The sequence below is a fragment of the Pedobacter sp. CG_S7 genome (assembly GCF_040544395.1).
Taxonomy (GTDB): Bacteria; Bacteroidota; Bacteroidia; order Sphingobacteriales; family Sphingobacteriaceae; genus Pedobacter.
The window spans coordinates 1-115,343 of sequence record NZ_JBEONS010000002.1; the positions used below are offsets into that span (position 1 = coordinate 1).

A 115,343-nucleotide genomic window follows, 5' to 3' on the forward strand; every position below is an offset into this window, starting at 1 on the left:
CCGCTTTTTTCTGAAAATAAAATCCAAAGAAAATAACACCTTAAACGATTTTTCAGGTCAGTAAAGTAAGTTAGAGGGAACCTGAGTGGTTACTTTAAACGAATATATTTAATATTATTATTCACCTAAAATTAAAAATTCATGAAAAAACTTCTACAAAGTTTGTTCGTGTTGATGCTCATTGCTTTCTCAGCAGTGGCTCAAGAGCGGACGATTACTGGTACAGTTACGGGACAAGATGATGGACTTCCATTACCTGGAGTTTCTGTCAAAGTCAAGGGAACAAAAATCGGAGCGATTACAGCAGGAGATGGGTCGTATTCTGTCAAAGTAACTTCATCGGCTTCACAAACGCTTACTTTTTCTTCAATTGGTTATTCACCTGCAGAATTATTGGCATCCTCTAATGTTTTAAATGTTGCATTGAAAACAGATGCAAAACAGCTAGGTGATGTAGTGATTGTTGGTTATGGAACTCAAAGTTCTAGAACAGTGACCACTTCAATTTCCAGGATTTCTGGAGACGAAATTAAAAACCAACCTGTAGCAAACGTAGCTCAAGCTTTACAAGGGCGTTTAGCTGGTGTACAGGTTACATCTGGCGGAGGCCGTCCGGGTTCTCCAATTCAAATCAACGTACGGGGAAGATCATCAATTCAGGCAGGAAATGATCCGTTATACGTGGTAGATGGCGTTATCTTGCCTTCAAATAGTACTGGTACTCCAGTAACCACTGGAGCAGGTATATCTGCTTTAGCTAACTTAAACAGCGAAGATATTGCATCTGTTCAAGTTTTAAAAGATGCTGCTGCTGCAATTTATGGATCAAGAGGTTCTAATGGTGTTGTTATTATTACCACCAAAAAGGGAACTGCTGGAGGTAAATCTGTAGTGAATTTTAACACTTATAATGGTTATCAGAAATTTGCTGGAACCAAAAATTTCCTTGATGCATCTTCTTACAGACAAATGTATAACGAAGCATTGGTTAACAGTACGCCTTCTTTACCAGCAAAATTTACACAAGCTCAAATTGATAATCCAGAAGCAAATGTGAATTGGTTAGATGAGATTCAACGTTCAAAATCTCTAGTACAAAATGTTCAATTGTCGATTGCATCAGGTGGAAATGAGAAAACTCAATTTTATACTTCCCTAAATTATTTCAATCAGGATTCAAAATTGCTTAATGGTTCTTTTAAGAGATATGCAATCCGTTTAAATGTTGATCACCAAGTGAACGACTTTTTAAAATTTGGAAGTAACATTGCAATTTCCAAATCAGATCGTGCAGAAACTCCAGTTGATAACAGTATATTTTCACCATTTCCAAGAGCATTAATTGCTCGTCCAGATCAGCCAATCTATAATGCAAGCGGTTCATTAGCGTCAAATGATTTTAATAATCCGGTTCATATGTTCGAATCGAAAAACTATGTAGGATTATCAAATATTTTCAATTCGACTTATGCGGAAGTGAAGATCTTGCCAGAATTAAAATTCAAATCTTCTGTAGGTATTGATTATAGTTATCTTGATCAGAGAACCTTTGACCCATCTACTTCATTATCAGGTTTAGGATCTAATGGTGCGGCTAGCAGTGGATATGTTCAAACGCAAAATTATTTAGCTACGCAGAACTTATCTTATCTAAAGAATTTTATAGACGATAAGTTAACTGTTGATGCGACATTAGTTTATGAGTTTCAATGGAATAATCGTGACAATAATCGTGTAGATGGACAAAACTTTCCTTCTAATAAAACTCCTTATTTGACTTCTGCTGCTAAAATTATAGGTGGAACATCTGCTTTCACTAATTACAAAGTGGAATCTTATTTAGGACGTTTGAATTTAGCTTGGGAAAATAAATACTTATTAGGTGGTTCCATTAGGAGGGATGGCTCAACTAAATTTCCAACAAAAGGCAGATTTGGTTATTTCCCTTCTGTTTCTGGAGGTTGGGTTGTCTCTGAAGAGAGTTTCTTACAAGGCAATAACATCATCTCTAATCTAAAAATCAGATCAAGTTATGGCTTAACGGGTAACCAAGAAGGTATTGGTAACTTTGCCTCGAGAAGATTGATAGGCACGGGTTTTAATTATGACGACCAGCCTGGTTTTGCATTGAATGCAATTGGAAGTCCAGATTTGAAATGGGAAACGACGGCTCAATTTGATATTGGCTTAGATTTATCAATATTAAAGAATAGAATTAATTTAAGTGCGGATTATTATAATAAGAAAACTTCGGATTTATTGATCAATAGACCTATACCTAGTACTACAGGTTTCTCAACTATTCTCGAAAATGTTGGAACGATGAATGGAAAAGGTTGGGACTTTAATATCAGCAGTGATAACCTTGTTGGGGCATTAAAATGGTCAACATCATTCAATATTTCCACTTATAAAAACGAAGTAACGGCACTTTATAATAATCAGCCAATTAATGGCTCTTTTGTAACTCAATCTGCAGTTGGACATCCACTAGGTTCATTTTATGTGATTAAATCACTTGGAGTACATAAAACTACAGGTGATATGTTATATGAAGACTTTAACGGTAACGGTCTAATAAATGCTGATGACAGACAATTTTTAGCTTCTCCACTTCCAAAGTTCTATGGTGGTTTAAATAATAATGTTTCTTATAAAGGGTTTGATTTAGGTGTATTATTTCAATATTCTTATGGAAATTATTTGTATAACCTATCTGCTGAAGGAACTGGTGGAAATGGAAGTTTAGGTGCTGCTGCTACAGCGACTGGAGTTGCAACAAACGTTGATAGAGATGTTTTTGAAGATCGATGGACACCAACAAATACTGATTCTAAATATCCAAGAGCTGTTGGTGGTGCTAGAGGAACATATAATACTCAACGTTCTTCAAGATACTTAGAAGACGCAAGTTATATCAGACTGAAGAATGTTTCATTAGGATATTCTATTCCTAACAACATTGTTAACAAGCTTAAGCTTTCAAGAGCTAAAATTTATGTTTCAGGACAGAATTTATTAACATTCACTAAGTACACTGGTTTTGATCCTGAGGTTTCATCTGATTTTACTGTTGCAAATACAGGTGTAGATCAAGGTGCTATTCCGCAATTTAAAACAGTAATGTTTGGTATTAATATTGGTTTATAAAAAAGTATAAGATGAAAAACAAAATATTATTAATTGCATTGGTTACTGCTAGTTTAATGACTTCATGCAAAAAGGAGCTGGATATTGACCCCACCGCATCATTATCCCCAGAAACTGTAGGATCTTCTGATGTACAAAAACTGATGAATGGTGTATATGATGGGCTACAAGAAGGAAATACTTCTTATTTCTATTTAAGCTATGCGGTTGAAGATTTATCTGCAGATAACTTAGCTTATAGAGCAACATTTTTTCAAAATGGTGAAATTGATAACAATGCTATTTTGCCGAGTAACGTGCTTACACAACGTTATTTTAACGCTCCATATGTTGTAATTCAGCGTGCCAATGATTTATTAGAGATTATTAATAACTCACCTGACGTGGCTGAAACAGTAAAGAAGTCTTTGTTAACTCAAACCTATTTCTTAAGAGCATATGCATACTACAAATTGGTAACTTTATTTGGCGCTGTGCCTATTGTATCTAACAGAGATGTAGTTAAAGTTCCTCGTAATTCAGCTGATGAAGTATATGCCCAGATTATTGCAGACTTAAATGCAAGTGTTGCTGCAGGTGGCATTATCTCTGATAGTAAATTTGCCTCAATCGAAGCTTCAAAAGCTTTATTAGCAAGAGTATATTTAATTAAAAAAGATTATGTTAATGCTAAAAAGAACGCTTCAGAAGTTATCGCATCTTCAAAATTCGCAATAGCCAATGATTACAATTCTATTTTCGCACCACCATATGTATCCACAGAACATATTTTCAAAGTAGTTTTTACATCAACTGAAGGAACTAACTCGCTTTCTTATTTCTTACAACATCCTTCCATGCCTGGTGGTGGACGAGCTGAATTACCTGCTGACGCCTCGTTGGTTGCTGCTTATGAAACTGGTGATCAAAGGAAGACAGCTTCAATGACTCAAGTTTCAGCTCCATTAGCTAATCCAGGATGGTATTCTAAAAAATATCAGGATCCTAATGGTGCCGCAGCTCATCCATATTATATTTTAAGAATTTCTGAAATGTATTTAATTGTTGCTGAGTCTCAGTTATTAACTTCTAATAATCCTTTAGATGGAGCTGCATTAACGGCTATCAACAGTGTTAGGACAAAAAGAGGTTTAAGTGCGTTGACTACCTTGACTTTACAAGATGTTATCAAAGAGAGAAGAGTAGAATTTGCATTTGAAAATCTAAGATGGATGGATATGAGAAGAACACCATCTCCATCAAACCCTGCAAAATCTATGGCAACAGTTTTTCTGGAAGCTAAAGGACGCACAATTAATGATGAATTATATCCTATTCCACAAGCTGCTATAGACGTAAATGATTTGTTAAGACCAAATAACCCTGGTTATTAATAGATTTCTATCGCGACAATAGCGTTAAAAAAAAGCTGTAGCATTTTTCAATGCTACAGCTTTTTGCTTATTAGAAATAAAACTTTTGTTGATTCTATAGTTGGTGCAGGGAATTTCCGTTCTCTCCTACTTTTAACACAACATTTCTCCCCAAAACCATGGCTTTATTATCCTCGATATGGCCTATAGGGAAGTTAAAACAAACAGGATAATCATACTCCTGCACTGCATCCCAAATTACCTCTTCAGGGGTTTGTCCGAATGGGATTTTCTCTTCCTCTATTTCATTAAAAGCACCCACAATCAGTCCTTTTAATTTAGAAAGTTTACCACTGCGTTTCAGCATCCTTATCATCCGGTCAATAGAAGATTCACTTTCTCCAACATCCTCAATGAAAAGAATTTTATCTTCATAATCCATTTCCGATAAGGAACCCTGAACCATCACTAATAGTGTCAGGTTCCCCCCTATTAATTGTCCTTCTGCATGTCCAGGTCTATTTTTAAAAGCACTCGTATATTCATAGTGAAGAGGTTCTCCAAATAAGGCCTTTCTTAAAGACTCCAGTGATTCTGGTGAAGCTTGATCAAAAGTATATGGCATCTGACCATGTATGCTTTGAGTATTCAGCCTGGTATAAACATGGGATAGTAAGACTGTGATATCGCTAAAGCCTACAATCCATTTCGGGTTTTCCTGAAATGCCGTAAAATCAAGTTCATCAATAATACGGATGGTACCATAACCCCCACGGGCAGCAATAATGGCTTTAATGGATGGGTCATCTAAGAAACTTTGGATATCACGGGTTCTTAAAGCATCATTCCCGGCAAACTGGTGATGATGGGCATAGACACTTTCACCAATTATTACTTCCAAACCCCATTGTTTAAATAGCTCCACAGCAAGGTCAATTCTCTTCGGTAATTTTTTTGCTGGTGAAACGATGGCAATTTTATCACCCTTTTTTAAATATGCTGGCTGTTTAATCATTTGTAAAAATCTTATATTTGGCAAAATAATAAAAATAGTTTTGGATAACAGCAATATAAAGAGATATACCGTTACGGCGGCTTTACCCTATACCAATGGTCCAGTACACATTGGACACCTGGCTGGTGTTTATTTGCCCGCCGATACTTATGTCCGTTACCTTCGCTCCAATAAAAGAGACGTGAAGTTTATTTGTGGTTCTGATGAGAATGGCGTCCCTATTACTCTTAAGGCTAAAAGGGAAGGCGTAACACCACAGGTCATTGTAGATAAATACCATAAAATTATAGGTGATTCTTTTAAGGAATTCGGTGTTTCATTTGATATTTATCACCGTACCTCTTCTTTAATGCACCACCATACGGCATCAGATTTCTTTAAAACCCTTTATGATAAAGGTATTTTTACAGAGGAGGAGACCGAGCAATATTTTGATGAAACCGCACAAACCTTTTTAGCGGATCGGTATATTACTGGTACTTGTCCGAAATGTGGCAATGAAAATGCCTATGGAGACCAATGTGAAAATTGCGGCAGTACCTTAAATGCTACAGACTTAATTAATCCGAAGTCGACGCTTTCCGGTGAACCTCCCGTTCGCAAAGTAACAAAAAACTGGTTTTTGCCCTTAGATAAATACGAAGATAAGTTGCGGACTTATATTGAAAGTCATAAAGAATGGCGGCCAAATGTTTATGGTCAGTGTCAAAGCTGGTTGAATGCGGGATTGCAGCCAAGGGCGATGACCAGGGATTTAGATTGGGGCGTAAAAGTTCCGGTTAAGGATGCTGAAGGAAAAGTTTTGTATGTGTGGTTTGATGCACCAATAGGCTATATTTCTGCTACTAAAGAGTTGTTTGACTACGCCAGGCTGGATGTTTGGAACCCTAAAGCTGAAGAATATTATATTAATCAAAATGAAGTAGAAAAAGGAAACTGGGAAGATTATTGGAAGGATGAGGAGACCAAATTAGTTCATTTTATTGGTAAGGATAACATTGTTTTCCATTGTATCATTTTCCCTGCCATGTTAATGGCGCATGGGGATTATATTCTGGCAGATAATGTTCCGGCTAATGAATTCCTTAATTTGGAAGGTCAGAAGATCTCTACTTCTAAAAACTGGGCTGTTTGGCTTAATGAATACCTTGAGGAGTTTAAAGACAAGCAGGATGTACTTCGCTATGTTTTGACGGCAACGGCTCCTGAAACGAAGGATAATGATTTTACCTGGAAAGATTTCCAAGCACGTAATAATAATGAGCTTGTTGCCATCTTTGGAAACTTCGTTAATCGGGTTGTTGTGTTAACGCATAAATATTTCGCTGGTAAGGTGCCAATGTTGATGCAATTGCAGCCGGAAGATCAATTGGTGATTGATGAATTGGCAGCTGCTCCTGCAAAAGTTAGTGCTTCTATCGAAAACTATCGGTTTAGAGAGGCGATGTCTGAGGTAATGAATGTGGCTCGTTTGGGTAATAAATACCTGGCGGAAACTGAACCCTGGAAGGTGATTAAAACTGATGAGGACCGGGTAAGGACGATTTTGAACATTAGTTTGCAGATTGTTGCTACGCTGGAAATATTAGTGGAGCCTTTTCTTCCTTTCACCGCCAATAAGTTAATGAAGATGTTGAATTATGGGGGTAACTTATGGGAAGATGCCGGTAAAATGGATTTGTTACGCCGTGGTCACCAAATTAATGAGGCTCAGCTTTTGTTTGAGAAAATTGAGGATGAGGAAGTTCAGGCCCAAATTGATAAATTGAACCAAAGTAAAGTGGATAACATTGTCGCTAATGTTGTTGCTGCTCCTGTTAAGGATAATATCGAGTTTGAGGACTTTAATGCGATTGATATCCGTGTAGCAACGATTGTTGCTGCCGAAAAAGTGGAGAAAACTAAAAAATTGTTAAAGTTAACTCTGGATACGGGTGTCGACCAGCGGACGGTTGTTTCTGGTATCGCCGAGTATTTTAAGCCTGAAGATATCATTGGAAGGCAGGTTAGTGTGGTGGTAAACCTTGCTCCGAGAGAAATAAAAGGAATATTATCGCAGGGAATGATTTTAATGTCTGAAAATTCAGATGGAAAACTTACTTTTGTGGCTCCTGCAGAAAACCATAGTAATGGTAGCGTAGTGAGGTAGGTAGTAAATGGTCCCGTAGTTCAACGGATAGAATAGAAGTTTCCTAAACTTTAGATATGAGTTCGATTCTCGTCGGGACCACAAGTGTAATCCGTAAAACCCTGCAAATCAAATGTTTGCAGGGTTTTTTATTTTGAATATTACAGTTTTACTGACATTGTTTATTGATGGAAATTAAAGCTGATAGAAATTTTGGAGATTGTGATTGCGTCTTTTCTACCATTAGCCATAACATCTCCATTTACGAAAGAGTACTTCGCTAAACCGGCTCTTTAGGCGTTGTTATTCTTACTGCCAATCAATTTCTAAAAGTCTGTTAATTATTTTACTGTTATCAGAACAAAGTTTGTTTTTATTTTTTTCGAGGTACGAGAAACAGTATTCAAATTCAGATTCTAAATGTTGAAATAAATCTTCTATACTTGAATGTTCTTTTTTTATTTCAGTTTGCAAAACTGTGTAATATAAAAACTTGCCAATGTACCATTCTAAGTGTATCCAAAGATTTGTGTATTCATTGATATAGTCTCCAGAATGAACAATTTGATTTCTATGTAGGTAAATTCGTTGTAATTGAAACTCAATTGACTCTTTTGATGAGTTAATTCTATTTAGCAAATTTTCGAGTTTGCCTTCACTTAATGGCTTTATTGTTGATGAATATTCATGAGCAAGTAAGCTCGAAATTGTATCAAAGTGTTTAAACTTATCTATTGGCTTTTCTTTGAGCCAATCAAGCCATATAGTTAAATCTCTTCCAGTATTATTTTTAGGTAGTTTTGCTATATCAATTGCATTAAAACAACCTTTGTTTACTTTATTTACTATGGCAATTCTTTTTATTAAATATTGAATGTCCCGAGTTACTGCTCCGAAAGAAAAAACCTTTGAAAATAAACTTCTAACATTTTCGATGTCTGCTTTATGGGTGCGATATGGTAATATACTTTCAATTGAAGTCCACAAAAGTGATAATGAGTTTTCTATTGATTTTGACCCTAGAGCTAGATTGTAGTAATAAATAGATTTTTTTAACTGATCATTTTTTATAAAATCAATTATAGAACCATCTTCGAAATTAATATCATTATTATTTGTTAGAGAAAGAAACAAAGTGCTTTTTCTTGATACAACACTAATTGGGTCACCGCTAATTATTATGTTTTTATAAAATCTATGGCTTGAGTTGGCTTTTTTCCAATAGCTATTTTTAAAAAAATTAGTGAAAAGTGCCAACGATTTTCTATCTCGGCTTACTACAATATTTTTCAGTAGTTCATCATATTGATTTCTAATATAAGAGACAGGATCTGAGGTGAAACAATTATAATAAATTACTTCATCACGTGGGTTAAAATCCCTTTTTGGGTTAAATTCAGAACTGAATTCACTTGCTTTTCTAATATCAGCATTACCAATTTTGTATATAATTTTTTTTATGTCATCAACCTCAAGTAAATTGTTGCCTAAGTATACTATTAATTCATAATTATCATTAGCATGATCAAAAAAATCTAAAAACTTATCTAGATTAATGTGGCACTTTGTTTCAATCCATCTACGCAAGACTTCATTCAGTGTACTTATGCTATATCCTTTATAAAGTAAGTACGGTATCGTTATGTCAACCAAACTTGTAATACGGTCAATATTACGTTCAATTTGTTTTGTTTCATCAAAGTCAATTTTTTTTAATTCAGTTATTATATTATTAAAATAATTTTTTTCTAACTGAATTGAATGCTTTTTTAAGGTGTGAATAAAAGCTTCAAGTTTGTCTAAACTATCATTTTTGAAAGCTTCGTCTTCATTAAAACTTAATAGATATTTTTTTAAATCATTAAAGTAGAAGTCAACAATCGTATCGTTTACAATGTTCTGTTTAATATTTGAGGATTTAGCCTCCTTAATAATTACAGAAAGACTTCTTAAGGTTCTAATTCTTTTTTTACTTAATTCTGAAAGTTTTATTAGTTCAATTAATTGGGTGAATCCATTTATTGTTCTATGCTTTTTAGATATAGTTTCGTCATAATCACAGCGTTGTATAATTCTTTCAATGAAAAATTTTTCAAGTTTAGTTGAGTTATAATTCCATTTGGAATGTTGAGTTACCCACATTTTTATATTCGGTTAGATTTTCTTTTATTATAATTACACTGATAACCTAATTTTCTAAATGGTATTATGCTAACCGCTCTGATTTTGGTATTGTGTAATTGTTGCCACGAAAATACTTTTTTACTTTAAATTAACAAGATAATTACCTTATCATAGATACGGATTGAAATATGGATGCCTTATTATGTAGCTTGAATACGAAACAACGGAGTTAGTTCTCATGTATATTCCGATGTAAGGTTTCTTATGCCACGCTCTGTTGGTATAAATGTTTCTGGAATTCTATGAATATAGAGCTTATACTTGCTGCACTCCCTAAGGCACTTTTGGCATCCTCTAAAGAATGATATTTGTTTGTTAATAGTACAGGAAGTTTTTCTTGGTCAAGTTCATCTACGCCTGTTTCAATGTATTTGGTCAACACGAATTCGATAAATTCCTTTTGCTTATCGTTCAATAACGCAAATATTGTTGCCTGTGCTGCTGCCACACGTGCTTCTCTAGATATTGGCTTAATCTCACTATTGAAGACATATTCTAAAACGTCGAATAAATCGCTCTTTTCTGCATCTATTAATTGCTGCAGTGTATGCAACTCATCTTTACCAAAACCAGCTTCCTCTAGTTTTGCTAATAAATCCTTCCTGGTAATGGGGTTACTCCAAATGGTGCGTAACTCATCTTCACTTTTGAAAAGATTTGGTAGCTCTCCAAAAAGATTATTTAAAAACTCTTCCGAAGATATTGGTTTACCGTCTGCACTCCAGAAAGAAGTCGACATCATAAACTGAATATCTCTTTCTTTTCCATCACGTAGCTTTATTTTAATTTTCTTCCTTGTTTCTGGAGGTTCGCCATCTCCTGTTGTTGATGGCTTCGGAGGGCTAGTGTAAGTGCCCGGCGGTTCTTGAACAATATTGGTTTCTGGTTCCAAAGGTTCTCCATCCCATGCAGGGTCAGCGAAATGGTGGTATGCATCAACAAAATCGTAAATGGTAAAAAACTCTTTTCCATCAAATAAACGTGTGCCTCTACCAACAATCTGTTTAAATTCAATCATTGAATTTACCGGACGAAATAGTACAATGTTTCTAATGTTTCGAGCATCAACACCTGTGGACAGTTTTTGCGAAGTAGTTAAGATTGCAGGGATGGTTTTTTCATTGTCCTGAAATTCTCTTAAAAACTGTTCTCCAATCTCACCGTCATTGGCTGTTACCCTAACACAATAGTTTGGGTTTTTATCTTTTTTATTTTGATTGACTAAATCACGTATTGCAGAAGCGTGGTCTTGAGTAGCACAAAAGATAATTGCTTTTTCTTTTTGGTTAGCCTCATTCATATAAATCTGAACACGCTTAGCTTCCCGTGCCTTTATTTCAATAATCCTATTGAAATCCGCCTCTTTATATAATTTCCCTTCCTCAATTTCTCCTTCTATGATTTGGTCATCGCTAGTGTAAATATAATCGTCTAGGGTAGTCTTGAAGCGTTTTACCTTAAAAGGAGTTAAGAAGCCATCATTAATGCCTTCTTTAAGTGAATAGATGTAAACAGGTTCGCCAAAATATTTATAGGTGTCTACATTATCATTCCGCTTTGGTGTTGCCGTTAAACCGAGCTGAACCGCAGTGTTAAAATATTCTAGAATTCCTCTCCAGTTACTTTCGTCATTGGCTCCGCCACGGTGACATTCATCAATAATAATGAAATCGAAATAGTCCGCAGGATAAGCACCGAAGTAAGGCGCAGATTTACCCTCTGCATCTGTACCCGACATAAAAGTTTGAAATATCGTGAAGAAAATACTTCCATTAGTTGGTACACTTCCTTTTTTACTGATTTCTTTCGGACTAATTCTAACCAAGGCATCTTCTGGGAAGGCAGAAAATGAGTTAAAAGCTTGATCGGCCAGTATATTTCTATCTGCTAAAAACAAAATACGAGGCCTTCTACTACCATCTCGACTTAAGTTCCAACGGGTTTGGAACAGTTTCCAGGCAATTTGAAAGGCTATGGCGGTTTTTCCAGTACCTGTAGCTAAGGTTAACAGAATGCGTTCTTTATTCTTTGCTACGGCTTCTAATGTGTTTTTAACGGCAATTTCTTGATAGTAACGTAATTGCCAACTTCCACTCTTATCTTCAAATGGAATAGCTGCAAACTTCTCTCTCCATTCATTTTTTACAGAAAAGGTTTTATCCCAAAGTTCTTCAGGTGTGAAGTAATCGGCAACCAACTTCTCTTCGCCAGTTTTAAGGCATATATAATAAATCTCTCTGCCGTTTGTTGAGTAGGTAGTTTCCAGTTTTAGCTTGTTGCCGTATAGTTTGGCTTGAGCAACACCTTCACCAACTTCCAATTCGTCACTTTTAGCTTCAACTACGGCCAACTTTATGCCCTTATAAACCAGAATATAATCCGCTATCATAGGTTTACTACGTGTACCACCAACATTAATTTTACCATCGGTTATTTTGGCGTTACGTTCTCGAAGAACTTTTGATCCTTGTATAACACCCCAGCCACATGCTTTTAGCTTAGGATCAATCAGTTCTGCTCGTGTTTCTGCTTCGTTCATTTAGAGAGTGTTTTTTTCTATTGAGTTTATATTATGTTTTATCTGTTTTCTTGCAGGTGTTGCGCAATAGCGTTTTTCTTCAAGTTCAATACTATCAATTAGGTTAGGATTTGCTATTTTTACAATTATCAAATAGCAATCAAATAAAAAACAGCTGATAATCAGTTGGTTGATTGATTTTTGGCCGGTGTTCATCAAATAGCCATCAAATAAGAATTATGCCCAAACAGGTAAATAAGAAGGATATTTTCTTGACTTACTTTCCGGATCATCTTTTTTGATTACACCATCCTCCAATGCATCTTTTATCATGCGAGATGCAATAGCAGCGTTCTGGTCTTCAATTTTAAATCTATCTCTTAAAGATTGATTAGTCATTTTCTCATTTGACACATATTTTAAGCAAGCGTGTTGATAACAGGCTCTAATCTTTTCTTTCTTATCTAAGTCGTTAAGTGTTTTGTAACTGTACACCGTAACTCTGGTTCTTTTTTCTGCTACAATCACATTTATCGGTGGCAATTGATACAATTCATTATAATAGATAACTTTATCCAGGCCACTTCCCTTTTCTTCACAAAAACCCATTCGTCTCATCAAGTCGGCTAGTTTTTCATTTCTAGAGAGATAAGCATCAATAAATCTTTCAGGGGTAACGAGTGGTGTGCCTGGGTTTGATATTTCAATTCTATCCGTAAATATTTCAACCATTGGAAATCCCTTTTCATTCAAATCTTGGTGAATTAATGCATTGGCGACCAATTCTCTAATGGCAATTTCGGGATACATTCTGGTTTCAGTTCTCAACGCTTTACCAATCTCTTCGTTTGCGGGTAGTTGACTATTTATCCAGTCCATTAAACCTTCAAAGCCAATTGCATAACCTCTACCGCCAATTTGTTCTCTTTCTGTAATGACTTTATTTTTGCCTTTATAGACAATTACCCTAACTGATTTTCGCTCTACACTTTCAAAATCTTTTAACTGTTTAGCAAATAATAAAGCGCCAAGTTTGGTGATTGCATATCCTTTACTTTTTACCACCAGCCCTTCTTCCACAAATTTATCAATCGCACCTTGCTGTGTAGAAGGATAAGGGAGCTTAATTAAATCGAAATAGGTCTCTATACTTAGAAATTTGGGAATGTCGGAAGCTGTTAAATTATCTTTAGCAATTTCTTTTTCGAATGGGATAGTCTCTTTTTTCCAGATTTTAGCCTGTTTTTCCGGGAAACCGTTAAGTTTCCTGGTAATGCTGCCCACTCTGATATATGCATAATGCAAAAACTCCACAGGTTGTATTTTTGCTGCTGGTATAACGAAAATGGTTAATTGCCTATCTGCATCATAATTAAACTCGTAAATGCTAAAATCTATACGTGGGTTCAATCTGGTGGCTAACCAATGCTCTAGTTCTTCGCTACCTTTTTTATGTGATTTTCCCTTAAAGGTGCTACCTTTAATAAGGTGTGTTGTATCTTCAACTCCAAAAACTAAATAAGCAAAAGGCTGATTTTGTATACAAGCCCCATTGGAAAGCGCGGATATTCTTTCGCCAATTTCTTCTGCAGAATGGAAATTTAATTTAAATTCTACCCATTCACTTTCATGAGGTTGTTTTACCAGTTCATTAAGTAATTCTATGAGTTGTTGTTGGGTCATACTGCAATTTCCTTTTCAGTTAGTTCTCCTGCAAACGCTTTCCGTAAAATAGATTTTTTCAATTCTTCTAAGTCATTTATTTTCTGCTTATAGATGGCATCTAATTTTATTATTTCAACTGAAAGAGCGTCGAGGTTGGCAACAATTTTGTCTTGTTCTTTCAGGGATGGTAGAGGCAAATTATATTCTTTAATCATTGGAACGGTTAATTGAGGTATCGCACTTCCACTTCTTATTATTTCCAAATTATCTATAGAATGTTTCAGAAACTCTAAATTGATCAAAGAAAAATTTGGAATTAGAACAATCAGCCTTACAATTGGCAGATAATTTTTAAATCTGATTTCAGTATGACCTGTTCCACTTCCTCTAGCCGAAATTGTTATTGACGGCTTTTTAACTCTTGCGGAATCTGTGTAGCCATAGAACCCACTATCTTTTACTGCATTCGCATATATAGGAATTTGATGTTTTTCATTTTTTTCTAATGAAAAATTGTTTTTTGGGGCATCTCCTCCTGCAAATATTTCATCACAAACTTCTCTGATTTTTTTCGTTTCCCAATTCGCATTCTTAAAAACACTTTGCAAATAACTATCAAAAAGTTCTTTAGCATTTTTTAAATTTTGTTGGGCATTGGCTTTTGCTTTGGCAATTATTGCAAAGGTTTCATCTAAAATTGCAACAATTTGTTGTTGTTTGGTCAAGGATTTTGGAAATACAATTTCAATTTGTTTAAGATTTCCGTTGTAAAGTCGAGAAATTGTAGCCCCCTTTGTAGTTCGCCAATTGCAAATTTCATAAAATCGATAGAGATAATCATTTAGGACTTTTTTTTCATTATTGTCAATCCAAACAATATTTGAGTCTTGAAAATAAGCTGGTTTGCCATCATACCTAACACATCTTCCAATTGTTCCCGAAGCAGAGATTAAAATGTCACCATTTTTAGGAAAGGAAAACCGCTTCCTGTAATCATTATAAATTTCGTTAGAAATAAAGGCATCTGGTTCCTTACCAAAAGTGCCTATTTTAAAAAATGGAATATCGCCTGAGTACGATGTTTGTTCTTTAAAAATTCTTTTGCACATTGATGCTTTACCAATTTCTCCCAATGTACTTATTTCCCAACCTTCTCTCATATCAGTTCCAAAATTGAGTTTAAAATGACAGCACTCTCTTCATCCAGGGCTTTCATTTCCGTTAAGATTTGTTGCGGTTGGCGTAAGGATGCTTCTTCTTTTTTATTGGGGTTTTTGGCAGAGAGGTCAAAAGTGCTTTGGTCGATATCTTTTACATTAATGCTCCAAGAGTTTTCGCTATCCGCTTTGGTTTTTTGTAGGGTTACAAAATCGGCCAAATCCTTTTCATTTAGGGCGTTAGTCTTACCTAAGTTTCTGGTTAAATTCAATTGATAAAACCAGACATTTTGCGTTGGTGATCCCTTTTCAAAGAACAACACTACCGTTTTTACACCTGCACCAGTAAAGGTTCCACCAGGTAAATCTAGAACGGTATGTAGATTGCAGTTTTCTAAAAGCAATTTGCGCAAGCTTACACTGGCATTATCGGTGTTGCTTAAAAAGGTATTTTTAATGACTATACCAGCTTGACCGCCAGCTTTTAGAATCTTGATAAAATGCTGTAAAAACAAAGAAGCAGTTTCGCCAGTTTTAATCGGGAAATTTTGTTGCACTTCTGCACGCTCTTTACCACCAAAAGGAGGATTAGCTAAGATGACATCATAGCGGTCTTTTTCTTGGATATCGGCAATGTTTTCGGTAAGAGTATTGGCATGTATAATATTAGGGGCTTCTACACCATGCAAAATCATGTTCATAATGCCAATTATGTAGGCTAATGATTTTTTCTCTTTTCCGTAGAAGGTTTTCTTCTGTAAGGTTTCAGTATCCTTGGTTGTTAAAGCTTTGCTGTTTTTAAGGTAGTCAAAAGCTTCGCATAAAAAGCCAGCACTGCCTACCGCACCATCATAAATGGTATTGCCAATTTTGGGATCAACCACTTTAATTATAGTTTTAATTAAAGGGCGTGGGGTGTAGTACTCTCCGCCATTACGGCCAGCATTACCCATGTTTTGTATCTTTGCCTCGTACAGATGGCTCATCTCGTGCTTTTCTGCATTGGTTCTAAAACGAAGTTCATCAATACGGTTAATAACCTCACGCAAGTTGTAGCCACTTTGTATTCGATTTTTTAGCTCACTAAAAATCTCGCCAATTTTATATTCAATGGTATCAGCACTTTCAGCATCTGATTTAAATTTCTTCAGGTAAGGAAATAACTGGATGTTTACGAAATCGTTTAAATCATCTCCAGTTAAAGCATTGTGATCTATCTTTCCATTTTCTAATTTTGGTGCTGCCCATATACTCCACTGATATTCCGGTGCGATAATGTCAGTATATGATTTACCTGTTAATTCGGCAGCAGTCCTTTTATCCTGCTCTAGGTCATCAAGGTATTTTAAAAATAGCACCCAGGAGGTTTGCTCTACATAATCCAATTCACTTCCACAACCAGCATCTTTATGCAGGATGTCATCTATATTTTTAAAAGTTTGTTCGAACATTCGTTTTGAAGGATATTTATACTCTTCAAATATGGTGATTTTCAAACTTTTATTTCTGAATTTTTGGAGATCGTATTTTTATCTTAAATGAAAGAAATTCTTTAACATAATTCGCAATTTGGATTTACCTATATACCCATATATACGGATATACAGGTAAAAATCATTTTCCTGGCCCTTCAATTGTTTTGATTTCCTTTCGCTTTTTCATTACATCCATCATCAATTTCACCTCTTCCTCTCGTTTATTAACTAGGTATTCGGCATTTTTTGAATCCTTATGATAAATTGAATCGATTCTGACCGTTAATGATGGTTGCTCCAATCTTATCATCCTCAATTTCAAGCTGTCATCTTTTAGATTTTGCTGACTAAAGAAAAAAGCTATGCTTATGCCTAGTAAAACCAAGGAGAAAGCTGTAATTGAAGCCAATACGATAATCCATTTCCTAGAGCGAATATCTATTCTGTGTGAATGGCTGATTTCCGTTTTAGCAGGAATTTGGCTTACATATTCTTTTAGCTCATCTACCTTTTTTTCAATCCATCCTTCTTTTTTTTGAACAATTGCGATGATGTTACAAGCCTGTTGCTGTAGGTTTCCATAGTCGGTAACATATTTGTCAACTGAGCCATTAACATCCTTAATGCAACTCACTAGTAACTTTCTGTTTTCACTGTCCGTAGCTTGTGTCTCACTGCAAGATTTTAAGGTCTGATCAATCGAATCAAGAATTGTGATTATTGAAGGCAATATGGCCGACACATCTTTTTTAAGTAACGTTGTATTTAATTGGAGTTCTTCAACCTGCTGTTTGATGTTTTCTATTTCCATTTTAGTAATGTTTTAATTGTCTTTTTTTCTTTTTGCCAGCCTCGTCATCCTGGTCATGACTAATATCTATTTGAAAATTAAATCCAGTTGTATGATTTGGTGAATCGATAGACGGCTCTACAAAAGGACTGCGATCAGTCACACTTTGAATCGAAGGCAGTTGTTGATTAAAAACTTTATTTATTTCATTAAAGCTCAGAGAACGGTCTATTTCAGAACCTTTAAGAGTGTAATTGTCCTTTGTAAAAGAGATGCCCTGAATTTCATCTGTCTGTCCACGATATTTGAATTGGATTTGGATACCCTTGTATTTTAGGAAACTTTCAAGGTGATTCCAGTCCTTGCAGACTTTTACGCCATCTTTTATCGAGTCAAACATTTGATATTTGACCTTATCTGCACCTTTAAGCCTTCCAATGTTAACGTTTTCCTTGCCAACGGCTTGATGGAATTTGTACTTTGCATTAAGCTCCTTGCAAAGTTTTAGGCTTCTTATTCTCATGTAATTATTTGCAATAGTTTTGCCGTGATAGTTTACCCTGTTGTAAATAATGTGGATGTGTGGGTGTTTACGATCATAATGCCGTACAGCGATGTATTGTGTGTCTTTTATTCCCATCTTTTCCAAATACTGTCGAGCAACCAATGCCATAATTGTATTATCAATTCGCTTGCTGTCCTTTTCATGCCATGCCAGTACAATATGACCCACAGCCTTACTTAAGTTTGGATTTAGCTGTCTTTGCAGATTAAAGTCTCGTGTTATGGTTTGGGAGCTGAAATTAGATAGGCCATTTACATCGATGATCTCACTATCTTCTTTCAATACATAATTGACACACCCCTTGAATGATGTTCTTTCAATGATTTTGGCTACCATAAATTTTAAGCTGATTTAAATAGTGATTGATATGGTCAATTGTCTTTTGACAATACACAGCAAAATTATATAAGCCACTTTCATTCGCTTTTTTTGTAAGCTGGTTCAGGTTATTGGCAACTCCTGAAAAATCTCTAAATATCTTGAGCTCATCAGGGGAATATTTTGGGTAAACCTTTTTTTGAATGGAACTTTTCCTAACCCACTCCGACTTATTCATATTTGCTATTTTTGCATTTTTGAGTACGAGTGTAAACTCCGTTTCATCAAATCGTACGTTGATGTTGAAACGTTTTTTATTTTCTGATAGAGGTCGACCTCCTTGGTTCTTCGACATAGGTTTATAGATTAAATATGACCAACGGGAGTAAAAACTGGTTTCGCGTTCACGGAAACACAACCTTGCAACTCCATTTGCAGAATATCCTCGGAGAGATGAACGGCAAAAAGAAAAATGATATTTTTAAAGTTATTGTGACATCGTACCAATCGTACTTTTCGTAAACCTCGTATCGGTACGTGAATTACGTTTTGTACGATTAGTACGAATTGGTAGTTAGGTGCTCTTAAGCCATTTTCGTATAGCACCTTCTGTGACGCCTAATTGATCGGCTATTGCAATGTTTGACAATCCTTGGTTTTTTAGCCGGGTTGCTGATTCTATTTTCGAACTACGTGTGTTTTCTGTCGGTTGTCTTATTAAATCAAGCTCATTCCCTCGAGCTATTTCCCTGAACCCGAGATATCCATCCACTTTTGTAATTTCACAAATCAATACATTATCAGTATCATAGACGAGTTCAGAACTCCTCACTTTTAATTGCTTGATGTAACGTATATTCTTGTCTTTTGCCGAACGCCCGATTGTAAAAACAGAATCTGCAAAATTGCTTTTCATCTTTGAACCTTGAAGGTCATTTAAGCTGATGGGTCGCCATTCATCAACTTTTTTATTGTGCTCCAGGATGAGAAAAGTTAATCCCTGTCCAAATTTCATTTCACTTAGGCTGTTCATAATAGGGATAGTGCATTTAGCGGTATCGGTTGAGCCTGCAACAATCTTGGTCATGTTATCTATAACTATTACCGTTGCACTGGTTTCTTCAATATGCCTTTTTAGCGATGCGATAAAAAATTCTTCATATCCCATTTCTGGAAATTTCTTTAGAACGCAATACCCAGCCCTATAAAAATTCTCCGGAAATTTGAAGTGTTGACCTTCATCTGTTCGATATCTTTTTTCAAACTGTTTATCTGATAGTTCTAGATCCACATATAGCACTTGGTAGCCGATCTTTGCGATTTGCGTTGCAATTTGGACGGATAATGCAGTCTTTCCAATTCCTGTGTCTGCAAAGAGAATAACCAGTTCTCCCTGAATTATCAAAGGATCATAAAGGAGTTTAGGGTCAGGTTGGAGTGATGCGTCGTGTAAAACTTGATTGGCAGTTCTTACTTCTAATAGATTGGGGCTATTATTTTCCATTGAAACCTCCTCGTTTTTGTGACCACAAAGCCATTGCATTTATTACTTCGCTTTTTTTGAAGTACACACGCTTACCTAATCTTAGGTAGGGGATAAGACCCTTTTTCATCCAATCTGTCAGGCTAACAAGGGAGATGTCAAGTTCCTCGGCCATTTCTTTCTTGGTGGAAAGTTTTTCTTCTTTTTGCTGTTTAATCAGCGAGTCATCATTCAGATTTAAAATCTGAAATTTCATTTCTTCCCTTACTGCATCCCTGATGCATTCTATTAAGGCATTAGAATCAAATAATTGCATACTTTGCTCAGTTAAGTAAATTAAAACTTGATTAAGTGGCCACTTAATTCTTGTTCGTTAACAGGAGCAAAGCTGAGCAAAGAAGGGGAAAAAGGCTGCCTGTGAAATCTGTAAAGGCATGCTTTTAATAGAGATTTTACTTCTTAGGCATTATAGTTCCATAGATCTAACGAATAGTAAATCCAATGAATACGCATAGCCTGCCAATTAACCACTGTAAAGGTTAAAGCTATACCCGTATTATAATTACCTTTATCTACACAGATCATGGCTAGTATGCAAAAACTAAATCCTTACGAACTTCTATCTAGAATAAAAGGTAATATTCCGCAATCACAAAATGAATATGATAGTCTTAAATCGGCTTTATATGAGGATCTATTTGTGAAAATACCAGTTGTAGTAAATAAAATCCCAAAAGGTCAGTGTTTATTCCGGACAGTTCCTGTCTCGAGAGTGGATATTTCTATAGGAAGGAAGAAGTATATTAGCCATAGGCCAGATTGGGTGGATTACCCGTATTTCAACCGATGCAGCGAACCTCAACAAAGTCATTTTTACTGCTCTACTGACAGGATGCTATCACTCGTAGAGTGTTCCTATTTCATTTCTGCAGGTGAAGATCTTAATGCAAAATTTAACAAAGAAAGTGAAATGCTAGAAGTCGGCGTTTGGGAGGCTACTAAAGATTTATATGTTGCGGACTTAAGATTTGGTGATTTCGCTCATGCAGATTCAGAAGAACACTTAACTGAGTTAAAAACAAAATACGGCCAGTTTGCAAGTGAACAGTTTGTTGTGGGTTTTTTTGAATTCATTAACCGGTCATTTGAAACGCCTATTAATAAGCTCAATCACTTGCACTACTGGTTAACAGCAGCTAGTCGTACCAATGTTTAAAATTGATCATAACTGCAAAGACCCCCGTTACAGGTGAGCTTATATAGGCTGAATATTGGGTCATTTTTCTGTACTTGTTCCCATGAAGACATTTAGTTCGCTTGCAACCCAATATTTATTTCTGCTACACATCAAAAAGGGCGTCCATTGTAATCTCTGATTGTACCAGCCCAGGATGGCTTGACAGATTTTTTACACCATAAGTAGTAACCATTGTTAAAAATAAAGTTTTTTTAGTTCCAGTCTGTTCTTGGAAGCATTCGAGTTTGTTATTTAGTTCCGTGACGTAGGTTTTACTGATCTCAAAAGGTTTGGTAGAGAATTTGATTTCGCAAATATTGATACAGGAATCGTTACGGTCAATAAGCAGGTCAATCTGGGCACCTTTTTCTGTTTTAACTTTTGGCTGGTATCTCCAGACAGATTCTTCTGTATAGAGGGCTTCTATTCCCATCGCTTTTTTAATTTGGTGAAGATGTTTCAAGCAAATGCTCTCAAACGCATTTCCGCTCCAACTGTTCCATGATTGCCCAGTCATGGCCTTTAGCCATGTTCCACTACCCGTTGCCTTGCTTCCATCTATATATTTCAGGTAAAATAATGAGTATTCGTCCACCAGTTTATAAAGTTTGTCCCGGCTGTTTTTTCCAAATGGGGTATAATCTGCTATAAATCCAGATTCAATAAGCTCATCCAGTAACTTGGTGGTATATCCACCAGTTGTCAGCTTGCAGGCATCGATGATTTCCTGACGCGACAAACCCTTGCCCTTTTTTGCCAGTGCTTTTACAATATCGATATGGCTCTGTGCATTATCGAAAAGGGAAAAATAGAGGTTTTTGAATTCGTCCTGCAAAAGGCCATCTTTTGTAAAGCATAGTTTATCGATACCTTGGGCGGCACTCTCTCCGGGTGTAATTTCCTTTAGATAGTGTGGAACACCTCCAATTGCCATATATAGCTGTAAGACCTGGTATTTATCAAGTTTCACTTTCCTGTGTTTCAGGTAAACTGCTGTTTCTCCTACCGTAAAGGGTAATAATCTGATCCGTTTGGTTACCCGGTTATGTAATCCACCCTTGTTGTTTACAATCTTTGTTATCATCCATGAGGCGGCCGATCCGCAAATGACCACTACAAGTTTCGGCTCCCTCGATGCCCAAGTATTCCAGAACTGTTCAAACGCAGGTAAGAAACCAGATTTTGGAGTGTCCATCCACGGAAACTCGTCCATAAAAATGACTGTCTTTTGTTTTTTGACCAATGGAGCCAAATATTGCTTGAGCATTTCAAATGCTTTCAGCCAGCTATCAGGCTTGGCCAAAGGCAAAGATCCTGAAGCGTTGGTCAGCGCCAGACTGAAGCCTTCCAATTGCTGATCAAGGGCAGCATGGTGTATGCCAGAAAATTCAAAAGCAAGCTCCCTACTGAAGCCGTTTCTGACCAGGAAGGTCTTACCTACGCGTCTTCGCCCATAGATAGCCACTAGTTCTGCATCTGTGGATTTCTGGATGTCCAGTAATATTTTTTTTTCTGTCGTCCGCCCAATTATTGTTTCCATCTGATCTCGATATATGTGGCAAAGATAATGATTAGTTTGACTTATGGCGTGATATAAGTCTTTATATTGCGCCATAACCTTGGTGTATGTATGGTTTATGGCGTGATATGCTTTTCTATACTGCGCCATAACCATTCTTCTTCGGAAGATTATTTAGTGCAGGATATGATTCCCATAATCGTCCATCGGGGATGTTGGACTGGATTAAGGTTTCATGATTATTCTCAGCTGATTACCAATTCCAAGATTATAGGCGAGTTTATTCATATTATCAAAACGGCTAAAACGGGGGCCGGTGTAGCTATTCCATTATTGCCTGTAGTTAAGGATATTTTAAAGAAGTACGAGAATTCTGATAAGAGGCTATTTCCTCATGCAATTACCAATCAAAAGTTAAACGAGTATATTAAAATCATTGCTGAGAAAGCGAAGTTGACACAGCCGATCCAGATATCAATTCCAGTTGCTGGCAAAAGGAAAATAATTACACAGCCCTTCATAATTTAGTAACCACACACTCCGCAAGGCGTTCCTTTGCCTGTTTCTAACTTTTTATTTTTTTTCGAAGTTAAAAGCAATGTTTTCGTCAAGAGGTGTATAGCTTTAGTTTGAAGTTTTAGTTCAATATTACAATGTTTTATTTATATAAAATACTTGTTTGCCTTGCGGAGATGATATGATGTATTTTACCGTTGTTCACTAATGTGTAATGTTCATGATACATGAACAATTCTTATTAATGAACGGAATTCGCCGTAAATATTTGAAATACAAACAAGGTTCATTATATTTGGTTGTTCATGTAACATGAACTTATTTAAGTAGTGAACATGAAAGAAGAGCAAATTTTACTTCCTGCATTAGATAGGCTGACAGAAATTACAGGGATTGAAGCCAGGATTTTGGATTTACCTAGCAAAAGGAACGAGCCCGTAGATGCAATCATTCAGATATCTAAGGGGAAACAAAGCTACATTTTTGAAGCAGATGTTAAAACTGAACTTAGGACAGCTGCATTATCAAATGTATTGAATAAGCAGTTGCTTACTGACGGAAAGATTATAATGGTTTCTAGGTACATCCCTACTCCAATGAAGGAAGAGCTTAAAGCCAATAGAATAAGCTATATCGAAAGTTCGGGAAACTGCTATATTGAGACAAGTGGTATTTATGTTTTCATCAGTGATCAAAAAAGTCCACCTTTAAAGACCATCGAGGAAACCAAGCTATGGGCTCCTTCTGGTATGAAGTTTCTTTTTGCAATCTTAATGGATCAGGAGATCTTGAATTCATCTTATAGAAATATGGCTTATACAGCAGGTGTTGCCCTAGGAAATATAGGTAGTTTTATAAACGAGCTAAAAAGAGAAGGGTATGTAATTACGGGGATGAGAAACAAACAGGAGAGATTATTACTAGAAAATAAGCCAATGTTGATCGACAAATGGGCTGATATGTATAGGAACATTCTTCGGCCTAAACAACTGATTGGTAAGTTCAGATTTAACAAAAAAGAGGATAGAGAGAACTGGCATAGCTACGTTGGTTCTGATCTTAATATATATTGGGGCGCTGAAACTGCCGGAGCGATACTTACACAATATCTTTCTCCAGAGGTGTATACGATTTATTCAAATGAGGATCGTTTCGAACTGATGAGGAAACTTAAAATGGTGCCTGATCAGAGTGGAGAGGTAGAACTGCTCAGGCCTTTTTGGAATGAGGAAGTATTTTCAACTGATGCAGATACTGTACCGCCAATGCTTGCCTATGCAGAACTAATCAGTAGTTTCGACAGTAGAAACCGCGAAACCGCCATGCGCATAAAAGAAAAATATGTCAAATAATCTAATCCTTGCACCTGCTATAGCCGAAATGCTATTAGACCTACAAGTGGTGTTTTCAAAGTTCGATATCGATTTTTATCTCGTTGGAGCCATAGCACGAGACATACATCTTTCGGCCAATGAACAGTTGGCATCGGCCCGTGGAACAAAAGATGTAGATCTGGCTATAACGATCAGTGACGAAGGACAATATAACCAGGTTAAGGCAGCGCTTGTCGAGACGGGTTTGTTTGATGTACACGAAACCGAAGCAATTAAGCTAATGTATAAAAATAGTATTGAGGTTGATCTGTTGCCGTTTGGGGATATTGAACAGCCCAACAGAAATGTCAGGCTAACAGATCCGACTTTTGTCCTAAATATGCCTGGTTTTACCGAGATATATCCATTTGTTAAGGATTTTGAGCTGGGAAACGGGCAGATCATCAAGGTATGTAGCCATTTATTTAAGTCTCCTCGGGACCACAGATTAAAATAGTAAACCCTGTAAACTAAACATTCAAGGGGTTTTTTGTTTTACTTCCAGTATTACTTACAATCAAGTACGCTTTATTATATATAACCTCACCAGCTGCAAAAAAACTAAACAGTTAAATTTCTTCAATTCACCATAAAACAAGGTCTTTGGAATAAAAGGTGTAAATTGTTTACTATTCTTTCCTTATTAATATTATTGGTACATAAATATACTAATAATTTATAATTGGTATTATATTGTATTATATTTGTAGGGTGATTGGATGTGATACGAAATATGTTAATTAAAAATAATCATTAAGTTTTAATAAAGATAAGAATACAGATCAATGAAAGACTCAACAACAATATTTGAAAACATGATGCTTAATCAGGAGATATTAAACCTAGATAAGCATACTCCTTCCCATAATACATCGCTCAGAACCGATGCCTTTACCATGGATGATGAGACGAAAATTGAACGAATTGAAAAACATTTTGCTAGTATCATGCATCTTTTGGGTTTAGACTTAACTGACGATAGTCTGAAGGATACGCCAAGACGGGTTGCAAAAATGTATGTGAAAGAGATTTTCAGTGGACTTAATCCGGCCAATAAACCAGAACCAACCTTATTTAAAAATGTTTACCGCTATAACCAGATGCTTGTTGAAAAGAACATTGCTGTATTTAGCAATTGTGAGCATCACTTTGTGCCTATCGTTGGTAAAGCACATGTAGCCTATATCAGCAATGGGCATGTAATAGGTCTTTCTAAGCTTAACAGGATTGTACAGTATTGCTCTCAACGGCCACAGGTACAGGAAAGGCTGACCATCCAGATTGCAAATGAAATTAAAGAGGCGCTTGGAATCGAAGATGTTGCGGTGGTCATAGATGCCCATCATCATTGCGTTTCCAGTCGAGGGATAAGAGATCATAACAGCTCCACGCTAACAGCAGAATATGGGGGACAATTTTTAAATCCTGATGTTAAAAACGAATTCTTAAAATATATTTCTTGATGAATTTTAATGGAAAGAATATCTTAGTGATAGGCGGAAGTTCCGGCATCGGCTTATCACTTATTAAACGGCTCAGTGCCGATGGCGCTCATATTTATAATGTCTCCAGATCGGCTTCTGAGGAATGGCCGAGTGGTGTCCTACATTTGCCCCTTGATGTATTAGGGGATATAAGTGCCATTGCAGGTTTTTTGCCAGAACAACTTCATGGACTTGTTTACTCTGTAGGTAGTATTAACTTAAAACCTTTTTCCCGCTTAACAGAAGATGATTTTTTAATAGATTATCGGTTAAATGTTTTGGGTGCAGTACGCATGATTCAGCAATCAATCAAGAACTTAAAAAATTCAAAAGGGGCATCCATTGTTTTAATCAGTTCGGTTGCTGCACGTACAGGGATGGGTTTCCATGCCAGTATTTCTGCAGCAAAAGGTGCTGTAGAGGGGCTAGCTCTTTCTTTAGCAGCAGAGTTAGCCACACATCATATTCGTGTAAATGTAGTGGCACCTTCCCTTACAGATACACCTCTGGCTCAAATGTTACTGAATACACCCGAAAAGAAGGAGGCTTCAGCTAAAAGACATCCCTTAGGGAAATATGGTGTGGCCGATGACATCAGTGCATCCATTGCCTTTTTATTGTCGGAAGAAAGTCAATGGATGACCGCACAGGTCATCGGAGTTGACGGCGGCTTTGGAAAATTAAAAACCAATTGATAGGATCATGATTACAAGCAACCAATTTTCCGAAATGGAAAAGGATTACCGTACTACATTGATCAATAGCTTACCGGGATACAAAACGCTTCAAATGGTAGGTACCATTAGTGAGGATGGCATAACCAATCTGGGGTTGTTTAATTCTGTTTTTCATGTTGGTGCCAATCCCCCGCTATTGGGCATGATATTCAGACCAGATGGTCCTGACCATAATACGCTGAAAAACATGGAGTCTGTTGGTTACTATACCCTCAATAATGTTTTACCTGAATGGTACCAGCAGGCACACCAGGCCAGTGCCCGTTATCCTACAGAGGTCTCGGAATTCGATTTGTGTGGGTTTAAAAAATTATATATCAAAGGGTTTAAGGCCCCATTCATACAGCAATCTACCATCAGGATTGGACTGGAATTAAGAGATACCATTGATGTAGAGATTAACAATACAACTATCGTTATCGGTGAGATTACCCATATTCTGTTGGAGGATTCTCTTATTGGCGCCGATGGGTATGTAGATCATATCAAAGCAAGAACAGTTACTGTAGCAGGATTAGATAGTTATTTTACCACAAATGCATTGGGCAGAATGGCTTACGCTAAGCCAAATCAGCAGCCCTCCGTGTTAAACAGAACTTAAAGAAGCTGATAAATGGAAACTATTAAAAATACTGATGTATTGATAGTTGGTGCTGGTATTTCCGGACTGACTGCCGCAAAGGTATTAAAGGCTGCGGGCAAAAAGGTGAAAATCCTGGAAGCCTCCAATGCTGTTGGGGGAAGGGTTCAAACCGATGAAATAGATGGCTTTTTATTGGATCGGGGATTTCAGGTATTGCTCACTGCTTATCCTGAAGCCAAACGCTTTTTGGACTATAAGGCATTAGATCTCCGTCCACTTAAGCCTGGTGCTATAATCCTCAATGAAAGTGGCATCACTGAAATTGGTGACCCCTTAAGAGAGCCTTCTTCTTTTTTAAAAACCATGATGTCGCCCGCAGGAACCTTATTAGATAAACTTCGTGTGCTTCGACTAAAGCTTAGGTTATCGGCTAAAAGTATAGATGAGATTTTTGCTGAGAAAGAAACCAGCACCATGGCTTATTTAATTAATGCCGGATTCAGCAAGCGAATGATTGGGCAATTTTTTAAGCCCTTTATGACCGGGATTTTTCTCGAAAACCAACTAAAAACATCTAGTCGGATGTTTGAGTTTGTGTTTAAAATGTTCAGTGAAGGGGATAACGCTATACCGTCTAAAGGCATGGGCATGATTCCCAGGCAATTGGCGAATGGGCTAACCAATGATGAATTGGTGTTTGAAGAACGTGTTATCGCTATTGAGGGAAATAAAGTTAAAACCTCCTCAGGCTCCATTTTTCAATCTGAATATATTTTAATTGCCACAGATGCAATTAATTTACCTGTACCCTTTGAAAGGAATATACCTTCGTATAAGTCTGTTATTAACATTTATTTTACTGCTGATAAGCCTCCTTTTACCAAACCGATTATTGCATTAAATGCATTATCCCATAAATTGGTAAACAATATAGCGGTGATGGACCAAATTTCTTCAGAATACTGTCAGCGAGGCAAATCACTGATTTCTGTTTCCCTGATTGGTGACTATAAAGATGTAGAGTTGACTTCAATTGTCCCAAAAGTAATCAACGAACTAAAATTCTGGTATCCTGATGCGGTAAAATGGAAGTTTTTGAAAATGTACCAGATTCCGTATGCTTTGCCAAATGATGAGCAGGTGTTAAATGACCCTGGACCCGAAGCTTTGAGGCTAAATGAACACTGTTTTATTTGTGGGGATCATTTATTAAATGGCTCTATTAATGCAGCTATGAAAAGTGGAAGAATGGCTGCTGAAGCGATAATTAACATAAAGAATTGATCCTGTTAATTTTATTCCTGGTGAACACCTATGAAGCAATCTAAAAACCAAAAAGCCGGATTTTATATAAAAGCCGGCTTTTTGGTTTTTCAATATAATAAAATTTACTTACCTGCTTTTAAAGTTTCTAAAAGTAGTTTAGCAGCCTCTTCGGATGAACCTGGGTTTTGACCAGTAATTAAAAGACCGTCTTTTTTTACATAAGAACCCCAGTCTGCTCCTTTGCTATAAGTACCACCTAGCTTTTTCATTTCGTCTTCTAAAAGAAAAGGAACAACATGAGTCAACTGAACAGCTTCTTCTTCAGAATTTGAGAAACCAGTTACTTGCTTCCCTTTAACTAAAGGGTCACCGTTGGGCGCTTTCACATTAACTAAAGCTCCTGGCGCATGGCATACAAAGGCAACGGGCTTATTGTTTTTGTAAAAAGCTTCGATTAATGCAATTGATATTTTATCCTCTGCCAAATCCCAGAGCGGTCCATGACCACCGGGATAGAAAACGGCATCATAATTTGCCTCATTAATTTCACTTAGTTTTTCTGAGTGTGCCAGTTTAGTTTTCAAAGCTTCATCTTTTTTGAAACGTTCTGTTGCCGGTGTTTGTGCATCAGGAGCATCACTTTTTGGGTCAATGGGTGGCTGACCACCTTTGGGAGAGGCAATAGTTAGTTCAACTCCTGCGTCTGCCATTACATAATAGGGTGCCGCAAACTCTTCTACCCAAAAGCCTGTTTTTTCACCGGTATTCCCTAAATCACTATGGGATGTTAATACGATTAAAACTTTCATAATTGCTGTTTTTATCATTAATAACTCATCTCAATAATTTTCTCTACGTCCGAAGGGGCAAGGGTTTTATGTTCTCCCAGTCCCAACCATCCTCTTTCTGTGAAACGTTTCGAGATCTTCTCTGCCGTTCCTTTATAATCTGTTGTGTATTCAGATAGCTTGGTTTCTATTTCCAGAGAGTGGAAAAAGTCTTCTGTTTTAGAAATAGCCACTTGCGCAATTTCCTCTGTTGATCCTTCAGTTAATCCCCATACTCTTTTGCCGTATTGAGCTAACTTTTCTTTTTTAGCTTCAAAATTGTAACGATAATGACTTGGGGCAACAACGGCTAAAGTTCTTGCATGGTCTATGCCAAATAAGGCTGTCAATTCATGTCCCATTGCATGCACTGCCCAGTCTGTCGGCACACCTTTTTGAATCAAACCGTTTAACGCCATTGTACAGCTCCACATAAAATTAGCTGCCGCTTCATAATCTGAAGGGTCTTTGGTAATTCTTGGCGCTATCTCTATCAAGGTTTGCATAATGCTTTCCGCAAAACGATCCTGTAAATAAGCCTGTGTAGGGTAAGTCATGTATTGCTCTAATACATGTGTAAATGCATCCGTAATTCCATTTGCTAATTGGCGTTTTGGAATGGATTGAACCACAAGCGGGTCTAAAATTGAGAATTCAGGAAATAGACCCGGACCACCCATCGCTAATTTTTCCTGCGTTTCTTTTCTGGTGATTACCGAACCCGAATTCATTTCTGAACCTGTGGCAGGTAAAGTCAATACTGTTCCAAAAGGCAGACCTTTTTCAGTTTTAATATTGTTTTTTAGAATATCCCATGGAGAATTTCCTTCATATAAGGCTGCAGCAGAAAGAAACTTCGTTCCGTCGATTACAGAGCCACCACCAACGGCCAACATATACGTGATTTTTTCTTCTTTGATGATTTTTAAAGCATCCAGTAAAACCTCATACTCTGGGTTTGCTGGGATACCTCCAAATTCAATTACCTCAAAGCCTTTTAAGGAATTTTTAACTTGTTCGTAGATACCGTTTTTTTTAATGCTGCCACCACCGTAAAGCATGAGTACCTTTGCATCTTTTGGGATTTCTTTTCCCAAATTTTCTATTTGTCCTTTACCAAAAATTATTTTAGTAGGGTTTTTGAATTCGAAATTTAACATGATCTTTTTTTTGTTTTTTTATATTTTAACTATCATTTTACCCTCGTTTTTGCCTTCAAATAAATTTATAAAAGCTTGAGGAATTTGATCGAAACCTTCTATCAGGGTTTCCGAATAAGTTAGTTTACCTTCCTTTAGCCAATTATTCAATTGCTGTACGGCCTGAGGAAATTTTGCGGCATAGTTTGAAACAATAAAACCTTGCATCAGTACGCTGTTCTTAATCAGTATGGGCTGCACCCTGGGTCCCATTTGAACTTCAGTTTCATTATAAAGTGAAATAGCACCACAAACAGCAACACGACCGAATTTATTTATATTAGCCAGTACAGCATCTGAGATTTCTCCGCCAACATTATCAAAATAGATGTCTACTCCATCTGGAGCGGCATCTTGAATGGCCTTCTTCATATCGAGGGTTGTCTTATAGTTGATCGCTTCATCAAATCCAAATTTCGATTTTAATACGGCTGTTTTTTCATCTGTACCCGCTAAACCAATTACCCGGCAGCCTAAAAGTTTACCTATTTGTCCAACTATACTTCCAACAGCACCTGCGGCACCTGAGACAACTAATGTTTCGCCTTTTTTTGGCGATCCGATTTCAGTTAAACCCAAATAGGCAGTAAGGCCTGTCATTCCAAGTATGCCTAGATAAGCCGATAAACGAACCGTAGTGTCGGTTATCTTAGTTAAACCTATACCAGTTGATGCCTGATATTCTTTCCAATCTAAACCTCCTGAAACAAAATCCCCAACTTTATAATCAGGGTTTTTTGACTCAGAAACCTCAGCTATTAAACCTGATTGAATAGGCTCATTTAACTGAAATGGCGGCACATAAGATTTTGCATCACTCATTCTGCCGCGCAAATAAGGATCAACTGATACGTAGGTAGTTTTTAATAAAATTTCACCATCTTTTATAGAAGGATTTTCTTCTTCTATAAATTTGAAATCATTAAGGGTTGGTTTACCCACTGGTCTTTTATTTAATAGAATTACTTTGTTCATGATGTTTTAATTTTAGCGATGAATTTATAATCCATGGATGATATTTGTTTAAATTTTTTTTAACTTCTAATTTTCTCTAATAGGTCGTTTAACTGATCAGCTTGCTCCGTGTCTATACTTACCTCTAAATCATTTACAATTGCTCTGGCTTGCTGCTTTAATCTTTTGCCTTCGGGTGTCAGTCTCACATAAACAACTCTTTGATCGTTAATGTTTCTTTCTTTTTTTATTAAACCTTTTTCCATTAATTTATTAAGAAGTCGTGAGGTATTTGGCATCCTGTCTATCAATCGATCTTTAATCAAGTTTACGGTTGCCGTTTGATTGGGTTGGCCATCAAGGATGCTCAGCGCATTGAATTGCTGTAGAGAGAGATTGGTTGGCTTTAAAGCGACTGCGATTTTGTTTAAAACCCAGTTAGAAGTAAAGATGATATTGGTGAGTGCCCTTTGCTTTGGGGTGACAAATTCATGTTTTAATTCCTGTTCGATTTTCATCATGCAAATTTAACATCCATGGATGCTAAATTTGCGTATGTAATGTCATATTTAAAAATAACAATAATGGAACTTAAGCAAAACAATCAGTCAATAGTATTAATAGCTTTTACAGCAAAGATTAAAAATCATGAAATTAATTGTCTTTTACAAATCTTAAAGAGCCGGCATCAGCATTTCGATAAATAGCATCTGAAAAGCTTGAAAAGATTTCAACTGTGTTATTATTCAATACAGTATATATCCTAAAAGAAACCGGGGTTTGCGCCCAGTTACCTCCTAATTCCGTGTAATAAGAAGTTGTTAAAAATACAGTTTCAGTGTTCCTGTTTTGAAACCCAGGGTTAGTACTTCGGTTCAAGTCTAGGAAATGTCCTGTGGCTGTAGCATTAAAACCACTCTCATTTTTGCTAATTATATTATTCCAGCTTGATGTAGCCAATAATTTTCTAGTCACTAACGATGAAGGAATATAATAACCGTATGTGTCTTTAGCCGATTGTCCCAGAGTTCCCAGTAAGTTGTTGTAATCTTCACGTGATGGCAATCTCCAGCCGGTCGGTAATGCAATCTCCCTGGCTTCATTAATAGTGTAGAGTCTACCAAATGAAGGATCGTTTGCGCCGTTGTTGTAATTTATGCCCCCCGTGCCATTATAATTAATGACGGTCCAGGTTTGGTTTCCTATAACAGCTGTAACATAATCACTGCCATTAATCGTAACTTGATTTTTTTGCCTTTAGTGGTTCTGGCTCAATTGCATCAATACTTGTAGAACAAGAAGTTACAAGTATTGAAAGCATTGTGAGCATGGAGAGCGTTAGGTTGAGAGATTGTTTCATTATTCTATATATATATATATATTAATGAATTTCCAGCTGCGAAAAAATACACCTAAATTAGAGTAGTTATTGCTGATGAATCTTCATTATTTTGCTGTTTCAAACAATTGAAGCATAGTTTGTTTTTTTTTAAGTTGATGAAGCTATCTTGATCAAATTCTTTGCTCCTGATGGTTTAATTAAAAAGTTTTTGTATTTGAATTCGTAAATTTCTTTAAATAAGGGTGTTGTTTGCGCTAATGATTTCGTTCATCAAAATAAGGGCATTATAAGTTAACAGAACTGACATTCCACTACACAAAACTGACAATCCAGTATTAAATACTCGTTTTTGGTGTAAATAACTTTCTTAAGGGTCTTTTTCTTATGTTAAATTTTACTCTTTAACTTTATCTATTTCTTTTTATAACATTTGAAAGCTTTTCTGTTTTGAGTTTTATTTTCTGTATATCAAGCGTTTAGTTATTTTTTAGGTTAAAAACTTCCTTTTTGTCAATTGAAATCGCTACTTTTTGTTTATTTTAACGCAGAAATTGTCTTTAAAAGAATTATGTTGCTATGAATGCTCCCGGTTTAAATGACTTGTTTGACTTAGAGTATTTTTTCGAATTATCGCCAGATCTTTTGTGTGTTGCAGGCTACGATGGTTATTTTAAAAAAATCAATTCAGCTGTTATTGAAACATTAGGCTATACTAAAGAGGAATTATTTTCAAGACCAATAAGCTCATTTATTCATATTGATGATAGAGACGAAACTTCCAGGACCCGGAACCTGATGTTAAAAGACAATCCGCTTATTAACTTTGAAAACAGGTACATCACAAAAAGTGGTGAAGTTGTGTGGTTAATATGGACATCCATCCTTATAAAACGCGAACAAGTAGTGTTTGCTATAGCTAAAAATATCACCTATAAAAAGAAGCTTGAAGAGTATAGAAGAATATCCAATATTTTAAGCAATTCAGCTAAAGGTAGAGCACAAGCCCAACAAGTTGACGATACGTTAACAGATTCTGAATATTCCCCAGCAGACCAGCTCTGGCTTTCTGATATAGAGACTATAGTTAGAAAGTATACTGGAAAAATTGAGCTGAATATTAATATGTTGAGTAATGAAATGGCTATTAGCGAAAGGCAGCTTTTTAGGCGTATTAAATCCATAATGGGAGTTACTCCCAACCAATATATCCGAGTTATCCGTTTGCAATTGGCCATGGAAGCTATTGAAACAGGTAAATATCGTACTGTAACTGAAATAGCACATGCAACAGGATTTAAAACACCAGCCTATTTCAGTAAAATTTTCAAAGAGATCTATTCCCTTAATGTAGGCGAATTGCTTTAAAAGTGGTAAACTACTCGATTTTCCTACTAGATCTACAAAAATATTAAACTATTAAGCAATAGTAAATTATTTGTTGCCACATGACTAATTTTATTGCCATATTTCTGACTAGAAAACTCAACTGTTGAGTTGAAAATAAAAAAGGAAAATCTAAAGGAGTAAATGAAACTTTTAGAAAGTATTCGTTTTTAAAACCACTTGCATACCTGGGAATTGGATATCTGCACGTTGTTCTGCCGTAATGAAAAACCTGGCAGGTTTGAACGGAGTTACTGCTTTTAATATTCCTTCAAGATTATTAGAAAAATAGCTGCTTATAATTTTTAACTGGCCTATGTTTTTTGTTCCAGTATTTTCAGTTTCCATCCAGACTACATATATTGGTTTTGGTGGTTGTAATCTTTGGGGATTAGCTAAATTAATGATTTTAACTTCCATCAAAAAGTTTCGGTTATTATCCTTTTCAATCTTTACATATCCTTGCGCAGCTGGAACAACGGCAGAATTAGTGAATTGTATTTTTTTTGAACAAGATGCCAAAGAAAAAATTATTAAAAAGAAAATAAACATATTCCCTTTGGAGTTTCTAAAATTAATAGCGTTCATATTGCTTCGTTGTTGGTTTTATTTTTTGAGACTATTTCTATAACTGCGTAAAGCTGAAATGGTTTCAAAAATTTGTTTTATAATTTCACCTGTCTGATAATATTCTTAATATTAAGTTCAATAATGTCGGTCATAGTTTTGCATTCCAGGTAATTTGTATCAGAAAAATACGTTGACATCCCATTCCTAAGCAGGATAATATTTTCTTCTGATGTAAGGGTTTCAGTGTTAGATACATCACGTAGGTCGGCTAGACGATGTCTTTCGCTTCGCACCCGATGCAAAATAGAAGACTTTTCTTCCTGTTGATATTGCAGATAAGTTTTGTCAGTTAGCTGATCCATGCACTTTTTTACATACGGAAAGTTTTCTTTAAAAAACTGTGGCTGATAAACTTTGATATTTCCTTCATAAAATTGTTGATCAAAATCAACCGCCCTGATTCTAAACTGTATGTCATCAAAGTCAGGTGTTATCTGCACCACAAAGTTATAAGCCCTCATATCGCCTAGTAACATTACTAAACAACGCTCGTTAAATTTTACAAATTCCTTAGCTATCCGAGTAGGATTAAACTCAGGTTTATGTAAGTAATCTTTGATAAAAGTATCTCCCGGAATGCCTGCTATATGTTCCTCAATCAATGTTTCTCGGTCTACTAAATAATTTACCTGGTTGGGAGATAAAATTTCTTCCATCTCTAAACCGTAAATTCTAGATGCATCCGCTCTTTTCACATAGAAATAATCGTAAACATCATTTAAACGGTTTACAATTCTTACCCGGAAAGGATGAGTATTTCCAAAACTGCAATATTCAATTCTATCTATATATTTATGCTGAACGATACGTAAATTACCAGAAGCCTTTAAATTAGCATAGATTACCTTTAGTCCATTATGTAGTTCTTCTATTTGGCTGCTGGCATAAATAGGTCCCTTCCATAATGAATCTTTTCCATATTTATCCATGATCGGATACGACTCATCAAAAAGTAACAAATCGTCATAGCTAATTGGCAGTTTTGAGTCCCGCTCATAGAACTTAAGATATTTTTGTAATGCAGGTGACACAGGAAATATCGGTTTCTTTAGCGCTATAGTAACATCATTTAATTCCATCAACGTGCAATTTAAACTCAATTTAGTGTTTTTCGCAATTATTTGCACTATAAACAATAAGGAGGGTGGCCCGCTAGCTGCCCATGGTAATAAAATAGTGTTATATAATACAAGTTTAACTGTAGAGACTACCTCCAATCCGGCTTAAATATGCCATAAAAGCCCTACCTTACCATATGGAATATCCCAAAGAAGGTATGGAACAAATCTTAAATCGTTTTTATGCCAATAGTTTTGCTATGCAAAAATCATCTTTAGATTCCATTACACATTGAAATTCTGTAAATTGCGCAAAAATTAGTTATGAGCGAGATAAATACAATCCCTGAATATAAAGATTTTAAGGAGTTTTACCTTAAAACTGTTCTTCCACTGAAAGAACAAAATCCTACCTTCCGTAGATTAGACGGGAAATTATTAGGGTCAACAAGAAACGTTACGGCCTACTTTTGGTATCTCGGCAAAAAATGGAGAGTTGATGCAGATACTTACATTGATAGGTTGAAAATCGCTTTTGATGAATTTGAAAAAAGCCCGGAGCCTTTTAAAATCAAACATACCCGCGATAGTAAAGGCGAGTGTCTTTTAATTAAAGGACAGCCTATAAGAAACAAAAAGTTTAACGTTTATAGCGTGGAAGTAAAATAAACATAGCAGTTCCCCCGGCTTTTATTCTGCTGAGGGAACCGCTGTATATTATAATTAATTAACTTTTATCTCTACCCTTCTGTTCAGGGATTTTCCTTCTTCTGTATCATTCGAACTTGCAGGTGCTCTTTGTCCGAAGCCTTTAATACTAAAGTTCGCTGCATCAATACCAGCATTCACTAAAAACGATTTTACTGAATTTGCACGGTCAATTGATAAAGACATGTTGTGATCTGCAGATCCTTCTGAAGAGGAGTGACCATTGATGATGTATTTCACTGAAGCATCTTTTTTCATTTCCACTACCGCCTGCTCTAAAATCTGAAATGAGGCAGTCTTTAATACCGAAGAATTAAATTCAAACAAAACATTGCTGAAATTATAGTCAGGCTTTTCTACTGGAGCAACGGGTGCTGGTGGTGGCGGTGCTGGTTTTTCTTCTGCTGGTGGTGCTTGCTTTGCTACCGGTGCCGGCGCTGGTTTAGTTGCCATTTTTTTAGTCTTACATGAATACATCGTTAAAGTCATTACTCCGATGAGGGCTGGTAACAATAGGGCTTTTGTGATTTTCATTTTTATATATTTGTTTTTAATGGTTATTAAGCTTGCAAGATCTTGATTATAAATTTTGTTTATTATAACAATAACATTACACTAACGCTCATTTAGAATGATAATACATATTGTTCGTGTTTTAACGCTTAATTTGTTTATATTCACAATAATACCGATTTATTGAAAAATAACTGCTCATTATCATAAAAACATATTGCCAATGGAAGACTTTTCAAATAGTGCCGTAATATGGTTTGGTTTAGGTTTGGCCTTTTTCCTCCTCGAATTTCTTATCCCTGGCTTTATCTTATTCTTTTTTGGCATAGGAGCATGGATCGTAGCTATACTCACACTTTTCACCGACTTATCCATCAATGTGCAGCTCCTTGTCTTTTTAGTCAGTTCTGTTATCAGCGTAATACTGTTCAGGAACTATGTGAAAAACAAATTGGGGAGCAGTAATAAATCACCTCAAATTTTAGAAGAAGAATATATTGGCAAAATTGCCCTTGCAGAAACCGCTATTGAACCAGGTTTAAATGGTAAAGTAGAGTTTAAGGGAGCATCCTGGGATGCTCAATCTGATGACACGATCGCAGTCGGAGAAAATGTCATGATTATCGAAACCCACAGCATCTTATTAATTGTAAAATCAACTAAAAGTATATGACAGCATCAACTATTATTCTCGTTTTTTTAGCTCTATTCTTGCTAATTGCCTTTTTTTCTACTTTTAAAATTGTACCCCAGCGCTCCGCCTTTATTGTGGAGAGATTAGGGAAGTACAGTCGCACCCTGGATGCAGGTTTTCACATCCTTATTCCTTTTATCGATAAAATTGCCTACAAACAAAACCTAAAAGAGCAGGCTATTGATGTAGCACCACAAATTTGTATTACTAAAGATAACATCGCTGTTGAAGTTGATGGTATTTTGTACCTTCAGGTACTGGATCCTCAAAAGGCTTCTTATGGTATTGATAACTATAGGTTTGCGGTTATACAGATTTCTCAGACTACTATGAGAAGTGTAATTGGTAAGATGGAACTTGATAAGACCTTTGAAGAAAGGGAAACCGTTAACGGAACTATCGTTGCTGCGGTGGATAAAGCCAGCGATTCATGGGGAATTAAAGTATCTCGTTATGAGGTAAAAAACATCTCTCCACCACAAAGTATCAGAGACTCTATGGAGAAACAAATGCGTGCTGAGCGAGAGAAACGTGCTTTGATTGCAGAATCTGAGGGTGATAAACAAGCTAAAATTAACCGCGCTGAAGGTGATAAGCAAGAAATGATTGCCCGTTCTGAAGGTGAGAAACAACGTAAAATTAACGAAGCCAGCGGTAAGGCTTCTGAAATTGAAATGGTAGCCGTGGCTACAGCTATCGGAATCAGGGAAATTGCCAGATCCATTAATGAAGAAGGGGGCATGAACGCGGTAAACCTGCGCATTGCAGAGCAATACCTTAACGAATTTGGTAAGCTTGCTAAAACCAATAATACCATGATTGTTCCTGCTGATCTTTCTGATATCGCCGGGGTAATCTCCAGCATCACCTCCGTATTAAATAAAACTAAAGCAGAGTTGCCAAGAGGTTAAAACTGCTTTAAGTATCAATAAGGGTAAGTATTGTTTTAGTCCGGTTATAGTTCGCACCTTAGCCGGACTTCATTCCGCTTATCCGCTACGAAGTCCGAACAAGGTACCTACCAAGTCGGGGTTAGCCCCGGGCTATTTATTAGCCATACTTCAACATTTTCTTCATAGGCCACCTGGCCGATAATGTAATTTTCTGTCTGTGCTTTTGCCTGAAAAAAAATAAAAGGAGGTATTTGAGGTAATGGTGCTGGTTAAATTTAGAATAATTCTAATTAACTTGTTGTGTATTTTTGTTATTTTCGCTTTATGTCATCACACCATATCGTAAAGGAAAAACAAGAGCCTGCATTGTACATACATCAGTTAGGTGATTTTAATGAAGAATATTTGGGTCAGCTGTTAGAATGGAGCCCAACTTTAATTGTAAACTCCACGGGATATGAAAAAATCGTTAGCCTGGGCTTAAAGGTTGATGTTGTACTCAATCCGGTTGAAAACCCAAGTTTCTTTCAGGAAAATACCAAAACAATTATGGGGCCTGGAGATGATTTTAATACGGTATTAAATTACCTTATCTCAGAAAAATATCCTGCAGTAAATATTATTGGAACGGAAAATAAACTCGCCGACCTGAGTTATTATATTCCTTTAATTGATTTGGTTTTATTTAATGCCACTAGGAAAACTTATGCTATTACTTCTGGTTTTAGAGTATGGCGACCTAAAGGAAGCATTTATTATATTGATGTGATCTCTTATTTTGAAACCAGTAATTTAAAGCAAAATGAAGGAGATGAGTTTGAGGTGATCAGCGATGGATTTGTGGAATTTATTTTTAACACCTCCTATTTATTAATCAGCGAAAAGTTATGATCTTACTGCGGATAGCTAAAGAACAGGATCTTGCAGTGATTGAGGAAATTGCTGCCATTACTTGGGAACCTACGTATGTGCCAATTATGGGCCGAGAGCAGGTAGACTATATGCTAGCGAAAATGTATAGCAAAGGCGCTTTACTGGGGCAATTAATGAAGGGGGATATTTTTCTTATTGCATCATTGAATGGAAAGGATGTTGGCTTTGCCTCTTACTCGGTGCTGGAGCATGGTGATCATGTTTATAAATTACATAAACTTTATGTGCTGCCAGAAATGCATGGTAAAGGACTGGGTAAATTTCTAATCAACGAGGTGATCAATAAAGTACGCCATGCCGGGGGTAAAAAGCTGCAGTTAAATGTTAACAGGGCTAATAAGGCCAAAGAATTTTATGAAAGTGCGGGTTTTAACATTAAAGAAACCGTCGACATAGAAATTGGCAACGGTTTCTTTATGAATGATCATGTGATGGAGCTGCCTATTGTTCCAATTTAGGGATTCTACTTGGGGTATCTATTCCCTTAATTATGCTAATGGCACTTTTAGCAATCGCCTTAATGGTAGATAAAACATTTTCTGCATCTAATGTGCTATACTCATCTGCAACCGTGTGGTAAAGCTTATCTATGTCAATTTGATCTGTGCTGATGGTATGCGCTGGCACACCCAAAGCGGCTAAAGTAGCATTGTCGCTCCTATAAAACAGGTTTTGCTGCGGATATGGATCTGGATGAAAGGTAAATGGACTGCCTTCTAAGTTTTTCTGTAAAATTTTTCCGAAATCAGATCTTTCAAAACCAGTAATAAAGGCTGCATTTTTTCCAAATTTGCTTTCCTTGCCTATCATTTCTATGTTGAACATGGCAGTAACATCATCGGGATTCAATTGCTCTGAAAAATAACGTGCCCCATAGCCACCAATTTCTTCTGCGGTAAAGGCCACGAAAACCAGGGTGCGTTCATTGTTATTTAGTTTCTTGTAGTACTTTGCCAATGCAATCATAGCTGTAGTGCCAGAAGCATTGTCGTCTGCACCATTGGCAATACTATCTTGGTTTACAGCAGTCATAATACCCAGGTGATCGTAATGCCCGGAAAACACGACCATTTCCTTTGCCTTAGATTTGCCAGGAATTATACCGCCAACATTATATAAGGGCATTTTGCTAACTAAATTTTTTAGGGATACCGTAAAATTGTTGGTAACCGTGTCCTGATTCAATATAAACACTAAAGTGCCTGTGTTTGCTTCTGTCAGGTTTTTTTCATCTACATAACTGCCGTTTTTTGTACGGTTCTTTAGCTGTTTAAAGTAGTCTGCAAATTTAGGATCCACCAATACCAATTGCTGTTTTTTGCTGCTGAGCAGGGCACGGTATTGCGTTATAAAAGACTGCTCTGGGTTCAACTTTATCCAACTAGCGCTGTTGGTATTGTCAAAATTCAATGACTCCGTTACATTACCAATGGCCAAAATGTTTTCTGCAGCTATATTTTTTCCATCTATCACAACTACTGCTGAAACAGGCTTAACCTGGTATTTGTAAAATGTTTGTCTGTAGCCTTTTAACCCTGGTAATGGTTTTAAGCCTATTTTTTTAAATTCGCCTTCAATAAAGGTGGCTGCACGGTCAATGCCAGGCGTAAAAGTAGCCCTGCCTTGCATTCCATCGCTGCTTAAAGTTTTGATCAGGCCATCTACATAGGCTTTGGTAATGATTTTATTGATGTCTTGTGCAGAAACCTGTGCCGATAGGAACAGGATTATGGAAGTGTAAAGTAGTTTTTTTATCATTATTAGTTTTTAAGTAGGTGCTTGCGTTTCTCTATTTCTGTATTTACACGGGTTTCCTGTATGCCATCGGTAACGTCTACCTCGTAATCCTTGTCTTTATCTGAAGTGTTTACCTGTGCATATTCTATATTCCCTATCGAATGGTCATAGGGGCCTCTGCTGCTCATCATTTTCACAAATACGGGTAAGCATTCAAAAAAAATGAATAGTAAGCCAATAAAAGTAACTGCTATGGAAGTATTCACATCACGGGTCCCATCGGGGTTATAACTGAGTTGTCCTAATGCCCAGTTTCGGTCGGCAAAACCAGCTAAACTCGTCAGACTGTCTAACTGTTTGCCTGTATATAAGCGTTCGGACATTAAGCCATCAAATTCTTTTCGATTGGCTATAAAGTTTTCCATTCGTCTGAGGTCAGAATTTAAAAAATCAAGGTTTATAGTCCTTTGCTGGAGTTCCATTTCCTTTCTTTTGGCATAAGGACCATAACCCATAACACCCGAGGTTTCGCTGGTTTTATTACCGAAAATTTCAAAATTCAACTTTTGTCGGTCCTCCTTAATCCCACTCGCGAGGGAATCCCTTTGTGTTTTTGCCTCTTGAAACTTGTTCAGCTCTATGGTATATTTTTTATTGAAAGAACTATTTAGGGTGTCAATTCTGCTGCGCTGACTGTTGACGTAGCTGATCTTTAAGCGTTCTTTGATTTCTTTGTCGAATATCTTTAACTCCAGTGGACGTGAAATAACGATGCCAATCATGATAGCCAACAGGATTCTGGGAGTTGCCTGGGCAATTTGTTGCCAGGTGGAGGCATTTTTGTTAATACTGGAGACAATGTAACGGTCCATGTTAAAAATAGCCAGACCCCATAGCAATCCGAAGAACAGCGCAAATACAATTGCTGCCGGATCGCCTTTGAATACGAAATACATGGCATATCCGCCAGATAATGCAGCAAATAAACCGGTGAAAAATATAGTAGCACCAATGCCAATATATTTATTGTGCTCCGTTGGGTGCTTTTCAAGGGTTTTTATATGTACTCCGGAACAAAACCAAAAAAAACGGGATAGTGAATTCATAATGAGTATCAAAATTAATGAAGACTTTTTATTAAACTCCTGGCAAAGGTAATTGTTACTGTAAAGGACTTAAAATAAATTCGTTATCGCGACATTTTTTAGACATTCTACTGCATTTATTTTAAATGAGTATATTTGATAAAATTTAACACAATGAAAGAAGTTACTGTACAAGAACTTAAACAGAAAATAGACAATAAGGAAGATTTTCAATTGATCGATGTTAGAGAGACTTTTGAATATGAAACTTCTAACCTTGAGGGAGAGAATATTCCATTGGGAGGTTTATTAATTGAAGCTGATAAAATTTTAAGAGATAAACCCGTTATTGTGCAATGCAGAAGTGGCAAAAGAAGTGCTGCCGCTATTATGCAATTAGAGCAAATGCATGGTTTTACTAACCTTTATAATTTAAAAGGTGGTATTATAGCCTGGCAGGAAGCTTTTGATCCTAACATGCCAGTTTACTAATATGAAGAAACAAATTGCCTTAAATGTTTTTTATACCTTGGGTATAATTGCCTCTTTTTTAGGCCTTAAATGGGGTTATGAGCAAAATAATTATTTTGCTCTTGGTCTTTTTGCCATAACGATTGTATTTTTCATTTATTTGAAAATCAAGCTGACAAAGGATTTCCGCCAGTCGCTTAGAGATAAAGCAAATCAGCCTTAATACCTTCCAGGCCCAGGCCTGGAAGATTTTTTAATATTATCTTTCCGTCTTTCAATTCGGGGTTATCAAATGGGTTGTTCTTTGTTAACCAGGGGCCATCCAAATCTGCCCAATCGCATAATGGAGCAAGAGCCGCAGCTGCCATTGTAGCACAAGAGGTTTCGCTCATGCAGCCAATTAAAATCTTCATTCCAAAACTTCTTGCCTTTAAAATCATCTGGTATGCTTCATACATGCCTGTACTTTTCATCAACTTGATATTGATGCCATGGTAAGCGCCCTTAAGGTTATCCATGTCTGCCAAGCGCTGCACGGCTTCGTCTGCCAGAATAGGGATCGGGCTCCTGCCTGTTAACCAAGCATTGCCGTCCAGATCTGACTTGTCCATGGGTTGCTCTATTAAAACTACGCCCTGGTCGTGCAGCCAATAAATGGTTTCAATTGCTTTTTTACGGTCCGACCAGCCCTGGTTAGCATCAACATAGAGCGGAAGGTCCGTTATGCTTCTGATGGTGTTAATCAGCTCTTTGTCGTTGTCTCTGCCCAGTTTAATTTTAAGCACTTTAAAACCTATAGCATCAGCTACTTTTTCTTTGATGACTTCTGGGGTGTCGATGCCGATGGTGTAAGAGGTAATTGGCATTTTTAAGGGGTCTGCACCATAAATTTCAGCACAGGATTTATTTAATACCTTCCCGTTAATGTCGTTCAATGCAATGTCTATTGCTGCTTTAATTGCCGGATGCCCTGGTGCAAGGCTATCCAGGTAATTCATGATCTCCTCAAAATTAAAAGGGGCTTTAACCCGGTTCCATTCTACTTTTTCCAAGAACTTTACCGCCGATTCATAACTTTCTCCCATGTAAGGTACCATCGAAGCTTCGCCATAACCCTCAAAATTCTCATAGTGTAGTTTTAAAAGTAACAATGGGGTACTGGTTCTTGAAAACCTGGCAATAGCAAATGGGTGTTTGAGCTCGAGATTAAAGGAGGTATAAGATGCTTGCATACGGCTGTAGTGGTTTAGTAATATCAACGTTAAAATAAGTAGCGCTGCAGCTAATGTAAAAATAATATGCCTAATATTGTTCTTTCTTATGAATAGCTCCATATACCAACCCTTCAAAAACTTTGATTTCAAGTTTAAAAACTGCTTTTTAAGTGGTGATATTTTTGATGCTCCACTTGTAGAAAGTAATGTGCTTCCAGACTGGTTATTGGCAGTGGCTAATTACAGCGGCACGGAGCAAATAAAACTGCTCGACGAAAGCGTAAGGTCTTATAACACGTTGAAAGTGCCTTGCAGTGCTGAACTTGTGGAAAAATTTATCCAGCCTCTGGAGTATAAAATAGCACAGGCTTTCGCTATTGGCTATAATGCTGTAGTTCAACTTCCTGAAGAAGATCTCTTTAAATGGATTGGCAAGTTCATGTACAGTTTGATTTATATCGAGATGAACGCCGCCATTAAACAGCAACAGCTGAGTGGTGACGGAATGAATATGTCGCAAGGTTTAATGCATAAATTTGGAAACCTGAATACCATGGTTCAAAGCATCTACCGCGACGTAGTTTATGAAGGTTTTACACCATGGTCTATCGTTGTAGTACCTTTAGTACAAACGGATCATTATTTTAGTTTCCGTGATGAGATTAACACCCTTACTTTTTCTTTAAAACTGAAAGATTTTGGCATCATTGCTTGCTTGCAAGATAATGGTACAAATAAGGTGTTTCACCAGGAATTACTAGAGGCCTTAAAGGGGCAGCCATTAACAGAACAGCAATATGAAGAGCTTTGTGCGCGGTTTTTCTACTCTGCCTATTTGTTTAACCGATTGCCCGAATATACCGTAATGCCTGTTGAGGGTACGGTTTATATCGATGCAATGCCTTTAAAGGGCGTGTTTAACAAACCCTTGTTTGATGTGTGGCAACATAAAACTTATGCACAGGTGTTAGAGAATTTCTGGAAACCATGGGGACAAACACTTTTTGAAATCATCAAGGATCCGACTGCCCCCATTAGTTTTTTTGATCCTCCTTGTTTACCAGAGGTTTAGTTTTAACCTATGGCCCCCATTAAAGCAGCAAAAAAGTGAGGAACAATTTGAGGTACTAAAATTACCGTAACCAATACTCCAGCTATTGCACCAAAAAAGTGTGCGTCATGGTTAATATTGTCTCTGGAGCTTTTAGACATGTATGCACAATAAATAAGGTATAATACACCAAATAAGCAAGCCCAAATAGGTATTGGAAGAGGGAAAATCATGAGGGTAGAAAAAGGGTAAAATAGGATGTAACTAAACAATACCGCAGAAACGGCTCCCGATGCACCCAGGCTATTATACCAAAAATCTTCTTTATGCTTCACTACAGTAGGCAGGTCGCTTAAGATTAAACCAAGAAAATAGATTAATCCAAATTGCCAGTGACCAATGGTGGCTTCTAATTTAAAGGCGAAAAAATAGAAAGTAAACATGTTGAAAATCAAGTGCATCCAGTTGGCATGGATCAATCCGCTGGTGATCAGTGTATAAACCTTATTTTTTCGGTAAACACTATAAGGGTGCAGCATGAATTTACCATACAATACCGTATCGTTGAAAGCATAAATACTAGTGACTATCGTGAAAATAAAAATAAGGGTAGCTACTGGTGTTTGGAGAAAAAATTCAATCATATTATTTTAAACTAAGGTTTAAGTTTTTTATAAATGCGCTATCAGCAAGCGCGGGTAAGTTTGTAATTAGTATCGCTTAAAGGTTTTATTTGATACGCCAATAGGGCCAAAATTATACTTTATGCCTAAGGTAATGTAGGTGAAAACATCCGGATTGCCATTTTTATAGCGTACAGTGGAAGAGTCGTAACCGTCTAATCCCTCGCCCAAAGTAATATTGCTCTGGTAATTTACATTGACCACATAACTGTATTGTCCGTATCTGTTAGGTATATAGTAATTTATACCCAGGTTTAAAGGGATGAAAATTTCTTTTGACGTTGGCATGTATACTTGCTCGGGAGTATTATTTTCGCGTTGCAGTTCAGTTACCCTGTTTTGTATGGCACCAACACCTGCACCAAGATATAAGCCTTTGATGTAATCAAAAAAAAGGCTGTTTTGGTAGTCTACGAATGCACCCAGGGAAACTTTGCCATTTGCACTGAGCGACCGGTAATTGTTTTTAAACTTGCGATTATATGCCTCCTGGTTGCTTTGGCCACCTTTTACTGTTCCATTCTGTATTTCAAAACCTAAACTCAGAAAAGGAGTAAAAGAAAAATCTGCTGTTCCATAAATGGCTTCTCCATAATTATGTTCTTGCAAGTCGGCATAAGACTTCGTAAAGCCTGCACCCCCGCCTAAGCTTAACTTGTAAAAATTAGACTGTGCGCATAGATTTAAAGAAAATGCGAGGAAGAAGCTGGTGAGTATTATTTTCAAATCTTTACCTTTATTTTTTTAAATTTATGCTAAATTATCACAATAATACAAAAACATTAGAAGAACGCTTTAAGAAGTACGTTCAAATAGACACGCAATCAGATCCTGATTCACCTACTACTCCATCTACGGAGAAGCAAAAGAACCTCGGAAAGGTGCTTGTAGAAGAATTATTGGCAATTGGGGTTGCAGATGCACACCTTGATGAACATGGATATGTGTATGCAACGATCCCTTCAACTACAACTAAAAAAGTCCCTGTCATTTGTTTCTGTTCTCACATGGATACTTCGCCGGATTGCAGTGGCTTAAATGTTAAACCGATAGTTCACCAGAATTACCAGGGTCAGGATTTGGTTTTGCCTGATGATGAAACTGTAATTTTAAAACAAAGTGAACATAAAGATTTGCAAAACCAAATCGGTAATGACATTATTACCGCCAGCGGTACTACTTTGTTGGGGGCAGATAATAAAGCCGGCCTGGCCGAAATTATGGAGGCTACTGCCTTTCTAATGCAACATCCAGAGATTAAACATGGCAAGATAAGGATTTTGTTTACCCCTGATGAGGAAATTGGAAGAGGGGTTGATAAAGCAGACCTGAAAAAACTGGAGGCAGATTTTGCCTATACCATTGATGGTGAAACATTGGGTTCTATTGAAGATGAGACTTTTTCTGCTGATGGGGCTATATTAACCATTCATGGCGTAAGTTCTCATCCTGGCTTTGCGAAAGGGAAAATGGAGAGTGCTATAAAAATTTTAAGTGCCATCCTGGACGCTCTGCCTAAAGATCGACTTACACCAGAAGCTACCAGCCAAAAAGAAGGGTTTATACATCCGGTAACCATGCATGGAAATGTAGAGCAAGCACAGGCACATTTTATTTTACGTGATTTTGATGATGTGCTTTTAGCTCAGCATGGGCAAACGTTAAAAGCTGTTGTAGAAAAGGTTCTAAAAGCTTACCCTAATTCAACATACGATTTGAAAATAACCGAACAGTACCGTAATATGAAGAAAGTACTTGCGCAATATCCTCAAGTAATGGAATATGGCGTTCTGGCTATTGAGAGGGCAGGTATAACTCCAAAAAGACAAAGTATAAGAGGTGGAACTGATGGTTCCCGTTTATCTTTAATGGGTTTGCCTTGTCCTAATATCTTTGCCGGTGAACATGCTTTTCATGGAAAACAAGAATGGGTTTCTGTGCAGGATATGGAAAAAGCAGTGCAAACAATTGTCAATATAGCTGTAATTTGGGAAGAGCATTCCTAAATATATTTTTATTCTTTCTGCGGATGTTTTCCTGTTCGCAGAAAGAGTTTTTTTAAATCAAGGTCAGCTTTGCCAGGTATTGGTCATGTTCGTCAGCCATTATTATCTCGCAATGCCAGCCCGAAGTTTTTGCGATGCTCAGTAACGTTGCTTGATCAACATATACCCATTTAAACCAATTTCCTCTATGCTGTTTATATTCGTAGCAAAAGGCAACTTCTCCGAAATAGGCGTTTACTGGGAATTGAATTTCCTGATAGAGGTAAGAGATATCGGAACTGTCGAAGATTAATTGGCCACCGGGTTTGATATAAGTTTTAGCCTTATTCAGGAAACTTTTAAATCCATTGATGGTTCCCGTAATGCCAATACCATTCATCATAAAGAGTAGGGTGTCATAGCTTGCGGCTTTTAAATCGAAGATGTTTTTTTCTATTGCGTCATCAACGCCCCTTTGTTTCATGATAGCAACTGCGGTAGTGGAAATGTCTAAAGCGGTTACTTTATATTTTCTTCCCTGTAGAATTAAAGCATGACTGCCAGCGCCAGCACCAATATCTAGCACATGTCCTTTGCAAAGCTCCAGCGCTTTTAACTCCAGCCCTGGCATGTCTTTTTCCTCTCTAAAAAAAAGGTCGACCGGCATTACCTCTTCTTCCCCGTAAGAATTATGTACCCAAAGGGTCTCTGTTGTGCCATTTAAAAAATGGTCTTGTAATGCCGCTCCCAAAATATCCATCGGCTAAAGATAAGGATGATCTTAAGAATTTTTCTTGTATTCGAGTCTTGTTTTTGGTAAACTATCTGGATAATTGTCGCGCACAAAGGCAATCATGTGCTCCCTGACATCACATCGAAGGTCATACACCTGCGAAGAATTGCGGGCGCTCATTAAAAAACGGACTTCAATGGTCGATTCTTTATTGTCTGTAACTTGCACCACATTGACCCTTTTGTCCCATAATTGATGAGGAGTGAGGACATTGGTTAACTCCTCTCTTAACAGAGGGATAGGAACGTTGTAATCCAGGTATAAAAATACAGTACCTAAAATCTCTGCAGAGACCCGGGTCCAGTTTTGGAAAGGTTTTTCAATAAAATAAGTGATGGGGAGTATAAGTCTGCGCTGGTCCCAGATATTAATCACCACATAGGTTAATGTAATCTCTTCTACTTTGCCCCATTCTCCCTCAACAATAACCACATCATCCATGCGGATAGGTTGCGTAAAGGCAATTTGAAAGCCAGCAAGAAGGTTTCCAAGAGATTTTTGCGCTGCAAAACCAATAATAATTCCTCCAATACCTACTCCTGTAAGTAAGCCCGTGCCAATTTTACGCATGCTTTCAAAGCTCAATAAAATGATAGCAGCGGTTATAATGATGATGAAAGAAATCGTAAACTTCCTAATGAACTGGAGCTGAGTTCTTATTTTTCTTTCTTTTAAATTGTCTTCTTTTTTTAAATCGTATTTAAGATGAAAATAATCCTCCAATACCCTGATGATTTGGATGAGCAGGATACAGAAATTGATAGTAAGTGCAATCTCTAATATCCTGCTGAGCTGAATACGATAGCTCAGGTCCATTTTCATAAAAGCAAAAGATGCATTGAGCAGAAGTAGAGGAATAAAAAAACCAACAGGTCTATTTAAGCGTTTGATTATGGAATTGATGACAAATGTTGCCCAATATCTGGAAAAAAGCAGGAATATTCTTTTTAAAATATATTTGATGATTATACCTATGGCGATGACAATAAAGCCTATGACTAGATTTTGAAAGAGGTGGGAAAAAGGAAAGCCAAATAATCGATCAAAATATTGCATAAATAAATTTGTACGGTGAAAGCAACGGCAACAATGATGTGCAGTGACTTAAAGGAGAAAGCAATAAAATAATGAAATTTATCGTGGAATGCCTAATGCTTAGTTTCTTGGCTAAGGCATTCCACAATTCGAAAATGTTTTAATTACGGGATGAGCCGTCAAATGAAAGGTAAGTTTCATTTAAAAACTATGCGGTTGCTTTAGCTATAGAATCTTTAACAGAGCTTGCTACGTCAGCTATTTTATCCTTAGAAGAATCAAGTATGTCGGCAAGCCAGTCTGTAACACTTTCTTTGAGGTCGTCACCTTTGTCTGTAGATAATATTAAGGCTACTGCTGCTCCTAAGGCAGCTCCTGCCAATAATCCCGCAATAATTTTAGTTTCTTTTGTCATTTTATTAAGTTTTGTGATTGTCAATATTAGGTGAACAATTAAAAGTGGATTTAGTTTTAGATCATTTGCGAATTTCAGCATACAAAGGATGCTTTTTTTGATTGGGGTAAGATTCTTTTTGACTAAGCATTTGATTATTAAAAGATTTCTATCTATCTTTGCAGTCCCTAAATTTTAGGGGTAATAATTGATTTATTAACAAATTAAATACAAGCAAGTGAATACGTTAAGTTACAAAACTGTCTCAGCCAATGCTAAAACTGTTAACAAACAGTGGGTTGTTGTTGATGCTCAAGGCGAGATTTTGGGGCGCTTGTCATCGAAGATCGCTATGATCATCCGTGGAAAAAACAAGCCAGATTACACCCCACACGTAGATTGCGGAGATAACGTTATCGTTATTAATGCAGACAAGGTTAAATTGACCGGAAAAAAATTCAGTGAGAAACAATATGTTTCCTACACAGGATATCCAGGTGGTCAACGTTTCATTTCTCCTAAAGAGTTAATGGCGAAACACCCTACACGTGTTATCGAAAAAGCCGTTCGTGGTATGTTACCTAAAACAAAATTGGGTGCTAAATTGTACACCAATCTTTTTGTTTATGCAGGTTCAGAGCATCCTCACCAGGCACAATCACCAACAACCATTACACTTTAATTAAAGGAAAAAAGAAATGTCAGTTACTAACACTTCAGGAAGAAGAAAGACTGCTGTTGCACGTATCTATTTAAAAGATGGCAACGGCGCCATTACCGTTAACGGTAAAGACCACAAAGTATATTTCCCTACATTACCTTTACAATATATCATAAACCAGGCTCAAGAAGTTTCTGAGTTGGTTGGACAATATGATATCAATGTAAATGTAGCAGGAGGCGGCATAAAAGGCCAGGCAGAAGCTATTCGTTTAGCGATCGCTAAAGCTATTGTTGAATTAGATGCTGAGAAAAAGCCAGCATTACGTGCTAAAGGGTTAATGACCCGTGATATGCGTATGGTTGAACGTAAGAAACCAGGACGTAAGAAAGCTCGTAAAAAATTCCAATTCAGTAAACGTTAATCTTAAGGAGACAACACAATGGCAAGAACAACATATCAAGACTTATTGGATGCAGGTGTACATTTTGGTCACCTTACCCGTAAATGGAACCCTAAGATGGCGCCCTACATTTTCATGGAGCGCAATGGTATCCACATTATAGATTTAAATAAAACTTTAACTAAAACTGAAGAAGCTGCTTCTGCGATTAAACAAATCGTTAAGTCTGGTCGTAAGATCTTATTTGTAGCAACTAAGAAACAAGCTAAAGAAATCGTTGCTGAACAAGCGAAAAAAGTAAACATGCCTTTCGTAACGGAACGTTGGTTAGGTGGAATGTTAACTAACTTTCAAACTGTACGCAAGTCGATCAAAAAGATGTCTAACATCGATAAGATGACTAAAGATGGTACTTATTCGATTCTTTCTAAGAAAGAGCGTTTAATGATCCAACGGGAGCGTATCAAATTAGAAAGTTTATTAGGTGGTATTGCGGACTTAAACCGTTTACCTGCTGCTATCTTTTTAATTGACGTTAAAAAAGAGCACATCGCTGTTAGCGAAGCGTTGAAATTAAACATTCCAACTTTTGCAATGGTTGATACTAACTCTGATCCTTCAAACATTGACTTTCCTATTCCAGCGAATGATGATGCAACTAAATCTATCTCTTTAATCACTGATGTTATCATCAAAGCAATTGAAGAAGGTTTAGATGAGCGCAAGCGTGAAAAAGACGACGAAGCTGAAAAAGAAGCTGTAGCTGCTAAAGCTGCTGCGGATGCTCCGGAAGTTAAAGAACCAGGCGAAAGAAAAAGAAAAGTAAATCCTGCTGCTACTGAAGAAGGTAAAAGCGAAGCGTAAATAATATGTGTTGGGTTGTGTATTGTGTGTTGCGGGTTTTTACTGACAACTATCAATGTACAACCCATCATCTTTTGATTAAAAATTAAAAACAAAACAAAAATGTCAGTACAAATTACTGCTGCAGATGTAAATAAATTACGCCAACAGACCGGTGCCGGTATGATGGATTGCAAAAAAGCTTTAACAGAAGCAAACGGCGATTTTGAAGCAGCCGTTGATTACTTACGTAAAAAAGGTGCTAAAGTTGCCGCTAGTCGCCAGGATCGTGATTCTAACGAAGGTGTTGTAATCGCTAAAGCAACAGCAGACGGAAAACGTGGTGTTGTTATTGAATTGAACTGTGAGACTGATTTTGTTGCTAAAAATACTGATTTCGTTGCCCTTGGTAACAAATTTGCTGATTTGGCAATTGAGAAAAACCCAGCCTCTTTAGAAGAATTATTGGCTTTAGAAATTGATGGTTCAAAAGTTTCTGACATCATTATTGAAAACACAGGTAAAATTGGTGAGAAAATTGGTATCTCTAAATTTGAAACTGTTACAGGTGAAAAAGTTGTTCCTTACATACACGGTAACTACCGTTTAGGTGTTTTGGTTGCTTTAAACCAAAATGTTCAAGGTGTTGAAGAAGCAGGTAAAGATGTTGCTATGCAAATTGCTGCAATGAACCCTGTTGCTTTGGATAAAGATGGTGTTGATTCAACTACTATTGAGCGTGAAACTGAAATCGCTAAAGAACAAATCCGTGCTGAAGGTAAACCAGAAGCAATGATTGAAAAAATCGCTGCTGGTAAATTAAACAAGTTCTATAAAGATAATACTTTATTAAACCAGGAATTTGTTAAAGATACATCTAAAGATGTTCGCAAATTCTTAAATGATACCGCTAACGGTTTAACTGTTACTTCATTTAAACGTGTACAATTAGGCGCTTAAGCTGATTGTTAGCTAATTAAAAAAAGTCCCTTATGGGACTTTTTTTATGTCCTATATTTACGTTATTATATTTTACACCTATATTTCTATGTTAGCCATCCGCAATTGTAAATTTTTCAAAAACTCCCAGTTAGTCATTGATCAAACTGTTTTAATTGATTCTGGTAAAATTCAAGCATTCATTACCGGTGATATCCCTACGGGCTATGCTATTATTGATGCAAAAGGCCAGCTTTTAACACCAGGATTTTTAGAATTACAGATCTATGGCAGTGGAGGGAATTTATTTTCTGCTTACCCTACCGTAGATACTTTGAAGCAAATGGATGCTGATTTAATCAGTAAGGGCACCACAGGTTTTCTGGCTTGTTTGGCCACCAATACCATGGAAGTGTTTTATGAAGCTATTACTGCAGCAAAAGCCTATAGAAAGGAAGCTAAGGGTTTCCTTGGTTTACATTTGGAAGGACCATTTCTTAATCCTAAAAGAAGAGGTGCCCATGTTGAAGCGTTAATTTGTAAAGCTTCGCTGGAAGAAGTAAAGAAATTGATAGCATTTGCTGATGGTACAGTAAAAATGATGACTATAGCTGCTGAGCTACAGGATGATGAAGTAATCCAATATTTGTTGGATCAAGGCATCATTTTGTCTTTAGGCCATAGCGATGCAACTTTTGAGCAGGCTACAGCAGCTTATAATAAAGGAATCAGTACTACAACTCATTTATTTAACGCCATGCCTTCGATACACCATAGGGCACCAAATTTGCCTATGGCAGTGTTTAATCATCCGACTGCAATGGCAAGCATCATTGCTGATGGTCAACATGTTAATTTTGAGGTGATCAAAATGAGTTATCAGCTGATGAAGGAACGCCTTTTTCTAATTACCGATGCCGTTACTGAATGTCAAATTGGGCCTTACCAACACCGTTTAAACGGCGATAAATTTATAACACCAGATGGTACTTTATCAGGATCAAACATTACCCTGCTGGATGCGGTCAGGAATTGTGTGAATCATTGTGCTATACCGCTTTCTTCAGCATTAGCAATGGCATCTTTACATCCTGCAAAAGCTATTAAAAAGGATGACCATTATGGATCAATCGAAGTAGGTAAAGCTGCAGATTTGCTGCTATTAAATGATGAATTAATTCTGCAAAAGGCATTTCTTGCCGGAGTTGAATATTTGATCACTAATAATTAAAACAAATAGCTATTTTTGAACTCATGAAGTATAAAAGGATCCTTTTAAAGTTAAGCGGCGAATCGTTGATGGGAGATAAGCAGTACGGTATTGACAATGAACGTGTTAAACAGTACGCAGAGGATATCAAAGCAGTGCATGCCAGAGGACTGGAAATTGCCATTGTGATAGGTGGAGGTAATATATTTAGAGGTTTGAGTGCAGAAAAGTCTGGTATGGACCGTGCGCAAGCAGATTATATGGGTATGTTAGCCACAGTTATCAATAGTATGGCCCTGCAGGATGCTCTTGAAAAAGTAGGCTTAAAAACTCGTTTGCTGACCGCAATTAAAATGGAACAAATTTGTGAACCCTTTATTCGCAGAAGAGCAGTAAGACACTTGGAAAAAGGCCGTGTCGTTATTTTTGGTGCTGGTACTGGCAATCCTTACTTCACAACAGATTCAGCAGCTGCTTTAAGAGCTATTGAAATTAAAGCAGACGTGGTATTAAAAGGTACCCGCGTGGATGGTATTTATACCGCTGATCCTGAAAAAGATTCTACAGCTACCCGATATTCTGAAATTTCATTCAAAGAAGTTTATGCTAAAGGCCTAAATGTAATGGATATGACCGCTTTTACGCTTTGTGAAGAAAATGAACTTCCTATCATTGTTTTCGATATGAATAAGTCAGGTAATTTTATGAAAATTGCAGAGGGTGAAGAAATTGGAACCCTGGTAAAAGTTTAGTTAAAAATATATATTAATTTGCACAAATAATACAGATTATGAATGACCTCATAAAGAAACAATTACAAGATGCACAGGCAATCATGGATAAGGCAATTATTCACTGTGAGTCTGAGCTGACTAAGCTTCGTGCTGGCAAAGCTTCTGCAGGTATGCTAGATGGCATTATGGTAGACTACTATGGCACTCCGACTCCTTTAAGCCAAGTTGCCAGTATCAATACTCCCGATGCCCGCACTTTATTGATACAGCCTTGGGAAAAAGTATTGCTAACTCCTATTGAGCGTGCAATTATGGAAGCTAATATTGGTATTAATCCTCAGAATGACGGTGTAATAATTCGTTTGGTTGTACCTCCTCTAACAGAAGAGCGTAGGAGAGAATTAGTGAAAAAAGCAAAAGAAGAAGCCGAAAGAGGTAAAATTGCAATCCGTAACATCCGTAAAGATGCTAACGAAAAGATTAAAAAATTAAAAGGTGATGCTGTTTCTGATGATGAAATCAAAACTGGTGAAGCTGAGGTTCAAAAAATAACAGATGTTTATATTGTGAAAGTGGATAAACATATGGAAGCTAAAGAAAAAGACATTATGACCGTATAATCTGTTAATGTTTTTTGAATTATCGAAAATATGATACTAGATTAATAATTATTAAAGGGAATGTGGCGAAAGCTATATTCCCTTTCTTTATTTTTGCCCTTCATGAATTTACTGATTTCCTATCTCAAAAAACACCAGTGGCTTGTTGTTCTTGCACTGGTTCTGGCGGCCATTAATATTGGCTTTTCCTTACTGGACCCTTATATTACAGGGAAAATTGTGGATAGGTTTATTGAAAGAAAGGATGAATTAACCAAAGATGAATTTGTTTGGGGAGTGCTTAAATTGGTTGGCATTGGCGTGGGTGCAGCGATGGTATCCCGTATTGCTAAGAACTTCCAAGATTATTTTACCAGTATTATTGTGCAAAAAGTAGGCGCACGTATGTATGCTGATGGATTAAAACACTCTTTGGAATTACCTTATCAGGTGTTTGAAGACCAACGTAGCGGTGAAACGCTTGGGATTTTACAGAAAGTTCGTTTAGACTGCGAGAAATTTATAACCTCTTTTATCAGTGTACTCTTTGTGAGTTTGATTGGTATGGTATTCGTAATTGTTTATTCTACTTCGGTTAGTTATAAAGTAACACTCATCTACTTTTCAGCCATTCCCATTATTAGCTTTGTGAGCTGGTTTTTAAGTGGTAAAATCAAAACTATTCAAAGAATCATTGTTGGAGAAACTACTGCATTGGCCGGTTCAACAACAGAATCTTTAAGGAATATTGAACTTGTAAAAAGCCTTGGGTTGGTTAATCAGGAAATTGAAAGGCTCAATAAAACCACCTATCAAATATTAGCTTTGGAGCTTAAAAAGGTTAAATATGTGCGGAGCATGAGCTTTGTGCAGGGTACAACGGTTAATTTTGTGCGCAGTTCCATGGTCGTAGTATTGCTTATCCTGATATTTGAAAATACGATCTCTCCGGGGGAATATTTCTCCTTTCTCTTCTACTCTTTCTTTTTGTTTGGTCCATTACAGGAGCTTGGGAACGTCATTCTATCCTGGCGGGAGGCCGAAGTTTCTTTGGGTAATTTTAAGCGGATTTTAAACAGGCCAATTGACAAGAAGCCTGTAAACCCTGTTAAGCTTGATAAAATTGCTAAACTATCTTTTGAAGCAGTGAGTTTCCGCCATTTAACCGGAAAAAGTAATGCCTTGAATCATATCAGCTTTCAATCAAGTAATGGAGAAACCATTGCTTTTGTAGGGCCTTCCGGGTCTGGAAAAACCACACTTGTTAAATTATTGGTAGGCTTGTACCAACCTGTTGAAGGAGCGGTTTACTATAACAATTTTTCCAGTCAGGATATAGATCTTGATCAGTTACGTGAAAAAATTGGCTTCGTAACCCAGGATACCCAGCTATTTTCTGGTACAATACGCGAGAATTTGCAATTTGTAAGGCCTAATGCTAGCGATGAAGAATGTTTGCATGTACTGCAACAAGCCGCTTGTCAGAACTTAATGGCTCGTGCAGATAAAGGACTTGATACCGTGATTGGCGAAGGTGGTGTAAAAGTTTCCGGTGGGGAGAAACAACGTTTATCCATTGCCAGGGCCTTACTGCGAAAGCCAGATATATTAGTGTTTGATGAGGCAACTTCTTCTCTTGACTCCCTAACTGAAGAAGAAATAACAGCAACAATCCGGGATATTTCTGCTAAAACCAGTCATATTACTGTATTAATTGCACACCGCTTGTCAACCATTAGGCATGCAGACCGAATCTATGTGCTGGAAAGAGGTCAGATCATTGAGCAGGGTAAACATGCTGATCTGCTGGAAGAAAAAGGCTTATATTATGCCATGTGGCGCCAACAAGTGGGTGAGCGGACAACGGTATAATTAAAGCAATTTCGTATAAAAAGCTTCGTAAGCATCGCGTAAATCATCAGCCTGGTTAATGGCTGCTGATGCTGCTATGCCAAATATCCCCGTTTGCATCAGGGCTGTTACATCGTGTAAGGTTACGCCACCAACGGCAAGTACAGGAAAATCAATGTTTAATTTTTTCAATGCGGAAAGTCCTTTTGCATAACCAGTTATGCCCAGCATTGGTGCCACATTTGGTTTTGTGATGGTTACTCCAAAAGGACCAAAACCGGCATAGTCTGCACCTTCTTCCCACAGCCTGATTAACCCTTCTATCGTATTTGAAGAGCCTCCAATGGTAACTTCTTCTCCCAACTGTCGCCGTAAAGCAATGAAATCAGCGTCCATATCTTCTATGTGAAAACCTTGTATATCGGCTTTTCCCTTTAAATGCACATGATTTGTAACGATTAGGGTAGCCCCCCAATCGTCACAAATCGATGAGACTTCATGAATTTCATTCAGCAGTTCTTCCTCCGTTTTTGTTAGGCAACGGTATTGTATCCATTTTGCTCCTGCCTCACAGGCCAGTTGTGTTTGCTCAACATGGCTTAACTGGGGAATATCATGGGTAATGAAATGCAGTTTTTCTATATATTTTTTCATGAATAACTTATAATGATTGGATCATCAGGGGTTTAATTAAAACTTCAAATTTAAAGATAGTAAAAAGTTAGTACCTGCCTGAGCGAAATAAAAATTCTCCGTAGTAGTTACACCCTGGTAAATCGATCCGTAAGTATAACCATTACTTTCATATTTTTTGTTGAAAACATTGTTGACCAGTAATCCAAGGTTTATATTCTTTATACCAAAGGCACTAAAATCATATCCTGCGCGTAAATTACTTACAAAATAGGCTTTTAACTTTCTTGATTCGTTTTGGGTATTATCTAAATATTGTTTGCTTACATATTTGTTTTGTAATGCGATTGCAAAGCCTTGTAGTGGTTTATAAGCCAATTCGCCAAACAACACGGCTGCTGGAGAGTAAGAAATGTCTGGGGATTCATAATTTGTTGTCACCGTATTAATGATATCACCATTTTCATCATATTCGTAAAGATAATCAACATAGTTACTTATCTTATTTCTGCTTATCGCTGCATTTGCGTTCAATACAAATTTGCTGCTTAAAATATAAGAAGCATCCAATTCTATCCCGATCCGGTAACTTTTTGAAACATTTTGACGGATTGGTTCACCAACATCATTGATTTTTCCCGTTACCACCAATTGGTCTTTATAAAACATACCATAGGCATTTACACCAGCATTTAATTTTCCAGCTTTTATACGATAGCCCAATTCAGTGTTATATAAACGCTCAGATTTGGGAAACAAACTTGGATTTGCATTCACATAGTCATCGCGGTTAGGTTCTTTATTGGCAAGGCTGAACGATAAATACACGTTGCTGTTGGAGTTCATGAAATAAGTAGCCCCAACTTTAGGGTTAAAGAAATTCATTTGGTCGTTAAAATCAATATTAGTCAGGTTTTTATCTGTTCCTGCCACTTCGTAATTGATATTTCTGTATTGAACATCGGCGAAAAGGCTGAGCTTTTCACTCGGATTAAACATTACTTTTCCGAAGATATTGAAATCTGATTTATCACCCTGATTATCGTAATAATGGTCGCCATATTGCCCGTTTGAAGCATATTGTGCCCAGATCACCTCTCCAAAGTGCTTACCTTTATATTCGTTATAAGCACCGCCCAGGGTAAAAGTCAAATTGGATTGGGGTTGGTAATTGAAGTTATAGGTAACCCCATAAAAGTCATTGTCTAACCATCTTCTTCGAATAAGGTCAGTTTTGTCTTTTGTAGTCCCACCTAGCTCAACATTTGCTAAGCCATAATTTTTAAATTTCTGACCAGTTTTAAATTCTTCATAATAACCCCTGCCGTCGGTATAATGCAGCGCTCCGTTAAATGAAAACTGTTCATTAAACTGTCTGGCATACAATAACTGGTAATGGTTTTGCCAGTAATTATCCGTTTGGTCTTTATAGGTAAAAGAGTTATATGTTCTGTTGCCCGAATTCAATAAATTGGTAGCATCAGCGTCGCTGAGGTAATTACGGGCAATATAAGCCTGCATACCAGCCGCATCACCGTTTAACCTCGATTCAGGAATTCCATTCCAAGCCTGGTAGGTTTTTTCAGCACCAGCAAAAACGTTTAAGCGTAGCAAGTCTTTCTTACCCTTGTAAGCACCTGATAAAAAGTAGGATTTTAAATTTGAAGCTGCACGATCAATAAAACCATCTGTTTTAATTTGAGAAAGCCTTCCATCAAAACTCCATTTATTATCGATCAGTCCGGTTCCAAGTTTTACGGTGTTTTTAAGGGTGTTATAAGAGCCAACAGTATTATTCAATTCAGCATAGGGCTCAATACTTCCTGCGCTGGTTTGCACATTTATGCTAGCGCCAAACGCTCCTGCACCATTGGTAGAAGTGCCTACACCACGCTGTATTTGTACGTTGTCTACGGAAGAGGCGAAATCGGGCATGTTTACCCAAAAGCTACCCTGACTCTCACTGTCGTTATAAGGGATGCCATTTACGGTAACGTTAATGCGTGTTGCATCACTTCCCCGAATCCTTATTCCGGTGTAACCGATGCCAGTTCCAGCATCCGATGAAACCACCACACCAGGGGTATTATTCAAAATAAAAGGAAGATCCTGGCCAAAGTTATTCGCATTGATTTCCTCTTTACTTAGGTTTTTGAAGGTTGTGGCAGACTTCTCATTGGCACGCGTACCCCGCACAATGACTTCTTCAGCCAAATAGGAAGCAGTAATTAGGCTAAAGTCTATATTTAAATCAGCATTTAAGATAATGTTTTTTTGCAGAGGCTGGTAGCCTATAAAACTTACTTCTAAGGTGTAACTTCCAGCTTTAATGTTTTTTAGCTGGTAATAGCCTTCGCTATTTGCTTTTGCACCTATTCCGGCATTTTTAATACGAATGCTTGCTCCAGGCAAGAGGGTGTTTTTTTCAGAAACTGTTCCTGAAATGTTAAATTGCGCTTTCGTTAACAGCGGAAACAGCAACACGGCAACAGCCGTAATCAATAATTTTTTCAATTTGTAATTGTTTTTTAGTTACATAAGCTGTAAATAGGGGTGTTTACAGTTTAGTTTAACTCCATAACTCCAATCCCTACGCCGGCATTATCCGGATCAGGTTCATACAAGCTAACTACTCAGTTTAGCTGTAATGGGTATGATCTCAGCCTGTTTTTGTGTTTTTTTTACAAAACAAGGCACCCCTTTTGATAATGCAAATGTATAAAATAAATTAAGTATTGCAATTAATATGCAGCATTAAGGATTTTCTAAAAGAAAAGCATCTATTACTTTCACCGCATTTTCAAAACGATCTACAGTTCCACCAACCACCGTATAGTTTGCCTGCAGCAGTCTTAACTCCTGGTGCCAAATGTTCATGAAATGTTCCCTAAGGTGTGGGAAATTGCGTAGAGGATCTTCCTGCCAGGGAAGGTCTATGTCCATTAGCAGGTATAAATCATAGTCATATTTTGGCAGTGCATTGAGCACAATTTGTGGGGTCTTGCCTAAGGTGGCATCGCTCCAGATTTTTACCGTTAAAAAAGTTGTATCGCAAAATATAAAGCTGTTTTCGGTCATTGCTACCACCGACTGTTCAAGTGCCACTTGTCCATGGAACATATTGATTTCATCCTGCAAAGTACAGGGCGCTGTTAAAGCAGCACAGTAATACCTTGCATATTCTGCCACCCAATGGGTTTTATAGTGTCTGGCCAATTGTTGTGTAATGGTCGACTTTCCGGTGCTTTCAGGGCCTACAATGGCTATTTTTTTAATTCTTTTATTCACGTTTATTTTTTATCCATGCCACAAAAGTAAGTCATACAGCGGTATAAAAAAAAATCCGGTAAAAGATAAATCTCTTACCGGATAATAAACCAAACAAACTATTTATGAAGAATATCCTCCCTAAGGAGAATGCTTTTATTATATAGCGGCGTTAGGGGATGAGCTAAAACTTAAAGCTGCCTTAACACTTATATCAGTAGTTACCCCATTTCTTAAAACATACTCTACTCTAATCCGCAGGCTGTTTCCTTTAATATAACTATCAAGAAAACGTGAATTATCAATGTCTAGTACTAAAGAAGTGCCGATATTTTCTGCAATATCATTTCTTGACGCTACCATGACTTCACTGCTAGTTCCATTAGAGATAAATATTTTTACAGATTTAAACATTCCCATACTTTGGGTGTTGGGGTTTGCCGCTGTTAACCTTGCAGAAGCAATTCTCACCTCTTTAATATAAGTGTTCCCATTTTGGTTGCCGAAAACTTCATCAAAGCTACTCGCTGCACTTGTAGCAGATATCGTGCTGTTTGCTTTGGCTGAAGCTGGAATGATTAAGGTTGCTGTATATGGGAAGCTGGATTTAATGATCGATTGTACTGTTGCACAACCACTTATTCCTATACTTATAGCTAAAAATGCGATGATAAGTTTTTTCATATACAGTTATAAACAAATTCTGTTCCAAGAGATAATAAGCTGTCAAATGGACTTGACTGGAATGATAGTTATTTTTAGGCTTCAATGCCTGTCTGTATTTGCATACAGACTATGTAATAATTTTGGTAGCTTAGTGGTAAATGCGCATCTTTAACTTCTAATAAGCTTAAATATTTGTCCTATGAAAAGTTACAAAATTGCTGTCCTTATCATTTTATCGGTTGCGTTGTTTGCTTTTAAAGCGCAAAATAGCGGGGCTTTGCAGGGAAGAATAATTCCAGTTGAAGGGGTTAAAGAAATTCTTGTGATTTCTGGTGCCGATACCATTAAAGTGCAAAATATTAATGGCGGTTTCTTGCTCAAAAACCTTCCGGCAAAAACCTATAAAGTTATGATTAAGGCTGCCTCGCCTTACCTGGATTATACCTTGAATGAGGTTGCTGTTATTGATAGTGCTACAACAGATATTGGCCAGATTCAATTATTAAAATAATTACCATAAAATTTAGTGGTTTTTTATAAAAAGGTGTCATTTATATGGCCTAAAAGCTTAACTTTGCACCCCGACAGAGTAGTCGGGATATTTCTTTTCGTATAGAAAATCTCGCGAGCAAAACTTTTAAAGCCATATGCCAAAAGACACTTCCATACGTTCCATATTGATCATCGGATCCGGACCCATTATTATTGGTCAAGCCTGTGAATTTGATTATGCAGGATCCCAAGCCGCCCTATCCTTAAAAGAAGAAGGAATTGAAGTTTCCATTATTAACTCCAATCCTGCAACAATTATGACGGATAAGGTCATCGCAGACCATGTTTACCTTCGCCCGTTAACAGTAGATTCAATTGAACAGATCCTAATTGAAAGAAAGATTGATGCCGTTTTGCCTACTATGGGCGGACAAACAGCATTAAACCTTTGTAAAGAAGCTGAAGAACGCGGTGTTTGGGAAAAATACGGTGTAAGAGTAATAGGGGTTGACGTTGCCGCTATTGAAAAAACAGAAAACAGAGAAGCTTTCCGACAATTAATGGTTGATATCGGTATTGGCGTTGCCAATTCAAGGATAGCTAACTCATTTTTAGAAGGTAAAGAAGCTGCACAACAAATCGGATATCCACTGGTTATTCGTCCTTCATACACTTTAGGTGGTTATGGAGGTGGTTTTGTGCACAAAAAAGAAGAATTCGATCAAGCTTTAAAACGCGGATTAGAAGCTTCACCAACCCACGAGGTATTGGTAGAACAAGCCGTGTTAGGGTGGAAAGAATATGAACTGGAATTGCTCAGAGACAGCGCTGACAATGTAATTATCATCTGTTCTATTGAAAACTTCGACCCTATGGGCATCCATACCGGAGATTCTATTACAGTAGCTCCTGCCATGACTTTATCTGATCGTTGCTATCAGGATATGCGTAACCAGGCAATTAAAATGATGCGTGCTATCGGTAATTTTGCCGGTGGATGTAACGTTCAGTTTTCAGTAAACCCAGATAACGACGAAATTATTGCCATTGAAATCAATCCAAGGGTTTCTCGTTCTTCTGCACTTGCTAGTAAGGCTACCGGTTATCCTATTGCAAAAATTGCTTCTAAATTAGCTATAGGATATAACTTGGATGAAATAGAAAATCAAATTACCAAAACTACTTCCGCTTATTTCGAGCCTAGCTTAGACTATGTGATCGTGAAAATTCCTCGCTGGAACTTTGATAAATTCAAAGGTGCTAATATGGAACTTGGTCTTCAAATGAAATCCGTTGGTGAAGTAATGGCCATTGGACGTACTTTTATAGAAGCCCTTCAAAAAGCTTGTCAGAGTTTAGAAATTGGCAGAGCTGGTTTAGGCGCCGATGGAAAGCACAGCCGTAATATTGATGAAATCATGTATGGCCTGCAGCACCCAAGCTGGAATAGGTTGTTTCTGATTAAAGACGCCATGAGCATGGGTGTACCTTTGGAATCTATCCGCAAGGTTACCCGTATAGATAAATGGTTCTTGTCGCAAATTCAGGAATTAGTACAGCTCGAAGTAGAATTAAAAAGATATTCTTTAAATAACATACCAAAAGACTTCTTCTTTACGCTAAAACAAAAGGGTTATTCTGATATTCAGATCGCCTATTTATTAGGTAATGTAACAGAAGATGAAGTTTATGAACGCAGGAAGGTCTTAGGCATTAAACGTGTTTATAAAATGGTGGATACTTGTGCTGCAGAGTTTGCTGCACTAACGCCTTATTACTATTCTACTTTTGAAGAGGAGAACGAATCTCTTGCTTCTGATAAGAAAAAAGTAATTGTTCTTGGATCCGGACCAAATCGTATTGGTCAGGGAATAGAATTTGATTACTCTTGTGTACATGGCTTACTTGCTGCAAAAGAGTGCGGTTTTGAAGCCATTATGATTAATTGTAATCCTGAAACTGTTTCTACAGATTTTAATATGGCTGATAAGCTGTATTTTGAGCCTGTATTCTGGGAACATGTTCGTGAGATTATTGAGCTGGAAAAACCTGTAGGTGTGATTGTACAACTTGGCGGTCAAACAGCCTTAAAGATGGCCGAGAAGCTTGAAGAGATGGGTGTTAAAATCATCGGTACTTCTTATAACGACATGGATGTTGCAGAAGACCGTGGTCGTTTCTCTGATTTGTTGAAAGAACTGGAAATTCCTTATCCAAGGTATGGTGTTGCTGAAAATGCAGAAGAAGCTATTGTTGTAGCTAACCAGGTAGGATATCCAGTATTGGTACGTCCAAGTTATGTATTGGGTGGACAAGGGATGAGCATCGTGATTAATGATGAAGATCTGGAGAAAGCTGTAGTGAAACTTTTAGGAGATCTACCAGGCAACCGCGTTTTGATTGATCATTTTCTGGACAGGGCAGAAGAAACCGAGTCTGACTCGATTTGCGATGGCGAAGATGTTCATATCATTGGATTAATGGAGCACATTGAGCCTGCAGGAATACACTCCGGAGATTCATTTGCTGTATTGCCCCCTTTTAGTCTTTCAGAAAAAGTAATGGCCGATATGGAAACTTATTCTAAAAAGATTGCAAGAGCCTTAAATGTTATCGGTTTACTGAACATACAGTTTGCGGTAAAAGATGGAAAAGTCTATGTGATTGAAGCGAATCCAAGAGCGTCACGAACCGTACCTTTCATTGCTAAAGCTTACGATGTTCCGTACATTAATATAGCAGCTAAAATTATGTTAGGGGTTAATAAACTGAAAGATTTTACGATAGAACGCAAGTTAGATGGTTATGCCATTAAAGAACCAGTGTTCTCTTATGAGAAATTCCCGGAAGTTACGAAAGAATTAGGCCCGGAAATGAAATCAACTGGAGAATCTATCCGTTTCATCAAAGACCTGGAAGATCCTTACTTCAGGAAGTTATATAAAGACAAATCAATGTATTTGTCGAAATAGTAAAAAAAGTCCCGAAAGGGACTTTTTTTATGTCTTTTTTATCATTAGCCAAATAGGGCGCTAAACACATCTTCAATTTTACCAACGCCAATAATTTCAATATTGTACTTCTCTAATACCAGGCCCTTTAAGTTATATTTTGAGATAAATATCCTTTCAAAACCTAATTTCTCAGCTTCTGAAATGCGTTGATCTATTCTGTTTACAGCCCTTATTTCACCAGATAAACCTACTTCTGCTGCAAAGCAATACTTAGAGGGGATAGCAATATCCTCATGAGAAGAGATGATAGCCGCCATAATAGCCAAATCTATCGCTGGATCTTCAACCCTTATACCCCCTGCAAGATTTAAAAACACATCTCTGGTACTTAATCTAAAGCCACACCTTTTTTCTAATACTGCCAGCAGCATGTTCATTCGCTTGGTATCAAAACCCGTGGCTGATCGCTGAGGTGTTCCGTAGGCTGCAACGCTCACCAAAGCCTGTGTTTCAATCAGCATAGGCCTGGCACCCTCTAAAGTTGCCGATATGGCAATTCCACTCAGCTCCTCATCACGTTGTGATAATAAAATTTCAGAAGGATTGGTCACTTCCCGCAGACCGGCACTGTTCATAGCATAAATTCCCAATTCTGCTGCCGCACCAAACCTGTTTTTGATAGACCTTAATATTCGGTATATATGGTGCCTGTCGCCCTCAAATTGTAATACCGTGTCTACCATATGTTCCAGTATTTTCGGACCGGCAATGGCGCCGTCTTTAGTAATATGGCCAATTAAAAATACGGGTGTATCAGTTTCTTTTGCAAAGCGCAAAAGTTCAGCTGTACATTCCCTTACCTGCGAAACACTACCGGGCGTAGATTCTATATGAGCAGAATGAAGGGTTTGAATGGAGTCTACAATAACAATTTCAGGTTCGAGGGCCTCAATTTGTTTAAAGATATTCTGAGTAGAAGTTTCCGTTAAAATATAGCAATCAGCAGTAGGATTACTGGTAATACGCTCTGCACGCATTTTTATTTGCTGCTCACTTTCCTCACCTGAAATATATAGTATCTTTTTATGAGGAAGGTTTAAAGCCAGCTGCAACATTAAAGTGGATTTTCCTATGCCCGGTTCACCACCTATTAAAGTAACGGAACCTGTAACCAGCCCTCCCCCTAAAACACGGTCCAGCTCCTGGTCGCCGGTTAATATCCTTTTTTCTGTAGAAGATTCAATACTTTCCACTTTGCTTGGTTTATTGGCACGTATGTTACTGCCACTGCTTTTCCAGGTCGGAACCTTTGCTGCAGTTTTCTCCATAATCTCTTCTACCAAAGTATTCCAGGAATTACATGAAGGGCATTTACCAAGCCATTTTGCGGATTCATACCCACAGCTCTGACAAAAATATGCTGATTTAGTTTTAGCCAATGTTTGATGGTTTAAAGAATTACTAATTTAACGCTAAATTGAAGCAATCGTATAATTAAAAAATAAAAGGAGTTAAAATTAATAAGCCTGACTTCTATTTAGAAATCAGGCTTACAATTAAGTTTTAATACAAGAGTTACAGTTTAATTTCTTCGTCTTTAGCCGATAAGAAATGAAACTCTGTCAGATTGTAAGAAGGCACAGCTCTTAATTTTATGCGTTGACCGAATTTGAAGAACCATTTCCATTGTAGGGAAACTATTCCCTTTTTAATATAGGCTTCAATATAAGGATGTACACACAGTGTAACGTTCTTTTCATTCTGTTCCTGCAGTATGTAAGTGAGGTTATTTTCTATATCATCCATTAGGACAATACTTGCTTTAATTTCCCCCGTACCTCCACAAGTAGGACATTTTTCACTGGTAACAATGTTCATTTCAGGTCTCACCCTTTGGCGGGTAATCTGAACCAAACCAAATTTACTCGGAGGCAAAATAGTGTGTTTTGCACGGTCCAGCTGCATCAGTTCCCGTAAATAGTCAAATAACATTTTACGGTTAACAGGCTTGTGCATGTCAATAAAATCGATAACGACAATACCGCCCATATCACGCAGCCTAAGCTGGCGTGCAATTTCTTTTGCGGCTTCTTTATTCACCTGAAGAGCATTTTCTTCCTGGTTTTCCTTGCTCGCAGTTCTATTACCGCTATTTACATCAATAACATGTAACGCTTCAGTATGTTCAACAACCAGATAGGCACCACCAGCGAGGGTCACCGTTTTACCGAAGCCATTTTTAATCTGTTTATCCAGACCAAAGTGCTCAAATATGGGCTCTTTTTGCTTGTAATGCTTCACTATTTTCTCCATTTCCGGAGAAATTTCATGAACATAAGAACGAATATCTTCAAATAAACTTTGATCGTTTACATAAACATTCGTAAAATCTGTGCTCAGGATATCTCGGATCAACGTAGACGTACGATCCATTTCTCCCCACACACGTTTAGAAGGTTCTGCATCGGGCAACTTCTTGATGAAGTTTTCCCATTTGGTTACAGAATCCAAGAGATCTTTTTGCAGTTCCCCTACACCTTTTCCTTCGGAAACCGTTCTAATAATAACACCAAAATTTTTAGGTTTAATACTTTCAATAATCTTTTTTAAACGATTGCGTTCGGTATTACTTTTTATTTTTTTGGATATAGAGATAACATTAGAGAAAGGGACCAATACAATATAGCGGCCTGCTATAGAAAGGTCAGAACTTAAGCGTGGCCCTTTAGTCGAAATAGGCTCTTTGGCTATTTGAACAGGGATGACAATATTTTTGGAGACGATTTCAGAGATCTTCCCGGCCTTATTAATATCAGGCTCAAGTTTAAAGTTATCTAATAACGTCCCATTAACGGTGCCATTACGCTTAATTTTTGTTAGCTTTAATAAAGATTGCACTTGCGGTCCCAGATCAAAATAATGCAGGAACGCATCTTTTTCATAACCCACATCAACAAACGCAGCATTTAAGCCCGGCATAATTTTCTTTATACGGCCTAAATAAATATCGCCAACAGCATAGTTGGTGTTGATGTGTTCTTTATGAAGTTCTACAAGGTGTTTGTCTTCAATTAAAGCTATGGTTACTCCCGTAGGAGATGAATCGATAATTAATTCTTTTACCAAAAGCTGTAAATTTTACGGCATATAAAAATGCCCCATTAACGCATGAACTGATACGAAAAATAGTGAACAAGTAAAATATACGTCAATAAATCAACGCATATTTTACTTGTTTACATTTCAAAATAAGAGGCTATTTTTTCTTATTCTTATGTCTGTTTTTTCTTAAGTGTTTTTTACGTTTGTGCGTAGCCATTTTATGTCTCTTTCTTTTTTTACCACTTGGCATAATTCTGAAAATTAAATATTTTAAAAAATCTGTTTATTAATTATTTACTGAGCTCTTCCACACGTTTATCAATGAATTTAGATAATGTTGGATTCGCTGCAAGCTTTTTACTGTTTAAATAAGCTGCAATAGCTTCTTTCTTTTTGCCTAGGTTTTCATAAGCTGTAGCCAGATAGAAATAAGCATCTGGTGAAGGCTGCTGTGCAATAATCTCATTAAATCTAACAATAGCTTTATCAAACTGTCCTGATTTAATTGCAAATGTACCTAAACTCATATTTGCTTTTAAATTTGTAGGATCTTTTTTAACAACGGCTAATAACATTGCTATACCTTCCATTGGCATTCCCATTCCATTTACAATGGTTATTCCCAAACCAGTTTTCGCGACTGCATTATTAGAGTCTAGTTCAAAAGCATTCTTGTAAGAGTTGTTTGCTTTTTGAAGTAAGGCGGGCTGGATTACGCTGTCCCGGGTTAAATCAAAGGCTTTCATAAATCTTTCACCGGCATTTAACCAATTGTTGATTTTGGGTTCTTTACCTGCAATAAGCTCTAAATATAACGCACTTGGAATAGGTTGTTCTACATCATCCCATTTTTGGGCGAGCTGCAGAGCTACCGTATTTTTATCATTTTCCGGAGCTTTTTTGTAATTATTCTCTAAGGTAGTGATTTCAGCGGCTAAACTAGTGTTTATTATATTTTTCCCAACTGTGGATACTTCCTGTAAGTTGATTTCCTGTGCTGGTTTAGTTGCTAATTCTCCGGCAGCAGGAGTATTAGTTGTATCTTCTTTTGGTTTAACCAAACCTTTAATATCTCTTGTAAACAAAAATGCGATCAGCAGCAAAATTGCTCCAATAATTATTACTTGTTTAGTCCGGATATCTTTGATCATAATTTATACCTCTACGCTAAGTTTTTTACTGTTATTTTTAACTTTATCAACAAATACTTTTGCTGGTTTAAAGCTTGGAACATAATGTTCTGGGATAATGATTGCTGTATTTTTAGAAATGTTTCTTGCAGTTTTTTGCGCTCTTTTTTTAACAACAAAACTTCCAAAACCTCTTACGTAAACATTTTCTCCACCGATCATGCTATTCTTGATCACTTTGAAAAATGCTTCTACGGTCTCCTGCACATCTACCTTTTCAATTCCTGTCTTTGTTGATATCTCTGAAATAATATCTGCCTTAGTCATATTCTCTATTATTAAATTTTTGTGTGTTAAATATTATAAGTGATTTGGGGTTGCAAAAGTATTGCTTTTTAATGAGATAGGAAAATAAAAGATAATTTATTTGTGCTTTGATTGATCAGGGAATTGCAAGATTTAGTGAAAATACGTTTATACACCGTATTTTTGTGGTCATGAATTTTCAGCTTGAAATTATTAACTGGTATAATCTTCATCAAAGAGATCTTCCCTGGCGTGGTACTCAGGATGCATACGTGATCTGGCTTTCTGAAATCATTATGCAACAAACCCGTGTAGAGCAGGGTTTACCCTATTTTAACCTCTTTTTAGAAGAGTTGCCTACAGTAGCTGATTTTGCTGCTGCCACCGAAACCCAGGTGCTTAAACTTTGGCAAGGATTGGGGTATTATTCCAGAGGGCGCAACATGCACCATACAGCCCAACAAGTTATGGAATTACATGGTGGTATTTTTCCTGTTCGGTACGAAGAACTGATCCGCTTAAAAGGAATTGGACCCTATACGGCAGCGGCTATTTCTTCTTTTGCAGCAGGCGAATCCAGAGCAGTTTTAGATGGGAATGTTTTTCGTGTTATTGCCCGATATTTTGGTGTTTCCAGCCCCATTAATAGTATAGAAGGGAAAAAAGAGTTTGAATTGCTAGCACAGCAATTAATTGAACATCAAAATCCAATGGTCTATAATCAGGCAATTATGGAATTTGGTGCTTTGCAATGCAAGCCTAAATCTCCGGATTGCGGGGGCTGTGTGCTTCAGCTGAATTGTGAGGCCAGGCGACAACAAATGGTATCGGTTTGGCCTGTAAAGCTTAAAAAAGTGGTGGTTAGAAAGCGCTATTTTAATTACCTGATCCTGCAAAAAGGGGGCGAGGTGTTAGTTAAAAAAAGACAGGGTAGTGATATTTGGCAACACCTTTACGACTTTCCGTTAATTGAAAGTATGGAGCCCATTGAACTTTCAGATGCAGGGTTATTTATCGAAATAAGAAAATTATATGGTGAAGGGGTAGGTATTATACCGGTAATTGCTAAAAAGCACATTCTTACACACCAAATTATATATGTTCGATTTTTTGTTTTAGCTAATTATATGATTAACTTTAAGCAAGACGCAGCTGAAACTTGGGTAGATAAAACAGCACTCAATAACTTGCCTCAACCCAAAGTGATCAGTAATTTTATTAACACGTATTTAAACTTATAATTTTTTTTCATGTCAGGTATCAACAAAGTAATTCTCGTAGGACATTTGGGTAAGGATCCTGAAGTTCGTCATTTAGACGGTGGTGTAACCGTTGCAAGCTTTCCATTGGCCACCTCCGAGACCTTTAACAGGGACGGTAAACGAGTAGAACAGACCGAGTGGCATAACATAGTGCTTTGGCGAGGTTTAGCCGAGGTAGCCTCTAAATACCTTCAGAAAGGAAAGCTGGTGTATATAGAAGGTAAGCTGCGTACGCGTTCTTTTGAGGATAGGGAGAAGGTTAAAAAATATGTTACTGAAGTTGTTGCAGAAAACTTTACCATTTTGGGTAGGAAGAGCGATTTTGAAGGTACCCCAGTGGTGCACAACCATACCATTCCTAAACAACAGCATGAAGATGAGTTTACGAGCACAGATAGTGATGAAGGAAACATACCGTTTTAAAGAAGAATCTCTTTTTTACCTAAAAAAAACTGTTTAAAATGAAAAAGGGTGCTTCATCAAAAATGAAACACCCTTTTTTAAAATATGCTTTCTTAGTTAATCTTAGTGTAATAAATATTCAGTTTAATCTTATTTGTAGCATTGTTAAACGCGCCGATAACGGACCTGTTAGCTGTGGTAATTGGTGACATGATGCCATATTCAGCAAGTAAATTTGGTGCTGGAGCTAAATAGAAACCATTATCGATTGATTTTCCATCTATTAAATCCTGCAGCAAACCGGTAACAATAAAAGTATAGTTTTTGGTTCCAATGTTGTATCCGCCACCAAAGTTAGCAATATACCTAAAGTCGGAAGAATTCTGATCAGGGATCAATGCTCTTTGTCCGGCAATATCATACTGGTAAAGAGCTAAACTTTGTGCTGGCACAAAAGGAGCTACCTCATTACCAGTACTTAAATCAACCACCAATTCTGCTTTATTGATAATAATTTTGGCACCAAGGTTTTTGACAAATTGCTTAAGGTAAGGAAAGCTTATTTTATTTCTTACACCAGCTAAAGGCTGTAAATAAGTTGCCTCATATTGTTTATTGGTAGCATCTGCAAGCTGGGTTGCCACGGGTGTACCAGTATAATTGTGTTTAATAGTTGCTGCAACCGGATTAATCTTCTGGTTAATAGGAAACAAGGCTACAGCGGTATCTATTGCTGTGGTAGTAGTTGCGTTTTGTTTGGTGTAATAAACCTCTATAGAAGCATTGCCTTTGTTAAAATCAAAAAACATCACGCCACCGGTACCTGTTGAATTTGCTTTATTGATGCTTACCTTCAATCCTTTAAAAGAGGAGTTGAAAGTAACATCGTTTAGAAGCACAGTAGTTCCTTTGTCTAAGATATTGGTCTTGATAAATGCGTTGCTCAATTTTATTCTTAACGATGCTGGTACCGCTTTTAAAGTGTCTGGTTTAGCCGCAACAATAGCCGTAATTTTAAAAGGCGTATTAGGTTTAATTCTACCGGTAAAAGTTCCTGCAATTTCCGTCTGGGCTTCCCATTCTCTATTGCTTAAAAAAGAAGTTTCAGTAGAAAGGTTTTTCGTTAACTGCTGAACGTTCACACTGTAAACAGAAGTCGTTGTATCTCCATAAAACTGAGTAGAATAAGGGAGTACCAATACTGCTGAATCTACCATAGCATTGGTGCCAAAACTATAGGCAGAGCTAGGCAGGTTAACACTTAATGCTAAACTGGCTTCCGAAGTCCCAAATAAAGGGTCTTTAAAGTATCCAAAAGGAATACGAACAGGGTTTCCAGCAGCACCAACGCTAAAAAAAGTAGAAGTTACTTCGTCGGCTACTGTTTTTGTTTTAACTGTAACAGAGTCTACAAGTGCACCCTGAATAGCGTCGTCCGGATCAAGGTCAAGGCCTAAAGTATTAGACTCATTACACGAGGCAAAAAGAAAAAGACTTATTAACAGGGTCAATAAGTCTAGTTTTGAAAATTTCATATTTAAATTAATAATACCGTTTGTTTATGCTATTGAAACCATTTCTTCGTTCGATATCTCCTCGTATAAATTATAGAAGTTGTCGAAATTTTCGGTTAAATTATAAGCTAAAGTTGGCTTATTAGAATCTTTAACAAATTTTAACACATTAGCATCAATTACGTCGGTTGCAAAAACCACTGCATCCGAGTAAGAAATTGCACCAATGTGCATGGTGTTACAATCTGCATTTTCAAATACTTTTGTATCTTCAGGCGTCATGTCTTTCATTACTGCTTTTTTGTTCAGTTCCGTATTTAAGGTTTCTGTAAAACAGTTCTCATAAATGGAATAAACTACCTTAGAATTCTTGAAGGTAGGGTCATTTTTATAAGTTGTTTTAATGTAAGCAGGAACCAAAGCGGTCATCCATCCATGACAATGAACAATATCAGGAGCCCATCCCAATTTTTTCACGGTTTCTAACGCACCTTTGCAAAAGAAGATCGTTCTTTCGTCGTTATCAGCATAAAATTTGTTTTCTTTATCGCGGAAAACATATTTACGCTGAAAATAATCCTCGTTGTCCAAAAAGTAAACCTGCATACGCGCCGCCGGTATAGAAGCGACCTTAATGATCAAAGGATTGTCATTGTCGTCTATTACAATGTTCATTCCAGACAAACGAATTACTTCGTGGAGTCTGTTTCGTCTTTCATTGATGTTGCCGAACCTAGGCATTAGAATGCGGATTTCGAAACCTTTTTCCTGCATTGCCTGCGGTAATTGGCGGGTAATTTCTGAAATTTTTGTAAGTTCGAGGAAAGGCGACATCTCGTGTGTAACAATCAGTAGCTTCGTTTTTGCCATCTCCATATTCGTGAATAATATTATGTTAAAGAAAAGATAATCAAGGGGCAAAGGTAATCAAAATTATAATATTTATCAAGTTCTTCGTCAAGATGTTTTGTTAAGAATAGATAAATAACCAACTTTGGCACCGAATACTTTTAACTTAGGTTTGGAAATAATAAATACTATAGCAGCATTAAAATTGTTGTTGGAGCCTATAAAACAGGCTCATCAAAAAATTGCAATTGTGCCTACTATGGGTGCTTTGCACAAAGGGCATGTATCACTCATTGCTGCAGCTAAACAATTGGCAGACCTTGTTGTTTGCAGTGTTTTTGTTAATCCTACGCAATTTACGGATCCTAAAGACCTGGAGAAATATCCTCGGCCTTTAGCTCACGATATCAAAATGCTGGAAGAAGCAGGTTGCAATGTGGTTTTTATGCCCTCGGTGAGAGAAATGTATCCTCAGCCAGAAAACTGGCACATTGATTTGGGTGCGGTTGAATTTTTATTGGAAGGTGAGTTTAGGAAGGGTCATTATCAGGGCGTTACACAGATTGTTAAAAAGCTTTTTGATGCTGTTAATCCAGATCTGGCTTTTTTTGGCCAAAAAGATTTTCAGCAGGTACTCATGATTAAAAAAATGGTAGACCATTTTCAACTGCCTGTAAAAGTAGTTAGTTGTCCGATAATAAGAGAAATCGACGGACTGGCAATGAGTTCCAGAAACATCAACCTTACGGCGCAAGACCGTCAAAATGCACTAGTTTTAAGTAAGGCGCTTGAATATGTTAAAAGCCATTTCAAGGAGAAAAACATAGAAAGCCTGCTCGAAAACGCAACTGCTATGTTGAAGGGTACTGCTGGTGTTGAGCTTGATTATTTTACCATAGCGAATGGTGAAACGCTGCTTCCTGAATACGATAAAAATGCAGGAAATCTTGTGGCCCTAGTAGCCGCAAAAGTGGGCGAAACCCGCTTAATTGACAATATGTTGCTGGACTAATAAAAAACTATTCTTGCAAATATTAAACTTTAGTTAACTTTGTGAAATGATTATCGAGATTTTAAAATCGAAAATACACCGTGTTAGAGTAACACAGGCAGAATTGCATTATGTAGGCAGTATTACCATAGATGAAGATTTAATGGATGCAGCCAATATAATCGCAAACGAAAAAGTGCAGATTGTTAACAATAACAATGGAGAGCGTTTTGAAACCTATGTGATTAAAGGTGAGCGTGGAACTGGTACTGTTTGTTTAAACGGAGCCACTGCTAGAAAGGTTCAGGTGGGCGATATACTCATTATTATGTCTTTTGGCGCTTTGCCTATCGCTGAAGCTAAAAATTACCATCCAATATTGGTTTTTCCTGACGATAACAACCATTTGCTAAAGTAAAAAGCTTTTGAAGTAATTGTTATGCAACCATAGTATTTTGATTTAGATTAACTAAATTTGGCGTATTGTATTTTTTAAAAAATTAAAGATATGCTATTTCAACTAAGCGAAGAACAATTAATGATTCAGCAGGCTGCCAGGGACTTTGCACAAAATGAACTGAAGCCTGGTGTTATTGAGCGTGACGAGCATCAAAAGTTTCCTGCAGACCAGGTTAAAAAACTAGGAGAACTGGGGTTTTTGGGTATGATGGTATCCGAAAAATATGATGGCAGTGGTTTAGATACGCTGTCTTATGTTTTAGTGATGGAAGAGCTTTCCAAAATTGATGCTTCTGCTTCTGTAGTCGTATCTGTAAATAACTCCTTGGTTTGCTATGGCCTGGAAGCCTTCGGCACTGAAGCACAGAAAGAAAAATATTTAAAACCACTTGCTTCAGGTCAAAAGATCGGTGCATTCTGTTTATCAGAGCCTGAAGCGGGGTCTGATGCCACCTCTCAACAAACTACTGCCGAAGATAAAGGTGATTACTATTTGTTGAATGGCACTAAAAACTGGATTACTAATGGCGGCACTGCCTCTACCTATCTGGTCATTGCACAAACACATAAAGAATTAAAACATAAAGGAATCAATGCTTTCATCGTAGAAAAAGGCATGGAAGGCTTTACTATTGGTCCGAAAGAAAATAAATTAGGAATTCGAGGTTCAGATACCCATTCTTTGATGTTTAATGACGTGAAAGTCCCAAAAGAAAACCGGATTGGCGAGGATGGATTTGGTTTTAAATTTGCCATGAAAACGCTCGAAGGTGGACGCATTGGTATTGCTGCACAAGCTTTGGGTATTGCTGCAGGTGCTTATGAATTAGCCTTAGCTTATTCAAAACAAAGAAAAACTTTCGGCAAACCTATTTATGAACACCAGTCTATCGCTTTTAAATTAGCAGATATGGCTACCGAAATTGAAGCCGCCAGGTTACTGGTTTATAAAGCAGCATGGTTAAAAGACCAGGGGCAATCGTATACTTTAGCTGGCTCTATGGCCAAACTTTTTGCCTCTAAAGTAGCGATGGATGTAACCATCGAAGCGGTCCAAATACATGGAGGCTACGGCTTTGTAAAAGAATACCATGTAGAAAGGTTAATGCGCGATGCGAAAATTACCCAAATCTACGAAGGGACTTCAGAGATACAAAAACTTGTTATTTCCAGAACTATTTTAAGTTAAAAAAGACCGTCATCCTTTCCTTGTTTTAATTTTAAGGCAGGATGACGGTTATTTAAGATAAAAAACCTTCTTTATTTTCTTGAGCTGGTTATGCCTCCTAAAACCATTTGAATCAGGGCAACAACAATGGCCAATAGTGCTGCAGAGAAGAATCCTGAAGTATTAAATCCAGTCATCATGCTATCCACTAATAAAATCATCAATACGGTAATAATAAAAGAAACTAGTCCGAGGGTCAAAAAATTAAGCGGAAGGGTAAGTATTCTTAAGATAAACCCAATGGTTCCATTTACAACGGCTATCAGGATTGCCGCAATTATTGCACTTCCAAAACCATCAATTTGTACGCCAGGTACCAGGTAAGCCCCCAATAACATGGCCAGGCCAGTCAATAGAATTTCTAAAATAATTCCCATAATGTGTAATTTAGTTGAATGATTAAATTTTTATCTAAAATAGCAGTTATTACTTCTATTAGTATGTGTTTAAGCTGTTCCTCATCAAATAATAAGCCAGTATTTATTCATTTTTCTGCAGATAGTAACGCCATAATTCTTTCAGACATTGACCCGGTGGGTTTACTGCAATTAAAAAATAACCAGCCCGATAGTACTACCCGTATGAAATGGGTAACGGTAAGTGTGGATGGGAAGAGAATTTCTGGTAAAATTAATATAACCGGCGAAAACCTTGTGTTTACCCCCAACACACCTTTTCAAAGGGGGCTGTCTTACCTCGTTTCCACCCCCCTTAATGCCAACTTTGGTGGAGCAAAAGAAATAATTAAAGGCAAAATAAATTATCAATTAAAGCCACAGCAAAAGATCTTGCAACGTTAGCCTCATTTTAGGATGAGTCCACAGTGAATCCACAGTGAGTCAAGGGTGACTCAACGTATTGCTCGGCAAAAGGTTGACTCACTGTTGACTCACCCTTGACTCACCCTTGACTCACTGTGGACTCACTGTTTCTGATCCTTAACTTTGCCTGTACTCAGGTTAAACATCCGATAGTGTTGTGATCTTCATTGGTATGTGATTTTTTTTCAAAAGTGATGAAGGTGTCAAGATAAATATTTATTGTAGTTTGTGAGTGTTTGCACATGAAGGTTTCATATTAAAAAAAATATGCGTATCTTTGCACGGATATAGAGAATTAGAGGGGGCGCGTGTCCCCTCTTTTCTGTTTTAGCAAATTGGTTATGCAGATAGAAAACAGAGTAAGAGAACTAGTTGAAGAAAAAATTTCGGATAGGCCGGAATTATTTTTGGTAGAGGTTAAAATGCTGCCAAACAATAAGCTTATTATTCATGTTGATGGCGATGAAGGTATCAGCATACAAGATTGTGCAGCAATTAGCAGGCATGTGGGTTTTCATTTAGAAGAAGAAAATACCATAGCGCAGGCTTACAATTTAGAAGTTTCATCTCCTGGTGTAGGAGAGGCACTGAAGCTGAAAAGACAATACCTTAAAAACATTGGAAGAGAGATAAGTGTTAAACTTCCAGGTGGCGATAAAAAAGAAGGCAAATTATTTTCAGTAACCGATACCGGTCTCAATATTGAGGAAAGTGTTAAAGAAAAAGGTAAAAAAGCCACTATGGTAGAAACCCATATTGCGTTTGATAATATAACAGAAGTAAAGGTTTTAATTTCATTTAAATAAAATGAGCAACATTAATTTAATCGATTCGTTCCAGGAATTCAAAGAGTTCAAGAACATCGACCGCCCAACAGTGATTAGTGTGCTGGAAGAGGTGTTTCGTAGTATGCTGCGAAAAAAATATGGAACGGATGAGAATTGCGATGTAATTGTTAACCCAGACAACGGAGATTTGGAAATTTGGCGGACAAGGAAAGTGATGGAAGATGGCTTTTCGGAGGACGATGATTTGGAAATTGAACTTTCTGAGGTTAAGCAGCTGGATCCGGACATGGAAATTGGCGACGACTACATTGAGCAAATCACGCTCGAAAGTTTCGGTCGTAGGGCTATTTTAGCCGCACGCCAAACTTTAGTTTCTAAGGTGCTTGAACTGGAGAAAGACGAAATATTTAAAAAATATAAAGACAGAGTTGGCGAAATCGTAACTGGTGAAGTTTATCAGGTATGGAAAAAAGAGACTTTGGTATTGGATGATGAAGGTAATGAGCTGATGATGCCTAAGACTGAGCAGATTCCTGCAGATTATTTCAAAAAAGGAGATACCATTCGTGCGGTAATCTCTAAAGTTGATATGATGAACAGCACTCCAAAAATCATCATCTCCAGAATTGCACCTGAATTTTTACAACGTTTATTTGAGATTGAAGTTCCAGAGATTTTTGATGGCTTAATTACTATTAAGAAAATTGTTCGTGAACCCGGTGAACGTGCTAAAGTTGCAGTAGAATCTTATGATGACAGAATTGACCCTGTGGGTGCTTGTGTTGGTATGAAAGGTTCTCGTATTCACGGTATTGTGAGAGAATTGAAAAATGAAAACATTGATGTAATTAACTTTACTAACAATGTTTCTTTATATATTACGAGGGCTTTGAGTCCGGCAAAGATCAGTTCTATTAAACTGGATGATGTTACAAAACATGCATCGGTTTACTTAAAACCAGATCAGGTATCCTTAGCTATTGGTCGTGGAGGGCATAATATTAAATTGGCAGGTAAATTAACCGGCTATGAGATTGATGTATTCCGTGAAGCAGGTGAAGAAGATGAAGATGTTGATATCGAAGAATTCTCAGATGAAATCGATAGCTGGATCATTGATGAGTTAAAAGCGATTGGATGCGATACTGCGAAAAGTGTATTAGCACTTTCTGTAGATGAATTAGTAAAACGTACCGATTTAGAAGAAGAAACGATTAAGGAAGTAGTGAATATTTTAAAGTCAGAATTTGAGTAATTTAAATTTTATGAGTGAGAAATAGGTATAAAGCATGTGAGAAAATTCAAACAAATTACATACACATGAAATAAAACAAGAATAAACATTACTTTTGTACAAGAATTAAGAAAAAAGAGGAATATCAATGTCAGACGACAAACCAATAATTTTATTTAAGGCAGTTAAGGAACTTAACGTTGGCATAGCTACGGCCGTTGAGTTCCTGGAAAAGAATGGCTTTTCTGTCGAGAATAAACCCACTACCAAGCTTTCAAAAAACATGTACGATGCATTATTGAAAGAATTTCAGGGAGATAAAATCGTAAAAGAAGAGGCCAATCAAATTGTTATTGGTAAAATACGTCGTGATGAGCCTGATGTAATAGAGAAAGCTGTGGAAGCTCCGAAAAAGAACGTTGAGTTCGAAAATGAAGGTATTTTAATTAAAAACCTTCATACTTATACACATCCGGTTGAGAAACCGAAAGAAGAGCCTGTTTTTGCAAAGGAACAGCCTCCTGTAAAAGTGGAAGCACCAGCAGAAAAAACGCCTGAAAAAGTAGAAGAGAGTTCGCTTCCAGGAGTTAAAATTATTGGGAAAATAAATCTTGATGATATCAACAGTAAAACACGCCCTGTTAAAAAGGAGGAAACTCCTGCAGCACCGGCGCCAGTAGCTGTAGTTAAAGCAGAAACTCCTGCACCTGTAGCTGCTCCAGAGGTAGTGAAAGAAACACCTAAAGAGCCAGTGAAAGAAGAAAAACTTGTAGAGTTTACACCTGTGGTTAAAGCTGAAGTGCTACAACCTGTACCAGCTATTAAAGCTGAAGAGAAACCCATGCCTGTTGAAAAGCCTGCTGTTAAACCAGTAACGGTTGTTAAACCAGAGCCTGTTAAAGAAACTCCTGCCCCTAAGGTTAATAAACCCGATGAGGTTGAGGTTATAAAAGCAAGATCGGTTAAATTAACTGGGCCAAATATTATTGGTAAAATTATTTTACCGGTAACGCCTGATCGTAAATCTTCGCCCATCGCTTCATCTAATGATAGCGAAAATGCGAAGCGTAAGCGTAAGCGTAAAAAAACACCAGGTCATACGTCTGCACCAAGTCAGGGTTCAGCAACTCCGGCAGCAGCACAAGGTACAACTTCGGGAACACCGCATACACCAAAACCAGCTGTTACTCCACCTTCTTTTCCAAACAGACCAGATTTTAGAAATAACACTAACAATACTGCCAACAGGCCAAACTTTAGAAATAGCAAACCTGGTGGGTTTGGAGGGTCTAAAGAAGAACCTACGGAAAAAGAAATACAAGATCAGATCAAGGCTACGCTTGCACGTTTAAGTGGCGCTGGTAAATCTGGGAAATTTGCACAAAGAGCAAAACTTCGTCGTCAAAAACGTGATGATGTTGCTTTAAGTGCAGATGAATTAGCATTAGAACAAGAGGCACAATCCAAAGTGTTAAAAGTTACTGAGTTTGTTACGGCAAATGAATTGGCTACTATGATGGATGTACCAGTAACCAAAATTATTGGTACTTGTATGAGTTTGGGTATGTTCGTATCCATTAATCAACGTTTGGATGCTGAAACTTTAATGATTGTTGCTGATGAGTTTGGATACGAAATTCAATTCGTTAAACCAGATGATGAAGGTGATGTTTTAATTGAAGAAGAAGATGCAGCAGAAGATTTAGTACCTAGAGCACCAGTGGTAACCATAATGGGTCACGTGGATCATGGTAAGACTTCCCTGTTAGATTATATACGTAAAGCAAACGTTGTTGCTGGTGAAGCCGGTGGTATTACCCAGCATATTGGTGCTTATATGGTAACTACGCCAACGGGCAAAAAAGTTACTTTCCTGGATACTCCGGGTCACGAGGCCTTTACGGCAATGCGTGCACGTGGTGCTAAAGTTGCAGATATTGCCATTATTGTGGTAGCTGCTGACGATGCAGTGATGCCTCAAACAAAAGAAGCTATCAACCATGCGCAGGCTGCAGGTGTACCTATTGTATTTGCTTTTACTAAGATAGATAAGCCGGGAGCGAATTCTGAAAGAGTTCGTGAACAACTATCTGCCATGAATATTCTGGTTGAAGATTGGGGTGGTAAATTCCAGTCTCAGGAAATATCGGGTAAAAGTGGTCTGAATGTAGACTTGCTTTTAGAGAAAGTATTACTGGAAGCAGAATTTTTAGACCTTACTGCTAATCCTAAAAAACGTGCTACAGGTAGTGTAATTGAAGCTACCTTAGATAAAGGCCGTGGTATTGTTACTACGGTTTTAGTTCAGGCAGGTACATTGAAAATTGGGGATCCAATTTTAGCAGGTAGCTATAGCGGTCGTGTTAAAGCGCTATTTAATGAGCGTGGACAAAAAGTATTGGAGGCTGGTCCTTCTGTACCGGTTCAGGTTTTGGGTATGCAAGGCGCACCTACAGCGGGTGATAAATTCAACGCACTTGAAAGTGAAACTGAAGCGAGAGATATTGCAAATAAACGTTTGCAGTTGATGCGTGAGCAAGGATTACGTACACAGAAACACATTACTTTAGATGAAATTGGCCGTCGTTTGGCTATCGGTAACTTTAAAGAACTTAACCTGATTATTAAAGGTGATGTTGATGGGTCTATTGAGGCACTATCTGACTCCCTATTGAAGCTTTCTACTGAAGAAATACAGGTGAATATCATTAGCAAAGCAGTGGGTCAGATTTCTGAATCTGATGTGTTGTTAGCTTCTGCATCAGATGCGATTATTATAGGTTTCCAGGTTCGTCCTTCTACAGGAGCACGTAAACTTGCCGAAGCTGAACAAATCGATATCCGCCTTTATTCTATCATTTACGATGCAATCAACGAGATCAAAGCGGCAATGGAAGGTATGTTGGCTCCAGAGTTTCAAGAGAAGATTACAGCGAATGTTGAAATTAGAGATGTCTTTAAAATCACTAAAGTTGGTACCATTGCAGGTTGTATGGTATTGGATGGTAAAATTACCCGTAACAGTAAGATCCGTATCGTTAGAGATGGCGTAGTGGTTTATACAGGTGAACTTGCTTCACTGAAACGTTATAAAGATGATGTGAAAGAAGTGAGTTCTGGTTATGAATGTGGTTTAAATATCCATAACTTTAACAACATTGAAGTTGGCGACATCGTTGAAGCTTACGAACAAGTTGAAGTGAAAAGAAAATTGTAATTAGTTAATAAGAAAAAAAGGGTTTCAATTTTATTGAAACCCTTTTTTTTTATCCCAGATATCATAATTAGCTTTATAATGTTAAAACCTGAAGGTTGTTTGCAGGATAATAGTTATTTGTGGCTTTTAAAATTAGATATGAAAAGTAAAATTACGGGTGGTTTGGCAGAAAAAATACTATCACTTAAGGTGATGGGCAAGTATGAAGTTGATTATTTTCGTTGTGAAGAAACAGGTTTCATTCAAACTGTAGAACCTTATTGGCTGGAGGAAGCTTATTCCTCTGCGATAACTAAACTTGATGTTGGACTGCCGGAGCGAAATGAAACACTCCGTAATAAAATAATCCCTATTCTATCCAATCACTTCAATGCGGAGGGCATTTTTCTAGACTTTGCGGGAGGATACGGACTTTTTACACGAATGATGCGCGATAAGGGTTTTAATTTTTATCATACAGATAAACATTGTCCGAATTTATTTGCTGAATTTTTTGACTTGGTTGATATTAAGCAGGAAAACTTCGAATTAGTTACTGCATTTGAAGTTTTTGAACATTTACCAAATCCAATTCCTGAAATTGAAGCCATATTGAAATATAGTGATAATTTATTCTTTACAACGGTTCTGCCTCCGAATGAGTTGAAAGAATTGAAACAATGGTGGTATCTGATACCAGAAACAGGTCAACATATTTCTTTTTATTCTGCCAAATCATTGCAATATATAGCTGATCGGTTTGGGCGTAATTTCTATACCGATGGTCTCAGTACTCATTTATTTACGAAGAAAAAATTGACTTTAAACCCTTTTACTGAACAGAAAATACCTTTTTTAATCAGAACAATGAAGAGAAAGGTAGATCGTTATTTCAGGAAGGTTTATGGAAGAGAAAGTTTATTACAGAAAGATTGGCAGGAAATCAAGGATAAGCTTAGCTAAGTTAATTTTTGAAAAACGAGCTTATAAATCTTTTGATTCTCCTTCTTAATAAATTTTGTTTTCTCCATTTCTCTGCTAAACTGAATTCATGTTTAAAAACGGCATAATCTGCTGTTTTTTCTGGAACAAAAAATTTTGGATGCCTAAGTTCCCCTAAGTTTTCCAAAGCCAGGTTAGCATAGGGACTATTTTTATTAGTAGTATGGGTTCCATCGGCTCTAAAGCCGATATTACTTATTAAATTTACGTTTGGATTAATACTAAGGCTGTTGTTAAAGTAATTGATTAAGGTTAATTGATAGTCCCAAGTGTCGATTATACCTGCTTTGGTCTCTTTAAATATCCTTTGCCATTCTTCGGCAAGAAAAGTGTCATCAAATATATTATCCAGACAGGCATTTGCTTCTTCCTGGCTAAATTCACTAAGCGTTTTATCATAATCTTTCCATACTCTTTTCCAGGTGGCCCAACCCCATACATGGGATTGATTGGTAAAATAGTAACTTGCATTTCCCCATTGTTTACCTAGTTGTAAATTGCAACCTGAAATATGCCTTATGCGCGTATCAAAACGGTACTTTTCTAATAATACATCGCAATACCTAAAAAAATCAATAGATGGCAGGCAATCATCTTCGAGTATAACACCCTCTTGTTCCACTTCGAAAAACCAATCTATGGCTGTAGAAATAGCCTCTTTACAACCTAGGTTATTTTTCCGAAAAAGTGTTTTTACCTCGCAATCCCAATCGATATCATTAATGATTGATCTGGTCTTTTCACACAATGCTTGTTCTTCGGTTTTGTCTGATCTTGGTCCGTCGGCAGCAATATATAACTTTGGTGGCTTCACTACTTTAATTTGATTAAAGACTTGCAATGTAGTATCTGGCCTATTGAATATTAAAAATAATAACGGTGATTTAGCCTGGTAATTTTTCATCAGAATATGATTTTAAAGGTGATGAAGCTAGGAGCATCATTTTGAAAGTGATTGATACACAGTTATTGTTTTATCCATACAACTTTGCATAGAAAATTTCTTTAATCGCAACTTGCCATTTTTAACAATTGTTTTTGCTAAAAGGCTATTCGTAACGACCTCTTTAATAGTGCATAGGATACTGTTTAAATCATAAGGATCAAAGTAGGAGATAGCATTACCCCCAATTTCCCTGAAGCATGCATTATCACTGGCAATGACTGGGCAATTATTTTTAAAAGCCTCTAGAATAGGTAAGCCAAAGCCTTCATATAATGATGGAAACACGAAAGCTAATGCGTTCTGGTAAAGTGATTTAAGTTCTTGATCAGTAGCATTAAACTGCAAAATTTTATTTTCTAGGTTTAAGTGTTTGATGATTTCCAGTTCGTTAATTGTAAAAGACCCTCCTCCTGCACAATAGAGTTTCATCTCTTTATTTTCTGCCAATAAGGGATGAATAGAGGTTAATAGAACCGGGAAATTCTTATAACTTTTACGATCGCCAACAAACAGAATGTAATTCTCCATTGATGTGTTGTTGTATGTATTCTGTAGCCCTGAAGGCTCTTGTGTATTCATTTGATAGCCATGATGGATTACCGTTATCCGCTGTGGGTCTACTTGTAATATATTTATTAAGTCTTGTTTAGTGGATTCAGATATGGCAATGATATGTGCCGCATTTTCAACGCATATTCTTTTATATTTCACATTAATATCGTTAGGTACAAAATGTTCAGGAAAGAGCTCATGAATCATATCATGCACCGTAATTACAAAAGGTTTTTTATTATACTTTAAAAAATAAGGATGGTAATAGCTAGGGTGAAGCACATCATAATTATTTTTCAGCATCAGATATTTTGAATATTGTTTATTCCATTTGTAACATTTATCACTTTTTTTTAATAATAGCCTACCTAGTGCATTATTAAGAGGAGCAGGATATTCCTTTAAGTAATGGTTTGGGGTGTATAATATGCCTACCTTCGATTGTATGTCTTCTCTTTGTTCCAAACTGTGTTGGATATTGGTAAAATAACGGGAAATGCCACCGTATTTTTGCATTGAAAAAGTTTGATGATCTATAAGAAGTTTTAACATTAACTAAAAGTTTGCATGTTTATTAAACGCTTATATAAACCATTATTGTTCAATAATTCGGTATGTGTTCCTCTTTCTTTAATTTCACCCTTGTCAATCACCAAAATTAAATCAGCGTGCTGTATGGTACTTAAACGGTGGGCAATGACAATAGAGGTGCGATTTTGCATGAGGTTATTTAAGGCCTCCTGAACTAATTTTTCAGATTCTGTATCTAATGCTGACGTCGCCTCGTCGAGTAACATAATTGGTGGATTGTCTAAAATAGCCCTGGCAATACAGATACGTTGTTTTTGGCCACCAGATAAACGGTTGCCCCTGTCGCCAACATAGGTTTGGTAACCCTGTTCGGTATTTAAAATAAAATCATGAGCGTTCGCAATTTTTGCCGCTGCAATAACTTCTTGTTCTGTGGCCTCAGGTTTAGCAAAAGCAATGTTATTAAAAATGGTATCATTAAATAAGAAAGATTCCTGGTTTACCGTACCCATTTGCGCACGGATACTTTCAATAGTTAAGTCTCTGAAATCATACCCATCGATTTTAATCGAACCAGTTTTTGGATCATGGAAACGTGGTATGAGATCCATTAAAGTGCTTTTTCCACCACCCGACGGACCCACCAAAGCCACCGTTTTACCTTTAAATACCTCAAAACTAATGTTTTTAAGTACTTCTTTCTCTCCGTAATTAAAGTAAACATTTTCAAAAACTAATGAGTTTTTGAAATCGGCGAGATTTTTAGCGTCTGATTTATTTATAATTTCTGGTTTGGTGTCAATCAGTTCCAAGACGCGTTCGCCAGCAGCAATTCCAGTATGGATGTTACTGAAAGACTCTGTTAAGGCTTTTGCAGGGCGCATAACCTGCGAGAAAATAGCAATATAGGCTATAAACTGACCTGAGGAAAGGGCATCAGGCTGGTTGCTTATAATTAAAGATCCTCCATACCAAACGATAAAAGAAACCATGATAATGCTTAAAAATTCTGATACAGGTGAACCGAGCTGTTGCCTTCTCACCATCTTTCTGTTGAGGTTAGAATAAAAGACGTTTTCATTTTGAAATTTTTCTTTTACCCTTTCGGTTGCATTAAAAGCTTTAATAATCTTTATTCCACTTAAAGATTCATCTAAAAACCCAATCATCCTTGCAAAAGATTCATGTGCTGCTTTAGCTTGTTGTTTTAATCTTTTCACAATTTTACTGATGATGAATGCTGAAATTGGAATCACCATTAGTGAAAATAAAGTGAGCTTTAAAGATATCGAGAACAACATCAGGATATAAAAGATAAGGGTCAATGGTTCTTTAAATACCACTTGTAGCGTGTTGGTAACCGAATATTGTACCACTTGTACATCTGAGGCTACCTTTGCAATGATATCTCCTTTACGTTCATTATTAAAGTAACCGACATGCAAATTCATTACATTATTAAATACGGTTTTACGCATGTTTAATAAGGTATGTACCCTGAGGTCTTCCATGTACCGTTGAGAAAAATACCTGAATATGTTGGATAATAACACGGAAATAACAATAATAATGCAGATGTATGTAAGCGTTCTTTCATGTCCGTTGGTGACAATAGAGGTGTTTACAAATTCCCTGAATTGGCCTGTAATGTCAAATGAAGAAGCCGTTTTTGGGTTTAAAGTATTCCCTAATGCTGCAACTTTAGGATTCAATGTTTCAAATAACGGTGCTAGCAGGGTAAGATTTAATACTCCAAAAAGGACAGAAAGAAGGGTTGCAATAACATAAGGTATGGCGAACTTTTCTATTGGTTTTGCGAAGGAAAGTAATCGGAAGTATGTTTTCATTAAAAAAAAATATGATGCAAAGGTACTAATTTAGCCTTTATTATGTTTTTTTAGGCATTTCAAGAATAATTCGATTCTAGGGAATGCTAACCTTTTCTAAAAAAAGTTACTATTTCTTTTCCTGCCTTCTTTAAATTTTCTGAACATATACCTGATGTAGATATAATATCCCAGGTGTTTTTTTATTAATGAGGGTTTATCTTTTTTAAATAAAGGATCTGTAGTAATCGAAGAAAAGCCCTCCATGTGATAATAAGCCACATCAACGTTTTTGTAGACCTTCTTGAAATTGCTATCACCCCAACATTGGATGTTCAATAAATAATCAGCAAATACCGTGTATTTTAAGGAATAGTTGTATTTTTTGAATACCTGAACTGGATAAAATATGCATTGATGACATAAGTTCATTTTGGCAATCTTATAGGACGAGAATTCTCCATTGAAATGATTTTCCCCATTTCTGCAATTCCCATAATAAATAGTGCTTTCATTTTTAAGTTGACTAATGATTGTTTTAAAGGTGGGGAGAATCCTATCGTCAGCACCCAAAAATATGACCCATTTCCCAGTAGCAAGCTTTGCTCCTTTATTCATTGCGTCATATATTCCATTATCTTTTTCACTAATTATCCGGGGCTTGATGGTCGTGAAATCGTTAATTATCTCAAGTGTATTGTCTTTGCTTTTACCATCTATAATAATGAGTTCATAGGGTTCAAGCACATTTTCAGCTATAGACTTAAGACAATCTTTTATGAAAACCCCTGCATTGAAAGTAGCAATAACAATGGTTAAAACCGGAATTGGGGTTATCCTAAGGGTAGTGCTATTCATCATACTCAAAGATAGGAAATACCAGGATTATTTAAACTTGTATATTTGTATCTTATGTATGTAGAAAATGCAATAGATATTGTAATTCCTTCATTTCGTTTGGATGAAGATACGCTGATCAAAATTATAAATGTTGACCAGCCATTAAACTTCAAGATTAATTTTTACATCATTGCTGATAATCCCGCTATAGCTGTACCCGAATCAATTCTAAAATTGGCTGAAAATGGTACAATTAATCTCGTTAAAAACGAAAAAAATTTAGGGTTTTCTAAAACCCGAAATAAAGGGATAACGTTAGGCAAGAGTAAATGGCTGCTTTTATTAGATGATGATATTACTCCTGAAAAGACTTTATTAATTGCTTATGCAAATGCTATTGCCAAAAATCATGACGCAATAGGCTTTGCGGGTGTGACTAATTTTCCGAAGCCATTCAATTCGACCACACTTGCTTTAGAAGTAAATGGGGATACTGGCCATTGTAAAAGTGCGGGGCAATATGCAGAATTGATGTGGGTACCCACAACTAATATTATGCTTAATAGGGAAAGCATGGATCCGAGCTTGTTTAATGAAAATTTAAAAAAGGGTGGGGAGGATATAGAGTTTTTAGTTAGAAACGCATTGCTTAATAATAAAAAGTATATAGGTGTACCAGATGCTATTGTTGCGCATCCTTGGTGGCCAGGCGGCACTACCAAACGGTTATTTAGATACGGCGCTGGTGCTGCCCAAATAGCGTCTTTGCCAGCCATAAAAAAATATACATACCATAACTTTACGAATACAGCAGAAACGTTATTGTTATTAATTTTATGCTCGCCTTTAATCGTAATCAATTTTTCGTGGGGTGTATTAATTGAAATGGTCTTGATTTTGGTAGGTGTAGAATTTGTAATCAACTGCTTTCGGAGTGTTTATTTAATTAAAAAGTTCTCTTTAGGGGTGGCAGTTAATTTGTTCTGGATAAAAAATTGTTATGAGGTCGGATATTTAATGGAAAGCCTTTTAAAAGGGAGACTTTCTGGTTTTGGTGAACGAGTTGACATGGCCTTTACGCGGGAAAATCCAAGCTGGTTCAGACTAAACAAGTGGAAGATGTTAAAAGTAACCTTCTTATTAATATTGTTTACTATAATTCTTTTATAACCCCATTCTTACAACGCTTGGTATGGCGTTCTACAGTCCTTAGGTATTTTTTGTAGTTTATATCTTCGTTATGTCTGGAATTTATTTTATGGTACAAGTGAAAACAAACTGCTTTTAATTTTAACTGACGCTGCTTAATTCCAATATTGGTTAATCTTGCAGCAAGTTCAATGTCTTCATGGCCCCAGCCCTCTAAATCATTATTATAGCCATTTACGGCTAGGAAGTCAGCTTTCCAAAAAGAAAAGTTGCAACCTCTAAGGTTATTCGATCGCAGTTGATCTCCTTTGAAGAAACCTGAGAATATTGGTAAATAACTAGCGTTTATTTTACTACCCACACCAGAACTCATTGGTGAGATATTAATATTTTTGGTTTTTACTATTTTTGAGGTAAGTTTTTCGGAAAGCATGGAACGGCTGCCTTTAATATAGTAACCCATTTTAGCTTCCTGAATATGGTCAGCAATAAAGTTAGAGTGCAAAATAATATCTCCATCTATCTGCACGATATAATCGCCGGATGCAGCTGAAATGGCCCTGTTCATGACAATTGTTTTTCTAAAACCAATGTCTTCCTGCCAAAAATGTATTACAGGAATTGGTGTTTTTAGCTTAAAAGACTGAATGATCAATTTAGTCCTTTCATCGGAGCCGTCATCTGCAATGATAATTTCATTGGGAGATACCTTTAGCTTTAAAATGCTTTTTAAAACAAGTTCTAGTGCTTCAGGCCAATTGTAAGTAGAAATAACAAGGGAAATGGAAGTGGAAGCTAACATAAGTTAGAGATATTGGTTTATACCAGTTTTACAGTAAACCTTTTTTAGGCTAATGGTTTCTTTGAAAGCCTTTTCATTTTCTTTCAAATAGGTTTTTGGGCTTTCTTTATGGTAGAGATGAAAGGCAATAGCACCAAGTTTTAGAAAACGTTTTTTTAATCCTAAGTTTAATAACCGGGCGATAAATTCCTTATCTTCTGGTCCCCAGCCATTAAATTGTTCATTATAGCCATTTACTTTTATGGCATCACTTCGCCAGAAGGCCATGTTGCAGCCATGTATTTCATAACGTTCGTCACCTTTATTTTTATATTTTTCATCGAACAAAGGCCATAAAATAGGCATACGTAAGGCACTAAAAATATTACTGATACCTTTACTAAAAGCGTTTATCTTAAAAAGTTTGTTTTTAAGTCTTTCATTGGAGGTTTGCTCGTTTATATAAATGCGGCTGGCTCTTACAAAAGTTTTAGGTAAAGCAAAGTTTATATGATCTTGAATGAAGTGTCGATGAAGAATAATATCGCCATCAATTTGTATAATGTATTGGCCACTTGATTGTGCTATAGCTTTATTTCTGATTTTTGCTAATCTAAATCCTTTATCTTCATGCCAGATATGTTTTACAGGGATGGAAAATAGGCATGCATATTTTTCTATCATTGCTTTTGTTTCTTCTGTAGAACCATCATCAGCAATAATAATTTCATCTGGCATTTTTGTTTGCGCTAAGACACTCAAAAACACGAGTTCTAATGCTTTTGGCCAATTATAAGTAGCTATTAATAAGGTAACTTTAATGTTTTTATGCATTTTAAAGTTTATAGTTTCTGTATTCAAATAACCTCCTGCCAGTTAAGTCTTCAATTATTTGAAGCAGGCGTCTTCGGAAGTTCATTTTTGGTTTTATTTTAGTGATGTCCTGATCAAATTTCCAGTTGCTTGTATTTATTCGATCGCAAATTACTGCTGGGTGGGTTTCATTAAATTTTACCAGTCGGTCTGCATTATTCATGTCAAAAACTTGCTGAACCGGAAAGTTCTGTTCTATCCACTTTTCTGTTTGGTAAAATTGATTAAAGTTTCTCACTTTACCTTGTAGGCCTGCGGGTGTTTTAACCCAACCATAATGGTAAATATGGGCATCAATGAGTTTTACGTTAAGTTTCCTGTTATTAATTCTAAATCCCTGGGCATCTTTGTAGGAGTGTATTCCTGGTAAGTTTTTCAGAATGCGTACTTCCCGTCTATACCATCGGCGGGATTCAGCAAAATAATCATAAGAGCCATAAAAGTGTTTATATTTTAAGAGCAGGGCTTCTACTTTTGTATTGGTTAGGTTATCTGCCATTTCTTTTCTAATTACCTCCAGGTACTTTTCGTGAATACATTCGTCTCCCTGGATATAGAACATCCAGTCTGTATCTTTGGATATTGCTGCCAATGCTTTATTGGTTTCTTCTGCAAATACTTGACCACCTTCTTTTAATGATTCATCCCAAATTGTATGAATGATTTTTATTTTATCAGGGGCTATGCTTTTGATAAGGGCTTCGGTGTCATCGTTTGAATTCCCCAAAGCAACAATAAAGTCATCACATATGGGTAATATAGATCTGATAGCCTCATTTATTGGATAGTCGTTTTGTATTGCATTCCTGATAAAAGTAAAGCCGGTAATTTTCATTTTTTTCTTTAAAACGGACTGGGTGAGTTGTTGTTGTCTCCAATGTTCACCTTTTTTGTAAAGTAATTTACTTAGGGGATATTTGAATTTGAGGTGGTCATTATAATCTGTACCTAATATGCGGTAGGAGATAGATGGATTTTCTACTAAACATTGTTTAATGGCATCGCTGTAGACTTTCGGTCCTGTCATTTGATGTACGTCATGCGGGTACTTGTTTGTCCTGATGTTATCAAATATAAGTGCTAGGGTTTTTTTTAGAAAGGGGTGGTTTGCCTGATAGATCAATGCCCATTGAACATATAAGCCTGGATTTTTTTCTTTAGATAGTATGGCGGAATCTTCGGCTTTTATGAAATCATTTAGCTTTCCAATAATAGCACTGTCTATATCTATATATATACCACCTTTTTTATACAATACAGCATACCTAAAAAAGTCTGCTTTTGCTGCGCCAATATTTATTCTTTTATATAGACTTAATGTATCTGCATCATATTCTTCCACCAAGAATTGCTCAATCCTGAGGTCATCATAAAACTCATATAGATAGTCTGCATTTTTTTTCTTAAATCTGGAAATTTGCCATCTGGTGATGAATGGTAAATCTGCAGATTTAAAAGTTTGATGTATGATTTTTGGTATGGGCATGTGTAAATTTACGGGGATAAAACTAACACTTCATCATGAACACTGCAAATAAGAATAAATTCCATTTATTTGTATGAAAACAAAATGGTTTTATGGAGGTAAAGGAAGCGTTATTGAAAGGAGTATCAAGAGGGGATTTTATAGCTTTGGCCAGGGCATTAACATTGGTGGAAAATGATATTGCTCCTTCGGCAGAAATTTTACGGTTCCTGATCCCAAAAACTAATGTGCCAGTTGTTGGCATAACAGGCCCTCCTGGGGCTGGAAAAAGCACTTTGGTGAATGCTATTACTAACTTTTTCAGTCTCAATCATAAAAAAATTGCCATTTTGGCGGTAGATCCGACATCACCTTTTAATTTTGGTTCCTTATTGGGTGACAGAATACGGATGTCACAACAATTTAATAATCCTAATGTTTTTATTAGATCTGTAGCAACTAGGGGCGCTTTGGGGGGAATATCCACAAAAACGATTGAAATGATTGATGTGATGCGTGCTGCTGATTTTGACTTAATTATTGTGGAAACCGTAGGCGTTGGACAGTCGGAGTTAGAAATAGCCGGATTGGCAGACCGTACCGTTGTTGTGCTAGTGCCAGAGTCTGGTGATGAGATACAGCACATTAAATCTGGGTTAATGGAAATTGCACAGGCATTTGTAGTTAACAAGGCCGACCGTGAAGGTGCTGATATCTTTGCGAATAATTTAAAGAAGCTTTTACAGGGGCAGCATACCAACGTACCTGTATTTAAAACGGTGGCCGATAAAGAGCAGGGTGTTTCTGCTTTATGTGATTGGTTGTCTGTACCTATTGAATTTAATAACTCGCGTAAACCACTGTTAATAGCAGAAAAAGCATTTCAAATTATCCAGCATTACAGAATGCGCAATGTTGATAAAATAAAGCTTAGAACGGAAATAAGTGCTGCCATGGAAAAACCTAACTTTAATATTTACAAATTCATTGATAATTGGCTTTAATTAGCCTTATCAAGTATTCTGTCTAAAAAACAGGACTATTTTCTATCAGCATAACAAGAATAGTGTCTTTTCGTGGATGAATTTTTTTTTAAGTGTTTGTTTATAATTGTCGGGTCTTAAAATAGGAGTTAACTTGCGTTTTATTTTAATTAAGCGTTAATTTATTGTGTAATATATTGAATGTAAGTGTATTATTTATTATGTTTGGAGTGGATAGTATTATGGACCAGCTTCATTAGGTGTTGTTTGTAGGGTGCTATAGGAAAATTAGTCTGCCTTTATAAGTTTGGAACGGTGTTTGTATAACTGTTTTTAAGATTTTAAAAATTTGTCTAATTTTGCTATACAATAAAATTATACGATTAAAATTTGTTTACCTTAAAAAAAAGAAAATTATGAATTATTCTACTTTAAAAAGAGGTCTAGCAGTATCTTTTGTTGCATTAATGGGAGCTACAACTCTTGCTAGCGCACAGGATTCTACAATGACTACATCTTCAGCCAAGGTATTTGGTGGAAGAGGCCAGTACAGAACTTGGTCAATTGGTGTAAATGCAGGCGTAATGTCTCCGTTCTTAGTAATCGGTGGCTCAAATGATTTCACTAATCAGGACGTTAATTTAGGTTACGGTGTATCCTTGAAAAAACAATTAGGTCATGCATTTGGATTAGAAGGTAACATTTTCCGCGGAAAAGTTTCTGGAACAAATAAAGATGCCCCTGGTGGTGCTCAATTTGGTGTTAAAGAATTTGAAACTGAAATTGGTTACTCTGCTGATTTAAGAGGTGTTGTTAATGTTGCAACTGTTGATTTCTTACGTCGTGAAAACTCAGTTAACTTTTTCGTAACTGCAGGTTACGGTTTAATTGCTTATGCACCTAAATCTACTTCAGCTGCCGGAACTGTTACTGACTGGAAAGATAAAGCTGGAGACAGTAGAGACAAAAAATATGTTAAAGAAGCTTACATCCCAGTTGGTGCTGGTGTGAAATTTAAAGTTTCTGATCGTGTTGCCTTTAACTTAGGTTATACTATGCACTTCATTGATAGCGATAACTTTGATGGTGTTTACGCTAAAGCAACTACAAAAGATAAATTCTCTTACGGTTATGCTGGTTTAGAATTTTCTCTTGGATCAAGTGCTAAACCTAATTTAGACTGGGTTAACCCACTTGCTTTGATGTATGATGAATTGAAAGATCCTTCATTACGTCAAGAAGTTGAGGCACTTAAAAATCGTGTATCTAACGTTGAAAAATCTGTTGAAGATTTGAAAAAAGATACTGATGGTGATGGTGTTTCTGATCAATTTGACAAATGCCCTGGAACTCCAGCAGGTACTGCAGTTGACGGATCAGGATGTCCACTTCCAGTAGCATCAGTTGTTGATACAGCTAATGTTTCAGGATTTGAGCCAGTACAATTCGAATTCAACAGTTCAGTGTTAAAAACTGAATCATACCCTATCTTAGATAAATTGTCTTCAGGTTTACGTGATAACGGTGGTAAATTAACTTTAAACGGTTATGCTTCAAGCGAAGGTACTGCTGCTTATAACATGAAATTATCCAAAGACAGATCTAATTCTGTTAAAACTTACTTAGTAAACTCTGGTGTTAATTCTAGCCAAGTAGTTGCAAAAGGTAATGGTGAAGCTAATCCAATCGCTTCTAACGATACTGAAGAAGGTCGTATCCAAAACCGTCGTGTTGAATCTGCTAGAAACTAATCTTTCTAAAGATCAATATCATAAAAAGAGGTCTTCGATATTCGAAGGCCTCTTTTTTTATTTATACATTTGTATATGTACTTCTTTAGAAAAAGAGATAAGAACAGACCCATCAATGGAAGCTTGAAAGCCATGCATTTTATTAATGCATTAGCCATTTTAGTATTTCTTGCCGGGATTTTATGGAAATTATTACAAGCTATTTTTTAAAATGAAACAAATCATATTTACTACCGATGCTCCTGCCCCAATTGGGCCTTATAGCCAGGCTGTTTTAGCCAATGGATTTCTTTATGTTTCCGGACAAATAGCGATTAACCCTGCTACTGGTGAACTAGATCTGAGTTCTTTAAAAGCAGAGACCGGGCAGGTTATGCGTAACCTGAATGCACTTTTATTAGAAGCTGGTTTTGGGTTTGAGCATGTTGTGAAAACCAATATCTTTTTATCTGATATGAGCCTTTTTGCTGAAGTCAATGAAATTTATGGTTCTTACTTTTCTAAAGATTTTCCTGCACGAGAAACCGTCGCAGTAAAAGGTCTTCCTAAAGGGGTAAACGTAGAAATCTCTGCTATTGCTTTTAAAGGCTAAATAGTAGCTTATAAAATCTTATTATTTTGTACGCGGAAATATTAGCTTCTCCTATTGAATACCTTAAGGGCGTTGGCCCGAGACGTGCCGAACTTTTGAAAAAAGAGTTGGGCATTTTTTCTTATAACCAACTTTTAAATTACTACCCCTTCCGTTATATTGATAGAACGCGATTTTATAAAGTGAATGAGCTGGATTCGGATTTGCCACTGGTACAGCTTGTAGGTAGAATTACAGATAAGCAAACAATTGGGGAAAAGCACAAAAAGCGAATTGTAGCGAAATTTAGTGATGAAACTGGCACCATAGAATTAGTATGGTTTCAGAGCTTGAAGTGGGTGGAGGAAAATGTAATGCGAGGGAAGGTTTATATCGCATTTGGGAAGCCAAATCTATTTAATGTTACTTTTAGTATATCTCATCCAGAACTTGAAAATTATCCACGGCCGATTACGCTTACTGGTAATTTAACTTTGCAGCCGATATACAATTCTACAGAAAATCTTAAAAAGAATTTCTTAGACAGTAAGGGTATTCAAAAATTACAAGGATTGGTTATTCAACAACACCTACGTGAAGTAAAAGAAACTTTACCTGCTTATGTTGCTGAAAAATATAAGTTAATCTCTAAAAGAGAAGCTATATTGAATATCCATTTTCCGGCTACAGCGCAAGCTCTGCAGGATGCTGAGCGTCGCTTGAAATTTGAAGAACTTTTCTATATCCAGTTACAACTGCTAAACAGCAAACAGCAGCGCATATTAAAGTTTAAAGGGTTACGTTTTGATAAGGTAGGGGAAAAGGTGCATCTTTTTTATAGAGATATTCTTCCTTTTGAACTTACTAATGCGCAAAAAAGAGTAATCAAAGAGATCAGGGTAGATACCCAGCGAGGTGTACAGATGAATCGCCTGGTACAGGGGGATGTAGGGAGCGGTAAAACTATAGTCGCCTTAATGAGTATGCTCCTTGCCAATGATAATGGATTTCAGGCTTGTATGATGGCACCAACCGAAATTCTTGCCCGTCAGCATTACCAGTCACTGGTTTCACTTGTCGGCGAAGATTTTGCTAAAGTGGCGGTGCTTACAGGCAGTACCACTAAAAAGCAGCGCATACTTCTACACGAGCGTTTACTAGCTGGCGAAATAGATATTTTAGTGGGCACTCATGCATTGATCGAAGATAAAGTTCAGTTCAAGAATTTGGGTATCGTAGTTATCGATGAACAGCACCGTTTCGGGGTTGAACAGCGTTCTAAATTGTGGCGTAAAAACAGTGTTCCACCACATATCTTAGTAATGACGGCTACGCCAATTCCTCGTACGCTGGCGATGACCTTATATGGTGATCTTGATGTTTCTGTGATTGATGAATTGCCAGTTGGCAGAAAGCCAATTGAAACAAAACATCTTTTTGAAGGACAAAGGTTACGCATGTTTGGTTTGATGCGGGAAGAAATCAATAAAGGCAGGCAGGTTTATGTGGTCTATCCCTTGATTAAGGAGAGTGAAAAGTTAGATCTCTTGTTTTTAGAGGCCGGTGTTGAACAGATGCGTTATCAATTTCCCCTGCCGGATTTCAATATCAGCATTGTTCATGGCAAAATGTCTAATGCAGATAAGCAATTTGAAATGCAACGTTTTGTAGAAGGAAAGACGCAAATTATGGTGGCCACTACGGTAATTGAAGTTGGTGTAAATGTACCCAATGCTTCAGTAATGGTAATAGAGAATGCAGAACGCTTTGGCTTATCGCAATTGCACCAGTTACGTGGTCGTGTGGGGCGCGGAGCTGAACAATCTTTTTGTATATTGATGTCTGGTAATAAGCTAACCCGCGAAGGTAAGTTAAGGCTCGAAACCATGGTGAAAACTAACAATGGTTTTGAAATCTCAGAAATTGATTTACAGTTGAGAGGCCCAGGAGACCTTTCTGGTACTCAACAAAGTGGTGTTCTGGATTTAAAACTTGCAGACCTGGCGAAAGATCAAATTATTTTACAAGAAGCCAGAAACACTATTATTACTATTTTTGAGGAAGATCCATCGCTTTCACTTCCTCAAAATCATTTGTTAAAATCTTACTTAGAGAAAAAAAATAAGGGTATTTCATTTGACAAGATTTCCTGATTAATCTTCATCGCTTCCAGGTAGCGAACCATTGCCCGAATATGCACCTTTACGGATGACTGGCATTTTTAAATATTTATAAAGCTCATCTAAATGTAGTAGACTGCCATTGGTGAGGTTTCCTAAAAAGATGACCACTATTTTCTGGTCTAAATCACGTACATAGATGTGTCTGAATCCATGCCACCATCCGGTGTGATAAACTACTTTTCTACCTTTATCACCATCAAACATTCGCCAGCCGTAGCCATAATTAAAATGGCCATTTACTGGTTTGTTGTGTCCATTATAGGAAGAATCTAAACTTGCTTTAGTTAATAACCTGCCTTTGCGCAATGCATTGTCAAACAAAACTAAGTCATGAAGTGTACTGTAAATTCCTTTATCGCCAACCGGGCCATCTAAAAAGTTTTGTACTACAGAATATCTCCAGGTGCGATCGTGGCCAACAACGTCTACCGGGATTTTTGGATATACTGTCGTCGAGTAAACGTGCGTATTTTTCATCCCGGCAGGTTTAAACACATTCGCCATCATATAATCAGCATAGGTTTTACCGGTTACCTTTTCTAATATAGCTGCCAGGACCATGAAATTCGAATTGTTATAATGGAAGCGGGTATCTGGTTTAGCATAACGTGGTGGTTTATATTCAGCAATGAGATTCATGACATCCTGGTTGCTCATTGGTTTTTTCTTGTCTTTCCATATTCCGTCTGTAAAATAGACGTAATTCATCATCCCACTGCGGTGGGTTAATAGCAATTTGATATTGATTCCTTCATAAGGGAAGTTAGGATAGAACTTTTTTACATCGTCATTTAGAGAGATTTTGCCTTTTTCTACCAACTGCATGATGGCAACCCCGGTAAATGTTTTTGTGACAGAGGCCAGTTCAAATTCGGAGTTTATTTTCAAGCTATCCCGGTGCAGGTAGTCTGCCCAGCCAATCGCTTTCTCATAAATGATCTTTCCATCTTTGGCAACCAGCATATTACCATTGAAGCCATATTTTTTATGAAGATTCAGTACAAAATTTGCAATAAATTTATCGCCTTTAGCAGGATTATAAACAACTAAAAGACTGTCTGACTTATCGTCTTTAACTGTTCGAACCTTTGGGTCTTCAATGTTTTTACTTGAGGAAGAGCAGTTTGTGAATAAAAATGTAGCCATAGCAGCTACAGCTAAAATATTGCGATAATTCATGAATAATAAAGGTTCTTTATTTAAAGTGGAAATTTAAGAAATATTACACCTATAAGGGCAAAATTGTTTGAACAATATCAATTACTTTACATCCCAGTATCGAGATAAAGCTTAAATTTGCAGCAAACTTATAAAATTATGGCTTTTAGAACTGAACATGATACCATGGGTGAAGTGCAGGTGCCTGCTGATAAATACTGGGGAGCGCAAACCGAACGATCACGTAATAATTTTAAAATTGGTCCTGAGGCTTCTATGCCTAAGGAGATTATACATGCTTTTGGTTATTTAAAGAAAGCTGCTGCCCTTGCAAATCAAGAATTGGGTGTTTTGGCTAATGATAAAAAAGAATTGATTATTAAGGCTTGCGACGAAGTAATTGCAGGTCAGCTGGACGATCAGTTTCCATTGGTAATTTGGCAAACAGGATCTGGTACGCAAAGTAACATGAATGCCAATGAAGTTATTGCAAATCGTGGCCATGTAATGAATGGTGGCGACCTTAATGATGCCAAAAAAGTTTTACACCCTAATGATGATGTCAATAAATCACAATCTTCGAATGATACTTACCCAACGGCCATGCATATTGCTGCTTATAAGCAAGCTGCTGAAATAACCTTGCCAGGGTTAGAAAAATTATATGCTACACTAAACGCAAAAACAGAAGAGTTTGCTACAATTGTTAAAACCGGACGTACCCATTTTATGGATGCCACACCTTTAACTTTAGGACAGGAGTTTTCTGGTTATGCAACTCAAGTTCATAATGGCATCCGTTCGGTTAAGAATGCTTTGGTCATGATCAGTGAAGTGGCTTTAGGTGGTACAGCTGTAGGTACAGGTTTAAATACACCTAAGGGTTATGACATTCTTGTTGCACAGAAAATTGCGGAGCTTACAGCCTTACCTTTTGTAACAGCGCCTAATAAATTTGAAGCTCTAGCTGCACATGACGCAATGGTTGAACTTTCTGGTGCATACAAACGTGTGGCTGTTTCTTTAATGAAAATTGCCAATGATATCAGAATGTTAAGTTCTGGTCCACGGTCAGGTATTGGTGAAATCATTATCCCTGATAATGAGCCCGGTTCTTCTATTATGCCAGGAAAAGTTAACCCTACTCAACCAGAAGCGTTGACTATGGTGTGTGCACAGGTTATTGGAAATGATGTTGCCGTAAGTATAGGCGGCTGCAGCGGTCACTTTGAACTGAACGTTTTTAAACCAGTAATTGCAGCAAATGTTTTGCAGTCGGGGAGATTAATAGGTGATGCTTGTATTTCTTTTAATGACCATTGTGTTGCTGGAATATTGCCTAATTTACCTGAAATTAAAAAACACCTCGAGAATTCTCTGATGTTGGTGACAGCCCTGAACCCTCATATCGGTTATGAGAATGCGGCTAAAATAGCAAAAAAAGCACATAAGGAAAATAAAACACTTCGTGAAGCTGCTGTAGAACTAGGTTTGGTAACCAGCGAGCAATTCGATGAATGGGTTAAACCAGAAGAAATGGTAGGGAGTTTAAAATAAATTGGTCGGAAACATGATAAAAAACCTATTCCTTTTTCTTCTATTCGCTTGCGCATTTACTGCTTGCAGAAGGTTGCCCAATGTACAAGGAAAGGGAGAGGCCTTCCTTCAGGGGGTATGGAACCAGGACACTGTGGCAAATTCAGATCAATTATTGAACTACACCCAACACAAATTTAAATTTACTTGTGATTCTTTTTATGTAGACCTAAAGACTTATTCTAAAGTGAATTATTACGAAGATTCCTGTTACAATAAAGGGGTTTGGAAAGAACATGCTAAAGGAATATACCTTGTTCGAGGTGATAGCCTCTTCTTGGAGGGTGATTATACCAAAGCTAACTATAAACAGAAGGTTTCCGGATGTTACAATACCGGACGCTATATTAAAAGTTTCTATATCAAATCCATGAGACCTGAAGCCATACAACTGCAAAGTATAAATGATCAGAGGGATATTGATTTAGTACTAAAAGAAAGAATAATTTGTGAGCCAAAAGAATTATAATATGAATACGTTTTCTATAAAAAAAATTACTAAAACAGGTTTAATCGTTGCAGTCTTAGCTTATATGCCCTTGAAGGCTGCTGCCTGGGGTATGATTGGTCACAGGGTAGTTGGTGAAGTCGCATCATATTACCTTTCCTCAAAAGCGAGTAAAGGCGTGCAAAAGATTCTAGGTACTGAAAGTTTGGCTATGGCGAGCAATTGGCCTGACTTCATTAAATCTGATTCTACCTTTAATTACATGGGATCTTGGCATTATGTTAATTTGCCCGGTGGATTGGATCAGCAGGGGGTTTATCAGTTCTTAAATTCAGCGCAAGCTCCCAATGTTTATACGCAAATTTCAAAAATGGTGGCTTTATTGAAAGATAAACAAAGTACTGCCGAACAACAAAAATTTGCTTTAAGGGTATTGATCCACCTTGTTGGAGATGTACACCAACCGATGCATACCGCACGAAAAGAAGATCTTGGCGGAAATAAAGTTTATGTGACATGGTTTGGTAGCCGCTCAAATTTACATAAGGTTTGGGACGAGAGTCTTATTGAATACCAGCAATTGAGTTATACGGAATATGCTGCAGTTATCAACCATCCCACAAAAGCGCAGGTGAAGATATGGAAAGCTACTCCCTTACATGATTATGTATACGAGTCTTACCTTATATGTAATAAAATTTATGCAAATGTAAAGCCTGATGAAAAGCTGGGTTACCGTTATAACTTTGATTATGCATCGACCATAAACGAACAACTGTTGAAAGGTGGTGTGCGATTGGCTAAAATTATCAATGAAATTTACGCTGTTAAAAACTAATTTAGAAATTAACTGTTCTTTTGATACACCAAAATTTATTAAAATGGCAAATAACAGCGTAAATGCAGAAGTTTTAAATGACCTGATACAAATCAATAATGATAGAATTCAAGGTTATGAGAAGGCAATGAAAGAATTGGACCCTGCAGACCTTGACTTAAAAGAATTGTTTGTGAAAATGATTGGCGAAAGTCATAAACATAAACTTGCCCTTGCTACCGAAGTTCAGGCTTTAGGAACGGATGTTGAAACAGGGACTACCAGCAGTGGGAAAATTTACAGAACATGGATGGATCTTAAGACCGTTTTTACTGGTCACGATCGTAAAGCGGTTCTTGAAAACTGTGAGTTTGGAGAAGATGCAGCTCAAAAGGCTTATAAAGAAGCATTAGAGGAGGAAGATTTGTCTGCAAACCTTCGTGATATGATTGCCCAACAACAAAAAGAATTAAAAGCTTCTCACGATCAAATTAAAAATTTAAGGGAATTGTAGGGGTAATGGTACTATTGTGAGTTAAAAAAAAGCACAGCAGATTAAAAACTGCTGTGCTTTTTTCATTAAACGCCTAATTCTTTATCCAAATATTCAGTTACTTTAATGATCGCATTGTCAACAGTGTCACTTAAAATAGTGTAATAAGAGCCAGATTTTGCTGTGGCAATAATATATTGAAGTGTTTTTTCTCCACTATTATTGATGATCACTTCCATGTCTGGTTTTATTTCATAGATTCCCGCTAAAAGGATATCTATTAGGTCTTGTGGCTCGCGTCCGCGTAAATACTTTTCCTGACAAATAATAATTTTATCAAACATTTGAGCTGAAATTCTGCCGGTTTCTTTTATATCTTCTTCTCTTCGGTCTCCGGTTGCAGATATTACTCCTACATGTTCCGTAGCCTCAATTGTTTTTAAATAATGTTTTATGCCATTGAATCCATCTGGGTTATGTGCGAAATCTACCAGGATTTGAAACTCTTTGAATTTAAAAACGTTCATTCTCCCTGGTGTTTGTGCTGCCGAAGGAATAAAAGTTTCTAATGACATTCTGATGTCTTCAGTTTTATAGCCCCAAAGGAATGTCGCAAGTGTTGCCGCCAAAACATTCTGAATCATAAACTCTACACTGCCGCCAAAAGTTAAAGGCACATGGGTAACTTTATCTACCCTTATTTTCCAATCTCCTTTTTTAATGGTGATGTAACCATTTTCATAAATAGCTGCAGTACCACCTTTTTTACAGTGGTCTACAATGGCAGGATTCATTTCATCCATACTGAAATAGGCAACCTGACAATCGGCAGTGCTTCCTATTTTAAGGCAATACTTATTGTCGGCATTCAAAACTGCCCAGCCACTTCTTATAACGGAGCCAATAATGACGCTTTTTACCCTTGATAAATCATCAAGGTTGTGAATGTCTGCGATGCCCAAATGATCCTCTTGAATATTTGTAACTACCCCAATGTCACATTTATTGAAACCCAATCCAGCGCGTAAAATACCACCCCGGGCAGTTTCTAACACGGCAAACTCCACGGTTGGGTCACGCAGGATGAACTCTGCACTAACCGGTCCAGTGGTGTCCCCTTTCATCAACATGGTATTTTGTACATAAATACCATCAGAAGTGGTGTAGCCTACCCTAGTGCCGTTGCTCTTTATAATGTGTGCTATTAACCTTGTTGTAGTTGTTTTTCCATTCGTTCCGGTAACGGCAATAATTGGTATTCGAGCAGATTTTCCCGGTGGATATAGCATGTCAATAACAGGTGCAGCTACATTTCTTGGCAGGCCTTCACTGGGGGCAAGGTGCATTCTGAAGCCGGGAGCTGCATTTACCTCCAACACTACACCACCATTTTCAGTAAGCGGCTGGGTAAGATTCTGCGCCATGATGTCTATCCCACAAATATCTAGGCCAATAATTCTGGAGATACGTTCACTCATGAAAATATTTTGTGGATGCACCAAATCAGTTACGTCAATAGAAGTACCGCCAGTACTTAAATTAGCCGTTGATTTTAAATATAAAATTTCACCATTTGGCAAAACCGTATCCAGATTGTAGTTTTGTTTTTCCAACAAATCCATTGTGTCCCGGTCTACAGTAATCTCAGTTAAAACATTCTCATGTCCATAACCTCGTCGTGGATCTTCATTTTCCTTATCAATCAGTTGTTGTATTGTAAGTTGTCCATTTCCCTTTACATTTGCCGGTACACGTAAAGCTGCAGCCACCATTCTATGATCAATGACTAATATCCGAAAGTCAAAACCGGTTATAAACCGTTCGATGATGATTTTTTTAGAATACATTTTAGCGTATTCAAAAGCTTCGTGAGCTGCGGTTTCAGTTTTTACGTTAATGGTGGCACCTTTACCATGGTTACCATCAAGAGGTTTAAAAACCAGAGGAAAGCCTAATTTTCTTAAAGTTTCAGGAAGTTCCTCTACGTTGGCAAGGGTGACGCCTTTTGCTACAGGGATAGCAGAATCTTGTAAAAGCCTTTTAGTTTCATCTTTGTTACAAGCAATATCTACAGCAATACTATTGGTTTTTTCCGTCATGGTTGCCCTGAAGCGAACCTGGTTTTTGCCATAGCCTAACTGGATCAGCGAACTTTTATTGAGCCTGATCCATGGAATATCACGTGATATAGCCTCATTAACGATAGAACCTGTACTTGGGCCTAAACGTTCAAGTTCTCTCAGTTCCTTTAACTTTTGGATGTGCTCCTCCAGTAGGCAATCTTCGTTATTAATTAAAGCCTCTACAATTTTTACAGATGCCTCGGCGGCATAGATACCTGCTTTTTCTTCCAGATAACTAAATACCACATTGTATATGCCTTCGGTTTTAGTTTGCCTGGTTCTGCCAAAACCAGTGTCCATCCCCGCAAGTGTTTGTATTTCCAATGCAATATGCTCGATCACATGACCCATCCATGTCCCTTCTTTTATTCGCTCGAAAAAACCTCCTGGCCTTTCTTTGGAGCAACGGTGACTGTAAAGGCTTGGGATTGCTATTTCTAGGCGTTCTTCAAATCCTTCAATTAAATTCGTTGGCTTTTGTTCTAAATCTTCCAAATCCAGCCGCATTTGTATTAGTTTTTTTCTCCTTATCGACCAGATATTTGGTCCTCGTAGCACTTGAATGCCTAAAATTTTCATGTATTCGTTTGTTTTATGTTCTCTATTGGCAAGTGTAGGATTTTGAGGATACTGCAGCTTTTTTGCCGAAACGATATATTAATTTAATCGTTTTTTTTTGTTTATAAAACTAATAAAATAAATGAAAATCTTTATACTGCACTGCGTTTAAAAAAAGTCTTATATTGGAAAAATTCATAAATATTTGTTGAATGCACATATCTTTGAATTAATTGGAACAAAAACAATTGAAATGACTCCAAAAGGTAAATTAATAATAATAGGCGGTGCAATAAATACGGGTAGTTTTACAGAGACACAATTCGGTTTGCCCCAGAATATGAATTTTTTCGAAAGGGGCATATTAAAACGGATTACCGATGAATCATCAAAAAATACAGCATCAAGATTTGAAATAATCACTACTGCGTCCTTAATCCCTGAAAAGGTTGGCGAAGAATACATCAAGGCTTTTGCACAGCTTGATGTACATGACGTGGGGGTATTAAATATAATTTCCAGGGAACAGGCAAATGCGGTTGAAAATTGTGAAAGAATTCAAGCAGCAGATGTTATTGTTTTTACCGGGGGAGACCAGCTCCGCTTATCTTCCATATTTGGTGGAACAACAATTCACCAGATTATGTTGGAAAAATATCATAATGAAGAGATTGTAATTGCCGGTACTTCTGCTGGTGCTGCAGCGAGTTCAAAAAACATGATTTACCAGGGAAGCAGCAAAGATGCCCTGCTGAAAGGCGAAGTTAAAATTACTGGTGGTTTAGGATTTATTGATGGCGTGATCGTTGATACTCATTTTGTACAAAGAGGTAGGATAGGACGTTTGCTTTATGCTGCGGCCAGCAATCCAGGTATTTTGGGCATAGGTCTTGGGGAGGATACCGGATTATATATTTCTAATGGCAACATGATGCAAGCTATCGGTTCTGGAATGGTTATTCTTGTGGATGGCAGACTGATGAACGATACTAATTTAACTGATGTAGCTATGGGGCAACCCGTATCTATTAAAAACATGGTGGTTCATGTGATGTGTGAAGGGGATATCTATGACCTTGTAACGCATACTTTAACTATTCATCATTCTAAATCGATTGGAGTTATTTCATGAAAGTAATTATACACGGCGGCTTCTTTAGTGAGTCTGCCAATAACGAGAATACAAAACTCGCTAAGCAGAATGCTTTATCCGCTATTGTAGTGCAAGCAAATACCTATCTGCAGACACATACGGCATTAGAAACAGTAGTCTTTGCCGTTAGCTTGCTCGAAAATAACGAACTGTTTAACGCTGGCTTTGGTTCTCAAATTCAAAGCGACGGAAAGGTAAGGCTTAGTGCTGCACTTATGGATGGTAAAACACAACGTTTTAGTGGGGTTATTAATATAGAGGAAGTTAAAAACCCTATTTTAGTTGCCGAGCAACTTTTAGCTTATGATGACAGGGTTTTAAGTGGCGCGGGTGCGCTAAATTTTGCCAGAGATAATGGTTTTGGTTATTTTAATCCTTTTACACAACAAAGGTTAATTGAATATGAGGCAAAACTAAATCAGAATAACAGAAAAGGTACGGTAGGTTGTGTGGCACTAGATCAAGATGGAAATCTTGCATCAGGAACTTCTACTGGTGGCAAGGGTTTTGAAATTCCTTGCCGTGTTAGCGACTCTGCAACTACAGCTGGAAATTTTGCTAACCACTTTGCTGCAATTTCTTGTACTGGTGTTGGTGAAGATATTGTTAGCACGGGCCTTGCAACAAAAATAGTAACCCGGGTAACTGATGGGTGGACCTTAAAGAAAGCCACTGAAAAATCATTTGCAGAACTTAAGGAAATTGATGGTTTTGCCGGTATTATCGGTATCAGTGCTTCAGGAGAAGTTTATCATTTCGATTCACACCCTTATATGGTTTGGGCAGCATTTGATGGTAGTTTACAGGTGTTTAACTAAAATACCTTATATTTGTAAAATGTTCAAAGTATGCTTAATGGTCTTTTTTTGCCTGTTTTCTTTTGGAGCGATTGCACAAAGTAGTAATTTCGATCCCCAGGATACTGGTATTACGAGCGGAGCCATAAACATTGCGGTATCTGAAGTCGTTGCAATAACGGGAGACGGCTATTTTGCTGAAGCAGTGAAATTAGAAAAAAAAGGAGATTTTAATGAGGCATTAACTTTATTTGGTAAAGCAGCTTTTGAATATAACAGCTCTAGAAATTTTAATGCTTATGGTGCTGCATTGTTAAGATTGAGCAATGTTCATTTATTGCTTAATCATTATGTGGAAGCTGAACAAGTAGTGTTAAATGTGGCTCTGAAAAATTATTCCCGTATAGGTAACAGAAGCGGAGAAATGGATTCGTACAGCCAGTTAGCCAAGGTTTATTATAACTCAAATAAATTAACGCAATCTTTATGGTTTTACACACAGCAAGGGATATTGGCTAGGTATCTTAAAAATAATCCAGCTTATATGGATTCCATGCTAGGAATTATTTTAATAAAAATTAAGAAAAAAGAATACTCCCTGGCACTAAAGGATGTAAATAAAGCTGAGCTTTTTGCTCGTACTAGAAAAATTACAAATTACAATACGCATTTAAAGAACACTAGGCGTATGATAAAGGACAGGTTTAGTAACAAGAAATAATATAATTTAAAGGACTTTCTTTAAGTTTACAAAAAAGAGACAGTTTTAATACCGTCTCTTTTTTGTTTATTTCAGAAATTGGTATCATATTGGTTGTTGATTATAAAAATGGATTTTAAATTATTTAAGGAGATGTTGAAAAGAATACTAATGGTAACTTTTACGGCCGCAGTGCTAGCTTGTCAGGCTTCGCCTAAACAGCAGCCAGTGGTAGAAGGTATACCTAATATAAAGCCTGCTGAGCAACAGAGCCTGGTGGCAAGGGAATTGGTGTCGCTAATTGAAAATTACAATTACAAAAAAATAAAGCTCAATGATTCTATATCATCTTTGATTTTTGATAAATACATAAAAACACTCGACCCGTCGAAAAACTATTTCCATCTTGCAGATATTAAGGAGTTCGAAAAATATAGGAATACACTTGATGACGATTTTCGCATTGGCGATTTAAGTGCCCCCTTTTATATTTTTAACGTTTATTTAAAACGTTATAACGAATGGGTTAATTATTCACTTTCACAGGTGAAAGTGAAATATGATTTCACTCAGAATGAATCATATACTTATGATCGTGAAAAAATGCCATGGGCTGCTTCTACGGTTGCTTTAAATGATATCTGGAAGAAAAGAGTAAAATATGAACTTGTTAACTTGCAAATTGCTGGAACCGAAACAGATAAAAATGTAGAAACATTGACCAAAAGATATACTAATTTAAAATCTCAAGTTTCTAAAATAAATAACCAGGATGTTTTTCAATCAGTTATGGATGCATTTACGGAAACCATTGATCCGCACACCAATTATTTTAACCCATCTAATGCTGTAGCTTTTAACGAAGATATGGCTCGTTCTTTTGAAGGTATTGGCGCAAGGCTGCAACTGGAGAATGAAGTGTTAAAAATTGGGGAAATCATTCCCGGAGGGCCAGCTTTTAGGAGTAAATTATTAAGTGCTGGTGATCGTATTATTGGTGTTGCTCAAGGTAATGGAGAATTTGAAGATATCATTGGTTGGCGTATTGAAAACTCTGTTTCTAAAATTAAAGGCCCTAAAGGCACTAAAGTAAGACTAAAGATTATTCCTTCAGGGCAGGAGATGTCTGCTAAACCAGTTATAATTGAGTTGGTAAGGGAGAAGATTGTCCTGGAAGATTCTTCTGCTCAAAAGGAAGTTAAAACCATTCAATCGGATGGTAAAACATTTAAAATAGGTATTATTAAAGTGCCAGCATTTTATGCGGATTTTAAAGCAGCTAAAGCAGGTGATCCTAATTATAAAAGCACCACCCGAGATGTAAAACTCTTGATTGATACTTTGAAAAATATGGATAAAGTTGATGCCATTGTAATGGATTTAAGGGCTAACGGTGGTGGTTCTTTACTCGAGGCTATTAGTTTAACGGGTTTATTTATAGATAAAGGTCCTGTTGTACAGGTTAAAGATTTAAGGGGTGATATAGAAGTAAGTGATGATGACATTCCCGGAGTAGCTTGGGATGGCCCTTTCGGTGTAATGGTTGATCGCCTGAGCGCATCAGCCTCTGAAATTTTTGCCGGAGCTATCCAGGATTATGGTCGTGGAATTATTTTAGGTACCCAAACTTATGGAAAGGGTACTGTTCAATCTTCCATTGATTTAAATAGCCTTGTAAATGGCTCTATATTACAGCGTTTAGCTGCTTTAGTTAATAAAGGGGCTTCAATTAAATCTGTTGGTGACCAGCCGGTGTTGCCCCAATTAGGACAAATCAATTTAACAATGGCAAAGTTTTACCGGGTTAATGGGAGTAGTACCCAGCATAAGGGTGTAATTCCTGATGTGGTTTTTCCTTCCGTTTATCCTATGGATAAAATTGGAGAGGATACTGAACCTTCTGCATTACCTTGGGATGTAATTATGCCTTCTGTTTTTGTGCCTGTTAATGATCTTACTGCAGTTAAGTCAAATCTAGTGAAGCTTCATGAGGAAAGAATGAAGAGCTCTTTGGAGTATAAAATGCTTAAACAAGAAATTGTCGACATGAAAGCGCGAGAAAAGGAGGTTTCTGTTAGCTTAAACATGGGTAAATTAAAAGCAGAAAGAGACAGTTTGGAAAAGAAATCCCTCAGTAGAGCGAATGAATTAAGGGCCTTAAGGGGTTTGGAGCCAGTTAAGAAAGGTGATAAAGTTAAGAAGGACGAAACCTTTGACTTTATGCAAGAGGAAAGTCTTAAAGTAATGGCAGATTTGATGCAAATGAAATAAAAATATATTTAGTTCAAAAGGTTCCTGTATCTATGATGCAGGAACCTTTTGGTTTTCAAGCCTTTTATATTACCGGCATAGATATTGTATTTGCTGGAATATATATAAACTATTATGAACGTAAAACGAATTTTTGGGACAGTCTTAACCATTTTAGGAATCATCGGACTTATTTATGCGGGTATTGGCTTTGTTAATCATACTATTCAAACCCGCGAATTAGTGGTTTTAAGTATTATAGGTATTATATTTTTCGTCTCAGGAATCGGTTTGATAAAGAATACCAAAGACGAGGCTTAACACTTGGCTAAAGAAGGCTATTGTTGATCGCAGTAGGGATGGCCATATATGGTCATCCCATATATCACGCTTAAAGCTACGTTATCAGGCAAAAAAAAATCCCCCTAAAAAATATTTAGAAGGATATTCTGATTAGTTTTATTTTATTCTTCTATCAAATCTTTTTTAATCGAATCTAAAATTCTTCCGCCTTTATAAAAATACCTTGAGTAATAAGGCTCATTCAAATTGCTGATGACAACACCCCTTGAAGAAGAAGCATGAGCAAAACGATCATCTCCTAAATATATTCCTATATGGGTAATGCTATTACTTTTAATTTTGAAAAACACTAAATCTCCTTCTTTTAACTCATCTTTCGGAAGTGGATTCACCATGCTAAAGATATCGCGGGAGTTTCTTAAGATCGTTGTGTTGAAAACTTTATCGTAAATCGCTTTTGTGAAGGCAGAACAGTCAATACCTTTTTGTGTGTTTCCACCAAAGCGGTAAGGGGTACCAATCCATTCATAAATGAATTTGTAAAGTTTAATGTTTGAGGTTGCATCCATAGCAACACCCATTACCTGAGAGAAATACTGGGAAGCTAAATTATCAGGATCTGCTAATTTATTGGTTTCTTTGGACTTTGATTGTGCAAATATCGCTGTTGAGACGAAAAGACCAACTAGCGTAAAAAACATAAACTTTTTTATCATTATATACTGTTAAGTTTGGGTAAAAATGCACTTGCACTTAAACATATGCCACCAGGGCTTATTGTCAGGTTTCCAAACCTATGGAATTTACAAATCTTATCCAAATATTATGACAATAAATATTAAAGTTATCCACATTTTGTATAGTCGCACTATGTATTTTACAATCAATTCTTGGGATATATTGCAATAAAAAAGTAGATTTGCTTTCATAATAAAATCAACACCCAAAATGAGTGCAATAGAAATTAATAAAGATACCTATCTGAAGTGGTTTGAGTCGATGTTGCTAATGCGCAAATTCGAAGAGAAAACAGGTCAACTTTATGGACAACAAAAAATTCGTGGTTTTTGTCACCTCTATATTGGTCAAGAGGCCGTAGTTGCCGGAGCAATTTCCGCATTACAACCTGAAGACTCTATGATAACTGCTTACCGCGATCACGCCCATGCTTTAGCAAAAGGAGTAAGTGCAAATAGTATCATGGCAGAGATGTACGGTAAATCTACTGGCTGTTCTAAAGGTAAAGGTGGTTCGATGCACATGTTTAGCAAAGAGTTTAACTTTTATGGAGGTCATGGTATTGTAGGTGGTCAAATTCCTTTGGGTGCAGGTATTGCATTTGCAGAAAAATATAAAGGCACAAAAAATTTAAACGTTTGTTATATGGGAGATGGAGCTGTTCGTCAGGGTGCTTTAAACGAAGCATTCAATATGGCTATGCTCTGGAAACTTCCGGTAATATTTGTTTGTGAAAATAATGGTTATGCCATGGGAACCTCTGTAGAGCGTACCACTAACATGACTGACATCTATAAAATTGGTTTAGCATTCGATATGCCTTGTGCACCTGTAGATGGGATGGATCCTGTTGCCGTTCACAATGCAATGGATGAAGCTGCCCAAAGAGCTCGTAATGGCGAAGGACCAACCTTCCTTGAAATGCGCACTTACCGTTACCGCGGTCACTCCATGTCTGACCCTGCTAAATACCGTACTAAAGACGAATTAGAATCGTATAAAGCGAAAGATCCAATTGAATTGGTAAGAGAAGTGATTTTGAAAGAAAAATATGCTGATCAGACTTGGATTGAAGAAATTGAAACAAAAGTGAAACAGATTGTAGATGAATCTGTAAAGTTTGCGGAGGAGTCTCCTTGGCCGGAAGCATCAGAATTATACAAAGATGTGTATGTGCAGGAAGATTATCCATATATACTAGATTAATTTTTAACACATTTCATTGATATTATAGAATGGCTGAAGTAGTTAGAATGCCCAAAATGAGCGATACCATGACCGAAGGGGTTATGGCCAAGTGGCATGTTAAAGTTGGCGATAAAATTAAGAGCGGCGATGTTATGGCCGAAGTGGAAACCGATAAGGCGACCATGGATTTAGAATCATATTGGGATGCTACTGTTCTATACATCGGTGTAGAAGAGGGTAAGTCTGTTCCAGTTGATGCCGTTATTGCCGTTGTAGGTAAAGAAGGTGAAGATTATAAAGCTGTTCTAGCAGCGGAAGAATCTGGTACTGAACCTGCTGCTCCGATAGAAGATAAAAAAGAAACAGAAACTGCTGTTGAAAGTAAACCAGCTGCGGCTCCGGTAACACCAGAAGTTGATTTAGAAAAATTGGGCGTTACTGTTGTTCGTATGCCCTTGCTGAGCGATACCATGACAGAAGGCGTTATTGCTGAATGGCATAAAAAAGTTGGTGATAAAGTTAAAGAAGATGATATCCTTGCTGATGTTGAAACCGATAAGGCGACAATGGAAGTGATGGGTTATGCTGAAGGTACTTTATTACATATTGGTGTTGGAAAAGGCGAGGCTGCCAAAGTAAATGGCATTATTGCCATTGTTGGTCCGGAAGGTACTGATATTAGCAGCATCCTTAGCCAGACCGATGCACCTGTTGCGGCGGCTGCAGATAAAAAGGCAGAGGCTCCAGTTGCTGAAAAGACAACTGCTGCTGCTGCTCCTGTAGCAGAAAAAGAAGCCGTTACTGCAGATGGAGGAAGAGTTAAAGCTTCTCCTTTAGCAAAAAGAATAGCGAAAGAAAAAGGTATTGACCTTGCACAAGTTGCTGGCAGTGCTGATGGTGGAAGAATCATCAAAAAAGATATTGAAAACTTTAAACCTGTAGCTGCACCAGCAGCGGTTACTGCGGCACCTGCTGCAGAAAAACCAGCAGTTAAAATACCTCAATTTATTGGCGAAGAGAAGTTTACAGAAAAACCAGTTACCCAAATGCGCAAAGTTATTGCGAAACGTTTGGCGGAAAGCTTGTTTACTGCTCCTCATTTTTATTTAACCATGAGCATTGATATGGATGGCGCTATTGCTGCCCGCACAAAAATCAATGAATATGCACCGGTAAAAATTTCCTTTAATGACATGGTGTTGAAAGCGGCAGCTATTGCTTTAAAACAACATCCAAATGTGAATTCTTCTTGGTTGGGCGATAAAATCCGTTACAATGAGCATGTCAACATTGGGGTTGCTGTAGCTGTAGAAGATGGTCTTTTGGTTCCTGTTGTTCGTTTTGCCGATGGTAAAACCTTATCTCATATCTCTGCGGAAGTTAAAGATTTTGCGCAACGTGCAAAAGCTAAGAAATTACAACCTGCAGATTGGGAAGGTTCAACATTTACTATTTCTAATTTAGGAATGTTTGGTATTGATGAGTTTACCGCAATTATTAATCCACCCGATGCTTGTATTTTAGCCATTGGTGGAATAGCTCAAGTGCCTGTTGTTAAAAACGGTGCTGTAGTTCCGGGTAATGTAATGAAGGTAACTTTAAGTTGCGACCATAGGGTTGTAGATGGTGCGTCAGGTTCTGCTTTCTTGCAAACCTTTAAGGCGCTACTCGAAGAGCCTGTCAGGTTATTAGTTTAAAAAATATAAAAGCTGCTTCGGCAGCTTTTTTTATGCCTTTTACTTTTTGTACTTTTGCCCCTATGTCAAACATTAAACCATCTTTAGTAAAAGGAACCCGTGACTTTTCTCCACAGGAAATGATTAAACGCAATTATATTTTTGATACGATCAAGAAAGTATTCAAAAAATATGGTTACGCAGAAATTCAAACGCCTTCTATGGAAAATCTTTCTACCCTAACTGGAAAATATGGTGATGAAGGGGATAAGCTGATTTTTAAAATTTTAAACAGCGGTGATTTCCTTTCTAAAGTGAATGATGAACTCCTGAGCAACAGGAATTCTAATGCCATTACTTCTTCTGTAAGTGAAAAAGCTTTGCGATATGATCTAACCGTTCCTTTTGCAAGGTATGTTGTTATGCACCAGAACGAAATTGCCTTGCCATTTAAACGTTTCCAGGTACAATCGGTTTGGCGTGCCGACAGGCCCCAAAGAGGGCGTTACCGTGAATTTTATCAGTGTGATGCCGATGTAGTTGGTTCTGACAGTTTATTAAATGAGGCAGAGTTTGCTTTGATGTATCAGGAAGCCCTCAGCAACCTGGGATTAAAGGATTTTACTATTAAAATTAATAACCGTAAAATATTATCGGGTATAGCCGAAATTATAGGTAAACCGGAGTTGATCATTGACATGACGGTTGCTATTGATAAACTTGATAAGATTGGCTTTGATGGGGTTGCCAAAGAATTGATAGAACGTGGTTTTACAGCTGCTGATATTGATTTATTAAAACCGGTAATTTTATTGGAAGGTGCTAACGAATCTAAACTGGAACGTTTAAGAACGGTTCTTGCTAGCTCAGAGACAGGTTTAAAAGGTATAGCAGAAATAGAAATTGTATTTGATTACATTAAAGCACTTGCCGATCCACAGGAAAAAGCAATTAACCTAGAATTAGACATTACGCTTGCCAGAGGTTTAAATTACTATACAGGCTGTATTTATGAGGTTAAAACCAATGAGGTGGCCATGGGTAGCATTGGTGGTGGCGGCAGGTACGATGATTTAACAGGCATGTTCGGTTTGAAAGGATTAACAGGGGTTGGCATATCCTTCGGTGCCGATCGTATTTATGATGTTCTGGAAGAATTGAATTTGTTTCCAGCAAATGCTATCACGGGTACTACCGTACTGATCAGTAACTTTGATCTGGAGGCAGAAAAATATGCCTTGCCCATTTTACAACAACTCCG

The 115,343-nt window shown here is 37.1% G+C and carries 108 protein-coding genes and 1 tRNA gene (1 of these 109 running past the window's edge); 60 read left to right on the forward strand and 49 right to left on the reverse strand.

Annotated elements, in window-relative coordinates; genetic code table 11:
- Positions 1-141 precede the first annotated feature (141 nt).
- A complete protein-coding gene (locus AAKU52_RS01915; RefSeq protein ID WP_354329639.1) occupies positions 142-3,150 on the forward strand; it encodes a SusC/RagA family TonB-linked outer membrane protein in 3,009 nt (1,002 codons plus the stop codon).
- Between the two features lie 11 nt (positions 3,151-3,161).
- Positions 3,162-4,523 carry a RagB/SusD family nutrient uptake outer membrane protein gene (locus AAKU52_RS01920; protein ID WP_354329641.1) on the forward strand — a complete coding sequence of 454 codons (1,362 nt, stop codon included), beginning with the start codon at positions 3,162-3,164 and terminating at the stop codon, positions 4,521-4,523.
- 94 nt (positions 4,524-4,617) lie between these two features.
- Here AAKU52_RS01920 and AAKU52_RS01925 read toward each other — a convergent pair whose 3' ends face one another.
- A complete protein-coding gene (locus AAKU52_RS01925) occupies positions 4,618-5,517 on the reverse strand; it encodes a S66 peptidase family protein (protein WP_354329643.1) in 900 nt (299 codons plus the stop codon).
- A 40-nt stretch (positions 5,518-5,557) separates the two neighbouring features.
- Here AAKU52_RS01925 and metG point away from each other — a divergent pair, with 40 nt between their 5' ends.
- Both metG and AAKU52_RS01935 read left to right on the forward strand, forming a co-directional pair.
- A complete protein-coding gene (metG, locus tag AAKU52_RS01930) occupies positions 5,558-7,666 on the forward strand; it encodes a methionine--tRNA ligase (RefSeq protein WP_354329645.1) in 2,109 nt (702 codons plus the stop codon).
- A 9-nt stretch (positions 7,667-7,675) separates the two neighbouring features.
- Positions 7,676-7,747, forward strand: a tRNA-Arg gene (locus AAKU52_RS01935).
- A gap of 207 nt (positions 7,748-7,954) precedes the next feature.
- Here the strand turns inward: AAKU52_RS01935 and AAKU52_RS01940 are convergent.
- The 10 genes from AAKU52_RS01940 to AAKU52_RS01985 all read right to left on the reverse strand — a co-directional run bounded on the left by AAKU52_RS01940 (position 7,955) and on the right by AAKU52_RS01985 (position 20,116).
- A complete protein-coding gene (locus tag AAKU52_RS01940) occupies positions 7,955-9,787 on the reverse strand; it encodes a hypothetical protein (protein WP_354329647.1) in 1,833 nt (610 codons plus the stop codon).
- A 244-nt stretch (positions 9,788-10,031) separates the two neighbouring features.
- On the reverse strand, positions 10,032-12,368 hold the full coding sequence (hsdR, locus tag AAKU52_RS01945) for an EcoAI/FtnUII family type I restriction enzme subunit R (protein ID WP_354329649.1): 2,337 nt from the start codon (positions 12,366-12,368) through the stop codon (positions 10,032-10,034).
- Positions 12,369-12,584: 216 nt separating this feature from the next.
- On the reverse strand, positions 12,585-14,030 hold the full coding sequence (locus AAKU52_RS01950) for an ATP-binding protein (RefSeq protein ID WP_354329651.1): 1,446 nt from the start codon (positions 14,028-14,030) through the stop codon (positions 12,585-12,587).
- Positions 14,027-15,172 (reverse strand): restriction endonuclease subunit S, encoded by a 1,146-nt coding sequence (locus tag AAKU52_RS01955; RefSeq protein ID WP_354329653.1) that lies wholly within the window; start codon positions 15,170-15,172, stop codon positions 14,027-14,029. Before AAKU52_RS01955 ends, AAKU52_RS01950 begins: the two co-directional genes overlap by 4 nt.
- Positions 15,169-16,665 (reverse strand): class I SAM-dependent DNA methyltransferase, encoded by a 1,497-nt coding sequence (locus AAKU52_RS01960; protein WP_354329655.1) that lies wholly within the window; start codon positions 16,663-16,665, stop codon positions 15,169-15,171. The genes AAKU52_RS01955 and AAKU52_RS01960 overlap by 4 nt, the downstream gene beginning before the upstream one ends.
- A gap of 118 nt (positions 16,666-16,783) precedes the next feature.
- On the reverse strand, positions 16,784-17,455 hold the full coding sequence (locus tag AAKU52_RS01965) for a hypothetical protein (protein ID WP_354329657.1): 672 nt from the start codon (positions 17,453-17,455) through the stop codon (positions 16,784-16,786).
- A 1-nt stretch (position 17,456) separates the two neighbouring features.
- Entirely contained in the window at positions 17,457-18,335 is an 879-nt protein-coding gene (locus AAKU52_RS01970) for a relaxase/mobilization nuclease domain-containing protein (protein ID WP_354329659.1), read from the reverse strand.
- A complete protein-coding gene (locus AAKU52_RS01975) occupies positions 18,316-18,672 on the reverse strand; it encodes a plasmid mobilization protein (protein ID WP_354329661.1) in 357 nt (118 codons plus the stop codon). Before AAKU52_RS01975 ends, AAKU52_RS01970 begins: the two co-directional genes overlap by 20 nt.
- 219 nt (positions 18,673-18,891) lie before the next feature.
- Positions 18,892-19,821 carry an AAA family ATPase gene (locus tag AAKU52_RS01980; RefSeq protein ID WP_354329663.1) on the reverse strand — a complete coding sequence of 310 codons (930 nt, stop codon included), beginning with the start codon at positions 19,819-19,821 and terminating at the stop codon, positions 18,892-18,894.
- Positions 19,811-20,116 (reverse strand): helix-turn-helix domain-containing protein, encoded by a 306-nt coding sequence (locus AAKU52_RS01985; RefSeq protein ID WP_354329665.1) that lies wholly within the window; start codon positions 20,114-20,116, stop codon positions 19,811-19,813. The genes AAKU52_RS01980 and AAKU52_RS01985 overlap by 11 nt, the downstream gene beginning before the upstream one ends.
- Before the next feature lie 384 nt (positions 20,117-20,500).
- Between AAKU52_RS01985 and AAKU52_RS01990 the strand changes: the two genes are divergently transcribed.
- Entirely contained in the window at positions 20,501-21,016 is a 516-nt protein-coding gene (locus AAKU52_RS01990; protein ID WP_354329667.1) for a hypothetical protein, read from the forward strand.
- Positions 21,017-21,140: 124 nt separating this feature from the next.
- On the opposite strand, the gene AAKU52_RS01995 is transcribed toward AAKU52_RS01990, so the two are convergent.
- A complete protein-coding gene (locus tag AAKU52_RS01995) occupies positions 21,141-22,577 on the reverse strand; it encodes an AAA family ATPase (RefSeq protein ID WP_354329669.1) in 1,437 nt (478 codons plus the stop codon).
- A 90-nt stretch (positions 22,578-22,667) separates the two neighbouring features.
- Between AAKU52_RS01995 and AAKU52_RS02000 the strand changes: the two genes are divergently transcribed.
- From AAKU52_RS02000 to AAKU52_RS02030, 7 genes are all read left to right on the forward strand, one after another.
- The gene (locus tag AAKU52_RS02000; protein ID WP_354329671.1) at positions 22,668-23,084 is read left to right on the forward strand and encodes a site-specific integrase; all 417 of its coding nucleotides are present in this window, start codon (positions 22,668-22,670) and stop codon (positions 23,082-23,084) included.
- A gap of 323 nt (positions 23,085-23,407) precedes the next feature.
- The gene (locus tag AAKU52_RS02005; RefSeq protein ID WP_354329673.1) at positions 23,408-24,424 is read left to right on the forward strand and encodes a type IV toxin-antitoxin system AbiEi family antitoxin; all 1,017 of its coding nucleotides are present in this window, start codon (positions 23,408-23,410) and stop codon (positions 24,422-24,424) included.
- Positions 24,414-24,902 carry a hypothetical protein gene (locus tag AAKU52_RS02010; RefSeq protein WP_354329675.1) on the forward strand — a complete coding sequence of 163 codons (489 nt, stop codon included), beginning with the start codon at positions 24,414-24,416 and terminating at the stop codon, positions 24,900-24,902. Before AAKU52_RS02005 ends, AAKU52_RS02010 begins: the two co-directional genes overlap by 11 nt.
- A gap of 328 nt (positions 24,903-25,230) precedes the next feature.
- Positions 25,231-25,908 (forward strand): GTP cyclohydrolase I FolE, encoded by a 678-nt coding sequence (gene folE / locus AAKU52_RS02015; RefSeq protein ID WP_354329678.1) that lies wholly within the window; start codon positions 25,231-25,233, stop codon positions 25,906-25,908.
- On the forward strand, positions 25,908-26,624 hold the full coding sequence (locus AAKU52_RS02020) for an SDR family NAD(P)-dependent oxidoreductase (protein WP_354329680.1): 717 nt from the start codon (positions 25,908-25,910) through the stop codon (positions 26,622-26,624). The genes folE and AAKU52_RS02020 overlap by 1 nt, the downstream gene beginning before the upstream one ends.
- 7 nt (positions 26,625-26,631) lie before the next feature.
- A complete protein-coding gene (locus AAKU52_RS02025) occupies positions 26,632-27,267 on the forward strand; it encodes a flavin reductase family protein (RefSeq protein ID WP_354329682.1) in 636 nt (211 codons plus the stop codon).
- A gap of 12 nt (positions 27,268-27,279) precedes the next feature.
- Positions 27,280-28,533, forward strand: coding sequence for an NAD(P)/FAD-dependent oxidoreductase (locus AAKU52_RS02030; protein WP_354329684.1), 1,254 nt, complete (start codon positions 27,280-27,282; stop codon positions 28,531-28,533).
- A 104-nt stretch (positions 28,534-28,637) separates the two neighbouring features.
- Here the strand turns inward: AAKU52_RS02030 and AAKU52_RS02035 are convergent, their stop codons facing one another.
- The 5 genes from AAKU52_RS02035 to AAKU52_RS02055 all read right to left on the reverse strand — a co-directional run bounded on the left by AAKU52_RS02035 (position 28,638) and on the right by AAKU52_RS02055 (position 32,731).
- Positions 28,638-29,324: a type 1 glutamine amidotransferase domain-containing protein gene (locus tag AAKU52_RS02035; RefSeq protein WP_354329686.1), complete on the reverse strand. Its 687-nt coding sequence runs from the start codon at positions 29,322-29,324 to the stop codon at positions 28,638-28,640.
- A gap of 17 nt (positions 29,325-29,341) precedes the next feature.
- Positions 29,342-30,502: an iron-containing alcohol dehydrogenase gene (locus tag AAKU52_RS02040; RefSeq protein WP_354329689.1), complete on the reverse strand. Its 1,161-nt coding sequence runs from the start codon at positions 30,500-30,502 to the stop codon at positions 29,342-29,344.
- Positions 30,503-30,520: 18 nt separating this feature from the next.
- Positions 30,521-31,516, reverse strand: a complete 996-nt coding sequence (locus AAKU52_RS02045; RefSeq protein WP_354329691.1) for an NADP-dependent oxidoreductase — start codon at positions 31,514-31,516, stop codon at positions 30,521-30,523.
- 59 nt (positions 31,517-31,575) lie between these two features.
- Positions 31,576-32,016, reverse strand: coding sequence for a MarR family winged helix-turn-helix transcriptional regulator (locus tag AAKU52_RS02050; protein ID WP_354329693.1), 441 nt, complete (start codon positions 32,014-32,016; stop codon positions 31,576-31,578).
- 133 nt (positions 32,017-32,149) lie between these two features.
- Complete coding sequence (locus AAKU52_RS02055; RefSeq protein ID WP_354330033.1) at positions 32,150-32,731, reverse strand: FISUMP domain-containing protein; 582 nt, start codon at positions 32,729-32,731, stop codon at positions 32,150-32,152.
- A 682-nt stretch (positions 32,732-33,413) separates the two neighbouring features.
- Between AAKU52_RS02055 and AAKU52_RS02060 the strand changes: the two genes are divergently transcribed.
- Positions 33,414-34,202: a helix-turn-helix domain-containing protein gene (locus tag AAKU52_RS02060; RefSeq protein WP_354329695.1), complete on the forward strand. Its 789-nt coding sequence runs from the start codon at positions 33,414-33,416 to the stop codon at positions 34,200-34,202.
- Positions 34,203-34,373: 171 nt separating this feature from the next.
- Here AAKU52_RS02060 and AAKU52_RS02065 read toward each other — a convergent pair whose 3' ends face one another.
- Positions 34,374-34,808, reverse strand: a complete 435-nt coding sequence (locus AAKU52_RS02065) for a hypothetical protein (RefSeq protein ID WP_354329697.1) — start codon at positions 34,806-34,808, stop codon at positions 34,374-34,376.
- Between the two features lie 77 nt (positions 34,809-34,885).
- Complete coding sequence (locus AAKU52_RS02070) at positions 34,886-35,929, reverse strand: hypothetical protein (RefSeq protein ID WP_354329699.1); 1,044 nt, start codon at positions 35,927-35,929, stop codon at positions 34,886-34,888.
- Positions 35,930-36,232: 303 nt separating this feature from the next.
- Between AAKU52_RS02070 and AAKU52_RS02075 the strand changes: the two genes are divergently transcribed.
- The gene (locus AAKU52_RS02075; protein ID WP_354329700.1) at positions 36,233-36,577 is read left to right on the forward strand and encodes a hypothetical protein; all 345 of its coding nucleotides are present in this window, start codon (positions 36,233-36,235) and stop codon (positions 36,575-36,577) included.
- Between the two features lie 54 nt (positions 36,578-36,631).
- On the opposite strand, the gene AAKU52_RS02080 is transcribed toward AAKU52_RS02075, so the two are convergent.
- Positions 36,632-37,150, reverse strand: coding sequence for an OmpA family protein (locus AAKU52_RS02080; RefSeq protein ID WP_354329702.1), 519 nt, complete (start codon positions 37,148-37,150; stop codon positions 36,632-36,634).
- Between the two features lie 202 nt (positions 37,151-37,352).
- Between AAKU52_RS02080 and AAKU52_RS02085 the strand changes: the two genes are divergently transcribed.
- From AAKU52_RS02085 to AAKU52_RS02100, 4 genes are all read left to right on the forward strand, one after another.
- Positions 37,353-37,802 (forward strand): NfeD family protein, encoded by a 450-nt coding sequence (locus AAKU52_RS02085; protein ID WP_354329704.1) that lies wholly within the window; start codon positions 37,353-37,355, stop codon positions 37,800-37,802.
- Positions 37,799-38,734, forward strand: coding sequence for an SPFH domain-containing protein (locus AAKU52_RS02090; protein ID WP_354329706.1), 936 nt, complete (start codon positions 37,799-37,801; stop codon positions 38,732-38,734). The genes AAKU52_RS02085 and AAKU52_RS02090 overlap by 4 nt, the downstream gene beginning before the upstream one ends.
- A gap of 306 nt (positions 38,735-39,040) precedes the next feature.
- A complete protein-coding gene (locus tag AAKU52_RS02095) occupies positions 39,041-39,607 on the forward strand; it encodes a thiamine pyrophosphokinase (protein WP_354329708.1) in 567 nt (188 codons plus the stop codon).
- Positions 39,604-40,107, forward strand: a complete 504-nt coding sequence (locus tag AAKU52_RS02100; protein WP_354329710.1) for a GNAT family N-acetyltransferase — start codon at positions 39,604-39,606, stop codon at positions 40,105-40,107. The genes AAKU52_RS02095 and AAKU52_RS02100 overlap by 4 nt, the downstream gene beginning before the upstream one ends.
- On the opposite strand, the gene AAKU52_RS02105 is transcribed toward AAKU52_RS02100, so the two are convergent.
- Positions 40,091-41,407, reverse strand: a complete 1,317-nt coding sequence (locus AAKU52_RS02105; RefSeq protein WP_354329712.1) for a M20/M25/M40 family metallo-hydrolase — start codon at positions 41,405-41,407, stop codon at positions 40,091-40,093. The genes AAKU52_RS02100 and AAKU52_RS02105 overlap by 17 nt on opposite strands.
- Positions 41,408-41,409: 2 nt before the next feature.
- On the reverse strand, positions 41,410-42,492 hold the full coding sequence (locus tag AAKU52_RS02110) for a DUF4407 domain-containing protein (protein WP_354329714.1): 1,083 nt from the start codon (positions 42,490-42,492) through the stop codon (positions 41,410-41,412).
- Positions 42,493-42,645: 153 nt separating this feature from the next.
- Here AAKU52_RS02110 and AAKU52_RS02115 point away from each other — a divergent pair, with 153 nt between their 5' ends.
- On the forward strand, positions 42,646-42,963 hold the full coding sequence (locus AAKU52_RS02115; RefSeq protein WP_354329716.1) for a rhodanese-like domain-containing protein: 318 nt from the start codon (positions 42,646-42,648) through the stop codon (positions 42,961-42,963).
- A 1-nt stretch (position 42,964) separates the two neighbouring features.
- Positions 42,965-43,165: a DUF6358 family protein gene (locus AAKU52_RS02120; RefSeq protein WP_354329718.1), complete on the forward strand. Its 201-nt coding sequence runs from the start codon at positions 42,965-42,967 to the stop codon at positions 43,163-43,165.
- Here AAKU52_RS02120 and AAKU52_RS02125 read toward each other — a convergent pair.
- Positions 43,140-44,174 (reverse strand): dipeptide epimerase, encoded by a 1,035-nt coding sequence (locus AAKU52_RS02125; protein ID WP_354329720.1) that lies wholly within the window; start codon positions 44,172-44,174, stop codon positions 43,140-43,142. The two genes, AAKU52_RS02120 and AAKU52_RS02125, sit on opposite strands and share 26 nt — an antisense overlap.
- A gap of 88 nt (positions 44,175-44,262) precedes the next feature.
- Here AAKU52_RS02125 and AAKU52_RS02130 point away from each other — a divergent pair, with 88 nt between their 5' ends.
- Positions 44,263-45,228, forward strand: a complete 966-nt coding sequence (locus AAKU52_RS02130; protein WP_354329722.1) for a hypothetical protein — start codon at positions 44,263-44,265, stop codon at positions 45,226-45,228.
- A gap of 2 nt (positions 45,229-45,230) precedes the next feature.
- Here the strand turns inward: AAKU52_RS02130 and AAKU52_RS02135 are convergent, their stop codons facing one another.
- Together AAKU52_RS02135 and AAKU52_RS02140 are read right to left on the reverse strand one after the other, a co-directional pair.
- The gene (locus AAKU52_RS02135; RefSeq protein ID WP_354329724.1) at positions 45,231-45,851 is read right to left on the reverse strand and encodes a rhomboid family intramembrane serine protease; all 621 of its coding nucleotides are present in this window, start codon (positions 45,849-45,851) and stop codon (positions 45,231-45,233) included.
- A 66-nt stretch (positions 45,852-45,917) separates the two neighbouring features.
- Positions 45,918-46,616 (reverse strand): hypothetical protein, encoded by a 699-nt coding sequence (locus AAKU52_RS02140; protein ID WP_354329726.1) that lies wholly within the window; start codon positions 46,614-46,616, stop codon positions 45,918-45,920.
- 26 nt (positions 46,617-46,642) lie between these two features.
- Between AAKU52_RS02140 and pepT the strand changes: the two genes are divergently transcribed.
- Entirely contained in the window at positions 46,643-47,896 is a 1,254-nt protein-coding gene (pepT, locus tag AAKU52_RS02145; RefSeq protein WP_354329728.1) for a peptidase T, read from the forward strand.
- A 52-nt stretch (positions 47,897-47,948) separates the two neighbouring features.
- Here the strand turns inward: pepT and AAKU52_RS02150 are convergent, their stop codons facing one another.
- The 3 genes from AAKU52_RS02150 to AAKU52_RS02160 all read right to left on the reverse strand — a co-directional run bounded on the left by AAKU52_RS02150 (position 47,949) and on the right by AAKU52_RS02160 (position 50,118).
- Complete coding sequence (locus AAKU52_RS02150) at positions 47,949-48,635, reverse strand: class I SAM-dependent methyltransferase (protein WP_354329730.1); 687 nt, start codon at positions 48,633-48,635, stop codon at positions 47,949-47,951.
- Between the two features lie 21 nt (positions 48,636-48,656).
- Positions 48,657-49,724 (reverse strand): mechanosensitive ion channel family protein, encoded by a 1,068-nt coding sequence (locus AAKU52_RS02155; protein ID WP_354329733.1) that lies wholly within the window; start codon positions 49,722-49,724, stop codon positions 48,657-48,659.
- A 187-nt stretch (positions 49,725-49,911) separates the two neighbouring features.
- A complete protein-coding gene (locus AAKU52_RS02160) occupies positions 49,912-50,118 on the reverse strand; it encodes a YtxH domain-containing protein (RefSeq protein ID WP_354329736.1) in 207 nt (68 codons plus the stop codon).
- 217 nt (positions 50,119-50,335) lie between these two features.
- On the opposite strand from AAKU52_RS02160, the gene rplM reads away from it, so the two are divergent.
- From rplM to AAKU52_RS02200, 8 genes are all read left to right on the forward strand, one after another.
- Positions 50,336-50,779, forward strand: a complete 444-nt coding sequence (gene rplM / locus AAKU52_RS02165; RefSeq protein ID WP_339591181.1) for a 50S ribosomal protein L13 — start codon at positions 50,336-50,338, stop codon at positions 50,777-50,779.
- Between the two features lie 16 nt (positions 50,780-50,795).
- The gene (gene rpsI / locus AAKU52_RS02170) at positions 50,796-51,182 is read left to right on the forward strand and encodes a 30S ribosomal protein S9 (RefSeq protein WP_354329738.1); all 387 of its coding nucleotides are present in this window, start codon (positions 50,796-50,798) and stop codon (positions 51,180-51,182) included.
- Between the two features lie 18 nt (positions 51,183-51,200).
- Entirely contained in the window at positions 51,201-52,025 is an 825-nt protein-coding gene (rpsB, locus tag AAKU52_RS02175) for a 30S ribosomal protein S2 (RefSeq protein WP_354329740.1), read from the forward strand.
- A 102-nt stretch (positions 52,026-52,127) separates the two neighbouring features.
- Positions 52,128-52,964 carry a translation elongation factor Ts gene (tsf, locus tag AAKU52_RS02180; protein ID WP_354329743.1) on the forward strand — a complete coding sequence of 279 codons (837 nt, stop codon included), beginning with the start codon at positions 52,128-52,130 and terminating at the stop codon, positions 52,962-52,964.
- Positions 52,965-53,052: 88 nt separating this feature from the next.
- Positions 53,053-54,174 (forward strand): N-acetylglucosamine-6-phosphate deacetylase, encoded by a 1,122-nt coding sequence (gene nagA / locus AAKU52_RS02185; RefSeq protein ID WP_354329745.1) that lies wholly within the window; start codon positions 53,053-53,055, stop codon positions 54,172-54,174.
- 23 nt (positions 54,175-54,197) lie between these two features.
- Positions 54,198-54,905 carry a UMP kinase gene (gene pyrH / locus AAKU52_RS02190; protein ID WP_354329747.1) on the forward strand — a complete coding sequence of 236 codons (708 nt, stop codon included), beginning with the start codon at positions 54,198-54,200 and terminating at the stop codon, positions 54,903-54,905.
- A gap of 38 nt (positions 54,906-54,943) precedes the next feature.
- A complete protein-coding gene (gene frr, locus AAKU52_RS02195; RefSeq protein WP_354329749.1) occupies positions 54,944-55,507 on the forward strand; it encodes a ribosome recycling factor in 564 nt (187 codons plus the stop codon).
- A gap of 102 nt (positions 55,508-55,609) precedes the next feature.
- Positions 55,610-57,358 (forward strand): ABC transporter ATP-binding protein, encoded by a 1,749-nt coding sequence (locus tag AAKU52_RS02200; protein ID WP_354329751.1) that lies wholly within the window; start codon positions 55,610-55,612, stop codon positions 57,356-57,358.
- Here the strand turns inward: AAKU52_RS02200 and AAKU52_RS02205 are convergent, their stop codons facing one another.
- The 4 genes from AAKU52_RS02205 to AAKU52_RS02220 form a co-directional block, all read right to left on the reverse strand.
- Positions 57,359-57,991, reverse strand: coding sequence for a thiamine phosphate synthase (locus tag AAKU52_RS02205; RefSeq protein WP_354329753.1), 633 nt, complete (start codon positions 57,989-57,991; stop codon positions 57,359-57,361). It abuts the gene before it with no gap.
- Positions 57,992-58,027: 36 nt separating this feature from the next.
- Complete coding sequence (locus AAKU52_RS02210; RefSeq protein WP_354329755.1) at positions 58,028-60,484, reverse strand: TonB-dependent receptor; 2,457 nt, start codon at positions 60,482-60,484, stop codon at positions 58,028-58,030.
- A 240-nt stretch (positions 60,485-60,724) separates the two neighbouring features.
- Entirely contained in the window at positions 60,725-61,258 is a 534-nt protein-coding gene (locus AAKU52_RS02215) for an AAA family ATPase (protein WP_354329757.1), read from the reverse strand.
- A gap of 138 nt (positions 61,259-61,396) precedes the next feature.
- Positions 61,397-61,921, reverse strand: a complete 525-nt coding sequence (locus tag AAKU52_RS02220; RefSeq protein WP_354329759.1) for a hypothetical protein — start codon at positions 61,919-61,921, stop codon at positions 61,397-61,399.
- A gap of 181 nt (positions 61,922-62,102) precedes the next feature.
- Here AAKU52_RS02220 and AAKU52_RS02225 point away from each other — a divergent pair, with 181 nt between their 5' ends.
- Positions 62,103-62,414 carry a carboxypeptidase regulatory-like domain-containing protein gene (locus AAKU52_RS02225; protein WP_354329761.1) on the forward strand — a complete coding sequence of 104 codons (312 nt, stop codon included), beginning with the start codon at positions 62,103-62,105 and terminating at the stop codon, positions 62,412-62,414.
- A gap of 136 nt (positions 62,415-62,550) precedes the next feature.
- A complete protein-coding gene (gene carB, locus AAKU52_RS02230) occupies positions 62,551-65,367 on the forward strand; it encodes a carbamoyl-phosphate synthase large subunit (protein ID WP_354329763.1) in 2,817 nt (938 codons plus the stop codon).
- Between the two features lie 44 nt (positions 65,368-65,411).
- Here the strand turns inward: carB and radA are convergent, their stop codons facing one another.
- The 4 genes from radA to AAKU52_RS02255 all read right to left on the reverse strand — a co-directional run bounded on the left by radA (position 65,412) and on the right by AAKU52_RS02255 (position 69,908).
- Positions 65,412-66,788, reverse strand: a complete 1,377-nt coding sequence (gene radA, locus AAKU52_RS02235) for a DNA repair protein RadA (RefSeq protein ID WP_354329764.1) — start codon at positions 66,786-66,788, stop codon at positions 65,412-65,414.
- 136 nt (positions 66,789-66,924) lie between these two features.
- On the reverse strand, positions 66,925-68,475 hold the full coding sequence (locus AAKU52_RS02240) for an Rne/Rng family ribonuclease (protein ID WP_354329766.1): 1,551 nt from the start codon (positions 68,473-68,475) through the stop codon (positions 66,925-66,927).
- 266 nt (positions 68,476-68,741) lie between these two features.
- Positions 68,742-69,602 (reverse strand): tetratricopeptide repeat protein, encoded by an 861-nt coding sequence (locus AAKU52_RS02250; RefSeq protein WP_354329770.1) that lies wholly within the window; start codon positions 69,600-69,602, stop codon positions 68,742-68,744.
- 3 nt (positions 69,603-69,605) lie between these two features.
- Positions 69,606-69,908 (reverse strand): HU family DNA-binding protein, encoded by a 303-nt coding sequence (locus tag AAKU52_RS02255; RefSeq protein ID WP_354329772.1) that lies wholly within the window; start codon positions 69,906-69,908, stop codon positions 69,606-69,608.
- Between the two features lie 170 nt (positions 69,909-70,078).
- Here AAKU52_RS02255 and mutY point away from each other — a divergent pair, with 170 nt between their 5' ends.
- Positions 70,079-71,128: an A/G-specific adenine glycosylase gene (gene mutY, locus AAKU52_RS02260; protein ID WP_354329774.1), complete on the forward strand. Its 1,050-nt coding sequence runs from the start codon at positions 70,079-70,081 to the stop codon at positions 71,126-71,128.
- Between the two features lie 9 nt (positions 71,129-71,137).
- Positions 71,138-71,572, forward strand: a complete 435-nt coding sequence (locus AAKU52_RS02265) for a single-stranded DNA-binding protein (protein WP_354329776.1) — start codon at positions 71,138-71,140, stop codon at positions 71,570-71,572.
- Between the two features lie 92 nt (positions 71,573-71,664).
- Here the strand turns inward: AAKU52_RS02265 and AAKU52_RS02270 are convergent, their stop codons facing one another.
- Together AAKU52_RS02270 and AAKU52_RS02275 are read right to left on the reverse strand one after the other, a co-directional pair.
- Complete coding sequence (locus tag AAKU52_RS02270; RefSeq protein ID WP_354329778.1) at positions 71,665-73,086, reverse strand: DUF4270 domain-containing protein; 1,422 nt, start codon at positions 73,084-73,086, stop codon at positions 71,665-71,667.
- 24 nt (positions 73,087-73,110) lie between these two features.
- A complete protein-coding gene (locus tag AAKU52_RS02275) occupies positions 73,111-73,935 on the reverse strand; it encodes a glycogen/starch synthase (RefSeq protein WP_354330035.1) in 825 nt (274 codons plus the stop codon).
- Between the two features lie 151 nt (positions 73,936-74,086).
- On the opposite strand from AAKU52_RS02275, the gene panC reads away from it, so the two are divergent.
- The 3 genes from panC to AAKU52_RS02290 all read left to right on the forward strand — a co-directional run bounded on the left by panC (position 74,087) and on the right by AAKU52_RS02290 (position 76,553).
- A complete protein-coding gene (panC, locus tag AAKU52_RS02280; RefSeq protein ID WP_354329780.1) occupies positions 74,087-74,926 on the forward strand; it encodes a pantoate--beta-alanine ligase in 840 nt (279 codons plus the stop codon).
- Between the two features lie 46 nt (positions 74,927-74,972).
- Positions 74,973-75,323: an aspartate 1-decarboxylase gene (gene panD / locus AAKU52_RS02285; RefSeq protein ID WP_354329782.1), complete on the forward strand. Its 351-nt coding sequence runs from the start codon at positions 74,973-74,975 to the stop codon at positions 75,321-75,323.
- A 90-nt stretch (positions 75,324-75,413) separates the two neighbouring features.
- Entirely contained in the window at positions 75,414-76,553 is a 1,140-nt protein-coding gene (locus tag AAKU52_RS02290) for an acyl-CoA dehydrogenase (RefSeq protein ID WP_354329784.1), read from the forward strand.
- A gap of 71 nt (positions 76,554-76,624) precedes the next feature.
- On the opposite strand, the gene AAKU52_RS02295 is transcribed toward AAKU52_RS02290, so the two are convergent.
- On the reverse strand, positions 76,625-76,969 hold the full coding sequence (locus tag AAKU52_RS02295; RefSeq protein ID WP_354329786.1) for a phage holin family protein: 345 nt from the start codon (positions 76,967-76,969) through the stop codon (positions 76,625-76,627).
- An 18-nt stretch (positions 76,970-76,987) separates the two neighbouring features.
- On the opposite strand from AAKU52_RS02295, the gene AAKU52_RS02300 reads away from it, so the two are divergent.
- The 5 genes from AAKU52_RS02300 (at position 76,988) to AAKU52_RS02320 (ending at position 83,594) form a co-directional block, all read left to right on the forward strand.
- Positions 76,988-77,392 carry a hypothetical protein gene (locus AAKU52_RS02300; protein ID WP_354329788.1) on the forward strand — a complete coding sequence of 135 codons (405 nt, stop codon included), beginning with the start codon at positions 76,988-76,990 and terminating at the stop codon, positions 77,390-77,392.
- A gap of 362 nt (positions 77,393-77,754) precedes the next feature.
- Positions 77,755-78,219 carry a ribosome assembly cofactor RimP gene (rimP, locus tag AAKU52_RS02305; protein WP_354329791.1) on the forward strand — a complete coding sequence of 155 codons (465 nt, stop codon included), beginning with the start codon at positions 77,755-77,757 and terminating at the stop codon, positions 78,217-78,219.
- 1 nt (position 78,220) lies between these two features.
- A complete protein-coding gene (gene nusA, locus AAKU52_RS02310; RefSeq protein ID WP_354329793.1) occupies positions 78,221-79,456 on the forward strand; it encodes a transcription termination factor NusA in 1,236 nt (411 codons plus the stop codon).
- A gap of 127 nt (positions 79,457-79,583) precedes the next feature.
- Complete coding sequence (gene infB / locus AAKU52_RS02315; protein ID WP_354329795.1) at positions 79,584-82,652, forward strand: translation initiation factor IF-2; 3,069 nt, start codon at positions 79,584-79,586, stop codon at positions 82,650-82,652.
- Between the two features lie 138 nt (positions 82,653-82,790).
- Entirely contained in the window at positions 82,791-83,594 is an 804-nt protein-coding gene (locus AAKU52_RS02320) for a class I SAM-dependent methyltransferase (protein WP_354329797.1), read from the forward strand.
- 1 nt (position 83,595) lies between these two features.
- On the opposite strand, the gene AAKU52_RS02325 is transcribed toward AAKU52_RS02320, so the two are convergent.
- The 4 genes from AAKU52_RS02325 to AAKU52_RS02340 form a co-directional block, all read right to left on the reverse strand.
- Positions 83,596-84,537, reverse strand: a complete 942-nt coding sequence (locus tag AAKU52_RS02325; protein WP_354329799.1) for a nucleotide-diphospho-sugar transferase — start codon at positions 84,535-84,537, stop codon at positions 83,596-83,598.
- Between the two features lie 36 nt (positions 84,538-84,573).
- Complete coding sequence (locus AAKU52_RS02330) at positions 84,574-85,683, reverse strand: glycosyltransferase family 4 protein (protein WP_354329801.1); 1,110 nt, start codon at positions 85,681-85,683, stop codon at positions 84,574-84,576.
- On the reverse strand, positions 85,683-87,509 hold the full coding sequence (locus tag AAKU52_RS02335) for an ABC transporter ATP-binding protein (RefSeq protein WP_354329803.1): 1,827 nt from the start codon (positions 87,507-87,509) through the stop codon (positions 85,683-85,685). The genes AAKU52_RS02330 and AAKU52_RS02335 overlap by 1 nt, the downstream gene beginning before the upstream one ends.
- Before the next feature lie 96 nt (positions 87,510-87,605).
- Entirely contained in the window at positions 87,606-88,349 is a 744-nt protein-coding gene (locus AAKU52_RS02340; RefSeq protein ID WP_354329805.1) for a glycosyltransferase, read from the reverse strand.
- Positions 88,350-88,400: 51 nt separating this feature from the next.
- Here AAKU52_RS02340 and AAKU52_RS02345 point away from each other — a divergent pair, with 51 nt between their 5' ends.
- Positions 88,401-89,498, forward strand: coding sequence for a glycosyltransferase family 2 protein (locus AAKU52_RS02345; protein ID WP_354329807.1), 1,098 nt, complete (start codon positions 88,401-88,403; stop codon positions 89,496-89,498).
- Here the strand turns inward: AAKU52_RS02345 and AAKU52_RS02350 are convergent.
- From AAKU52_RS02350 to AAKU52_RS02360, 3 genes are read right to left on the reverse strand one after another with little or no spacing between them, the layout of a single operon-like run.
- A complete protein-coding gene (locus AAKU52_RS02350; RefSeq protein WP_354329809.1) occupies positions 89,482-90,279 on the reverse strand; it encodes a glycosyltransferase family 2 protein in 798 nt (265 codons plus the stop codon). The two genes, AAKU52_RS02345 and AAKU52_RS02350, sit on opposite strands and share 17 nt — an antisense overlap.
- 3 nt (positions 90,280-90,282) lie before the next feature.
- Positions 90,283-91,092: a glycosyltransferase family 2 protein gene (locus tag AAKU52_RS02355; protein ID WP_354329811.1), complete on the reverse strand. Its 810-nt coding sequence runs from the start codon at positions 91,090-91,092 to the stop codon at positions 90,283-90,285.
- A 1-nt stretch (position 91,093) separates the two neighbouring features.
- A complete protein-coding gene (locus AAKU52_RS02360; RefSeq protein WP_354329813.1) occupies positions 91,094-92,617 on the reverse strand; it encodes a glycosyltransferase in 1,524 nt (507 codons plus the stop codon).
- Between the two features lie 92 nt (positions 92,618-92,709).
- Between AAKU52_RS02360 and meaB the strand changes: the two genes are divergently transcribed.
- The 5 genes from meaB to recG all read left to right on the forward strand — a co-directional run bounded on the left by meaB (position 92,710) and on the right by recG (position 98,054).
- Entirely contained in the window at positions 92,710-93,600 is an 891-nt protein-coding gene (gene meaB / locus AAKU52_RS02365; RefSeq protein ID WP_354329816.1) for a methylmalonyl Co-A mutase-associated GTPase MeaB, read from the forward strand.
- A gap of 395 nt (positions 93,601-93,995) precedes the next feature.
- Positions 93,996-95,330, forward strand: a complete 1,335-nt coding sequence (locus tag AAKU52_RS02370) for an OmpA family protein (RefSeq protein WP_354329818.1) — start codon at positions 93,996-93,998, stop codon at positions 95,328-95,330.
- Positions 95,331-95,405: 75 nt separating this feature from the next.
- On the forward strand, positions 95,406-95,540 hold the full coding sequence (locus AAKU52_RS02375) for a DUF6728 family protein (RefSeq protein WP_354329820.1): 135 nt from the start codon (positions 95,406-95,408) through the stop codon (positions 95,538-95,540).
- Between the two features lies 1 nt (position 95,541).
- A complete protein-coding gene (locus AAKU52_RS02380; RefSeq protein WP_354329822.1) occupies positions 95,542-95,922 on the forward strand; it encodes a RidA family protein in 381 nt (126 codons plus the stop codon).
- Positions 95,923-95,948: 26 nt separating this feature from the next.
- The gene (gene recG, locus AAKU52_RS02385; protein WP_354329824.1) at positions 95,949-98,054 is read left to right on the forward strand and encodes an ATP-dependent DNA helicase RecG; all 2,106 of its coding nucleotides are present in this window, start codon (positions 95,949-95,951) and stop codon (positions 98,052-98,054) included.
- Here the strand turns inward: recG and AAKU52_RS02390 are convergent, their stop codons facing one another.
- Positions 98,055-99,263: a serine hydrolase domain-containing protein gene (locus tag AAKU52_RS02390; protein ID WP_354329826.1), complete on the reverse strand. Its 1,209-nt coding sequence runs from the start codon at positions 99,261-99,263 to the stop codon at positions 98,055-98,057.
- 138 nt (positions 99,264-99,401) lie between these two features.
- Between AAKU52_RS02390 and fumC the strand changes: the two genes are divergently transcribed.
- From fumC to AAKU52_RS02410, 4 genes are read left to right on the forward strand one after another with little or no spacing between them, the layout of a single operon-like run.
- Complete coding sequence (fumC, locus tag AAKU52_RS02395; RefSeq protein ID WP_354329829.1) at positions 99,402-100,799, forward strand: class II fumarate hydratase; 1,398 nt, start codon at positions 99,402-99,404, stop codon at positions 100,797-100,799.
- A gap of 13 nt (positions 100,800-100,812) precedes the next feature.
- On the forward strand, positions 100,813-101,307 hold the full coding sequence (locus AAKU52_RS02400) for a fumarate hydratase (RefSeq protein WP_354329831.1): 495 nt from the start codon (positions 100,813-100,815) through the stop codon (positions 101,305-101,307).
- A 1-nt stretch (position 101,308) separates the two neighbouring features.
- Positions 101,309-102,124 carry a S1/P1 nuclease gene (locus AAKU52_RS02405; protein ID WP_354329833.1) on the forward strand — a complete coding sequence of 272 codons (816 nt, stop codon included), beginning with the start codon at positions 101,309-101,311 and terminating at the stop codon, positions 102,122-102,124.
- 43 nt (positions 102,125-102,167) lie between these two features.
- Entirely contained in the window at positions 102,168-102,617 is a 450-nt protein-coding gene (locus AAKU52_RS02410; RefSeq protein WP_354329835.1) for a PA2169 family four-helix-bundle protein, read from the forward strand.
- Between the two features lie 65 nt (positions 102,618-102,682).
- On the opposite strand, the gene cphA is transcribed toward AAKU52_RS02410, so the two are convergent.
- Positions 102,683-105,298: a cyanophycin synthetase gene (cphA, locus tag AAKU52_RS02415; RefSeq protein ID WP_354329837.1), complete on the reverse strand. Its 2,616-nt coding sequence runs from the start codon at positions 105,296-105,298 to the stop codon at positions 102,683-102,685.
- A gap of 187 nt (positions 105,299-105,485) precedes the next feature.
- On the opposite strand from cphA, the gene AAKU52_RS02420 reads away from it, so the two are divergent.
- The 5 genes from AAKU52_RS02420 (at position 105,486) to AAKU52_RS02440 (ending at position 110,498) form a co-directional block, all read left to right on the forward strand.
- Positions 105,486-106,409, forward strand: coding sequence for a cyanophycinase (locus AAKU52_RS02420; RefSeq protein ID WP_354329839.1), 924 nt, complete (start codon positions 105,486-105,488; stop codon positions 106,407-106,409).
- Entirely contained in the window at positions 106,406-107,248 is an 843-nt protein-coding gene (locus AAKU52_RS02425; RefSeq protein WP_354329842.1) for an isoaspartyl peptidase/L-asparaginase, read from the forward strand. The genes AAKU52_RS02420 and AAKU52_RS02425 overlap by 4 nt, the downstream gene beginning before the upstream one ends.
- A gap of 19 nt (positions 107,249-107,267) precedes the next feature.
- A complete protein-coding gene (locus AAKU52_RS02430) occupies positions 107,268-107,948 on the forward strand; it encodes a hypothetical protein (protein ID WP_354329844.1) in 681 nt (226 codons plus the stop codon).
- A gap of 108 nt (positions 107,949-108,056) precedes the next feature.
- Positions 108,057-110,198 carry a carboxy terminal-processing peptidase gene (locus tag AAKU52_RS02435; RefSeq protein WP_354329846.1) on the forward strand — a complete coding sequence of 714 codons (2,142 nt, stop codon included), beginning with the start codon at positions 108,057-108,059 and terminating at the stop codon, positions 110,196-110,198.
- A gap of 114 nt (positions 110,199-110,312) precedes the next feature.
- Positions 110,313-110,498 carry a hypothetical protein gene (locus AAKU52_RS02440; RefSeq protein WP_354329848.1) on the forward strand — a complete coding sequence of 62 codons (186 nt, stop codon included), beginning with the start codon at positions 110,313-110,315 and terminating at the stop codon, positions 110,496-110,498.
- Positions 110,499-110,641: 143 nt separating this feature from the next.
- Here AAKU52_RS02440 and AAKU52_RS02445 read toward each other — a convergent pair whose 3' ends face one another.
- Complete coding sequence (locus tag AAKU52_RS02445; protein ID WP_354329850.1) at positions 110,642-111,196, reverse strand: C40 family peptidase; 555 nt, start codon at positions 111,194-111,196, stop codon at positions 110,642-110,644.
- Positions 111,197-111,428: 232 nt separating this feature from the next.
- Between AAKU52_RS02445 and pdhA the strand changes: the two genes are divergently transcribed.
- The 3 genes from pdhA to hisS all read left to right on the forward strand — a co-directional run.
- Positions 111,429-112,424, forward strand: a complete 996-nt coding sequence (pdhA, locus tag AAKU52_RS02450; protein WP_354329852.1) for a pyruvate dehydrogenase (acetyl-transferring) E1 component subunit alpha — start codon at positions 111,429-111,431, stop codon at positions 112,422-112,424.
- 29 nt (positions 112,425-112,453) lie between these two features.
- The gene (locus AAKU52_RS02455) at positions 112,454-114,103 is read left to right on the forward strand and encodes a pyruvate dehydrogenase complex dihydrolipoamide acetyltransferase (protein ID WP_354329854.1); all 1,650 of its coding nucleotides are present in this window, start codon (positions 112,454-112,456) and stop codon (positions 114,101-114,103) included.
- Positions 114,104-114,165: 62 nt separating this feature from the next.
- Positions 114,166-115,343, forward strand: partial view of a histidine--tRNA ligase gene (hisS, locus tag AAKU52_RS02460; RefSeq protein WP_354329856.1) — the 5' portion only. Its footprint extends 205 nt past the window's final position; only the first 1,178 of its 1,383 coding nucleotides appear in the window; the start codon lies at positions 114,166-114,168; its stop codon lies off the right edge, out of view.

What these genes read in the sequence shown, in the direction of transcription:
- carB (WP_354329763.1), top strand. Translation starts at nt 62,551, where the DNA reads ATGCCAAAAGACACTTCCATACGTTCCATATTGATCATCGGATCCGGA.
- AAKU52_RS02040 (WP_354329689.1), bottom strand. Translation starts at nt 30,502, where the DNA reads ATGTTAAATTTCGAATTCAAAAACCCTACTAAAATAATTTTTGGTAAA.
- AAKU52_RS01950 (WP_354329651.1), bottom strand. Translation starts at nt 14,030, where the DNA reads ATGACCCAACAACAACTCATAGAATTACTTAATGAACTGGTAAAACAA.
- rimP (WP_354329791.1), top strand. Translation starts at nt 77,755, where the DNA reads ATGCAGATAGAAAACAGAGTAAGAGAACTAGTTGAAGAAAAAATTTCG.
- AAKU52_RS02075 (WP_354329700.1), top strand. Translation starts at nt 36,233, where the DNA reads ATGAGCGAGATAAATACAATCCCTGAATATAAAGATTTTAAGGAGTTT.
- AAKU52_RS02380 (WP_354329822.1), top strand. Translation starts at nt 95,542, where the DNA reads ATGAAACAAATCATATTTACTACCGATGCTCCTGCCCCAATTGGGCCT.
- frr (WP_354329749.1), top strand. Translation starts at nt 54,944, where the DNA reads ATGAATGACCTCATAAAGAAACAATTACAAGATGCACAGGCAATCATG.
- AAKU52_RS02135 (WP_354329724.1), bottom strand. Translation starts at nt 45,851, where the DNA reads ATGATTGAATTTTTTCTCCAAACACCAGTAGCTACCCTTATTTTTATT.
- rpsB (WP_354329740.1), top strand. Translation starts at nt 51,201, where the DNA reads ATGGCAAGAACAACATATCAAGACTTATTGGATGCAGGTGTACATTTT.
- AAKU52_RS02335 (WP_354329803.1), bottom strand. Translation starts at nt 87,509, where the DNA reads ATGAAAACATACTTCCGATTACTTTCCTTCGCAAAACCAATAGAAAAG.
- AAKU52_RS02425 (WP_354329842.1), top strand. Translation starts at nt 106,406, where the DNA reads ATGAAAGTAATTATACACGGCGGCTTCTTTAGTGAGTCTGCCAATAAC.
- AAKU52_RS02095 (WP_354329708.1), top strand. Translation starts at nt 39,041, where the DNA reads ATGTCATCACACCATATCGTAAAGGAAAAACAAGAGCCTGCATTGTAC.
- AAKU52_RS02405 (WP_354329833.1), top strand. Translation starts at nt 101,309, where the DNA reads ATGAATACGTTTTCTATAAAAAAAATTACTAAAACAGGTTTAATCGTT.
- AAKU52_RS02200 (WP_354329751.1), top strand. Translation starts at nt 55,610, where the DNA reads ATGAATTTACTGATTTCCTATCTCAAAAAACACCAGTGGCTTGTTGTT.
- AAKU52_RS02105 (WP_354329712.1), bottom strand. Translation starts at nt 41,407, where the DNA reads ATGATAAAAAAACTACTTTACACTTCCATAATCCTGTTCCTATCGGCA.
- hsdR (WP_354329649.1), bottom strand. Translation starts at nt 12,368, where the DNA reads ATGAACGAAGCAGAAACACGAGCAGAACTGATTGATCCTAAGCTAAAA.
- AAKU52_RS01985 (WP_354329665.1), bottom strand. Translation starts at nt 20,116, where the DNA reads ATGCAATTATTTGATTCTAATGCCTTAATAGAATGCATCAGGGATGCA.
- AAKU52_RS02255 (WP_354329772.1), bottom strand. Translation starts at nt 69,908, where the DNA reads ATGACTAAGGCAGATATTATTTCAGAGATATCAACAAAGACAGGAATT.
- AAKU52_RS02325 (WP_354329799.1), bottom strand. Translation starts at nt 84,537, where the DNA reads ATGAAAAATTACCAGGCTAAATCACCGTTATTATTTTTAATATTCAAT.
- AAKU52_RS02030 (WP_354329684.1), top strand. Translation starts at nt 27,280, where the DNA reads ATGGAAACTATTAAAAATACTGATGTATTGATAGTTGGTGCTGGTATT.
- AAKU52_RS01920 (WP_354329641.1), top strand. Translation starts at nt 3,162, where the DNA reads ATGAAAAACAAAATATTATTAATTGCATTGGTTACTGCTAGTTTAATG.
- AAKU52_RS02320 (WP_354329797.1), top strand. Translation starts at nt 82,791, where the DNA reads ATGAAAAGTAAAATTACGGGTGGTTTGGCAGAAAAAATACTATCACTT.
- AAKU52_RS02110 (WP_354329714.1), bottom strand. Translation starts at nt 42,492, where the DNA reads ATGAATTCACTATCCCGTTTTTTTTGGTTTTGTTCCGGAGTACATATA.
- AAKU52_RS01925 (WP_354329643.1), bottom strand. Translation starts at nt 5,517, where the DNA reads ATGATTAAACAGCCAGCATATTTAAAAAAGGGTGATAAAATTGCCATC.
- AAKU52_RS02010 (WP_354329675.1), top strand. Translation starts at nt 24,414, where the DNA reads ATGTCAAATAATCTAATCCTTGCACCTGCTATAGCCGAAATGCTATTA.
- AAKU52_RS02390 (WP_354329826.1), bottom strand. Translation starts at nt 99,263, where the DNA reads ATGAATTATCGCAATATTTTAGCTGTAGCTGCTATGGCTACATTTTTA.
- AAKU52_RS02250 (WP_354329770.1), bottom strand. Translation starts at nt 69,602, where the DNA reads ATGATCAAAGATATCCGGACTAAACAAGTAATAATTATTGGAGCAATT.
- AAKU52_RS01955 (WP_354329653.1), bottom strand. Translation starts at nt 15,172, where the DNA reads ATGAGAGAAGGTTGGGAAATAAGTACATTGGGAGAAATTGGTAAAGCA.
- AAKU52_RS01980 (WP_354329663.1), bottom strand. Translation starts at nt 19,821, where the DNA reads ATGGAAAATAATAGCCCCAATCTATTAGAAGTAAGAACTGCCAATCAA.
- AAKU52_RS02060 (WP_354329695.1), top strand. Translation starts at nt 33,414, where the DNA reads ATGAATGCTCCCGGTTTAAATGACTTGTTTGACTTAGAGTATTTTTTC.
- AAKU52_RS02050 (WP_354329693.1), bottom strand. Translation starts at nt 32,016, where the DNA reads ATGATGAAAATCGAACAGGAATTAAAACATGAATTTGTCACCCCAAAG.
- AAKU52_RS02085 (WP_354329704.1), top strand. Translation starts at nt 37,353, where the DNA reads ATGGAAGACTTTTCAAATAGTGCCGTAATATGGTTTGGTTTAGGTTTG.
- AAKU52_RS02435 (WP_354329846.1), top strand. Translation starts at nt 108,057, where the DNA reads ATGGATTTTAAATTATTTAAGGAGATGTTGAAAAGAATACTAATGGTA.
- fumC (WP_354329829.1), top strand. Translation starts at nt 99,402, where the DNA reads ATGGCTTTTAGAACTGAACATGATACCATGGGTGAAGTGCAGGTGCCT.
- AAKU52_RS02205 (WP_354329753.1), bottom strand. Translation starts at nt 57,991, where the DNA reads ATGAAAAAATATATAGAAAAACTGCATTTCATTACCCATGATATTCCC.
- AAKU52_RS01970 (WP_354329659.1), bottom strand. Translation starts at nt 18,335, where the DNA reads ATGGTAGCCAAAATCATTGAAAGAACATCATTCAAGGGGTGTGTCAAT.
- AAKU52_RS02225 (WP_354329761.1), top strand. Translation starts at nt 62,103, where the DNA reads ATGAAAAGTTACAAAATTGCTGTCCTTATCATTTTATCGGTTGCGTTG.
- meaB (WP_354329816.1), top strand. Translation starts at nt 92,710, where the DNA reads ATGGAGGTAAAGGAAGCGTTATTGAAAGGAGTATCAAGAGGGGATTTT.
- AAKU52_RS02370 (WP_354329818.1), top strand. Translation starts at nt 93,996, where the DNA reads ATGAATTATTCTACTTTAAAAAGAGGTCTAGCAGTATCTTTTGTTGCA.
- AAKU52_RS02350 (WP_354329809.1), bottom strand. Translation starts at nt 90,279, where the DNA reads ATGTTAGCTTCCACTTCCATTTCCCTTGTTATTTCTACTTACAATTGG.
- AAKU52_RS02155 (WP_354329733.1), bottom strand. Translation starts at nt 49,724, where the DNA reads ATGCAATATTTTGATCGATTATTTGGCTTTCCTTTTTCCCACCTCTTT.
- AAKU52_RS02065 (WP_354329697.1), bottom strand. Translation starts at nt 34,808, where the DNA reads ATGAACGCTATTAATTTTAGAAACTCCAAAGGGAATATGTTTATTTTC.
- mutY (WP_354329774.1), top strand. Translation starts at nt 70,079, where the DNA reads ATGAATTTTCAGCTTGAAATTATTAACTGGTATAATCTTCATCAAAGA.
- AAKU52_RS02020 (WP_354329680.1), top strand. Translation starts at nt 25,908, where the DNA reads ATGAATTTTAATGGAAAGAATATCTTAGTGATAGGCGGAAGTTCCGGC.
- AAKU52_RS02025 (WP_354329682.1), top strand. Translation starts at nt 26,632, where the DNA reads ATGATTACAAGCAACCAATTTTCCGAAATGGAAAAGGATTACCGTACT.
- AAKU52_RS02265 (WP_354329776.1), top strand. Translation starts at nt 71,138, where the DNA reads ATGTCAGGTATCAACAAAGTAATTCTCGTAGGACATTTGGGTAAGGAT.
- cphA (WP_354329837.1), bottom strand. Translation starts at nt 105,298, where the DNA reads ATGAAAATTTTAGGCATTCAAGTGCTACGAGGACCAAATATCTGGTCG.
- AAKU52_RS02035 (WP_354329686.1), bottom strand. Translation starts at nt 29,324, where the DNA reads ATGAAAGTTTTAATCGTATTAACATCCCATAGTGATTTAGGGAATACC.
- AAKU52_RS02120 (WP_354329718.1), top strand. Translation starts at nt 42,965, where the DNA reads ATGAAGAAACAAATTGCCTTAAATGTTTTTTATACCTTGGGTATAATT.
- AAKU52_RS02345 (WP_354329807.1), top strand. Translation starts at nt 88,401, where the DNA reads ATGTATGTAGAAAATGCAATAGATATTGTAATTCCTTCATTTCGTTTG.
- AAKU52_RS02090 (WP_354329706.1), top strand. Translation starts at nt 37,799, where the DNA reads ATGACAGCATCAACTATTATTCTCGTTTTTTTAGCTCTATTCTTGCTA.
- AAKU52_RS02150 (WP_354329730.1), bottom strand. Translation starts at nt 48,635, where the DNA reads ATGGATATTTTGGGAGCGGCATTACAAGACCATTTTTTAAATGGCACA.
- AAKU52_RS02000 (WP_354329671.1), top strand. Translation starts at nt 22,668, where the DNA reads ATGGTTTATGGCGTGATATGCTTTTCTATACTGCGCCATAACCATTCT.
- AAKU52_RS01915 (WP_354329639.1), top strand. Translation starts at nt 142, where the DNA reads ATGAAAAAACTTCTACAAAGTTTGTTCGTGTTGATGCTCATTGCTTTC.
- AAKU52_RS02080 (WP_354329702.1), bottom strand. Translation starts at nt 37,150, where the DNA reads ATGAAAATCACAAAAGCCCTATTGTTACCAGCCCTCATCGGAGTAATG.
- AAKU52_RS02440 (WP_354329848.1), top strand. Translation starts at nt 110,313, where the DNA reads ATGAACGTAAAACGAATTTTTGGGACAGTCTTAACCATTTTAGGAATC.
- AAKU52_RS02125 (WP_354329720.1), bottom strand. Translation starts at nt 44,174, where the DNA reads ATGCAAGCATCTTATACCTCCTTTAATCTCGAGCTCAAACACCCATTT.
- AAKU52_RS02430 (WP_354329844.1), top strand. Translation starts at nt 107,268, where the DNA reads ATGTTCAAAGTATGCTTAATGGTCTTTTTTTGCCTGTTTTCTTTTGGA.
- AAKU52_RS01975 (WP_354329661.1), bottom strand. Translation starts at nt 18,672, where the DNA reads ATGTCGAAGAACCAAGGAGGTCGACCTCTATCAGAAAATAAAAAACGT.
- AAKU52_RS02300 (WP_354329788.1), top strand. Translation starts at nt 76,988, where the DNA reads ATGATTAAATTTTTATCTAAAATAGCAGTTATTACTTCTATTAGTATG.
- AAKU52_RS02100 (WP_354329710.1), top strand. Translation starts at nt 39,604, where the DNA reads ATGATCTTACTGCGGATAGCTAAAGAACAGGATCTTGCAGTGATTGAG.
- AAKU52_RS01995 (WP_354329669.1), bottom strand. Translation starts at nt 22,577, where the DNA reads ATGGAAACAATAATTGGGCGGACGACAGAAAAAAAAATATTACTGGAC.
- AAKU52_RS02340 (WP_354329805.1), bottom strand. Translation starts at nt 88,349, where the DNA reads ATGATGAATAGCACTACCCTTAGGATAACCCCAATTCCGGTTTTAACC.
- pdhA (WP_354329852.1), top strand. Translation starts at nt 111,429, where the DNA reads ATGAGTGCAATAGAAATTAATAAAGATACCTATCTGAAGTGGTTTGAG.
- AAKU52_RS02275 (WP_354330035.1), bottom strand. Translation starts at nt 73,935, where the DNA reads ATGGCAAAAACGAAGCTACTGATTGTTACACACGAGATGTCGCCTTTC.
- AAKU52_RS02410 (WP_354329835.1), top strand. Translation starts at nt 102,168, where the DNA reads ATGGCAAATAACAGCGTAAATGCAGAAGTTTTAAATGACCTGATACAA.
- infB (WP_354329795.1), top strand. Translation starts at nt 79,584, where the DNA reads ATGTCAGACGACAAACCAATAATTTTATTTAAGGCAGTTAAGGAACTT.
- AAKU52_RS02005 (WP_354329673.1), top strand. Translation starts at nt 23,408, where the DNA reads ATGAAAGAAGAGCAAATTTTACTTCCTGCATTAGATAGGCTGACAGAA.
- AAKU52_RS02130 (WP_354329722.1), top strand. Translation starts at nt 44,263, where the DNA reads ATGAATAGCTCCATATACCAACCCTTCAAAAACTTTGATTTCAAGTTT.
- AAKU52_RS02330 (WP_354329801.1), bottom strand. Translation starts at nt 85,683, where the DNA reads ATGTTAAAACTTCTTATAGATCATCAAACTTTTTCAATGCAAAAATAC.
- nagA (WP_354329745.1), top strand. Translation starts at nt 53,053, where the DNA reads ATGTTAGCCATCCGCAATTGTAAATTTTTCAAAAACTCCCAGTTAGTC.
- AAKU52_RS02375 (WP_354329820.1), top strand. Translation starts at nt 95,406, where the DNA reads ATGTACTTCTTTAGAAAAAGAGATAAGAACAGACCCATCAATGGAAGC.
- AAKU52_RS02290 (WP_354329784.1), top strand. Translation starts at nt 75,414, where the DNA reads ATGCTATTTCAACTAAGCGAAGAACAATTAATGATTCAGCAGGCTGCC.
- AAKU52_RS02270 (WP_354329778.1), bottom strand. Translation starts at nt 73,086, where the DNA reads ATGAAATTTTCAAAACTAGACTTATTGACCCTGTTAATAAGTCTTTTT.
- folE (WP_354329678.1), top strand. Translation starts at nt 25,231, where the DNA reads ATGAAAGACTCAACAACAATATTTGAAAACATGATGCTTAATCAGGAG.
- AAKU52_RS02070 (WP_354329699.1), bottom strand. Translation starts at nt 35,929, where the DNA reads ATGGAATTAAATGATGTTACTATAGCGCTAAAGAAACCGATATTTCCT.
- AAKU52_RS01940 (WP_354329647.1), bottom strand. Translation starts at nt 9,787, where the DNA reads ATGTGGGTAACTCAACATTCCAAATGGAATTATAACTCAACTAAACTT.
- pyrH (WP_354329747.1), top strand. Translation starts at nt 54,198, where the DNA reads ATGAAGTATAAAAGGATCCTTTTAAAGTTAAGCGGCGAATCGTTGATG.
- panD (WP_354329782.1), top strand. Translation starts at nt 74,973, where the DNA reads ATGATTATCGAGATTTTAAAATCGAAAATACACCGTGTTAGAGTAACA.
- AAKU52_RS02295 (WP_354329786.1), bottom strand. Translation starts at nt 76,969, where the DNA reads ATGGGAATTATTTTAGAAATTCTATTGACTGGCCTGGCCATGTTATTG.
- AAKU52_RS01965 (WP_354329657.1), bottom strand. Translation starts at nt 17,455, where the DNA reads ATGGAAATAGAAAACATCAAACAGCAGGTTGAAGAACTCCAATTAAAT.
- AAKU52_RS02355 (WP_354329811.1), bottom strand. Translation starts at nt 91,092, where the DNA reads ATGCATAAAAACATTAAAGTTACCTTATTAATAGCTACTTATAATTGG.
- tsf (WP_354329743.1), top strand. Translation starts at nt 52,128, where the DNA reads ATGTCAGTACAAATTACTGCTGCAGATGTAAATAAATTACGCCAACAG.
- AAKU52_RS02115 (WP_354329716.1), top strand. Translation starts at nt 42,646, where the DNA reads ATGAAAGAAGTTACTGTACAAGAACTTAAACAGAAAATAGACAATAAG.
- AAKU52_RS02445 (WP_354329850.1), bottom strand. Translation starts at nt 111,196, where the DNA reads ATGATAAAAAAGTTTATGTTTTTTACGCTAGTTGGTCTTTTCGTCTCA.
- AAKU52_RS02045 (WP_354329691.1), bottom strand. Translation starts at nt 31,516, where the DNA reads ATGAACAAAGTAATTCTATTAAATAAAAGACCAGTGGGTAAACCAACC.
- AAKU52_RS02400 (WP_354329831.1), top strand. Translation starts at nt 100,813, where the DNA reads ATGATAAAAAACCTATTCCTTTTTCTTCTATTCGCTTGCGCATTTACT.
- rpsI (WP_354329738.1), top strand. Translation starts at nt 50,796, where the DNA reads ATGTCAGTTACTAACACTTCAGGAAGAAGAAAGACTGCTGTTGCACGT.
- AAKU52_RS02160 (WP_354329736.1), bottom strand. Translation starts at nt 50,118, where the DNA reads ATGACAAAAGAAACTAAAATTATTGCGGGATTATTGGCAGGAGCTGCC.
- pepT (WP_354329728.1), top strand. Translation starts at nt 46,643, where the DNA reads ATGCTAAATTATCACAATAATACAAAAACATTAGAAGAACGCTTTAAG.
- nusA (WP_354329793.1), top strand. Translation starts at nt 78,221, where the DNA reads ATGAGCAACATTAATTTAATCGATTCGTTCCAGGAATTCAAAGAGTTC.
- AAKU52_RS02455 (WP_354329854.1), top strand. Translation starts at nt 112,454, where the DNA reads ATGGCTGAAGTAGTTAGAATGCCCAAAATGAGCGATACCATGACCGAA.
- AAKU52_RS02360 (WP_354329813.1), bottom strand. Translation starts at nt 92,617, where the DNA reads ATGCCCATACCAAAAATCATACATCAAACTTTTAAATCTGCAGATTTA.
- AAKU52_RS02220 (WP_354329759.1), bottom strand. Translation starts at nt 61,921, where the DNA reads ATGAAAAAACTTATCATCGCATTTTTAGCTATAAGTATAGGAATAAGT.